The organism is Microbacterium sp. K36 (assembly GCF_004794355.1).
Lineage (GTDB): Bacteria > Actinomycetota > Actinomycetes > Actinomycetales > Microbacteriaceae > Microbacterium > Microbacterium paraoxydans_D.
Window position 1 is genome coordinate 1 of record NZ_SSDN01000084.1, and the last position, 97,396, is coordinate 97,396.

Here is a 97,396-nt window from a genome sequence, read left to right on the forward strand (position 1 = left end):
GCACGTCGCTCTTGGACGTGAAGTAGTTGAAGAAGCTGGAACGGCTGACCCCCGCCCGCTGCGTGATGTCGGCAATGGAGGTGGCCTCGTACCCGCGCTCCAGGAAGAGCTCGCAGGCGGCCTCGGCGAGGGTCTCGCGCGAGGAGGCCTTCGGGCGGCCGGCGCGACCAGTCCGGTTCATGACTTCACGGTACCGCGCGCCGCGCTGCACCCCGGACGAGGATGTATTGTTGGACGCAATCCATGTATTAGAGGGAAGCGACGACGCATGCTCGACATCCTCACCCCCGGCTTCATGCCGACCCCTGTCCCCTATCCCGACGGCTGGGCCCTGCAGCGCCGTGTGCACGCAGACGTCGTGTCCGGTGCCCGCCCTGACACGCTCATCCTGCTCGAGCACGCGGCCGTCTACACCGCGGGCAAGCGCACGGAGGACCATGAGCGCCCCCAGGACGGGACCCCGGTGATCGACGTCGACCGCGGCGGGAAGATCACCTGGCACGGGCCGGGGCAGCTCGTCGGCTATCCGATCTTCCGCCTGCCCGAGCCGATGGACGTGGTCGCACACGTCCGGCGGCTGGAGCGGATCCTCATCGAGGTGCTGCGTCCGTTCGGGGTCGATGGGCACCAGGTCGAGGGACGCAGCGGTGTGTGGGTGCGCCGACCGCTCTCGGAGGACAAGGTGGCCGCGATCGGCGTGCGCGTGCAGCAGGGCGTGACCATGCACGGCTTCGCCATCAACTGCGACAACAGCCTCGCCCCCTTCCGCGACATCATCCCCTGCGGCATCACCGACGCCGGTGTGACGACGGTGAGCGAGGCGTCCGGCCGCGTGGTCGGTCCGCTCGACCTCGTCGACGCCGTGAAGGACGCCTTCCGCACCGCCCACGCACCCGACCTGACAGGAGTCCCGGCATGACCGCCGCACCCGAGGGGCGCAAGCTCCTCCGCCTCGAGATCCGCAACGCGGAGACCCCGATCGAGCGCAAGCCCGAGTGGATCAAGACCAAGGCCAAGATGGGGCCGGAGTACTCGGCGCTGCACTCGCTGGTGAAGAGCGAGGACCTGCACACGGTGTGTCAGGAGGCCGGCTGCCCGAACATCTTCGAGTGCTGGGAGGACCGCGAGGCGACCTTCCTCATCGGAGGCTCGCAGTGCACGCGTCGCTGCGACTTCTGCCAGATCGACACCGGCAAGCCCGCCGACTACGACACCGACGAGCCGCGACGCGTCGCCGAGAGCGTGCAGCGGATGAACCTCCGCTACGCGACCGTGACGAGCGTGGCCCGCGACGACCTGCCCGACACGGGGGCCTGGCTCAACGCCGAGACGGTGCGCAGGATCCACGAGCTCAACCCGAACACCGGGGTGGAGCTGCTGGCCAACGAGCACAACGCCGACCCCGCGTTCCTCGGCCAGATCTTCGATGCCCGCCCCGAGGTGTTCGCGCACAACGTGGAGACCGTGCCCCGCATCTTCAAGCGCATCCGCCCCGCGTTCCGCTACGAGCGCTCGCTGAACGTGCTCACGCAGGCTCGCGATGCCGGACTCATCACGAAGTCCAACCTCATCCTCGGCATGGGCGAGGAGCCGGAGGAGGTCGTCCAGGCGCTGCAGGACCTCCACGACGCCGGCTGCGACATCATCACGATCACCCAGTACCTCCGCCCGACGCCGCGGCATCTTCCCGTCTCGCGGTGGGTGAAGCCGGCCGAGTTCGTCGAATTCAAGGAGGAGGCGGAGCGGATCGGCTTCCTCGGGGTGCTCGCCGGTCCGCTGGTGCGCTCCTCGTACCGCGCCGGGCGGCTCTGGGCGCAGTCGATGACCTCGAAGGGACGGGAGATCCCCGCGCACCTCGCGCACATCGCGGAGAGCGCCGACCTCGGCTTCGCGCAGGCGGTCTGACGAGCGGCGGTCAGTCGGCGCTCATGACCGACTGCACGCTGCCGTCGGAGCCCAGGTTCACCAGCAGCACGTCGTCGGTGGCGCTGTCGTCGAGCGCGTATTCCAGCACCGCGAACGGCTCCGACCCGCCGTGCTCGTCGGCGAGGATCGTCATGCTCATCAGGCGCAGCGATCGGATGATGTCCACGGCCGCGTCTCCGGACACGTCGATGAGGACGTCCGGGAGGTCGTCGCCGAACACCTCCTGCTGCTGCAGGATGTACTCGGTCACCTCGCTCGTGCGGTCGTCCACCTCGGCGAGCATCCCCCGTCGCGCCGTCGCGTCCACGTTCTCCAGGCCGGCGATGAGTCCGGCGGCGATGTCGAGGGCGTCGGCGGAGACGTCGTCCTGGTCCGGCGCTGTCAGGTCCACCGTGACGCTCTGGTCGCCGAGCTCGACCGTCTCCGACCAGAAGATCGAGCCGTCGGGGCCCGACGACAGCAGTCCGAAGTAGTCGTGTTCGATCGCCATAACGCTATGAAACCAGCCTGGTGCTCGGGGCGGAAGCCCTGTGTCAGCCGACCAGCGCCTGCACGAAGACGTGCGGCGTGAAACCGGTCAGATCATCGATGCCCTCGCCCTGGCCGAGGAGTTTCACCGGGATGCCCGTGCGCTCCTGCACCGCGAGCACGAAGCCGCCCTTGGCCGAGCCGTCGAGCTTGGTGAGCACGAGTCCGGTGACGCCGGCGTGCTGCAGGAAGGTCTCCGCCTGCATGACGCCGTTCTGCCCCGTCGTGGCGTCGAGGACCAGCAGCACCTCGCTGATCGGGGCCTGCTTCTCGACGACGCGGCGGATCTTGCCCAGCTCGTCCATGAGCCCGCCCTTGGTGTGCAGGCGTCCCGCCGTGTCGATGATCGCGATCTCGATGCCCTCGCGCTTCGCGTACTCCACGGTCTGGAAGGCGACGGAGGCCGGGTCCTGGCCTTCCTGCTGCGGGCGGACGATGGCCGCTCCCCCGCGCTGTGCCCAGGTGGCGAGCTGGTCGACGGCGGCGGCACGGAAGGTGTCGGCGGCTCCCACGACCACACTCCGCTGGTAACCGCGGAGGAACTTCGTGAACTTGCCGATAGTGGTCGTCTTGCCCACGCCGTTCACCCCGACGACGAGGACCACGGCCGGGCGCTCGGTGAGCTTGAGCGTGGTGTCGAACTTCGCGAAGTGCTCCTCCAGGGTCTCCCGCAGCATGCGCTGGAGGTCCTTGGGGTCGGTGGTGCGGTACTTCGCGACCTTGTCACGCAGCTCGTCGACGATGCGCTCGCTGATGTCAGGGCCGAAGTCCGCCGTGATCAGCGCTGTCTCCAGGTCTTCCCACGTCGTCTCGTCGATGGTGGGCTTCACGAACATGCCGCGCAGCGCGCGACCGAGAGACCAGGACTTCTCTGCCATGCGTCCAGCCTACGGGTAGCATCCAGGGATGCACCGCGCGCCGCTCCCGCACCGGGTGTTCCTCCACGGCGCCGGGAGGCGCGCCACAGGCGCATGGCCCTCTCAGGACCCGGAGTCGGGGACCTTCCTCAGCTTCCCGCCGGAGTCGTCCGTCGAAGCGCAGGCGGGCGCTCTCTTCGAGGGAGAACGTGATCGGACGCCGATCGTGTTCGCGCACTCCATCGGCGCGGTGACCGCCGTCCGCGCCGTCGCCGACGGTCTGCGGGTGTCCGGACTGGTCCTCGTCGAGCCCGCCCTGTACGACGTCGCGCGTGGGGCGGCACCGATCGAGCGGCATATCGCCGTGGTCACGGAGGCGCGATCACGCGCGACCGAGGACGACCTCTACGGCTTCTGGGCGCTGTTCCGTCCGCTCATGTTCGGCGGCCCACTGGACCGCGAGTCCTGGCCGGACGAGCGCGCCGTCGCGGAGCACTGGGCGACCGCGAACCTCCCCTGGGGACACGGCATCCGGGAGCGTTCCCTCGCCGACGTGCCGACCCTCGTGGTCACCGGAGGCTGGAACGAGGAGTACGAGATCATCGCCCGACGGCTCGTCGATGTCGGAGCTGCCCACGTGGTGCTCCCCGGCTTCGCCCACCGCCCGCAGGACCATCCCGACTTCCCGGCTGCGGTCACGGCATTCGAACAGTCCCTCACGAGGTGACCCGCACCGGTCCGTCCGAGCACAGCTTCGGAGATCGCGGGCGACACGCCGGATCCGACCGGCGACACACCAGGTGGAGGCCACGATCTCCGCAGCTGTGCCCGGGGCGAGTCAGACGGCGGCGGCGGCGCGGTCGCCGACGCGCTGCCCGACCACCGCGGAGACCCCGTCCTGACGCATCGACACGCCGTAGAGCGCGTCGGCGATCTCCATGGTCCGCTTCTGGTGCGTGATGACGAGGAGCTGGGAGCTCTCGCGCAGCTGCTCGAAGACCGTGAGCAGCCGGCCGAGGTTCGCGTCGTCCAGCGCGGCCTCGACCTCGTCGAGGATGTAGAACGGGCTGGGACGCGCCTTGAAGATCGCCACCAGGAGCGCCACCGCGGCCAGAGACCGCTCACCGCCGGACAGCAGCGACAGCCGCTCGATCTTCTTCCCGACGGGACGGACCGAGACCTCGATCCCCGTCGTCAGCATGTTCTCCGGATCGGTCAGCGAGATGCTGCCTGTGCCGCCGGGGAACAGCAGCGGGAAGACCTGGCCGAACGCCTCCTTGGTGTCCTCGAACGCGCTGGCGAAGATCGTCTGCATGCGCTCGTCGAGGTCGGCGATGATCGTCAGGAGATCCTGCCGGGTCTGCGTCAGGTCCGCGAGCTGCGTGGTGAGGAACGCGTGGCGCTGCTCCAGGGCGGCGAACTCCTCCAGCGCGAGCGGGTTGACCCGACCGAGCTGGGCGAGCTTCCGCTCCGCGTCCGCCAGGCGCCGCTGCTGGATGCGCCGGTCGAACGGGATCGCGGTGTCGTCGAGCAGCTCGCCATCGGCCGGCTCCGCCCCGGGATCCCGCGGCACGAGCTGATCAGGACCGTACTCGGCGACCAGCACGTCCTCGTCGAGGGCGAGCTCCGAGGACACGCGCTCCAACAGGCTGTTCAGGTGGAGCTTCTTCTCGTGGATCTGCAGTTCCAGTCCGTGCACGCTCTCCGTGAGCCCGGCCAGACGCTCCCGCAGGGACGCCTCCTGGGCGCGCAGCGCGACGAGTTCCTGGTTCTGCGCGGACCGAGCGGCTTCCGCCTCCGCCAGGGCGACGCGGGCCTCGGTGACCGAGCGGTCGAGGGAGTCGAGGATGCGCGGCAGCTCCTCCACGACTCCGGACGCCGCCTCGCGCTGCGCCCGGCGGATGACGGCGCGGCGGGCGGCCTCCGCGGCGGCGTCCCGCTCCTGCTCGCGCTGCCGCTCCAACGCGGTCACCCGGGACTGCGCGGCACGGACGCGCTCACGCAGGGTCTCGACCTCCAGGCGGGCACGGACCTCGCCCTCGCGGGCGCGCTCCAGCGCCTCCAGCAGTCCATCCCGCGCGGACGCGTCGAGCACCGGACGCGGCGCCGCGACGGCGGCATCGAGCTCCGCCTTCGCGGCCTCCGCCTTCGCCTCCGCGTCCGCCACGGCGGCCTGCGCCTGAGCGAGCCCGGTCTCGAGACGATCGCATTCGGCGACAGCGGCCTCATGGCGCACGGTCACCTTGTTGAGCTGCTCGGCATGCGTCGCGAGAGCGGCATCGTGCTCGCGAAGGGCACGCAGCGCGTCCTTGGCATGACGCCGCGTCTCCTCCACCGCCTCATCGGCGTCGATGCGGGCCTCCCGCAGGGAGTCGACGACGATCTGGATCTCGGAGAGCCGCTCGGTCGCAGCGTCCCGCTCCGCCGCGAGCTCGAGGCGGGAGCGCTCCCCGCCGGAACCCGTGCGCAGGGTCTGGGCGGTGATGACGTCGCCGCCGGTGGTCACGATCGTCGTCCACGCATCACCCTCCGCATCGAGTGCGCGCCGGGCGGATCGCGCCGCATCGAGGTCGTCGGCGATGAGTACGTGCGCCAGGACCCCGAGGATCCCGTCCGGCGCGGTCACCGTCTCGGTCGCGGCGACCACACCCTCGACATCCGGACGTGTCGGCTTCTTTCTCGGCGCGTCGGCGACCACGAAGTCGACCACCCCACGGCGGCGCTCCGCGGCCTCCGCCGCCAGGGCGAAGGCATCGTCCGCGGACCCGACCAGCACACCCTCGGCCAGCGGACCCAGGACGGCGGCGATCGCGGCTTCGTACCCCGCGCGCACCTGCACGGCATCGCCGACGAGACCGCGAACTCCGGGGCCGCCCTCCGCGACGATCTCGGCGGCGCCTCCCGACAGCGACAGCGCACTGCTCAGCGCGGCGGCCTTCGCCGTGAGGGCGTCGACTTCGCGCTCCGCAGCGTGCAGGCGCTCGCGAAGGCTCTCCCGTTCCGCCTCCGCCGCCGTCGCCGCACGCTGGGCGCTCTCGTAGGCGGCGGCGTACTCGACGGCCGTGCCCTCGGGAGCTTCCGCATCGTCGATCGCCTCCAGGGCCTCCTCGGCGTCGCGCCGCCGGGCGTGCGCGGCCTCGAGCGCGTTCTCCTGGCGCAGCACCGCGCCGCGGACCGCGGCCAGTGCCGACGCGGCCGCGTCGGCGTTCCCGCGGAGAGAGGAGAGCCGCATGTCATACGCGGAGACGAGGGCGCTCTGCTCCGCGATGTCCACGTCGAGCGTGTCGAGCTCGGCACGGGCGTTCATGACCTCGCGGCTGGCGGCGGCCGCGGCGTCCTGAGCGTCGCCGAGGCCGGAGGAGATCGTCTCGATGTCCTCCTTCGCCTCGTCGATGGTCGCCTGCGTGACGGTCACCGCGGTCACGGCCGCGTCGTCCTCCTCGGAGCCGAGAAGCGCGAGGCGCTGGTTGGCGAGGGTATAGAGCCCGCGCATCCGCTCCTGCACCTGTTCCAGTCCGAACGCGACGCTGCGCGCCTCGTCGACGGCGATCGAGTTCTGGTTCTTCTCCAGACGAGCGATCCCGGCGCGCACGGTCTCGGCCTGGTCGGACAGCACGAGACGCTCGGTGTGCCGCTCCTGCTCGGTCCGGGTGTGGTCCGCGAGGGCCGTCCGCAGCGCCACGACGTCGTCGGCGAACAGGCGGGCCTTGGCATCGCGCACGACGGCGGCGATGGTCTGCGCCTCGCGCGCGATCTCCGCCTGGCGTCCGAGGGGCTTGAGCTGGCGGCGGATCTCCCCGGCGAGGTCGCTCAGACGCGTGAGGTTGGCCTCCATCGCGTCGAGCTTGCGCAGCGTCTTCTCCTTGCGCCGACGGTGCTTGAGGATGCCGGCCGCCTCCTCGATGAAGCCGCGTCGATCCTCCGGCGAGGCCTGGAGCACGGTGTCGAGCCGCCCCTGACCCACGATGACGTGCATCTCCCGGCCCAGGCCGGAATCGCTGAGCAGCTCCTGCACATCGAGCAGACGGCAGCTCTCGCCGTTGATGGCGTACTCGCTGGAGCCGTTGCGGAAGAGCGTGCGGCTGATGGTGACCTCGGCGTACTCGATCGGCAGCGCGCCGTCGGCATTGTCGATCGTGAGCTGCACCTCGGCGCGCCCCAGAGGACCACGGGTCGAGGTGCCGGCGAAGATGACATCTTCCATCTTGCCGCCGCGAAGCGTCTTCGCCCCCTGCTCCCCCATCACCCAGGCGAGGGCGTCGACGACGTTGGACTTGCCGGAGCCGTTCGGCCCGACGATGCACGTGACGCCGGGCTCGAACACGAAGGTCGTGGGCTGCGCGAACGACTTGAACCCCTTGAGCGTCAGGCTCTTCAGGTGCATGGGGCGACCGCTCGTCCGGGGAGATTCACGCCGCTACGCTACCGGAATCCCGCGGAACGGCCGGTATCCCGCGCGGTCATCGCGGACCCCGGTGCGACCGCGACACGCCGGTGCTACCACGAAATGCTTGACGATCTCCTGAGAGTTTCGCTACGGTGGCCTCCGGATCGCCACACGAAAGGAGGTTACCGATGATGATCACTCAGCACACCGCAGAGGTCTTTGGCCTCGCCGCGCCCGCGCACTTTGCGCCGCGCCACGCGGCATCGGTGACCGCCGGCGTCCGTCACGGCTCGCTCGGCTAGAACCGCAGCCTGGGAACGCAGGCCCGATCCGGGTCTTCTCCCGCCTGTTCTGTCGCGTCCCACCCTCTGATCCCCTCGGATCATGGATCCCCCCTGCCTCCGGTGTCCGCATTCCGCGGCTCCGCAGGCGCTGCTCTCGTCCGCACCCGCCGCGGCCGACGACTCGGTCCTGACGCGGTGCTTCCGCACCCCATCCATCCCTTTCGAAGGAACCATCGTGAACATCACGCTGTCCCGCAGCACCACCCATCCGCCCGATATCGAGGACCGCAAGGTCCTCCAGATCCCCCGCGACGACGAGCTGCGTCAGCTCGGCATCGCGGACCGCCTCTCGCTCCGGATCGGCCTCTGGCTGTTCCAGCGGGCGCAGCGGCCCCGACGTCCGCGCCGGTCGTGGACCGTCGATCCCGGAGACCTGTTCCTCGTCGGAGAACAGCGTCATCGTTCGGCCGCGGAATCGCACGCCCTCCTCATGCACGACATGCAGCGCGGAATGCGCTGACCGGGCGATGACGACCGCATCGGCACCGACCCGGCGTCCGTCCGCGCACCTGCGGACGGACGCCGGGGCACCCGGCACCTCCTCCTCCTCGCTCCGACACGAAGGACCTGACATGACGACCGCCGCACTGACGATCACGCCGCTGATCGTCCCGGCCACCCTCGACGACGCGAATGCCGCGGACTTCCGTGCGTACGGCGCCCTGAACCGACAGATCTGCGACGAGCAGGTCGGTCTCCCCGACCTCGCGCCGGACGCCGCGCAGATGCTGCCGAACTGGCAGGACGACTCCGATGCGCTGGATCTCGGATTCGTCGCCCGGGAGGGGGACGACATCATCGGCATGGTGACGGTGTCCTTCCCGCAGGAGGAGGACGCGCGCGCCGCGGAGATCGATCTCCTCGTTCCGGCCGCCCACACCGGGCGCGGCGTCGAGGAGGCGCTGCTCGACCGCGCCGAGACCGAGGCACGGGAGCGCGGTCGGAGCGTCCTCCAGATCTGGACCCTGCACCGGCCCGAGGAGGCCGACCGCATGCTCCAGCCCCGGACCGGCTGGGGACGGATCCCGGCGACGCCCCTGAGCGATGTCGTCGAGGCCCATGGCTTCACCCTGGAGCAGGTCGAGCGCAACAGCGAGCTCGACCTGCGTGCCGATCCGGAGCCCTTGCACCGGGCGTTGGACGACGCGCTCACGGCCGCGGGACCGGACTATCGCGTGGTCGAGTGGCAGCTCCCCACCCCGCCCGAGTTCCGCGCAGGTTACGCCGACATCCTCGCCCGGCTTTCGACCGACGCCCCGAGTGGAGACATGGACTTCGTCGCCGAGGTCTACGACGCGGAGCGGGTGGTCCGCCGCGATGCGCGTCTCACCGGAGCCGGGCAGACGGTTTCCGTGGTCGCCGTGGAGCATGTCCCGTCCGGCACCCTCGTCGCGTACAACGAGCTGCTGATCGGTGCGGAGAAGACCGGGACCACCCACCAGTTCGGGACGCTGGTGGCGAAGGATCACCGCGGCCACCGCCTCGGCACGATCGTCAAGTGCGCCAACCTCCTGCGCTGGCGGGAGCTCGTCCCCGGCTCGACCGTGGTCTCGACGTTCAATGCGGAGGAGAACCGGCCGATGCTCGACATCAACGAGGCGATCGGCTTCGTGCCCGTATCGTACGCAGGGGCGTGGCAGAAGAAGATCTGACGACGAGCGGTGGCCGTCATCCTCGCGGATGACGGCCACCGCTCAGCTTCATCCGCCGGGCCGACGACACCAGCACGGCCTCACGGCGAGGCTGGGAGCATGAACACTCCCGTGATCGAAGCCCACGCCCTCGTCAAGACCTACGGCGTCACGCACGCCCTCGCCGGTGTCAACCTCGCGGTGCACCGTGGCGAGTCCGTCGCCATCATGGGCGCGTCGGGCTCGGGGAAGACGACGCTCCTGCATGTGCTGGCGGGCATCACCGCACCGGACTCCGGCCGCGTGGTCTTCCATCCCTCTACCGGAACGCCCATCGAGGTGACCGCACTCGGGGAGGCGGCACGCTCCCGCCTGCGTCGCGAGCGCTTCGGGTTCGTCTTCCAGCAGGGGCTTCTGATCCCGGAGCTGACCGCGGTGGAGAACGTCGCGCTCGCCTCGATGATCAACGGCGTCGCCAAGAAGGACGCGCTCCCCCACGCGGCTTCCTGGCTCGCGGCGCTGGGCCTCGGCGGATTGGAGGAACGGCGCATCGGCGAGCTGTCGGGAGGACAGGCACAGCGTGTGGCCATCGCGCGCGCCCAGGCGACGGGTGCGGACCTCGTCTTCGCGGACGAGCCGACCGGGGCCCTGGACTCGCACACCTCCGCCGAGGTCATGGACGCGCTCCTGTGGTCCACGACCGGGCAGGGCCGCACCCTCATCGTCGTCACGCACGACGCCGACGTCGCCGCACGCTGCACGCGCACGGTCGCCGTCCGCGACGGCCGTATCCTCGGCTCGGCGGTGAACGCATGAATCTCTCCGTCCTCGCCCTGCTCCTGCGTCCGGCTCCCGGACAGCGCAGCGTCCTCGCCCTGCCGATCGTCGCGTTCGGCGTGGTCACGACCCTCGTGCTCACGGTGATCGGCGGAGCGCAGGCCTTCTGGACCTGGACCGACGATGAAGCCGTGCTCTACCAGGCTCTCGCCGCCATCGCGCTCGTCCTCCTCGTGGTGCCGCTGACCTCCCTCGGCGGCGCCGCTGCCCGGTTGTCCGCCCGACGCCGCGACGAGAGGCTGTCCACTCTGCGCCTGCTCGGGGTGACCCCGGGAGGGGTGACGACGGCCACCGTCGTCGAGTCGGTCCTCGTCGCCGCCGCCGGCGCCGTCATCGGCATCGGCGGTCATCTCGCCCTGAGCCCGCTGATCGGCCTCATCCCGTTCCGAGGAGATCCGCTCGGCCTTTCGGCAGTCGTGCTCCCTCCGGCCATGATCGCCGCCGTCGTGGGCGGCGTCCTGCTGCTCGCCGCGGGCAGCGCCGTGGTGGGGCTTCGTCGGGTCGTGATCTCGCCGCTCGGGGTCCGCACGCGCACAGCGCCGACGAACGTGCACTGGATCCGCGCCGTCATCGCGGTCGTCGGCATCGCCACCGCGTTCGTGCTCATCAAGGTCTTCCCGATGATCGGCGGGGTCGTGGCAACGATCGCCGTGCTCGCCGCGATGTTCGCCCTCGCGCTGAGCGTTCTCAATCTGCTCGGTCCGTGGGTGCTGAAGGTCTCGGCGGGGCGCCAGCTCCGGCGGGCGGAGCGCCCGGAGCGGCTGCTCGCCGCTCGCCTCGTTCTCGACTCTCCGAAAGCGGCCTGGCGTCAGGTCGGCGGCATCGCGATGGCGAGCTTCATGGCCGTCTTCGCGGGCACCGGCGTCGCGCTCCTCGACACGATCGGGGCGAGCGACGATCCCTCCAGCATCGCGCTCGCGGAGGACATCCGGACCGGCCTCATCATCACCCTCATCGGGTCGTTCCTCATGGTGGCGGCCTCCGTCGGCGTGAATCAGGCCTCGGATGTGCTCGACAAGAGCGACCTGCACGAGAGCCTGCATCACCTGGGCATGCCCGTCGAGACTATGGACCGCGCGCGTCGTCGCGCGATCATGTCGCCGCTGCTGGTCACGGCGGTGGGGTCCGCGCTGTGCGCTGCGGTGCTCGTGTTCCCGCTGGTGGGCATCGCGCTGATCATCGCGCCCCTCTCGCTGATGACGATCGCGACCGTCGTCGCCGTCGGCATCGGAGTCGTCTGGGCGAGCACCTGGGCGACGCGTCCCCTGCTGGATCGCGCTTTCGCTCCGGCGTGAGGCGGTGGTGGGCCGGGAGCATCCGGCCCACCACGCGCGCGGGGTCAGGGGCGGATGAGAACCTTCAGACTCCGTCGCTCATCCATGTCGCGGTATCCGGCCGGCACGCCGTCCAGGTCGGTGACCGCATCGAACACCCGACCGGGCTCGATCGTCCCGTCGAGAATGTCGGGCAGCAACTCCTCGATGTAGGCGCGGACCGGTGCCGGACCTCCCGCGAGTCGGATGTTGTGGCGGAACAGGCTCCCGAATCCGATCGGGGCCTCCTCGTACTGGGGCACCCCGACGCGGCTGACCACCCCGCCGGGGCGGACGACGCCGAGCGCCTGGTGATAGGCGGGCATATGGCCGACCGCCTCGAGCACCGCGTGAGTGCCGAGTCCCCCGGTGAGATCGCGCACGCGGGCGATGCCCTCCTCGCCTCTCTCCGCGACCACGGCCGTGGCACCGAAGTCTCGCCCGAGGTCCGTCCGATCCTGATGCCGGCCCATGAGGATGATCTGCTCAGCGCCCAATCGCTTCGCGGACAGGACCGCCATCAGGCCGACAGCGCCGTCACCGATCACGGTGACGCTCTGGCCCGGCCGGACATCGGCCATCCGCGCAGCGTGGTAGCCCGTGCCGAACACGTCTGCCAGCGTCAGCAGCGAGGGCATCAGCGCCGAGTCCTCGGGCACGGGGAGCTTGACGAGCGTTCCATGGGCCAGCGGCACGCGCACGGCTTCGGCCTGCCCCCCCTCGTCGGGGATCCCGTCCCAGAATGCTGCCTCGTGGTGGAGGCACGATGTCTGGAGGTTCTCGCGGCAGAGGACGCAGACGTTGTCCGAGATGGCGAACGGCGAGACGACGAGGTCGCCCTTCCGAAGTGTGGCGACGTCCGCCCCGACCTCCTCGACGACGCCGATGAGCTCGTGACCCATGCGGGCCGGGCCGTCGGCCGCGGACATCGAGTGGTACGGGTGGAGGTCGGAGCCGCAGATGCACGAGGCCGTGATCCGGACGAGGGCGTCCGTCGGATGCCGGAGGGTCGAGTCGGGAACGGTCTCGACGCGGACGTCGCCCGCCTGGTACATGACAGTGGCACGCATGATGGTTCTCCTTGATTCGGTGAGGGGTTTCAGAGGGTCGGGCGCGGGGCGGCCGTTCGGGCGCGGGACGTCAGGGCGAGGCCGATCGCAGGGATCAGGGTGAGGACGACGATGCCGGTTCCGACCACGGTCGGCGCGGTGAGTCCGAGTCCGCCCCCGATGGCAGCTCCCGCGAGTGCCGTGCCCAGCGCCGTTCCCGCATTGAACGCGGCGACTGTGAGTCCGGAGCCGAGCGTCGCTGCACGGCCCGCGTACCCGACGGCCAAGTGGATGAGCACGGTGTTCGCGCTGAGCCCGAAGAGTCCGAGCAGCACGACGAGTATCACGGTGATCACCGGTGCACCGGCCGTGAGCGTCATCGCGAGCAGCACCAGGGTGGTCACGGTCGGCACCGCGATGGTGACCGCATGCGGACGGCGGTCGCCCAACCGCCCGGCGACCAGGGTGCCGAGGAACGACCCTACGCCGAAACCCGTCAGCACGAGGGGCACGAACATGCCGGGGATCCCGGCGACGTCGGTGAGGAGCGGGACCAGGAACGAGTACACGGCGAGCACACCACCACAGGTCGTCAAGCAGGCGAGCAGCACAGCCCAGAGTCGGCCGGAGCGTAGTGCGGAGAGAGCATCGCGCACGTTCAGCCGGCCGGCCTGGGCATGCGGCGCGGGCACGAACCGTGCCACCAGCAGGGCAGCGACCGCTGACGCCGCGGCGAGAGCCCAGAAGGCTCCACGCCAGCCGACCTGATGCGCGAGGAACACGCCGAGTGGAACGCCGAGGACGGTGGCGAGGGAACCGCCGGCGCCGACCACCCCGATGGCGCGCGATCGCAGCGAGCTCCCTGCGGCATCACCGGCCACGACCGCGGAAACGGCCCAGAATGCCCCCGTCGCCAGTGCAGTGAGGAACCGCGCGACCATCAGGATGTCCATCTCCGAACTCACTGCGACGATGACATGACCCACGAAGAACACCGACAGTGCCGCGAGGAGCGTACGCTTCCGCGACAGTCGCAGGGTGAGCAGCGTCATCGTCGGCGCGCCCACGACCATGCCGATCGCGAAGACCGTGATGAGCGACGAGGCCACCGGGAGGGACACACCGAGGTCGGAAGCCACATCCGGGAGGATCCCGGCGACGATGAACTCCGTCGTGAGCATCAGGAAGGTGCCGAGAGCGAGGATGTACACCACGAACGGCAGCCTCCCGGATCCGGTGTCGCTCTCGGGAGACGGGCCGATCTCGGTCGGGCGGGCTCGTGTCGGCATCGGGTTCTCCTGGGTCGTCAGGTGCGGTACTTCTCCATTCCACCGCCGTTCCACCGGCACACGAAGGTCGCATCTATCCCGGTACAAACTCCACCCCCTTCCGGTCCCATCCCGCTCGTATGGTGGACCCATGGACAACCGCGCCGACATCCGGGATTTCCTCGCCAGCCGGCGGGCGAAGCTGACCCCGGCGCAGGTCGGCCTGCCCACCAGCGCTCGACGCCGCGTCCCGGGTCTCCGCCGCGAAGAGGTCGCCGTGCTCGCGGGCGTCAGCACGGAGTGGTACACCCGTCTGGAGAAGGGGCATATCGCCGGCGTCTCCTCCGACGTGCTCGACGCGGTCGCCGAGGCCCTCCGTCTGGACGACGACGAGCGCACCTACCTCCTCGACCTCGCTCAGGCCGCCAAGCCGGCGCACCGGCGGCCCGCGCGACGCCGGGAGGCTCCTCTTCCCCCGCACGTCCTGTGGATGCTGGACTCCGTCACCCTGTCCGCGGCGTTCGTGCGCAACGGCCGCCTCGACGTCATCGGGTCGAACGCGTTGGGGCGCGCGTTGCACGCGCCGATGTTCGAAAGCGCGACGGCCGTGGACGGTGTGGCGAACTTCGCCCGCTTCCACTTCCTCGATGAGGCCTCGAGGGACTTCTTCGTGGACTGGGAATCCGGAGCCGCCGCGACCGTCGCCCTGCTGCGCGCGGAGGCCGGCCGCGATCCGCAGGACAAGGCACTCCGGGAGCTCATCGGCGAGCTGTCGACGACCAGTCCGGAGTTCAGTGGCTTCTGGGCCGCCCACGACATCCGCATCCGCCACGAGGGCACGAAGCGCCTGCAGCACCCGCAGGTCGGTCTTATGGAGCTGACGTATCAGTCCGTCCTTCTCCCCGCCGGCACGCGGACGCGCAACGACCTCTCCTTCTACACGGCTGAGCCGGGCAGCGCCGATGAGGAGAGGATGCGGCTGCTCAGCAGCTGGGCAGCGTCCGCGCGCGAAGAGGCTCCGCAGGAGCGCTCCGACCGTTCCTGACCGGGTCAGCGCCTCCGCTGGCAGCGCGGGCAGAAGTGCGAGGAGCGGTTCATGAACGCGGCACGGGTGATCGGCGTGCCACAGCGCGGACACGGCTTCCCGCCACGACCGTAGGCGTTCAGCGAGTGGGCGAAGTACCCGGCCTGCCCGTTGACGTTGACGTACTGGGCGTCGAAGCTCGTGCCGCCCTCGGCGAGAGCCTTCTGCAGGACCGATCGCACCTCCGCGAGCAGGCGATTCACGGCTCGGGTCGGCAGAGCGTCGGCCGGTGTCTCCGGATGGATGCGGGCCGCCCACAGCGACTCGTCGGCGTAGATGTTGCCGATCCCGCTCACGACACCCTGGTCCAGCAGCACCCGCTTGATCGCGCTGTGCCGCCGGGCGAGCGCGATCCGGAAGAGCGCGTCGTCGAAGAAGGGGTCGAGCGGGTCGCGCGCGATGTGCGCCACCTGCGTCGGGACCTGCGAGGGCCCATCCGCGACGAGAGCATCGACGGCGAGCGATCCGAACGTGCGCTGATCCGCGAACACGATCGCGAGCTCCCCGTGTCGCGGGTGCTCGATGCCCAGACGAATGCGCTCGTGGCGCTCGGACGGTGCGTCCGGCGCGCGAAGGAGCATCTGACCGCTCATGCCCAGATGCGCGATCAGCGCGGAGTCGCCATCGTCCACGGGCAGCCAGAGGAACTTGCCGCGCCGCGCGGCCGCCGTGAAACGGCGACCCTCCAAGCGCTGCACGAAGTCCGCGGCTCCGGCGGTGTGCCGGGTGAGGGCACGTTCATCGAAGACGCTGACGCCCGTGATGACCGCGTCGATTGCGGCAGGGGCGAGGCCGGAGCGGACGACCTCGACCTCGGGAAGTTCAGGCACGCTCGCTGAGCGTGCGCCAGGCGCTGAGGGCCGCCGCCATCTCCGCCGTCTTCTTGCTGCTGCCGGTGCCCGTCATCCGGACATCGCCGACCGCCACGGTCGCCGTGAAGCGCCGATCGTGGTCGGGACCGCTGGCCTCGACCGCGTACTGCGGCGGCGTGGCGCCGAGGCGTGCCGCGAGCTCCTGCAGGCTCGTCTTCGGGTCCATCGCCGCGCCGTACCGCTCGGGGTCGGCCAGCAGCGGCTCTGTCAGACGCAGGACGAGCGCCGTGGCGGCGTCGGGTCCCGCGGACAGATAGGTGGCGCCGATGACGGCCTCCATGGTGTCCGCGAGGATCGAGTCCTTGTCCCGACCACCGGTCTGCTCCTCACCGCGTCCGAGCAGCAGGTGGCTGCCGAGGTCGATGCCCCGGGCGACCTCCGCCAGTGCGACCGTCGATACGACGCTCGCCCGGCGCTTCGCCAGCTCCCCCTCGTCGAGCTCGGGGTGCCGGGTGAACAGCATGACGGTCACGGCCTGACCCAGCACCGAGTCGCCGAGGAACTCGAGACGTTCGTTGTGGGGGATGCCGCCGTGCTCGTACGCATAGGAGCGGTGGGTGAGGGCCAACTCCAGAAGCTCCGCGTCGATATCGACGCGGAGCTTATCTGGGAGAGGCCTCGTCCCCCCGGGGACCTCCGTCACGGTTCGCGACTCAGACGTCGGCGACCTTGCGGCCCTTGTACTCGAGGAAGAGCTCGGTGCCCTGCGAGTCGGTGACGACCTTCGCCTGGTGCGGACGGCTGTAGACGACCTTGCCGTTCTCGATGGTCTTGACGAGCGCGGGGGCCTCCGCCTTCCACTGCGCGCGGCGCGAGCGGGTGTTCGAACGGGAGACCTTGCGCTTCGGGGGGTTACCAGCCATGACTAGCTCTCTTCTTTCTCGGCGGCACCGCGTTCTGCCGTGCCGTCCTGGTCTGTGATCTGCTGGAGCGCGCTCCACCGAGGATCGATGGGAGCGGCCTGCTCCGTTCCGGTGCTCTCGGTCAGCCTCTCGCCTGTGACCGGGTCGAGCCCGAGGCAATCCGGCTGACACACCGGCTGAAAAGGAAGGGCCAAAACGGCCGCATCCCTGACGAGAGTTTCAAGATCCACGTGGTCGTCTTGAACCTCGAAGTCAGTTTCTTCCTCACCAGGATACGCGAAAAGCTCCTGGAACTCGACTTCGACGGGCCGAGCGATGTCGGTGAGGCATCGACCGCACACGCCGACGTACTCGCCCTCCGCCTCTCCGGTGACGAGGATGCCTTCGTGGACGGACTCCAGCCGCACGTCGAGATCGAGTTCCGAGCCCGCCTCGAAGGAGACGATGCCCTCCCCCCACTGCTCCGTCAGGGGCACCGAGAAGGAGTGCTCGCGCATCTCCCCCGGGCGCCGGACGATGTCACGGACGGGGAGGACGAAAGGGCTGTTGAGTCGGGAACGCACCCCGCCATGCTACCCGGGTCACCGGAGAGGAGGGCCGGGAGACCGCCGGGAACGGGACAGCGATCGCCGATCAGATCCCGCGCGCACCGGTGTCGAGGAACGAGGCCACGGCCGGCGGGACGAACGGCGAGACGTCGCCTCCGAGGCCGGCGACCTGGCGCACCAGCGAGCTGGAGACCATCGCGTGCGCGGGGTCCGGCAGCAGGAAGACGGTCTCGATGTCGGCCAGGTGACGGTTGACGATCGCCATGGGCGATTCGTAGGCCACGTCGACCTGCGAGCGGATGCCCTTCACGAGCACGCCGGCGTTCACATCCCGCGCATAGTCGACGAGCAGGCCCATGCTCCAGGAGCCGATCACGATGTTGCCGGACATGCCGTCCTCGGCGATCGAACGCTCCAGCAGGGCGAGCCGCTGCGCGATCGGCAGCATCGCCTCTTTGCCCGGGTTGTGCACGACGAGCACGTGCAGCTCGTCGTAGAGGGCGGCCGCGCGCCGGATCACGTCGAGGTGACCCAGGGTCGGCGGATCGAAGGAACCCGGGACGACGGCGATCCGGCTGCTCATGGAATCCAGCCTAGGGCACCAGGAACGGCGATCAGTTCTTCGCCAGCGCCGCGCGATCCTCGTCGGTGACGCGCCGTCCGATGGCCTCCCGGAGCCCGGGGTGCGCCGTCAGCTCGGGGTCGGCGGCGAGGATGTCCTCCGCGAGCTCGCGGGCCCGGGTGATGAGAGCGGCATCCTTGACGACGCGCAGCAGCTTGAGGGACGACCGCACACCGGCCTGTGCCGCGCCGAGCACGTCGCCCTCGCCGCGGAGTTCGAGGTCGACCTCGGCCAGCGCGAAGCCGTCGAGCGTGGCGGCGACTGCATCCACGCGTTCGCGGGCCACCGATCCGGCCTCGGCCTCGGTCACGAGCAGGCAGAGTCCCGGGACGCCGCCTCGCCCCACGCGACCGCGGAGCTGGTGCAGCTGGGAGACCCCGAAGCGGTCCGCGTCCAGCACGATCATCGTCGAGGCGTTGGGGACGTCCACGCCCACCTCGATCACGGTCGTCGCGAGGAGGAGGTCGATCTCCCCGCGGGCGAAGGCCTGCATGACGGCATCCTTCTCCTCGGAGGGCATCTTCCCGTGGAGCACCGCCCGCCGGAGTCCGCCGAGGACGGGATGCGTGGCCAGGGCCTCGTCGAGCTGGACGACGCCCCAGCGGGGGCCCTTGCCGCCCTCCGGGGCGAGCAGCGCCTGCTCCCCCGCCTCCGCCGTCTTCGCCGCGGTGTCGATGGCCGCGCAGACGGCGAACACCTGCCGGCCCTGCGCGATCTCCTCCGCCGCCCGCTCCCACACCCGGTTGAACCAGCCCGGGTGCTCGGCCAACGGCGCTACGTACGACTCGATGCCGGCACGACCGGCGGGCATCGTGCGGATGACCGAGGTGTCGAGGTCGCCGAAGACCGTCATCGCGACCGTCCGCGGGATGGGCGTCGCGGTGAGGACGAGCGCGTGCGGACTGGATCCCTTCGCCCGCAGCGCCTCCCGCTGCTCGACCCCGAAGCGGTGCTGCTCATCGACCACGACCAGACCGAGATCGGCGAACGTGGTCTTCTCCCCGAGCAGCGCGTGGGTGCCGACCACGATCAGCGCCTGGCCGGAGGCGACGCGCAGCGCCGCCTTGCGGCGATCCGCCGCCGGCATCTGCCCGGTGAGCAGCGTCGGCATCAGCAGCGGGGCGAGCTGCGGGCCGAGCATCTTCGTGATCGAACGCAGATGCTGCCCCGCGAGGACCTCCGTCGGGGCGATCAGGGCCGCCTGTCCGCCGCTCTCGGCGACCTGCAGCATCGCACGCAGCGCGACCAGGGTCTTGCCCGATCCGACCTCGCCCTGCACGAGCCGGTTCATCGGCCAGGAGCCGACGAGGTCGTCTGCGATCTGGGCGCCGACCGTCTCCTGATCCGGCGTGAGGGTATACGGCAGAGCAGCGTCGAAGCGCTCCAGGAGCCCGCCGGGTGCGGCCGGCCGCGAGGTGGCGGCCAGGGCACGCACGGCGTCGCGCTGCTGGAGCAGGGCCGTCTGCAGCGTCAGCGCCTCATGCATGCGCAACGTGCGGACGGCGGGGTCGATGTCGTTGCGGGAGCGCGGGCGATGGATCGCCTCCAGCGCCTCCCGCGCCGTCAGCAGCTCCTCGCGGGTGCGGATCTCCGGGGTCAGCGGGTCGGGGACCGAAGAGAGGTCGTCGAGGACGCGCCCGACGAGCCGGGCGATCTGCCACGTCTGGATCGCGGAGGTGGCCGGGTAGATCGGGATCGGCACCGCCGCCCTGGCGTCGGCACGCCGGCGTGCCGCGTCCTCGTCATCGAACAGCTCGTACTCCGGGTGCGCGAACTGCGTCATCCCGTTGAACTCGCCGACCTTGCCGGAGAACACCCCTCGGCGCCCGACGGCCAGATCCTTGGAGCGCCACTCCGCCGCGCCGACGTTCTTCGCGAAGAAGGTCAGCGACATGCGACCGACGCCGTCGCCGATGACGACGTCGACCATGGCCCCCGGTCGATTGCGCATCCGGCGGAAGCTCGACGAGAGGACCTCGGCGACGATCGTGACGGTCTCCCCGATCGGGAGGTCCCGGATGGGAGTGAGCTCCCCCGGGTCGGCGTACCGGCGCGGGTAGTGCGCGAGCAGGTCGCCGACGGTCTTCATGCCGAAGGCGCGGTCGAGCGTCTTGGCCGACGCCGCACCGAGGGCCTCCTCGAGCGAGGATTCGAGCGTGAGCGACATGCTCCGAGTCTAGGGAACCGCACGGACACGACCGTCCGCGGCCTGTCGTATCGTGAACGAGTGACGAGGATCATCGCCGGAACGGCACGCGGCACCCGGCTCGACGTCCCCGGCGCCGGGACCAGGCCCACGAGCGACCGCGTGCGCGAGTCGCTGTTCGGCGCTCTGGAGTCGCTCGACGCGATCGCGGACGCCCGGGTGCTCGATCTCTACGCGGGCTCGGGGGCGCTCGGGCTCGAAGCCCTGAGCCGCGGGGCCCGGAGCGCCGACCTCGTCGAGCGCGGGCGGCAGGCCGCCGCCGTCGTGCGGCGCAACGTCGCGGCCGTCGCGAAGGCCTCCGGCACCGCGACCGCACGGGTGCAGGAGGCGACGGTGCGGGCGTTCCTCGGGCGGACGACCGGCCCCTACGACCTCGTGTTCACCGATCCGCCGTACGACATCGACGATGAGGCGATGGACGGCGACCTCGCCGCGCTCGCTCCGCTGCTCAGCGACGACGCCGTCGTGGTCGTCGAGCGCGCCCGGCGTTCGTCCACACCCGACTTCGCAGCCGCCGGGCTCCGGGTGTTCCGGGAGAAGACCTACGGCGACACGACACTGTGGTGGGCGGAGCCCGGCCTGCAGGACGCCGCGTCGGCGGACGTTCAGCCCGAGACGGAGTCCCAGTCCCGGTAGGGATCCCAGCCGCTGACGTCCAAGGGACGCTCGTCGCAGAGGAGGTCCTCCTCGCCGCGCGGACGCACGACGCCGATCGCACGGAAGCCCGGCGGCAGCACGCCGTCCGGGAACGTCGCGAGCAGGGCGTGGTCCTCCCCGCCCGCGAGCGCGCGCTGCGGGTTCGCGCCGAGCGCGGCGCCGTCTAGCGCGAGGGTGACGCCGGAGGCCTCGGCGAGGCGATGCGCGTCGAGGGCGAGCCCGTCCGAGATGTCCATCATCGCGGTCGCCCCGGCCGCGGCCGCGACCACGCCGAGACCGATGGGCGGCGACGGCCGCAGCTGCGCGGCGACCGCGGCGCTCTCCCCGGGCGCGAGAGCCGCGGGATCGACCGGCACCGGCGTCTCGCCGTCCCGGAAGCGTCCGAACAGCACGGTCAGCCCGTGCGCGGCGTGACCCAGTTCTCCGGCGACGGCGACGACATCGCCCGGCCGCGCCCCCGCCCTGGTCACCGGGGGGCGCCCTTCGAGATCGCCCAGCGCCGTCACGGCCACCGTGAGCACCTCGGACACCGTGAGGTCACCCCCGACCACCGCGCACCCGGGGGCCAGCGCCGCGCAGGCCTCGCGGAAGCCGTCGGCCAGGCGCTCCACGAAGGACAACCGGAGGTCGCGCGGGACGGCCAGAGCCACGAGCAGCGCGGTCGGGCGTGCGCCCATCGCGGCGATGTCGGCGAGGTTGACTGCCGCCGCCTTCCAGCCGAGGTCATACCCGCTCGTCCAGGCGAGCCGGAAGTCCGGTCCATGCACGAGCGTGTCCGTCGTCGCGACGACCGATGCCGAGGGTGCGGCGACCACGGCGGCATCGTCCCCGGGACCGAGAAGCGTGTGCGCGCCGGGCGCGGTGCGCTGGAGGATGGCGCGGAGGATGCGGCCCTCCGAGAGATCTCCCAGGCGCGGATCGTCGGAGTCGGGTCGGGAGGGCATGTCGTCAAAGGTAGCCTGGATGCATGCTTCGTTCCCGCCGCCTCGCTGCCGTCGCGGGGGCGATCGCCCTCGCCGCCGGACTCGCCGGATGCTCTACGACCGTGCACCTCGAGCCGGCGGAGGACGCGAACGACCCGGCCTGCGCGAACGTCTCCGTGCTCCTGCCGGACAGCGTCGGCGGTTACGAGCGTGTGTGGACCGACGCGCAGGCCACGGGCGCGTGGGGGGATCCCACGGTCGTCCTGCGCTGCGGCGTGGAGCCGCCCGCCCCTTCCGACCTCGTCTGCACCACCCTGGGCGGCGTCGACTGGTTGGTCCTGGAGCAGGAGGAGGAGCGCCAGCGCCTCGTCACCTACGGTCGCGAGCCGGCCATCGAGGTGATCATCCGCCGCGGCGAGCAGGTCGACTTCCAGTCGATCGTCGACAGCCTGTCGTCGAACATCCAGTCCGGGCTCGCCCCGGCGACCGCGCAGTGCACCGACCGGGTGGAGTTCCCCGCGAGCTGAGCACGCGCGGGGAACCACGACGTCAGCGCCGCAGGCCCGCCTCGACGAGCTCGGTGATGAGGTCGCCGTAGCTCAGGCCGGAGGCGACCCAGCACTTCGGGAACATCGAGATGGGCGTGAAACCGGGCATCGTGTTGAGCTCGTTCACGACGAGCTCGCCGGTCGGGGTGAGGAACATGTCCACCCGGGCGAGGCCGCGACCGTCGACCGCCTGGAAGGCCCGCACGCCGGCCTCCTGAACCGCGGCCACCTCCGCGTCGCTCAGCTCCGCGGGGCACACCACATCGACGCCGTCGCCGCCGAGGTACTTCCCCTCGAAGTCGTAGAAGCCGCGGTCGGTCAGCACGATCTCGCCAGGCAGAGAGGCGCGGACGCCGTCGGCGGTCTCGAGGACGGCGACCTCGATCTCCCGCCCGGTGACGCCGGCCTCGATGAGCACCTTGTCGTCTTCGGCGAACGCGATCGCGAGTGCGGCATCGAGCTCCTCCGGCGCCGACACCTTCGAGACGCCGACGCTCGACCCGGCGCGCGCCGGCTTGACGAAGACGGGCAGGCCGAGGTCGGCAGCGCGGGCGCGGAGGGTAGCGGGATCGGTGTCCCAGTCCCGGCGACGCACGGTCACGCCCTGCGCCACCGAGATCCCGGCGGCCTGCAGGGCGATCTTCATGAAGTGCTTGTCCATGCACAGCGCCGAGTCGAGGACGCCGCCGCCGGCGTACGGGACCTCGAGCGTGTCGAAGTAGCCCTGGATCGTGCCGTCCTCGCCGTGGGGTCCGTGCAGGATCGGCAGCACGACGTCGATCTCGCCGAGCCCCTCGGTCGCGCCGCCCGGGTGCACGACCCGCAGGGTGCGGTCGCCGCCGGGTTCCGGCCAGAGCACCCGGGTGCCGTTGTCCACGACCTCCGGGAGATGCGCGGCGTCGAGCGGGAACTTCGCCGGGTCGTCGTCCTCCAGGACGAAGGCGCCCTCGCGGGTGATCCCCACCGGGATCACGGCATACCGGTCACGATCGATCGCGCCCAGCACTCCCCCCGCCGTTGCGGAACTGATCGAATGCTCGCTGGAGCGCCCTCCGAAGAGCACCACCACCGTCTGCTTGTCCATGGTTGGTCCTCTCCCCCTGCGGGGTGTCGTCGTCCGTCGTGAGGTGCGGGGCGATGTCCCGGGGATCCATCTTGCCGTCGAGCACCATCTTCACCTGCTCCACGATCGGCATGTGCACATCGGCTTCGCGGGCGAGCTGCAGCACGGGAGCGACCGAGGCCAGACCCTCCGCGGTCTGCTGCATCTGCTTCACCACATCCTGGAAGCTGTAGCCCTGTCCGAGCAGCCGCCCGGCGGTGTTGTTGCGGCTCAGCGGCGACTGGCAGGTCGCGATGAGGTCGCCGAGACCCGCCAGCCCCTGCAGGGTCTCCGGCTGGGCACCGTTCGCGACCGCGAAGTCGGTCATCTCGACGAGGCCGCGGGTGATGATCGACGCCTTCGTGTTCTCGCCGTAGCCGACGCCGTCGACGATCCCGATGGCGACGGCGATGAGGTTCTTGAGCACCCCGCCGAACTCCGTGCCGATGACGTCCGTGTTGACGAACGTCCGGAAGTAGGAGTTCCGCGCGGCCCGGGCCACGACGTCCGCGGTCTCCTGGCTCCGCGACGAGATTACGGCCGCGGTCGGCTGCTCCCGTGCGATCTCCAGCGCGAGGTTCGGTCCTGAGGCCACGGCGATCCGGTCCGGATCGCACTGCAGCTCCTGCTGGATGACCTGGCTCATGCGCAGGCCGGTGCCCCGCTCGACGCCCTTCATGAGGCTGACGATCTTCGCGTCGCCCGAGGCGATCAGCGGCCGCAGCGCCTTGAGGTTCTCCCGCAGCGACTGGCTCGGCACGGACAGGTACACCTGGTCGACACCGTCGAGCGCCGTCGCCAGCTCGTGCGTGGCCGCCATCGTGCGAGGCAGGTTGATGCCCGGCAGGTAGCGCGAGTTGCGCTTCGCCTCGTCGATCTCATGCGCGAGCTCGGCCCGGCGCGCCCACATCGTCACCTGGGCGCCGCCGTCGGCGAGGATCTTGCCGAACGTGGTTCCCCAGCTGCCTGCGCCGATCACGGCGACGCGGGGTCCGGCCGGCGCGGTTCTCTTAGGGGTCAAGGCGTCCGGTCTCCTTCTGTCCGTGGCTCGCCGGGTTCCAGCGCTCCGCGGGGGCCTTCTCGCCGCGGACCTGCTCCAACAGCGCGGTGATCGCGTTCATGAGTCGGTTGGTGGCCTCCGTCAGTGCCGCCGGCTCACCCGCGCGGCCGCGGAGATCGGAGACGTCGACCGGGTCGCCGACGATGACGGTGACCGGCTTCCGGAGCGGCCAGAGGCTGAGCCCCTTCTGGTAGCGGCCCATGATCGCCTGGGTCCCCCACTGGGCCATCGGGATCAGCGGGATGCCGTCGGCGAGGGCGAGCCGCACCGCGCCCGACTTGCCGCGCATCGGCCACATGTCGGGGTCTCGGGTGAGCGTGCCCTCCGGGTACACGATGACGCCCCGGCCGTGCTCCACGAGAGCTGCCGACTGGGCCATCGTCTGCTTCGCGGAGGACGCCGACGAGGTACGCGCGACCGGGATCATCCCCGTCTTGCGCAGGAACCACCCGAGCACCGGCACGCGGAAGAGGCTCTCCTTGGCCATGAACCGCGGAGCGCGCCCGATCCGCCAGACCGCCAAGGCGACGATCAGCGGGTCGAACTCCGAGTAGTGGTTCGGCGCCAGAACGAACGCGCCCTCTCGCGGGAGCTTCTCCGCACCGATGATGCGAACCTTCGCGATCAGCGACACCAGCGGGACGACGATCGCCGCGAGCGGCCAGAACACGCTCGGCCGCGTCTTCTCCGGAGACCGGGAAGCCATGGGGCTCACCGGAGGACGTCGAAGTCGGCGCCGAGCGCGTCGAGCTTGGCGAGGAACTTCTCGTATCCGCGGCTCAGGATGTCGACGCCCGACACCTTCGACTCGCCCGTGGCCGTCAGCGCCGCGATCACGTGGCTGTAGCCGCCGCGCAGGTCGGGGACCACGATGTCGGCGCCGTGCAGAGGCGTGGGACCGGTGATGACGGCTGCCTGCTCCAGATCACGACGCGGCACGCGCCGGGGCCCGTCCTGCAGACCGCGCGGATGCACGACGATGTCGGCGCCCATCTTGACCAGCGCCTCGGTGAAGCCCATCCGGTTCTCGTACACGGTCTCGTGCACGACCGAGCGGCCGTGCGCCTGGGTGAGGGCGACGACGAGCGGCTGCTGCCAGTCGGTCATGAAGCCCGGGTGCACGTCGGTCTCGATCACGACCGGCTTGATGTCGCCGTCGCGACGGAAGAGGATGCCGTCCTCCTGGATGTCGAACCAGCCGCCCGCCTTGCGGAAGACGTTGAGGAAGGTGAGCATCTCCTGCTGCTTGGCACCGCCGACGAAGATCTCGCCGTCCGTGGCCAGGGCCGCCGACGCCCACGAGGCCGCCTCGTTGCGGTCGAAGATCGACCGGTGGTCGTAACCGCGGAGCTTCTCGACGCCCTCGATGAGGATGACGCGGTTCGGCTCGTAGGAGATGATCGCGCCCATCTTCTGCAGGACGGCGATCAGGTCCATGATCTCCGGCTCGATCGCCGCGTTGCGGAGCTCGGTGATGCCCTCGGCGCGCACCGCGGTGAGGAGCACCTGCTCCGTGGCGCCGACGCTCGGGTAGGGCAGGTGGATGTTCGCGCCGTGCAGGCGGGTCCCTCCCGTCGAGAGGCGGATGCCGCTGGGCAGCTTCTCGACGATCGCGCCGAACTTGCGGAGAGCGTCCAGGTGGAAGTCGATCGGACGGTCGCCGATGCGGCAGCCGCCGAGGTCGGGGATGAACGCCTGACCCAGGCGGTGCAGCAGCGGGCCGCAGAACAGGATCGGGATCCGCGAGGCGCCCGCGTGGGCGTCGATCTCCTCGAAATGGGCCGACTCGACGTCGCTGGGGTCGAACACCAGCGAGCCGGGCTCGTCTCCCTCCGACACCCGGACGCCGTGCACCTCGAGCAGCGAGCGCACCACGGCGACGTCGCTGATGGCCGGCACGTCGCGCAGGACGCTCGTGGTCTCCCCGAGCAGGGACGCGACCATCGCCTTGGTGGCGAGGTTCTTCGCGCCCTTCACGTCGACGCGTCCGCGCAGCGGACGACCTCCACGGATGGCGAGGACGTCTCCGGTCAGCGCGGGGACGTCATCGGAGAGAGCGTCGCGCACGGGTGTCGTCATTCGGGGCCTCACTTCGTTCATCGGGGGCGGGGTTACCCCTGGCTCCCCCGCCCCCTCCGTCTCACTGGACGGGGAGGGTCCGCGGCCGCCACGACTCGCGACGGGCCTCGAACTGCGCGATCTTGTCTTCGTTGCGCAGCGTGAGCCCGATGTCATCGAGCCCTTCGAGGAGCCGCCATCTAGTGTAATCGTCGATCCCGATGTCGGCCTGGAAGCCGGCCTCCGCGCCTCCGGTGGGGTCGCCGATGGCGGCGGTGCGCGCCTCGAGGTCGACCGTCATCCGCGCGCCGGGAACAGCGTCCATGAAGGCCCAGAACCGCTCCAGGTCCGCTTCGGAGATGGTCGCCGCGAGGAGCCCCTGCTTGCCCGCGTTCCCGCGGAAGATGTCGGCGAACCGGGGACTCAGCACGACCTTGAAGCCGAAGTCGCGAAGGGCCCAGACCGCGTGCTCACGGCTGGAACCGGTGCCGAAGTCGGGGCCGGCGACGAGGACGGACGCCCCCTGGTACGGCGCCTGGTTGAGCACGAAGGCGGGATCCTGACGCCAGCCGTGGAAGAGCGCGTCCTCGAAGCCCGTCTTGGTGACGCGCTTGAGGAACACCGCAGGGATGATCTGGTCGGTGTCGACGTTCGACCGCTTCAGTGGCGCGGCGATGCCCGTGTGGGTGGTGAACTTCTCCATGGTCAGGCCTCCAGATCGCTCGGGCTGGACAGGGTGCCGCGGATGGCGGTCGCCGCCGCGACGAGCGGCGACACGAGGTGCGTGCGGCCGCCCTTTCCCTGGCGCCCTTCGAAGTTGCGGTTCGAGGTGGAGGCGCAGCGCTCCCCCGGGGCGAGTTGGTCGGGGTTCATGCCGAGGCACATGGAGCACCCGGCGAAGCGCCACTCGGCCCCGAAGTCCTTGATGACCTGATCCAGGCCCTCGGCCTCGGCCTCCAGTCGCACGCGGGCGGAGCCGGGGACGACCATCACCCGGACGCCGTCGGCCTTCTTCTTGCCCTGGATGATGGAGGCGAAAGCCCGGAGATCCTCGATGCGGCTGTTCGTGCACGAGCCCATGAACACCGCGTCGACCGGCACCTCCTTGAGGGGCGTTCCCGGCGTCAGATCCATGTACTCCAGCGCACGCTCGGCAGCGGCCCGCTCGTTCGGGTCGGCGATCTCCGCGGGGTTCGGCACCGTGGCGGAGAGCGAGCTGCCCTGGCCGGGGTTCGTCCCCCACGTCACGAACGGCTCCAGCTCGTCGGCGTCGATGAAGACCTCGGCGTCGAACGTGGCGCCCTCGTCGGTCGGCAGCGTGCGCCAGTAGGCGACGGCGTCGTCCCAGTCCTGCCCCTTCGGCGCGTGCGGACGACCCTCGAGGTAGGCGAACGTCGTCTCGTCCGGAGCCACCATGCCGGCGCGCGCACCCGCCTCGATGGACATGTTGCAGATCGTCATGCGGCCCTCCATGGAGAGCGCGCGGATCGCGCTGCCGCGGTACTCGAGCACGTAGCCCTGTCCGCCGCCGGTGCCGATCTTGGCTATCACGGCGAGGATGATGTCCTTCGCGGTGACGCCGGGACGCAGCGTGCCCTCGACGGTGATCGCCATCGTCTTGAACGGCTTCAGCGGCAGGGTCTGGGTCGCCATGACGTGCTCGACCTCGCTGGTGCCGATGCCGAACGCCATGGCGCCGAACGCGCCGTGCGTCGAGGTGTGCGAGTCGCCGCAGACCACGGTGATCCCGGGCATCGTCAGGCCGAGCTGCGGGCCGACGACGTGCACGATGCCCTGCTCCGCGTCCCCCAGCGAGTGCAGACGCACGCCGAACTCGGCGGCGTTGCGGCGCAGCGTCTCGATCTGCGTCCGGCTGGTCAGATCGGCGATGGGCTTGTCGATCTCCCACGTGGGCGTGTTGTGGTCCTCCGTGGCGATGGTGAGGTCGAGCCGACGGAGCGGGCGCCCCTCGCTGCGGAGGCCGTCGAAGGCCTGCGGGCTGGTGACCTCGTGCACCAGGTGCAGGTCGATGTAGATGAGGTCGGGCTGGCCGTCCTCGCCCTTGACGACGAGGTGGTCATCCCAGACCTTCTCGGCGAGGGTCCTGGGGCGTGCGGAATCCGCACCGGCGGTGGTGGTCATGGCGTGTCTCCTGTGGATGGCGGTTCGGCCCACGATGGACTCCGCGACGAGGAGGGGCTCAGATCGAGGTCTCGCCGCGGCCGCTAAGAAGGAGCACGGTCCGCATGACGTCAGGTTACCACCGCTGGGACACGCCGAGACACGCCGTGACACTCTGTTGCTCACCCGACCGACCGAGAGGCCCCGCATGACCGTCGAGACCGCCCGCTTCGCCACCCGCGCCGTCCACGCCGCGAGAGGCCGGGCCGCTGCCGCCTCCCGCGTGACCCCGATCTACCTGACGGCGGGGTTCGAGTTCGACGACTTCGATCACGCTGCCGACCACTTCGGCACGGGCACCGGATTCGGGTACACGCGCACCGGCAACCCCACGGTGCACGCGGTGGAGCGGCAACTCGCGAGTCTGGAGTCCGGTGCCGACGCCGTGCTCGTGGCCAGCGGACAGGCTGCAGTGACCACCGCTCTGCTTTCGGTCGTGGGGGCGGGCGATCACATCGTGTCCTCGACCCACATCTACGAGGGCACTCGCGGGCTGTTCCTGGACAACCTCGCCCGCCTCGGCATCGAGACGACGTTCGTGGACGACATCGCGGACCCGGATGCCTGGCGCGACGCCGTGCGCCCGACGACCAGGGCACTGTTCGCGGAATCCCTCGCGAACGCGCGGAACGACATCCTCGACGTGGCGGCGATCAGTGCCGTGGCCGACGAGATCGCCGTCCCCCTGATCGTCGACAACACCCTGGCCACCCCGGCCCTCCTCCGGCCGCTGGAGCACGGCGCGGCCATCGTGGTGCACTCCGCGTCGAAATTCCTCGCGGGCCAGGGCGCGGTGCTCGGCGGCGTGGTGATCGACGACGGCCGGTTCGATGCCGAGCGCGCCGGGCACAACGCCCCGCACCTCGTGCTGCCGGGGCGGGGCGGCGCACCCAGCGTCTTCGCCCGGCACGGCGGCCGCGCCCGCATCGGCTACGCCAGGGAGTCGGTGGCCCCGCGGTTCGGTGCGTCCCCCTCGCCCCTCAACGCGTTCCTCATCGGCCAGGGCACCGAGACGCTCAGCCTGCGCGTGGAGCGCCAGTCGCAGAACGCCCTCGCCGTCGCACGCTGGCTCGCCGCACACGACGCGGTGAAGAGCGTGGACTACGTCGGCCTGCCCTCGCATCCTCACCACGAGACCGCGCTGCGCTACCTCGAGGGCGGATTCGGCTCCATCTTCACCTTCACGCTTCGCGGGGGTCTCCCTGCGGCCCGTCGCTTCGTGGAGGAGGTATCCGTCTTCACGCACATGACCCACATCGGCGACGTGCGGTCGCTCGTGCTGCATCCCGGCACGACCAGCCACGCGCAGCGCACCGACGAGGAGCGCCGGATCCTCGGCGTGGGCCCCGGCACGCTGCGGCTGTCGATCGGCATCGAGGATGTCGACGACCTGATCGGCGACCTCGCGCGGGTGCTCGAGAGCGTCAGGGAGACGGTGGCATGAGCCGCCTGCAGCACTTCGGGTGGTTCCTCGCCCGGGGCTTCGGTCCTCAGGGGTGGGGGTATCCGTCCCTGGACTGGGACTACGACTGGACCCGGCCGGAGGTCTACCAGGAGGCCGCGCGCACCCTGGAGCAGGCCGGCTTCGACCTCGTGATCATCGAGGACAGTCCCTCGCTCGGCTCGGCGGACACGATCGACCTGCGCGTGCGTCATGCGTTCGGCGGCCCGAAGCACGATCCCCTGCTGCTCGCACCGTACCTCTTCCAGGCGACCCGTCATCTCGGGGTGGTGCCCACCGTGAACCCGGCGGCCTCGCTGCCCTACACGTCGGCCCGGCAGTTCGCGACCCTGCAGCACCTGAGCGGACACCGGCTCGGCCTCAACGTGGTCACCGACACCGGCAGCGCCCGGCACTTCTCGGCGGCCCCGCAACTCGGCCACGACGAGGCGTACGACCGTGCCGAGGAGTGGCTCGCCGGCATCCGCGGGCTCTGGCGGAGCTGGGACGACGGTGCGCTGGTCGCCGATCCTGCCTCCGGGGTCTACGCGGACGGCACCCGCATGCGCGCGGTGCAGCACCGCGGGACCCACTACGACTTCGACGGCCCTCTGAACGCCCTGCCCTTCACGGACGGCGAGCCGGCCATCGTCTCCCCCGGCGGCTCCGGACGCGGCCTGGCGTTCGCGGGGGCGAACTCCGACGTCCAGCTGGCGCTCGCTCCCCTGCACGAGAAGGCGGTGCGGGAGTATCGCCAGCGCGTGCACGACGCGGCTCTCGCCCGCGGACGCCGGGCCGAGGACGTCAAGGTCCTCTTCGCGATCCAGCCCGTGATCACGGCGTCTGCGGAGGAGGCCGACCGGATCGTGGCCGCGTCCGCACACCCGGACGATGCCGCGCTCGCGCAGATCGCCCGGAAGCAGTCGAGCGACCTGGAGACCGACCTCACGGCCCTCGATCTGGACCGCCCGCTCGACCCCTCGATCTTCGGTGCCCACGTCTCCCGCGGGAGCATCCAGCGGCTGGTCGGGGATCGTGGGGAGGATGCCCCGCTCCGCGCGCACCTGACCGCACTGGCCAGGACCGGGCGCCTGCATGATCGCAGCGGCTTCGTGGGCACCGCGGAGGAGTTCGCCGATCTCGTCGAGGAGCTCGGCGAGTGGGGCAACGACGGCGTGCTCCTCTGGGGCGACTTCCATCCGGTGACGCTGCACCGGATGCTCGACGAGTTGGTGCCGATCCTCCGCCGCCGCGGGCTCCTCCGCCGCGAGTACGCGGACGGCGGCCTGCAGGCCAACCTGCAGGCGTTCTGAACCGCGCCGCGCGGACTCAGTCGCCGACAGGGATGGTGCGCTTCTCGGCGCGCTTCTCCCGGGACGAGGCGACCAGGCTCGCAATCGTCGCCACCGTCATCGAGACGAGGATCACGGCGAGCGACACCATGTTGTCGATGTCCGGCACCCACTCCACGTGCTCACCGCCGTTGATGAACGGGAGCTCGTTGACGTGCAGCGCATGCAGGATCAGCTTGATGCCGATGAAGCCGAGGATCACGGCGATGCCGTAGTGCAGGTAGCGGAGGCGGTCCAGGAGGTCGCCGAGGAGGAAGTAGAGCTGGCGCAGCCCCATGAGCGCGAAGATGTTGGCGGCGAAGACGAGGAAGCCGTTGGTCGTGATCTCGAAGATCGCGGGGATCGAGTCGATCGCGAAGATGAGGTCGGTGACGCCGATCGTGATGAACACGATGATCATCGGCGTCCACATCCGCTTCCCGTCGACGGTCGTGCGGATCCTCGAGCCGTCGTAGGTCTCGCTGATGTCGATCCGACGGCGGAGCAGCCGGACGATGAAGTTCTCGCGCTTGACGTCGTCCTCGTGCTCGCCTTCCGGCATCGCCTGACGGATGGCGGTGTAGACGAGGAAGGCGCCGAACAGGTAGAAGATCGGCGAGAAGTTCTCGATGATCGTCACGCCGACGAGGATGAACAGTCCGCGCAGGATCAGCGCGATGATGATCCCGACCATCAGCACCTGCTGCTGCAGACGTCGCGGCACCGCGAACTGAGCCATGATCAGCACGAAGACGAACAGGTTGTCGACGGAGAGGCTGTACTCCAGCGCCCACCCGGTGATGAAGTCCCCGGCGTTCTGCCATCCGCCCACGTTCCCCAGCAGCACCGCGAAGAGCAGCGCGAGACCCACGTAGAACACGACCCACAGCGTCGACTCCTTGGTGGAGGGGATGTGCGGGCGCAGCCGGATGAGGAGCAGGTCGGCGATCAGGATGATCGTGAGGACGACCATCGACGTGATCTCGAACCAGACGGGGATGTCCACGGGCGCTGTGCACCTTTCGCGAGGGGTCGGGAATGAGTCGAAAGTCTCTCCCCCGCAGATGTGCGGCGCGCGCCCGGAGCAGCGATGTCGATACTCGTGATGACGTTACGCGCGGATTCGGGATACTCCCTCTCGCCCGGGCCATGCTACCGGAGGTGGGGGGCGTCGGGACGAGGAAGTCGACACACGGCTGCGGATCCGGATCCGTGCTGAGACGATGGGACATCCGCCGACACTCTCGAGGGAGAGACACCGAACGGAACCAGGATGCCCGGACAGACGAGTGACCAGCGCTGGGCCGCCCAGGCGGCGGCCGGCGACCAGAGCGCCTTCCGCGCCCTGTACCGCGCCCATGTGCGCCCCGTGTACTGGATCGCCCATGGCATCCTGGGCGCCGTCGCCGACGCGGAAGACGTGACGCAGGAGACCTTCGTGGTCGCCTGGCGCAAGCTTCCGGACCTGGAGCTGCAGGGAGAGTCGATCCTCCCCTGGCTCGCGACGATCTGCCGCTTCCAGGCGGCGAACCGGCTGCGCCAGCGCCGTCGCGACCAGGCGCACACGACGGACGCGGCCGGCGACCAACTCCCCGACGTCGTCAGCGTCGAGGACCAGGTGATCACGGCGGCGCTCGCCGCCCGGATCGCCGCGGAGGTGGGAACCCTGAGCGCGCTCGACCGGGAGATCTTCCGGCTCTGCGCCTCCGAGGGCTATGCCTACCAGGCCGCGGCCGACGAGCTCGGCGTGACGCATGCCGTCGTCCGGAACCGTCTCTCGCGCGTGCGCACCCAGCTGCGCGGCGCCGTCAAGGAAGTGAGGGACGCATGAACGACCAGACTCCGCAGGAGAGCCTCCCGCCCGTGTCCGACGCGACCGTCGCGCGGATCGAGGAGGCCGTGTTCACCGAGATCCAGGGCGAGCGGCCGCCGGTTCCGCCGCGCGCAGAGCACGCGAGGAGACGTCGCCGCCGGTGGCTCACCGCCGGCGGGATCGCGGCGGCCTTCGTCGTCGGAGTCCTGGTGACTCCGCCGATCCTCGGTGCCGTGGGAGGAGGCGGCTCGTCCGTCTCCACAGCGGATGGACTCGTGGGCTGGTCGACCGACGAGGCGGGGTCGGCTGTGCCGGACCGCGCTGTCGAAGGGGCGACCCTGCCCGGTGCCGTCGGATCGGACGCGGCGGCATCCGCCGAGGATGCGAGGGAGATCGTCGCCTCGGCCCAGGCGTCGGTGCAGGTGAAGGACATCGCCGATGCCGCCGCCGCCATCGGCGACCTCGCTGTCGAACATGGCGGCTACGTCGAGAGCACCGAGGTCGGCAAGGCGGTCGCGACGGATGCTCCCGCCGAGCGGGGCCCCGCGGACTCCGGGTACGGCTGGATCACGGTCCGCGTCCCCACCGACGACCTGACCACGGTGATCGCCGCCCTCGGCGACACCGGCGAGGTGCTGTCGTCCTCCGTTACGAAACAGGACGTCACCGCCACCGCGATCGATCTCCGCGCCCGCGTGGAGTCGACCCGCGCCTCGGTGCAGCGGCTCACGGAGCTCATGAGCCAGTCGGGCACGGTCGCCGATCTCATCGAGGCCGAGGTCGCGCTCACCGATCGCCAGGCACAGCTCGAGTCGTACGAACAGCAGCTCGCCGCGCTGGAGGATCAGGTGGCCCTGTCGTCCCTCACCGTGGATCTGTCGAGGGCGGACGCACCGGCCGCGGCGGATCCCGCGGGCTTCGGCGACGGGCTGCGAGCCGGATGGAACGGTCTGGTGGTCTCGCTGAACGCCCTGGTGGTCGCGGTCGGATTCCTCCTCCCCTGGCTCGCGGTGGCCGCTGTCGTCGTGCTGGTCGTCTGGCTCATCCGCCGCGGCCGACGGCGCCGGAAGGCGGCGGCCGCTTCACTGCCCACAGAGGATTAGCCCGACATTCCGGGGTATACAAGAGGTCTTGTGCGTCTCCGAACGGCTGCATAGCCTTCGGGCGTGGAAGACATCTCCGTGATCACCGCCGTGCACCATCCGCTGCGACGCCGCATCTACGACTACCTCCTGCTGTACGGCACCTCGCAGGTGACGGCGATCGCCCGCGCGCTCGAGAGTCAGGTCGGCAGCATCAGCCATCACCTCCGGATGCTCGAGCGTGCCGGCATCGTCGAGCGCGCCGCCGACCCCATCGGCGATCGGCGCACGAGCTGGTGGACGGTCGCACGGCGGGGCCTGACCTGGTCGGTGGAGGACTTCGCCGATTCCCCCGGCGATGCGCTTCTCGCCAGGGAGGCACAGCGGCAGGGCATCCGCATGCAGATCGACCGTCTGCAGCGCTGGCACCGCCGACGAGGCGACCCGGCCGTCGCGGACTACGACGCCTCCAACACGGAGACCACCGCGTGGGCGACCCCGGAGGAACTGCGCGACCTCTCCGCGCGCGTGCTGGGCGTGGTGCGGGACTGGCAGGCCTCGATCGACGAAGGCGACGGCCAGGCGCGCACGCCGGTCTTCTTCTTCGCCCACGCGTTCCCCACGGAGCCGTGATGACCGCGCTCACCCCGCCCGTCGAGCTCTCCAGCCCCCCTCCGTTCCGGCGTGACCGGATGGTGCACGCGTGGATCGGCGTGAAGGCCCTGTCAGACGCCGGCGACGCCGTGTGGACGATCGCGTTGGCGTGGACGGCCGTGCAGATCGCCTCCCCCGCCGTCGCCGGACTCATCGTCGCCGCCGGCACGATTCCGCGCGCCCTGGTCCTGCTCTTCGGCGGAGTCCTCGCGGATCGCGCCGACGCCCGCCGGGTGATGATGGTCTGCAACGCGGCGCGTGTGGGCGTGCTCGTCGCCGCTGCCGTGTGGACGGTCTCGCATGCGCCGACCGTGCCCGTCCTGCTCGCCGCCGCCGTGGCGTTCGGGGTGTGCGACGCGTTCTACGAGCCCTCGGCCGGTACCATCGGGCGACAGCTGGTACGCACCGACGACCTCCCCTCCTATGCGGCTGTCGTCCAGACGGCGTCCCGCCTCGGCACGATGGGTGGCGCCGCTCTGGGCGGCCTGCTCGTGGCGCAGGCCGGTCTCGCGGGGAGCGCGTCGGCGAACGCGGTGACCTTCGCTCTGGTCGTCGGGTTCCTGGCGATCGCCCTCCGCCCGCGGTTCCGGCTCGCCCGGGCCCCGCGCACGTCGTCCCTGCGCGCGATCGGCGCGGCGTTCGCCCACCTCGGAGCGAACCCCACGACGCGCACGCTCGTCATCGCCCTCTCCGGGCTCAATCTCGCCGTGGGTCCCGCCGTCGGAATCGGCCTGGCTCTGCGGGCGCACGATGAGGGCTGGGGGGCTCCCGCGGTCGGCCTCTTCGAGGGCCTCCTCGGCCTCGGCGCCGCCGTGGGGGCTGCCGCAGTCGCGAGATGGCGGCCGCGCCACGAGGCGCGGAGCGGGTTCGGCGCGCTCGTCGTCCAGGGAGCGGGCATCGTCGCGCTCGGGTTCGGCCCCGCCTGGACGGTGGCCGTCGCCGCCACCGTCGTCGGCGCCACTGCGGGCTACGCCTCCGTGCTGCTGAGCGCGACCTTCGCCGCGACGGTGGACACCGCCTTCCTCGGTCGGATGGGCTCCCTCACCCGGCTCGGCGACGACTGCCTGATGCCGCTCGCAATGGCGGGCTTCGGCGCGCTGGCCTCCCTCACCACCGTCTGGGTGCCGTTCGCCGTGGCCGGTGGCGCGATGATGGCGCTCATGCTCGTGCCGCTCCGAGCTCGTGCGTTCCGGACCCTGTCGCTGCGCGCGGACGACTGACGCGCACGCTCGGGAACGACGAAAGCCCCCCGGAGAACCGGAGGGCTTTCGTCGTGTTGTGTGACCCCAGCGGGATTCGAACCCGCGTTACCGCCGTGAGAGGGCGGCGTACTAGGCCGCTATACGATGGGGCCGTCTTGCGGAACTTTTCCGTTCCGCGACAACCGTTCAAGTATGCCACGGCGATTCTCATGGCGCCAAATCGAGGCCACTCCAACCGAGATCCCGGGCGTGGCGCGCCGATTCCCGTTTGCCGCAGACCCCGGGAAGGAGTTGACTCGTCTCATGCGCGTCACCAAGTTCGAACATGCCACCCTTCGCCTGGACCAGAACGACGACACCCTCCTGATCGATCCGGGATCCTTCACCGCCCCGCTGCACGACCTCAGCGGACTGGTCGCCATCGTGCTCACGCACGAGCACCCCGACCACTGGACGCCGGAGCACCTCGACCGGATCCTGCGCGCGGCCCCCGGGACCCCGATCTTCGGGCCGGAGGGCGTGGCGAAGGCGGCGGAGGGCTATGAGATCACCGTCGTCTCCCCCGGCGACACCGTGGAGGCCGGCTCCTTCACCCTGCGCTTCTTCGGCGGCACGCACGCGGTGATCCACTCGTCGATCCCGACGATCGACAACCTGGGCGTGCTCGTCAACGACACGTTCTACTACCCCGGTGACTCCTATGCGGTGCCCGAGGGCGTCGAGGTCGGCACCCTCGCCGCGCCGCTCGGAGCCCCGTGGCTCAAGATCGGGGAGGCAATCGACTACGTCCTCGCCGTGAAGCCCCGCCGGGCGTTCGGCACGCACGACATGACCCTGTCCGTGATCGGCAAGAACATGCACCGCCAGCGACTGCAGTGGGCGACCGAGCAGGGCGGCGGCGAGTTCCTCGTGCTCGAACCCGGCGACGCCGTGGATCTGTGACCGCACCGCGACGCCTCCTGCCCGCCCCGACGCCGCGGCTCGCCTTCCGGGAGATGACCGCCGACGATCTCGACGAGATGGCGGCGCTCCTCGGTGATCCGGAGGTCATGGCCTACTACCCGGCGCCGAAGTCGCGAACGGAGGCCGCCGCATGGATCGCGCGCATGCAGCAGCGCTACCGCGAGGACGGCCACGGGCTCTGGATCATCGAGACGCACGACGGGGAGTTCCTCGGCGACTGCGGTCTCACCTGGCAGTCGGTGAACGGCTCCCCCGTGCTCGAAGTCGGCTATCACGTCCGCACCGACCGCCAGCGACGCGGCTATGCGACCGAAGCCGCGCGCGCCTGCGTCGACCTCGTCGCACAGACCTTCGCGCCGACCCTCCTCACCGCCATCATCCACCCCGAGAACCAGGCGTCACGAGGCGTGGCGGAGAAGCTCGGTATGACCCACATCGCCGACGACCATGCCCATCCCTGGATCGTGCGGACGGTGATGGGCATGACGGTGCCGACGGCCGCGACCTAGCCCTGAGCGCCCCGCACCCGCAGGTCGCGGGCGAGGTGGTCGCGCTGCTCGACGAGGAGTCGCCGCAGCGCCGCCGGGGCCTCGGGGCTGGCCGCCAGCCAGGAATCGACGAGATCCAGCGACGACCGCGCGGGGAACAGCCCGATCACCAGTCGACGAGCGATCTCGATGCTCCGCTCCGTCCACGCGGCTCCGATCCGATCGAAGTACTCCTGGTCGAAGGACTCGATGAGGTCACGGCGGCCGCCGGCGCGGAAGCCCGCGATCTCGGCATCGAGGTGGTCGTTGGTGAGCGACCGGTCATCCCATGCGGCTGTCCAGGCGGCCGCGCGGACCGTCGCGTCAGGAACGGAGGCACGAGCGCGGCGGGCGGCGGTGCGTCCGTCGCCGGTGTCGTCCCGCTCCTCCTCGGCCGCGATGTCCGCGAGATCGGCATGACCCGTCGTCACGAGGGCCGTGAGGAGCTGCCAGCGCAGGTCGGGATCCACGACGAGCCCCTCGGGCACATCGCCATCGAGCAGGGCACGGACCTCGGCATGATTGATGTCGTCGAAAGCCGAGGCCGCCGCCAGCGCGCGCGCCCAGGAGAGCTGGGCGTCGCTGCCGGCGTCCGCCTGCTGTAGCGCCGACCACGTGGCCTCGGTCCAGGCGCGCTGCTCCGCGTCGCGTCGGTCGTCGCGGACGAAATGCCGCAGCGCGAAAGCGGCGTCGAGGAGAGCCGCGGCCAGCAGCCCGCCGTTCGACTCCCGCGGCGCGTGCGCCCGCACGATGGCGACGAAGCGGGCCGCGTCGAGCTCGCCGTCGCGGGTCGCATTCCACAGCGACGACCACACGAGCGCGCGGGCGAGCGGATCCTCGATGTCGGACAGCGATTCCTCGACGGTGCGGAGGGACCGCTCGTCGAGGCGCGCCTTCGCATAGGTGAGGTCGTCGTCGTTGAGCAGCACGAGATCGGCCTCGGGGAGGTCGATGTCCACGCGCTCCCCGATCAGGTCCAGCTCCCGCTGCTCGCGCCGCACGATGCGGCCGTCCACGCGGTCGTACAGCCCGATCCGCAGGCGGTGCGGACGGACGTCGTCCTGCACGAGGTGGTGTCCTCCATCGGCGTCGGTCTCCGTCCAGATCGTCGAGACGCCCGTGGTCTGCAGCCAGGCGGCGGCCCAGTCGGTCATGTCCCGCCCGGACACCGCGCTGAGCTCGACGAGGAAATCGTCGAGGGTGGTGTTGCCGAACGCGTTGGCGGCGAAGTACCGGCGAGCCCCCTCGAAGAAGGCGTCATCGCCCACGAAGGCGACGAGCTGCTTCAGCACCGAGGCGCCCTTGGCGTAGGTGATGCCATCGAAGTTCAGCTTCGCGGCCTCGAGGTCGGGGATGTCGGCGACGATCGGGTGCGTCGTCGGCAGCTGATCCTGCTGATAGGCCCAGGCCTTGCGCCGCATGGCGAACGTCACCCAGGCGTCGTGGAACCGGGTGGCCACCGCCGAGGCGTGCGATCCCATGTAGTCGGCGAAGGACTCCTTGAGCCAGAGGTCGTCCCACCACGTCATCGTGACGAGGTCGCCGAACCACATGTGCGCCATCTCGTGGAGGATCGTGTTGGCCCGGCTCGCCCGCTGCGCCTCGGTGGCGGCACCGCGCGAGAGGTAGCCCTCCGTGAAGGTGACCAGACCGGGGTTCTCCATCGCGCCGAGGTTGTACTCGGGGACGAAGATCTGGTCGTACTTGCCCCAGGGATAGGGATAGGCGAAGGCGTCGGTGAAGAAGTCGAGCCCCTGCCGGGTGACCTCGAGGATCTCGTCGGCCTCGAGGTGGTCGACGAGCGAACGGCGGACGAAGACGCCGAGGGCGACCCGCTGCTCGTCTCTGGTCCACTCCCCGTCGACGCGGGCATAGGGGCCGGCCGCGACCGCCGTGATGTAGCTGGAGATCGGCAGCGTGGGGGCGAACTGCACCCGCTGCACGCCGACGCCGAGGTCGACGTGAGCCGGCGACTGGTTCGAGAGCACCTCCCACCCGGACGGCGCGTCGACGACGAAGGTGTACTCCGCCTTCATGTCCGGCTGCTCGAAGCACGCCATCACCCGGCGGGAGTCCGCGGGCTCGTACTGGGTGTACAGGTAGGTGAGGTCGTCTGCCGGGTCGTGGAACCGGTGAAGGCCCTCCCCCGACCGGCTGTAGGCACCGACCGCCTCGACCAGGACGACGTTCGAGGCCGCGAGGCCGTCGATCGTCAGGCGCGCCCCGTCGTAGACGACGTCCCGCTCCTCGCCGTTCACCTCGACGCGCCGGACCTCCTCGCCGATGAAGTCCAGCCACGTGCTCTGGACGGTCGCATCGAACTCCAGGACGGTCGTGGTCGGGAAGCCCGTCCGCGCCCGCTCCGGGGCTCCGGTCAGGTCCAGCTCGACGCGGATGCGGTGCAGGGTGATCGCAGCGGATCGCGCCGCGGTCTCCTCACGGGTCAGGTTCGCGGTGTGCATCCCTCCATCCTGGCATCTTCCCGGCGGCGACCGGGGAGCGTATGCGCGCTCACACGGCGGCGAGCCGATGTCCGAGCGCCGCATAGAGGCGGTGCGAGGCGGCCCTTCGCGCGGCGGCCTCCACCTCGTCGCCCCGGGCAGCCGCAGCGCGCGCGAGGATCGCGTCGCTGCGTGCCACCTCGGCGCGATCGCCCGTCGCCTCCGCGACGCTGCGTGCCTCCCGCGCATGACGGTCCGCATGCGCCCAGCGGGTGGCGTCCGCAGCGGCGCCCTGCACGAGGATCTCGGCGAGCGAGTTCGCCGCCTCCGTCGCGATGAGCGGCGACCCGGCCTGCTCGGCCGCCGCGAGCACCCGTTCGGCGTCGGCTGCCGCCGAGTCCGTCTCTCCTCGGCGACCCCGGATGCGCGCGGAGAGCAGGTCGAGGTCGGCGGAGGTGCCGAATTCGGCTGCCACCCGCAGCGTCTCCGCGGCATCGGCGCAGCGGAGCTCGGCGAGCCTGTCGTCACCGCGCGCCTCCGCCACGAGTGCCAGCGTCCGACGGACGAACGGGAGGGACGCCACGTTCGACGCGGCGAGAAGCTCCTGCAGCTCCGCCTCGGCCTCGTCCAGGCGCCCGACCGCCAGCAAGAGCAAGGGGCGATTCCCGCGCACGACGGCGATGTTGAGGTCGTCCCCCTCGGCGACGGCCATGCGCAGCGCCGTGGCGTACCCTTCCTCCGCCTCCGGGTAGCGGGCGAGGATGCGAAGCGTGTCCGCGTGATTTCCCGTGGCGCGTCCCTCGACGACCCGGTCGCCCGCCTCCCGGGCGATGTCGACGGCCCGGCGATAGGACGCGAGGGCGTCCTCCAGATGGCTCATCCACCGCTGGACGTTGCCGATCTGATTCCAGGTACGCGCCAGCGCCGCGCCCTCGGCGATCCGGCGCACGCGATGCAGGGTGATGAGGGCTTCGTCCAGCCGGCCCAGCTTCTCGGCACCGTGCGCGACCCCGAGGGCGATCTCGGGCACGAGCTCCAGCCCGCGACCACGGGCGGCGAGGTCGTGCAGCTCGAGGGACTCGCTCCACAGGGACCACCGCGCCAGGCCCGGGTGCGCGTCCAGCGCCAGACGCTCCACCGCGCCGTCCAGCTCGTGTTCGCGCGCCGCGGCGGCCACCGCGAGCACCGTGTTCACCTCGCGAGCGGCATAGTCGGGGTCGTCGGCGATCCGGTCGAGCACCGCCTGCGCCGCCCGCTGCACGAACCCCCGCCGCGTCGAGGACGGCCGCAGCGCGCGCGACCGCTCCGCCGCGAAGGCGAACACGGTGTCGTGCATGCTCACCCGCCCCGCATGCCGTTCGAGCAGGTGCCGGGCCTGCAGACGCCCCAGCGCTTGCTCCGCCTCCCGCCCCACGGCAGCGCGCAGCACGTCCTCGTCGATGTCGCGATCCAGGAGGGCGGCATCCGCGAGGACCTCGGCGTCCGCGGACGGCAGGGACCGCGTGGCGGCTTCGAGGACAGGACGGATGCGCGCATCCCGCGGCTCGTTCTCGAAGCGGGAGGCGAGATCGTCGAAGGACCACCCCGGGTGCTCCCTCACGATGCCGGCGAGCATCGCGAGGTCCAGCGGGAGGCCGCCGCCGACGGCGACGATCCGTCCGAGCGCCTCGCCGTCGATGCCGTCGCCCCGGACGGGAGTGACGGCACCGTCGTCGTCGAGCAGGGCCGTCAGCAGGCGGCGCGCATCCGCGTCCTCCATCGGCGGCACCACGACGTGCGTCACTCCGACGCCGCCGCCCGGGATCCGTCTGTCGAGGTCGCGCAGGTCGCGGCGCGTCGTGACGAGGAAGCGGACACCGGGGACGAGCAGAGCCGCCAGCCGCTGGGCGTCGCCGGCGTCCTCGATCACGACCGTCGTCCGACTCGCGAGGTGGGAGAGCTGCGCACGCAGCCGTGCGAGCTCGTAGGGCAGCGAACGGGCACCGAGTGCCGCCAGCATGCGGCGCAGGATGTCCACGGGGTCGGGAAGCGGACGATCGGGCAGCGACTCGCGGAGCTCGACCGTGAGCACCGGCCCCGGCCCCGCCACCGCGGACGCGAGCGTCGTCTTGCCCACGCCGGGAAGCCCCGACAGGACGACGACTCCGGTGTCCGGGATCGACGCGATCAGCGTCTCCCGACCGATCGCGGTGCCGGAACTCTCGCGCGGCCCGAGATCCACCTCCACATGCACCCCGGAGCGTTCGCCGTTCAGAGTGCGCGCCGCGGTGCGCCACCGCTCCGCCTCCTCGCGCTCGCCGCCGAGCGCGCGCACGATATCGCCGACGAGGCGATCGTCGACGCGTCGGCGCCCCGGCCGGAAACAGTCGTAGACCGTCACCTTGGCCGGCTCCTCCCCACCGCGGAGGTCTCCGATCCGCCGTGCGATCTCCGCATAGGAGGGGGTGTCCGCCGCCGCCCGCAGACGCCCGAGCCCTGCACTGAGCTCATCGAGCGTGCGAGGGGCGGGCATGATCCCGAGCCTAAGGCAGCCGTCCGGCGGGCGGTCGTTCGGAGTCGTTCGGGCTTCCCCGCCGGTCCGGCAGCCCTCCCTACTCTCGATTCCGGAGCGAGCCCCGCCCCGGACCAAGGAGAGACAGGCCATGACCACACGCGCATCGATCGCCGCGAAGCTCGACGACTTCGCCTTCCAGAAGGTGAACTTCGGCGGCTTCCTGATGAACAAGCGCGCCAAGAACTCCCATGCCCTCTGGACCCGCGCCTCCGACAAGGGCGTGACGGAGCTCTCGATCCTCACCTCGCGCGACTTCGGCGAAGGCAACGTGTACGACGTCGCCGCGTTCACGCTCGACGGCGACGTGCCGGAGCAGACGCTCGCCGAGATGCGGACGCAGGCCGACCGCCTCGCCGACAGCATCAATCTGCGCGAGCACGGCTACGTGTACACGTGCCTGGAGCCGTGGGACGGCGGCGGTTCGATCTGGATCTCGAAGAAACCCGAGTTCCGCGCGCTGAGCCGGGTCGAGGACGGCATCCACGTCATCCCGATCCAGCGCCTGAGCGGTCTGGGCGAGCCGCGCTGGCTGGCGTGGGCCCGCGATGCCGGACAGCTCCACATCGCGATCGTCTACAAGCCCTGACGGTGACGCCGCACGACCACACCGGATCGACGGGCGCATCGGGGGGCGCGCGCGCCGTCCTCCTCCTCGCCGGGCTGTCCGTCGCCTACCTAGGCATCGCCGCGGTCGTCGCCCTGTACCTCCTCCCGGTCGGATTCGGCCTGCACGGGACAATGCTGCTCGCCGCCCAGCTCGCGGTGATCCTGGGCGGCGCCCTGCTCGTCGGCACCATCGCCGCTCGCATCCGCCGCCATCAGCGGCAGCGTGCGGCACTGATCGAGCTCGCCGAGGCTTACGGTTGGTGCTATCGACCCGACGTCGGCGATCATCTGTGGGGAGGTTCGATCGACGAGCAGATCGACCGCGGGAATCGCACGGCCACGGATCTCCTCGATGCGCGCGACGCCGAGATCCCGTTCGACTCCGTCGAGCGCACGTTCGTCACCGGTGACGGCGAGGGATCGACCATGCACACCGTCCGCGCGGTGCGGATCCCGTTGCCGAGCGAGGTGCCGCGCATCGCGTTGCGGTCGCGCCGGGGCGCCGGAGCCCTGAGTCTCCTGCCGCGTCGTCCCCGCGGACGGACGGAGCTGCGCCTCGAGGGGAACTTCAGCGACGTGTTCGAGGTCTCCGTGCCTGCGGGCTCCGAGACCGCGGCGCTCTACGTGCTGACCCCCGACCTGATGGCCGTGCTCCTCGACGCCAGCGCCGACCTCGATCTCGAACTCGTCGACAGCACCCTGCACGTGTACTTCCCCGCGCTCGATCTCACCCGTCCCGCAGAACTCAGCCGGTTCCTCACGGCGATCGCGGTGCTGCACGAACGGTTCGGACGGCGCACCCTGCTCTACCGCGACGAGGCCGCCGAACCCCTGGATCCGGAGGCGGTGCGCCGCGCCGGCGAAACACTGGCGCCCCGGGCCCGACAGCTCGAGACCCGGACCCGCGGGGTGCCGGTGCTCGCCGCGGTCCTCACACCGCTCGTGCCCCTCGTCATCGCCGCCGTGTGGCTGTTCCTCGCCGGTTGACCTTGCGCGACGTCTCCGGTCCGCCCAGCAGTCGCCGGATCGCCGTCTCCGGGGTCACGTCGAGCTCGAGCGTCCGCCCCCGACCGTACTGCCGGAACACGCGGGGATCGATGTAGCTGTTGCGGGCGACCGCGGTCGTGTTGCCGAGGGCGGTCGCCGCCGCCTGCACCGCGAGGCGTTCGGCCTGGTTCCGCTGACCACGGCGGTCGAGGGCTCCGATGCGGGCGAGGGCGTCCGCCGCGATGATCGTGCCGTGCAGTGTCCGGAAGTCCTTGGCGGAGAAGCTGGCACCCAGCACGTCCTTGAGGTACGTGTTGACCTCGGCAGGCGTGATCTTCACCCGCCGCCGGCCTTTCCGGTACGCCAGGAGGAAGGCGGTCGAGGCGCCGCTCGCGAAGTCGGTGAGGGCTTCGGCGAGGGATTCGTCGGTGATCTCGATCGCGGCGGTCTGTCCGCTCTTCGCCGGGAAGGAGAGGGCGACGTCGCCGCCGTCGATGCGGACGTCGCGGCGGCGGAGCGTGGTCAGGCCCCGGCTGCCGTGGCGCGCCAGGTAGCGTTCCGAACCGATCCGCAGGGCGGCGTCGTCGAGGAGGCGGAAGGCGATCGCGAGGGCGCGCTCCTTCGTCTGCCCGTCCTCCTTGAGCGCCTTGGTGACCTGCGCCCGGGCGCTGGGCAGAGCTGCGGCGAGATCCAGCGCACGGACGAACTTGCGACGGTCACGGGAGACCCGCCAGAGCGGGTGGTAGAGGTACTGCTTGCGCCCGGCCGTGTCGATCCCCACGGCCTGGATGTGCGCGAGCGGGTCGGCCGCGATCCACACGTCCTGCCACGCCGGTGGGATCACCAGATCGCTGATGCGTTCGCGATCCGCCTCGGGCGCCGGCTCCCCCGTCGGATCGACGTACCGGAATCCCGAGCTCGTCCGCTTCCGTGTGAAGCCCGGGTCCTGACCGGGTACCACTCGCACCAGTCGCGCCATGCGTCTCTCCTCCCGCCGTGCAGCTCCTCCGAGTGTGGAGCGACCGGGGCCTCGGCGGGAAGGGAGTGGCGTCTCACCCCGCCGGCGTGCTATCCGCGTCGGCGTCCTTCGCGAAGACCGCTCGCATGTGGTCGCTGGTGAGGAAGTCCGCGATGCCGATCATGATCAGGCTGAAGACGATCTGCTCGGTGACCATCCAGACGGGATAGAGGCCGGGGATCGCCGCCATGACGAGGGTGATGACCGGGAAGATCTGCGCGAACAGTCGCAGCCGGAGGTAGGCCCAGCGCCATCCTCGACGCGCGCGCCACGCGAAGTAGAACAGCGTCGCCGTCATCGCCAGCACCACGAGAGTGCGCATCCACACGGCGAAGGGCACGCTGTCGCCGTCGGCGGCGAGCACCAGGGCGACCACCACGGCGCCCACCCCGAGCACCAGCTCGGCGACGAGCAGCCAGAGGATCCAGGCGAAGGCGCGGACGGTCCGCGGATGGGTGCGACCGGCGTCGCTGATCAGCACGCCGGCCTGCCGCCCACCCGCGATCCGGTCGAGGCGGAGGAAGAGCGGTTCGAGGGCCATGCTCGGAGCCTAGACCGGCGGCGTCCGTTCGACCTCGTCCGTTCGATGGACCTCGGCGCTGCTGCCGTTGGCCGCTGCCGGGAGCACCCGCTCCAGCACCACCGCCAGCACGCCGACGGCGAGGCTGCCCGCGACCATGACCGCGATGAACCAGCCGCTGACGCCGACGCCGAGGAGCACCCCCGCGACGAGCGGGCCGAGGATGGCACCGCCCTGGAAGGCTGCGGAGTTGAGGGCGTTGTAGCGCCCGCGGGTGCGGTCCGTCGCGAGATCGTTGTAGATGGCCGGGATCGTCGGCTGCATCATCGTCTCGCCGAACGCGAACACGCCCATGAACGCGATCACGGCGATCGCGGCCGTGACCGAGTCGGGAAGCAGGCCCGCGGCGCCGAGCATGACCCAGGAGACGGCCCAGATGAGCGCCATGACCTGCATGACCCTAGTGCGCCGGCGTCCGGTGATGAGCCGGAGGACGGCGAACTGCAGCAGCACGATGACGGCCGTGTTCACCGCGAAGGAGATGCCGACGACGGCGGTCGACACCTGGGCGATCTGACGGGCGTAGGCGGGGAAGCCCGCCTCGATCTGTCCGTAGCCGATGAAGACGGAGAAGAAGGTCAGCAGCGTCATCCACAGCACCGCAGGGCGGCGGAGGATCTCCCGGTAGCCGCCCTCGGTGGTCACCGCGGGGTCCGGGTCCGCCTGGGTGCGCACGTGCCGGAGCGGGCCGAGGAGCAGAGCGAGCGGGATGAGGCTCGTGGCCGCGTCGATGAGGAAGATCGTGGTGAAGGTCGACGGCTCCGTCACGTCGACGAAGAAGCCGCCGATGATCCCGCCCACGCCGATGCCGAGGTTGACGAGGGCGAAGTTCACGCCGAAGTACTGCTGACGGACCTCGCCGTCGACCACCGAGGCGATGAGGGCGTTGAAGCCGGGCCAGGACACCCCGAAGTTGATCCCGATGAGCACGACCGCGACGGTCGCGACGGCGGGATGCGTGGCGTATGCGAGGAGCGTGCACCCCGCGATCATCGCGAGCAATCCCACGATCAGCACGCGCCGGGCGCCGAAGCGATCGATGAGTGTGCCCCCGGGACCCGTGACGACGAGCCCCGTGATCGCGATGAGGCTCATGAGCGCTCCGGAGAACCCGAGGTCGAAGCCGCGGACCTCGTGGAGGTAGATGATCGTGAACGGCAGCGTCATCCCCCGCCCGAGGGTCTGGATCGCCACGGTCGACAGCAGCCAGCGCCCCTCGGTGGGCAACGCGTTCCAGAAGGACTTCATACCGATCACCTCGTCATTGTTCCAGGAGCCGGGGACATCGGATGACCGCCGGGGTCTCGGGGAGGAAGCCGATATTCTGCGAGCATGCCCGTGTCGTTCGAAGAATTCCGCTCCGCCCTCCCCCATGCACCGGCCCGTGACGCGTGGGGCCTCGTGCTCACCGACGCCGAGGCGCAGCAGGTCGCCGCGGACGAGCAGGCGAGCCGAGCCTGGTACGACTACTGGCTCGCGACCACGGCGTCGGCCGCGCCCGCCCCCGCGGCGGCACCGCTCGGGGGACACGAGCTTCCCGTCGCCTCCGCGCCGGGATTCGCCGCAGCGCCACCGCCGGCACCCGCCGCCGCCCCGTGGACCCCCGCGCCCGCGGAGGGCCCGGAGCGGAAGAACCGGGTGGGACTCTGGGTGACGCTGGGCATCGTGGGCGCGCTGCTCCTGATCGCCGCGATCGTGACGGTGGTCGCCCTCACGACCGCACGCCACTGGACCAAGATCGACGTGCCGGAGAAGCCCGAGACCTTCCACAGTGAAGAGTACGAGACCGGCAAGTACCTCGTCGCCGACGACGGCGTGAGCCCGTGCGCGGTGGACCAGGACTGGACGGACTGCATCGGCCTGATGGAGGCCGAGTACGCGGGAGCATGCGCCGGGGTCGACCTGGTCCCCGCCGCCGCCGACCTGTGCGCGCAGCACCGCGCCGAGATCGACCGGATGATCGCCGAGGACGCGGACGGGATGTACGTGGCCTCCCTCGGCGACTTCGGACACCTCACCCGGACGCCCGAGACGGCGACGCGCCAGGTCTCGAACGACGATGCCGAGCCGGCCGTCGCGCACGAGGCCGTGTGCTACCTCGGGTTCCTCGGGGAGTGCGAGTAGCCGGTCCCCCATCCGCGGGTCTCGCCGGGGAGGCCGACCGAGCGTATCGTCGGGCACAGACGTGATCGGGTCGGGGACGAGGTGTCGACATGTGTCGGTGGCTGGCGTACGTGGGAGAACCGCTGCACCCGTCGGAGGTGATCCTCGACGCGCGACACTCCCTCGTGGCGCAGTCCCTGGACTCGCCCCTCGGCGCGGAGACCGTGAACGGGGACGGGTTCGGCCTCGGCTGGTATCCGGCGTCGAACGGTGACGACTCTGGGCAGCCTCCGACGCCCGCACTGTTCCGCAGCATGGAGCCCGCCTGGAACGATCTGAACCTGCGCGAGATCTCCCGCACGATCCGGAGCCCGCTGTTCTTCAGCCACGTGAGAGCCGCTGCGGGCCCGCCGGTCCAGCAGACCAACTGCCACCCGTTCCGGCACGCGAACTGGCTCTTCATGCACAATGGCGGCTTGGCGGACTTCGTGACCGTGAAACGCGACCTCATCCTTGCCGTCGATCCCTCCCTCTACCCCGAGATCCAGGGAACCACCGACTCTGAGGTACTGTTCCACCTCGCCCTGACCCTCGGCCTCCAGGACGATCCGATCGCGGGGATGCGGGCGGCCATCCGCGAGGCCGAGCGCGTGGGGCGCGAGCATGGCGTCCACTTCCCGGTCCAGGGAACCTTCGCGGTGTCCGACGGCACCACCATCTGGGCGTTCCGGTACTCGACGGCTGGGCGCTCCCGCTCCCTCTTCCACTCCACCGACATCGAGACTCTTCGCCGGATGTACCCCGATGCCGAACGGCTCCGCGTCTTCGGCCGCCGGGCGCACGTGATCGTGTCCGAGCCGCTGAACGATCTGCCGGGCGCATTCCTCGAGGTCCCCGAATCGACGGTGTCGATCCTGGACGAGACGGGTTATCGGTACGAGCCCTTCCTCGAAGCTGCGTGAGAACTGAGGCCACCGTGCCGGAGAACGACAAAACCCCCGCCGGAGCGGGGGTTTTCGAAGTGCTGGGGTACCTGGACTCGAACCAAGAACAACTGAACCAGAATCAGCCGTGTTGCCAATTACACCATACCCCAAGGGCGAAACCGGAGCCTCGCACCGAGAGTCAAGCTTACCCGAGCGGCGACCGATCACCAAAACCACCGGTGCCGTGTCGCCGCTCGGGCGCGTCGCGGATCAGTTCGCGAGGAACGCGGAGAGCGCGCGCAGGCGGCGCAGCGACTCGTCCTTGCCCAGCAGCTCCATCGACTCGAACAGCGGCGGCGAGACCCGGCGGCCGGTGATGGCCACACGCGGCGGCCCGTAGGCCACGCGCGGCTTCAGCTCGAGGTTCTCCACGAGCGCCGTCGACAGCGCCTCCTGGATCTTCTCCGGGGTGAAGTCCGTGACCGGCTCCAGGGCGGTGACGCAGGCGTCCAGCACCTCGGCCGCGTTGGCCGGCAGCCCCTTGAGCGCATCCGCGTCGTACGACACCTCGTCGCGGAACAGGAAGCCGAGCATGCCCGGCACCTCGCCCAGCAGCTGCACGCGCTCCTGCACCAGCGGAGCCGCACGGAACGCCAGGACGAGCTGCTCATGGGTCGGCTCGTCGAAAAGGCCGGCCGCGGCGAGGTACGGCACCGTGCGCTCCGCGAAGTCCTTCACGTCGAGCATGCGGATGTGGTCGCCGTTGATCGACTCGGCCTTCTTCTGATCGAAGCGGGCCGGGTTGGGGTTCACGTTCTCGATGTCGAAGGCGGCGATGAACTCGTCGAGCGAGAAGACGTCGCGGTCCGGGCCGATCGACCAGCCCAGCAGCGCGAGGTAGTTCAGCAGGCCCTCGTGGATGAAGCCGCGCTCCCGGTGCAGGAATAGATCGGCCTGCGGGTCACGCTTGGAGAGCTTCTTGTTTCCGGTCTCCCCCAGCACGAGCGGCATGTGGGCGAACCGCGGCACGAACGTCGTCACACCCGCGTCGATGAGAGCGGCGTAGAGCGAGAGCTGGCGTGCGGTGGACGGCATGAGGTCTTCGCCGCGGAGCACGTGCGTGATGCCCATCAGCGCGTCGTCGACGGGGTTCACGAAGGTGTACAGCGGCACACCGTTGGGGCGCACGACGACGAAGTCCGGGAAGGAGCCCGCGGGGAAGGTGACCTCGCCGCGGATGAGGTCGACGTACGTGAGGTCCTCGTCCGGCACCCGCAGGCGGAGGGCGGGCTGCCGGCCCTCGGCGCGGAAGGCGGCCTTCTGCTCGTGCGTGAGGTCACGGTCGAAGTTGTCGTAGCCGAGCTGCTTCGCGCGGCCATTGGCCTCGTTGCGGGCGTCGATCTCCTCGGCCGTCGAGTAGCTCTCGTAGAGCGCGCCCGTCGCGAGGAGCTTGTCGATGACCTCGCGGTAGATGTCGTGGCGCTCCGACTGGCGGTAGGGGGCGTGCGGACCGCCGACCTCGACGCCCTCGTCCCAGTCGATCTTCAGCCACGTGAGCGCGTCGACGAGCTGGCGGAAGCTCTCCTCGCTGTCGCGGGCGGCGTCGGTGTCCTCGATGCGGAACACCATCTTCCCGCCGTTGTGACGGGCGTACGCCCAGTTGTACAGAGCCGTGCGGACCATGCCGACGTGCGGCAGCCCCGTCGGGGAGGGGCAGAAGCGGACGCGGACGTCGGCGCCGGCGGCGGTCGTGGTGAGGGGGTGCGGAGTAGCCATAGCCCTTCGATTCTACGGGTGCGGGCCGGTCAGCCCCGGCGCGAGACCGCCACGGCCGCGCGGTGCTCCAGGGGCAGCACCGCACCCACCCGATGCGCGGCGACCGTCTCCTCGAACCCTGCACGGAACCGGGATCGCTCGACAGAGGAGAGCCCCGCATACTGCGCCCCGGCGCCGGCCACACCGCCCTCGACCGAGACCCACAGGGCGTCCGGGTCGGCGTGCCAGGTCCAGGTGTGCTCGGTGACCGACACCTCCGGGAGTCCGGCGTCGACGAGCATGGCCGCGAAGCCGTCCGCCGTGCGATCGAAGTCCTCCTCGGCCGGAAGCCTCTCCCCCGCAGACGGCGGCAGCCCCGCGCGTTCGACGACCTCTGTCCAGAACCACGACGGGGAACGGGTCCAAGTCGTCGCGGCGACCGCTTCCCGTGCGACCCGCCCCAGCTCCCGGGCGGCGGTCCGCGGGGAGGAGACGTGGTTCAGCACGAAGTTCGCGACGACGGCGTCGACGGAACGGTCGTCGAAGGGCAGCGTCGGCAGGCCGCCGTCGATGATGCGCAGCGTCGGGTGCCGCCGGCGGGCGACGGCGCGCATGGTCGGCTCGGGTTCGCAGGCCGTGACGTTCCACCCCAGACCGGCGAAGCGGGCCGCGACGCCACCCTCCCCCGCCCCGACATCGAGGACGCTGCGACCCTCCGCTGGTCCGAGGGCTGTGGCGAGGACATCGACCGTGCCCGCGCACAGGGCGGCGTACGACGCGGCATAGGCTTCTCCGACGCCGTCCCAGGCCTTCATCGCGCGCTGCTCCGGGCGAGCGGCGACAGCGCGACGATCGCGAGGACGAGCACCGAGGCCGCGATGCCGAGTCCGGCGTACTGGAAGTTCGCCAGCACGACGCCGGCGAGGACCGACCCGGCGGCGGCCGACAGGCTCATCAGCGAGTCGCTGCGTCCCTGCCGCCGCGTGCGGACGTCGGGTGCCGAGGCCTCGGTGAGCAGGGCGGCGCCGGCGACCGTGGCGGCGCTCCACCCGAGGCCGAGCAGGATGAGCGCCACCATGACGCCCCACGCCTCGGTGCCCGCGAAGACGGCGAAGGCCAGGGCGCCGCCGAGCAGCACCTGCCCGAGCAGCACCACACGCAGCCGCCCCCAGCGGTCGGCCAGCACGCCGAACACCGGCGAGAGCGCGTACATGCCGCCGACATGCAGCGCGATGGTGATGCCGACGAGTGCTGAGACGTCGGCCGGGGTCGCCGCCGCACCGTGGGCGCCGTGCGCCATGTGGGACAGATGCACCGGAGTCATCGCCATGACCGACGCCATCACCACGTGCGACCCCGCGATCGCGAAGATCGCATAGCGCGCCACGCGCGGGCGATCAGCCACGACGGCGCTCGTCGTGGCGGCCGCCGCCTGCGCGAGTCGCTGCGCGGCGAGCAGCGGATCCGGGCGGAGGGCGACGAGGTAGAGCACGAGCGCCGCGCACTGCGCCACGAACGAGAAGACGTAGGAACCTGTCTGCGGGGGCATGCCGATCGCCTGCCCGACGGCCTCCCCCGGGCCGAGCAGCAGCGGCCCCGCCACGCCGCCGATCGTCGTGGACCACACGACGATCGAGAGGTCGCGCCCACGATGCTGCGGCGCCGCGAGGTCCGTCGCCGCGAACCGGGACTGCAGGTTGCCCGCGTTCCCCGCACCGATCAGCAGGATGCCGACGAGCAGGAGCGGGAAGACGCGCACGGATGCCGCGAGGATCACCACGGCGATGCCGATGAGGGCGAAGAGGTTGCCGAGGGTGAGGGCACGACGCCGTCCGAGGCGCGCGGCCATCCGGGCGAGCGGGATCGCGCAGACCGCGGCTCCCAGGGTCACCGACGCCGTCGCGAGCCCGGAGAGCGCGTCGCTGCCGGAGATGTCCGCGGCGAGCAGCGCACCGAGCGACACGGTGGCTCCGAACGCGATGCCGCCGAGCACCTGCCCCAGCGACAGCACGAGCACGGTGCGGCGCTGGACCGCCTGCTGCTGCGTCGCCGTGAGGGCGACCTCGGTCATGATGCGGGAGCGGCGTCGCGCGCGGTGTTGCGGAGGATGCCGAGTCCGGAGATCTCGACCTCGACTGTGTCGCCCGCCTCGAACGTGCCCACGCCGGCGGGGGTCCCCGTCATGATGACGTCGCCCGGAAGGAGCGTGAACACCGCGGAGGCGTACTCGATGATCGCGGCGACCGAGTGGATCATGTCGGTGAGCGGCGCATGCTGGCGGACCTCGCCGTTCACCCGCGTCTCGATCGTGGCCTGTGCGGGGTCGAAGTCCGTCTCGATCACAGGGCCGAGCGGGCAGAACGTGTCGAAGCCCTTCGCCCGCGACCACTGCCCGTCCTTGCGCTGCAGGTCGCGTGCCGTGACGTCGTTGCCGATGGTGTAGCCGAGCACGTGGTCGAGGGCGTTCTCCGCCTTCACGTTCTTGGCGATCCGCCCGATCACGACCACGAGCTCGCCCTCGTACTCCGTCCGCTCGGAGAGCGCGACGGGACGCACGATCGCGTCGTCGGGGCCGATCACGGCGGTGTTCGGCTTGAGGAACAGCAGCGGCTCCTCGGGGGCCACTCCCCCCATCTCGGCGGCGTGGTCGTGGTAGTTCTTCCCGACGCACACGACCTTGGAGCGCGGGATCACGGGCGCGAGCAGCGTGACCTCGGTCAGCGGGACGCGGGCTCCGGTGGTCTCGTACCCGGAGAACATCGGGTCCCCGGCCAGGACCACGAGCTCGCGGTCGTCGATGATCCCGTACATGATGGCGTCGTCGTGGCTGAACCGGGCGATCTTCATCCCTCCACCCTAGATCCCCTGCTCCCCTGTCGAGACCCCGCTTTCTCGTCGACACCCCGGCTCTCGTGCGCAGGCGAGGCGGGGTCTCGACGCGAGCCCGGGGCGTCGGCGGACCTCAGCCGGGTGGACGGACGCCGAACGCGGCGAGCCGTCGCCCGAGATCCTCGGGGGTGCGGATGTGGCAGGAGCCCCAGCGCACCACCCGCCACCCCGTGACCCCGCGGATCTCGTCCTCGCGGTGCTTCTCCCCCATCACCGCATCGGCCGCCGTGGGCGTCGTCCGCAGCTCCGCGTCCCGGTACTTGTCCTCCCCGTCGAACTCCCCGAAGGCCCGCGACCGCGGGAACCCGAAGTCGGCGAAGTACCGAGCACCGTCGGAGCCCACGAGGGGAACCTGCAGATCGATGTCCCGGAAGCCGAGTCGGTGGAGCTGGAGGCGACTCACGCTCTCGCCGGGGAGCTGGGCCCGTCCATCCGCGAAGGCTCCGATCCACCGCGCGCGCCGCACGCCCCGGAGCCCGGGCGCGCACAGCCCGTCGACCTCGGTCCGCCACGCGGCGACAGCCTCCTGGTCCACCTCGTGCCCGTCGACCGAGACCTGCCGCAGTGCCGCATCCCCTGCGGCGACGACGGCCTCCGGTCGCAGCAGCCGGGCGAGGTCGAACACCGTGCGGGCCAGCGACGTGCACCGGAGCCCGTGCCGCCGGACGACGTCGCCCTCGTCGAGCATCATCTGGTGCCGGACGACTCCGGCCTCGGTCCTGGTGTGCCGACGGCTGCGGATCGCGGTGTGCACGTCGTCCCGGATCGGCCCCACGAGCGGCAGCCCCCAGAGCGCGGCGGCGGAGAGGTGCGAGAACACCGGGCCCCCACCGGGACTTGCTCGACGGACGGCGCACACCCGCACGAGCTGCCGTCCCTCCGGCCACAGCTCGTCCCAGACCTCCGCGTCGACGTACGCCCCGCGGTGCACGCGCCGCAGCCTGCCGTGCGCGATCGCCGCCCCCAGCTCCCGCTCCGTGACCCCGGCGTCGAGGACCTCCTCCCGCGACCGCACGAGATCCCAGGCTTCGGAGAACGAGAGGCGCCGCGACATCCCCCCACTCTCCCCCGCCTCCTCCCCTCACCTCTCGTTCTCCACACCCCCCACTCCTCCTCCCCAACTCCCCCCGCATTGTGCAGGAACAGTCCCAGCGCGCGAGCCCCCGGGTACACGCCGAGACCCTGCCTTCCCTGCGTCGACACGGCGGGGTGTCGGCGGGAAGACGGGGTCTCGGGGAATCGGATCAGGCGTCGAGGCGGAGCAGCCAGCCGTGCTTGTCCTCGCGGCGCCCGTACTGGATGTCGGTGAGCTCCTCGCGGAGGGACAGCGCGAGCTCGCCCAGCGGCTGCGGCTCGTCGAAGCCCTCGCCCACGAGCGCGCCGATCGGGGTCACGACCGCGGCGGTGCCACAGGCGAACACCTCGACGATGTCGCCGGAGGCCACGCCCTCGCGCCACTCGTCGATCGAGATCGGACGCTTCTCGACCGTGTAGCCGCGGTCCTCGGCCAGCTGCAGCAGCGAGTCGCGCGTAATGCCCTCGAGGATGCTGTCCGACTCGGGGGTGACAACACGACCGTCCTTGAACACGTACACGACGTTCATGCCGCCGAGCTCCTCCACGTCGCGGTTCTCGTTGAGGAACACGACCTGGTCGCAGCCCTTCGCGCTGGCCTCGGCCTGCGGCAGGAGGCTGGAGGCGTAGTTGCCCCCCGTCTTCGCCTTGCCGGTGCCGCCGCGGCCCGCGCGGGCGTAGTCCTCGGAGAGCCAGATGCGCACCGGCTTCACGCCGCCACTGAAGTAGGCGCCGGCGGGGCTGGCGATCACGTAGTAGGCGACCTTCTGCGCGGCCCGCACGCCGAGGAAGGCCTCCTTGGCGAACATGAACGGTCGCAGGTACAGGCTCTGGTCGGCACCGGAGGGCACCCACCGACCGTCGACGGCGATGAGCTCGCGCAGCGACTGGATGAAGTACTCGGTCGGCAGCTCCGGCAGGGCCAGGCGGCGGGCGCTCGCCTGCAGGCGTGCGGCGTTGCGGTCGGGACGGAAGGTGTGGATCGAGCCGTCCGCGTGCCGGTAGGCCTTGATGCCCTCGAAGATCTCCTGCGCGTAGTGCAGCACGGACGCCGCCGGGTCGAGCGGGATCGGGCCGTAGGGCTGCACGCGCGGACGGTGCCAGCCGCCCTTGGCCGACCAGCAGATGTCGACCATGTGGTCGGTGAAGACGACCCCGAAACCGGGGTTCTCCAGCACTTCGGCGACGCGTGCCGGCGAGGCCGCGTTCAGGTTCTTCGTCACGGCGAACTCCAGGGGAGCCACGCTCGTCTCGGCGTCGATCGTCGTCATGTCGTCATCCAATCCTCGTGGGGTGGGCGCATCCTCGCGCCCTGTCAGCCTACGCCCGCCGTTCAGAGACGGGCAGTGATCGCGGAGCCGATCTCCGCGGTGGTGCGGGCACCGCTGCGGGCGGCGATGTCCGCCTCGACCGCGGCGCTCACACGCGCCGACTCGGCCGTCAGGCCGAGGTGGTCGAGCAGCAGCGCGATGGAGAGGATCGCGGCGGTCGGGTCGGCCTTCTGCTGACCCGCGATGTCCGGAGCCGAGCCGTGCACGGGCTCGAACATCGACGGGAAGGCGCCATCGGGGTTGATGTTCCCCGAGGCGGCGAGGCCGATGCCGCCCGTGACGGCGCCGGCAAGGTCGGTGAGGATGTCACCGAAGAGATTGTCCGTCACGATCACGTCGAAGCGCGAGGGATCGGTGACCAGGAAGATGGTGGCGGCGTCGACGTGCAGATAGTCGACGGCGACGTCGGGGTGCTCGGCGGCGACCTCGTTCACGATGCGCTGCCAGATGGCACCGGCGTGCACGAGGACGTTGGTCTTGTGCACGAGCGTGAGCTTCTGACGGCGGCGCTCGGCGAGGGCGAACGCGTAGCGGACGACCCGCTCGACGCCGAACGCCGTGTTCACGGACGTCTCGTTCGCGACCTCCTGCGGCGTCCCCTTACGGATCGCCCCGCCGTTGCCGACGTAGGGACCCTCCGTACCCTCGCGGACGACGACGAAGTCGATCTCCCCCGGGTCCGACAGCGGACCGGGAGCTCCGGTGAAGAGCTTCGAGGGGCGCAGGTTCACGTAGTGGTCGAGAGTGAACCGCAGCTTGAGCAGCAGTCCGCGCTCGATGTTCGCGTCCTTCAGCCGCGGGTCGCCAGGAGTGCCGCCGACGGCACCCAGGAGGATCGCGTCGTGTGCGGAGATCGCGGCGAGGTCGTCGTCGGTCAGCGTGTCGCCGGTCGCGAGGTACCGGTCGGCACCGAGCGAGAAGCGGGTCTTGTCGAACGTCACGTCGCTGTCGGCGGTGACGGCGTCGAGCACCTTCTCCGCCTCGGCGATGACCTCGGGACCGATGCCGTCACCCGGGATGACGGCCAGCTTCACGACACGCGACATGAGACTCCTTGCGCACTGCACGGGGGTGGACCGGCCGCGGTGCGACCGCGGGTCGAACGGGCCGGTCCCCCCAGCGTAGTGGTCAGTGCGTGGGTGCCTTGCGCAGTGTGACGGCCGCGATGACCGCGGCGACGACGACAAGGCCCGCCCCGATGAGCGAGGTCACGGTGACGCCGGAGCCGAACGCGTCGGCCGCCGCCTGCCACAGGGCGTCGCCGAGCGCGGCCGGGAGCTCATGGGCGGCGGTGTAGGCACCCGCCAGCGTCTCCTGCGCAGCGCGGGCCACCTCGGCCGGAAGCCCCTCGGGCAGCACCAGCGCGCCGCGGTAGAACGCGGTGATGATGCCGCCGAGGATCGCGGTCCCCAGCACGGCGCCGAGCTCGTACGCCGTCTCGGACACCGCGCTGGCGGCGCCGGCCTTCGCCGCGGGGGCGCTGGAGAGGATGAGTTCGTTCGAGATGGTCTCGGCCGCGCCGATGCCGATGCCGAGGACGACGAAGGCGAGGATGAGCGGAGCCACGCCGTGCTCGTGCGTCGTGAACGCGACGATGAGGTACCCCGCGACCGAGAACACCAGCGCCGCCGGGATGAGAACGTGCGGCGGCACCCGTCGCGAGATCGGCACCACCGTGAGTCCGGCGACGATCATCGCCGCCATCCCCGGCACGAGCGCGAGGCCCGCGACCATCGGCGAGAGCCCCAGCACGAGCTGCAGGTGCTGCGACACGAAGTACAGGAACCCGACGAGAGCCACCACGCTGAGCAGGTTCACCAGGATCGCCCCCGAGAACGAGCCACGACGGAACAGGGCCATGTCGAGCATCGGGGTGTCGGCGCGGAGCTGACGGCGCACGAACAGCGTCCCCATCACGAGCCCGAGCAGCGCCCATCCCCCGGCGTACAGCGACGGACCGTCGACCGCGAACGACTTGATCGCGTAGACGACCGGGATCATCGCGGCCATGGAGAGCACGATGCTGAGCGGGTCGATGCGGCCGGGGTTCGGGTCACGGCTCTCCGGCACGAGCAGCGGCGCGGCGATGAGCAGCGGGATGAGCACCGGCACGGCGATGAGGAACACCGAGCCCCACGCGAAGTGCTCGAGGAGGAAGCCGCCGACGATGGGGCCGAGCGCGGATCCGGCGGAGAACGCGGACGCCCAGACCGCGATGGCCATGCGGCGCTGGTCGCGGTTCTGGAAGATCGACCGGAGCAGCGACAGCGTCGACGGCATCAGCATGGCGCCGAAGAAGCCGAGCAGGGCACGGGCGGCGATGAGCAGGCCCGCGGTCGGCGCGAAGGCAGCCAGCGCGGAGACCACGGCGAATCCGGTGGCGCCGATGAGGAGCAGGCGGCGACGTCCGAAGCGGTCGCCGAGTGTGCCCATGGTCACCAGGAGTCCGGCGAGCACGAGCGGATAGACGTCGATGATCCAGAGCTGCTCGGCCCCGCTCGGCGCGAGCGAGATCGAGATCTCGGGCAGCGCGAAGCTCAGCACCGTGTTGTCCACCGACACCAGCAGCACCGGGAGCATGAGGACGACGAGCGCCGCCCATCCCCGAGCCCCGACGCGGGGAGCTTCCGTCTCTGTCGTCGGGATCGACGCAGTACGGGCCATGGAACACCTTTCCTTCCTGCGGACCGCTCGTTACTAAACCGTCCGGCTGGTATAGTAACAGATACCGCCCTCCCGATCCCGCTCAGAGGATGACCGATGCCCCGCCCTCCCCTCGCCCGTGAGAAGGTCCTCGATGCCTTCGAGGCGATCCTCATCGACGACGGCGAACGCGCCGCGACGCTCGAGGCCACGGCGAAGGCCGCCGGCGTGTCGAAGGGCGGCCTGCTCTATCACTTCCGCTCCAAGGACGACCTGGAGGCCGGGCTCCTAGAGCGCCTCGACCATCTGACCACACTCGATCTGGAGCGCATGCGCACCGCCGACGAGGGTCCCGTCGCGTACTACGTCCGGACCTCGGTGATGGAGGACGACGCCCTCGATCGGGCGCTCATCGCCACGACTCGGTTGGCCCAGGGCGGCTCGAGCGCCGCGTCCGACATGCTCCGCGAGACCCGGCGCCGCTGGGCGGAGACGATCCGTCCGCACGTCCGCGACACCGCCAGCCTCGACCTCGTGATGCTCGTGAGCGACGGCCTCTACTTCAACAACTCGCTCGACGTGCACGGGCCGGAGCGCCTGGTCCCGCGCAGCGACGAGCTCGCCGATCTCATCGCCCTCGTGCTGCGCGCCACCGCCTGACGCCGGACGAGGCCGCAGATACGGAGAAGGGCGGGAGCCTCGCGCTCCCGCCCTTCTCCCCCGCTCTGCGGTGTCAGACCTCGGTGATCTCGATCTGGCGGAAGAGGTCGGCGTCGATGGCGCCGCGCACGTCGTCCAGCAGCTCCTCGGACACGGGCGAGTCGAGCGTCAGCACGCTGAGCGCCTGGTCGCCCGCCGCGAGCCGGGAGATCTGCATGCCGGCGATGTTGATCCCGGCCTCGCCGAACTTCTGCCCGTAGACGGCCACGATGCCGGGGCGGTCGGTGTAGAGCATCACGACGTGGTGCTTCTCGATCGGCAGTTCCAGGGCGTGGTCGTTGATGCCGACGAGCTTCTCGGCCTGCTTCGGTCCGGTCAGGGTGCCAGACACCGAGAGCTGCGATCCGTCGGACAGCGCCCCGGTGAGGGTGATGACGTTCCGGTACTCCTCGCTCACGTCGTCCTTGAGCAGGCGCACCGCGATGCCGCGCTGCTCCGCCAGGAGGGGCGCGTTCACGTACGACACGGTCTCGCTCACGATGTTCGTGAAGACGCCCTTGAGGGCGGCGAGCTTCAGCACGCTCACGTCGTAGTCGTTGAGCTCGCCGTGCACCTCGACGTCGAGGCTCGTGAGCGGCGACGTGGCCAGCGCGGCGAAGATCTGGCCGAGCTTCTCCACGAGCGAGATGCCGGGACGCACGTACGGGTCGATGACGCCGCCCGCGACGTTGACCGCATCCGGCACGAGGTCGCCGCCGAGCGCGAGCCGCACCGAGCGCGCGACCGAGACGCCGGCCTTCTCCTGCGCCTCTTCCGTGCTCGCACCGAGGTGCGGGGTCACGACGACGTTCGGGAGGTCGAGCAGAGCGCGGGCGCTGCCGCCCTCCGCCGGGGGCTCGGTGGTGAAGACGTCCAGGCCGGCCCCGGCGATCTCACCGGCGACGAGCGCCTCGTGCAGCGCCTCCTCGTCGATGAGCCCACCGCGGGCGACGTTGACGACGAAGGCGGTCCGCTTCATGGCGGCGAACTGCTCGGCGCCGATCATGCCCGTCGTCTCCGGGGTCTTGGGCATGTGGATCGTGAGGAAGTCGGCTTCGGCGACGAGCTCGTCGAGCGAGAGGAGCTGCACGCCGAGCTGCTGGGCGCGCGCCGAGGTGACGTAGGGGTCGTACGCGACGACGCGCATGTCGAAGGCGGCGAGGCGAGCGGCGACGAGAGCGCCGATCCGGCCCAGTCCGACGATGCCGACGGTCTTCTCGAAGAGCTCGGCACCGGTGAAGGAGCTGCGCTTCCACTGGCCGGCGGACAGCGAGGCGTGCGCGGCCGGGATCCGGCGGGCGAGGCTGAGGATGTGGCCGACCGTGAGCTCGGCGGCGGAGACGATGTTCGACGTCGGGGCGTTGACGACCATGACGCCGGCCGCGGTCGCGGCCTTGATGTCGACGTTGTCGAGGCCGACACCGGCCCGCGCGACGACCTTGAGCTTCGGCGCGTGCGACAGCGCCTCCTCGTCGATGCGGGTCGCGGAGCGGATGAGCACCGCGTCCGACTCCGCGAGGGCGGCGAAGAGCGCCTCGCGATCGGTGCCGTCGACGTGGCGGACGTCGAAGTCGGGGCCGAGCGCCTCGATCGTGGCGGGAGAGAGTACTTCGGCGATGAGCACGACAGGCTTCGGCACAGTGGATCCTTCGGGGCAGCGCGACAGGCGGGAGGGGCCGATGCGCCGCACACCGTCGGGGGCGCGATCGCGACAACTCTACCGGAGCGCCGGGACCGCTCCGTGCCGTGTGACGGCGTGACGGATCCTGCTCAGGCGCTGGGCAGCGTCAGACTCAGCGCGAGCAGGCTCATCCAGAACACCGCGACGATCCCGAGTCCGGCGAGGAACGTCAGGGCGAACTCGCCCACCCGCCGCCGCCGGCCGATCGCGAAGGCGAACCCGAACACGATGACGGGGAACACCACGCCGAACAGGAGCGTCGCCCATCCGGTGCCGGTGAGGCCGGTCTGGGCCATGGTGATGAGGTGCGCGACCGCGTTCCACACCGCGTAGGCGTAGAAGAGCCCGGCGAGGGCGATGACGGTCCACACGAGCCAGCGCGGCGAGCCGGTCGCCACGGCGGTCGGCGACTTCGGAGCGGTCATGAACCGATCACCCCCACGGTCACGAACGGCCACGGCACGAGCAGCACGACGCCCGCCAGAAGCACGGCGGCGCGGATCCAGGAGGCCCGGCCCCGCGTCAGCACCCACGTCGCGAGGAACCACAGCGCGGGGGCGGCGATCGCCAGCACGAACCAGGGCAGGAACATGAAATCCGCGACGAGGAACGAGGCGAGCGGCTGCAGGCGGAGACCGCCCGCGATCCACCCCAGGGTGTAGAGCAGGTAGACGCCCCCGACGACCCCGACGAGGACCAGCATCGCGTTGCTGAGACCGGAAGGCGCCGCGGTCGTCTCATCCACCGACGCGGGTGCGGGCGCCGCGGGCGCGACGGCCTCGACCGGCGTCGGTTCCGGAGCGGGCGTGGTGCGCCGTGCGGCGTCCCGGGGGCGTCGCTCCGCGCTGTCGTCGCCCTCCCAGCTCAGGGCGTCGTCCGAATCGGATGTCATCTCTCCAGCGTAGGACACCGCGGCCACTAGGCTCGGGGATGCCTCGGCGGGGTCGCCGAGGACTTTCGGGGGAAAGGACAACCATGGCCGAGAACGAGCAGACGTCTTCCGCCGCGCCGCGTCGTCCCACGACCGGCGCCACGACCGGCGAGCCGCCCGCGGGCTGGACGCCGAGCCCGGAGGCCAAGGCCTCCGCGACGCGCTTCCGCATCATCGCCGCGGTCCTCTGGGCGCTCGCGATCGCGGGCGAGGCCGTGGGCATCTTCTGGCTCCTGCGCCAGCGCGAGTTCGTCGACGAGGGCGGCGCGCTGCTCCGCGATCCGGACACCGGCCTCCTGGAAGAGCAGGGAGCGACGGCGCAGTTCCCGCAGTGGGCGTTCATCGCCTTGCTCGTCCTGCTGGTCGTGATCGCCGCGCTGTCGATCATCGGCTCGATCCTGTGGAAGAAGGCCAACACCCTCGACCCGGCGCGGCGCGCGGACAAGACGCGGTTCTTCGTGCAGAACCAGCTCGGCGCGATCATCGCGGTCGTCGCCTTCCTCCCCCTCGTCGTCCTCATCTTCCTGAACAAGGACATGGACAAGGGGCAGAAGGCGACCGCCGGCATCGTCGGCATCGTCCTGGCCGTCCTCGCCGCGATCGTCGGGACGAGCTTCGCCCCGCCGTCCGTCGAGCAGTACACCGCGGACCAGTCCGCTGTGATCCAGCTCCTCGGAGCGGACGAGGTCGTGTGGGTCGATGGCGGCAAGGTCTATCACGTCTGCGATGAGGTGCCCGCGATCCAGACCGGCAGCGAGATCCGCACCGGCACCACGTCCGAGGCCATCGAGGCGGGGAAGATCCGGCTCACCCTGCAGTTCGCGTCCGAGCTGCGCACCTGCGGCCTGGCGGTGCCCGAGAACGCCGACGAGATCACCGAAGCCCTCCGCGCGATCCAGGCCGGCCGGGTCGACACGCCTCTGCCGGCTCCGGTGTGGGCCGACCCGATGGACGCACCCATCGAGATCCAGGACGCCCCCGCCGACAAAGGCTGACGTCAGGAGGCGCTCAGGGCCTCGACGAGACGGTCCTCCGCCGAGGCGAGGTGTGCACGCAGCACCGCGGCCGCGCGCTCCGCGTCGCCGGCGGCGACGGCCTCGAGCATCTCCGCGTGCTGCGCGGCGATGAGTTCCGCGTCGAGGAGACGCCGCCCCTGCACCTGCGCCATGCACAACCGCACCTCGTCCAGCACGCTCCGGTACATGCGACTGGTGCGCTCGCTGTCCAGCCCGTCGATGAGGGCCGTGTGGAAACGGAGGTCGGGGTCGACCGTCGCGGGATCGGGGCCCGGCGCCATCGCCTGCAGCTCGGCGTTCGCCGCCACAGCGGCCGCCGGCACGGCGGCGCTCTCCGCCAGTTCGCGCAGCGCCGCGCTCTCCAGCCGGATCCGCGTGCGGTAGACGTCGCGAACGGTCTCCGCCTCGATGCCGACCACGCGCGCCGTGCGATGCGCCGTCCGCACGAGCAGCCCGCTGGCCACCAGCTGCTCGATGGCCGCTTTCGCGCTGGGACGGGCGACGCCGTAGGCCTGGGAGACCGCCGCCTCGGTGAGCGGCTCCCCCGAGCGGATCTCGCCGGAGAGGATCCGGGTGCGCAGCTGTCCGGTCACGGCGTCGACCACGCCGACCACGCCGAGGGGGCGCTCCGCGATCGAGGTCATGCGGAACAGTCTAGTGAGGCGTCCGTCGTTCAGTACACTTGTCTGACAATCTTTGAGCGGAGCAGAGGAGCACCGTGCCCACCACCCTCGACCACCCTCTCGACCCGGCGCTGCTGGGAGCCGAGACGCAGGTCCACGCCCGATCCATCGACCGGTTCGCCCGCGCCCACGACGCCTCGCATTACCTGCTCGTCCCGGACGCGGTGCTGTCCCCCGCGGACGCGGAGGGCGTCGCCCGCGCGTTCTCGGCGGTCCGGGCGGCCGGACGCACGCTCACGTTCCGCTCCGGCGGCACCAGCCTCTCCGGACAGGGCATCAGCGGCGACATCCTCGTCGACACGCGCAGCCACTTCCGCGACATCCGCATCGAGGACGACGGCGCCGCGGTCCGGGTCGGCCCTGGGGCCACCGTCCGGCAGGTGAACACGCGGCTGGCCCGGTACCGCCGCAAGCTCGGGCCGGATCCGGCCAGCGAGATCGCCTGCACGATCGGCGGCGTCGTCGCCAACAACTCCAGCGGCATGGCCTGCGGGATCACGGAGAACTCGTACCAGACGATCACCTCGATGGTCGTCGTGCTCCCCAGCGGGACGATTCTGGACACCGGACGCGCGGACGCCGCGGACGTGCTCCGCGCCGCGGAACCCGCCCTGTTCGCCGGACTGTCGTCGCTCCGGGAGCGGCTGCTCGCCTCGCCCGAGAATGTCGCCTTCCTCCGACAGCAGTTCTCGATGAAGAACACCATGGGCTACGGACTGAACGCCCTGCTCGACTTCGACGACCCGGTGCGGATCCTCGAACACCTCCTCATCGGATCGGAAGGGACCCTCGGCTTCGTCGCGGAGGCCCGTTTCCGCACCATCGAGGTGCGCCCCGCGATCGCCACCGGTCTGCTCGTCTTCGACACGCTGTCGGCGGCGATGACCGCGCTCCCCGCTCTCACGGAGCTCGGGCTCGCGACGATCGAGCTCCTGGACGCCGCCTCACTGCGCGTCGCCCAGGGCCTGAGCGACGTCCCCGCCGCGATCTCCGAGATCGACGTCCAGGGCCACGCCGCGCTCCTCGTCGAGGTGCACGCCGCCGACGACGAATCCCTCGCCGTCGCGAGCGCGACCGCGCAGGCGCACTTCGACGCCCTCCCCCTTGCCGTCACTCCGCGACTGACCACGGATGCGGCAGAGCGCGCCGCGCTGTGGTACGTCCGCAAGGGCCTCTACACGGCGGTCGCCGGAGCGCGGCCGTCCGGCACGACCGCCCTCCTCGAAGACATCGTCGTCCCCGTCCCCCGGCTGCTGGCCACCTGCGAACGCCTGATCGAGCTCTTCGCGGAGCACGGCTACGAGGGGTCCGTCATCTTCGGGCACGCGAAGGACGGCAACGTCCACTTCCTGCTGAACGAGCGCTTCGACGACCCCGACAGCGTGGCGCGGTACCGCCGCTTCACGGACGACCTCGTCGAGCTCGTCCTCGCGCAGGAGGGATCCCTCAAGGCTGAGCACGGCACCGGCCGCATCATGGCGCCGTTCGTGCGGCGGCAGTACGGCGACGAGCTCACCGACATGATGTGGGAGATCAAGCGGCTGTTCGATCCGGACGGCGTCCTCAACCCCGGCGTCGTGCTCTCCGACGACCCGGACTCCTATCTGCAGGACCTGAAGCGCGTGCCCACGGTCGAGCGGGAGGTGGACCGCTGCGTCGAGTGCGGCTACTGCGAACCCACGTGCCCGAGCAAGAGCATCACGCTCACACCCCGGCAGCGCATCGTGCTGCGCCGGGACATGGCCTGGGCCGAGGAGCAGGGCGACACGACGCTGCTGCGGGACCTGCGCGCGGACTACGACTACGACGGCGTGCAGACCTGCGCGGTCGACGGCATGTGCGGCGTCGCGTGTCCGGTGGACATCAACACCGGCGACCTCGTCCGCCGCCTCCGCGCCGAGCAGGAGAACGCCGTGGAGGGGGCCGCGTGGGGAACGGCGGCGAAGCACTGGAGCACCGTCACGCGCGCCGGGGGCGTCGCCCTGACGGTCGCCGACGCGCTTCCCGTCCCGCTCGTGCGCGGCGCGACGCGGATCGGACGGGCGGTGCTCGGCGCCGACACCGTGCCCCTCTATGACGGCGGCCTCCCCCGCGGCGGCACTGCTCCGGCGCGACCGGTGTCCCCGCCCGATGCGCAGGCCGTCTTCTTCGGCGCCTGCATCGGCACGATGTTCGGCCCGGAGGACGAGGGCCCCGGTTCCCGCGACGCCCTGCGCGCCCTGCTCGACCGCGCCGGGATCCCCGTCGTGGTCCCGGAGGAGAACGGCGGGCTCTGCTGCGGGACGCCGTGGAAGTCCAAGGGACACCTCGACGGCTATCGCCTCATGTCCGACCGGGTGCTGGCCTCGCTCTGGGACGCCAGCCGCCACGGGGAGCTCCCGGTCGTCTGCGATGCGGCCTCCTGCACCGAGGGCCTCGACGTGATGCTCACCCAGGCCGTCGCCGCGCACCCGGAGTACGCCGGTCTGCGCATCGAGGACGCCACCACGTTCGTCGCGCGGGAGGTGCTGCCGCGCCTCTCCGTCGATGCGAAGCTCCCCTCGATCGCCGTGCACCCGACCTGTTCGACGACCGCTCTCGGCGCGACCGGGGCGCTGACGGCGATCGCTGCGGCCGTCGCCGACGAGGTCTTCGTGCCCGACGGCTGGGGCTGCTGCGCGTTCGCCGGCGACCGCGGCATGCTGCACCCCGAGCTCACCGCGAGCGCGACGGCGCAGGAATCGGCCGAGGTGGCCGCGGCCGATACGGCCCGCGGCGGCTTCGACGCCTTCGTGTCGGCCAACCGCACGTGCGAGATCGGCATGACCCGCGCCACCGGCCGCCCGTACCGCCACGTGATCGAGGTGCTCGAGGAGCGCACGCGCCCCTAGTCCAGCGACGAAGGGCCCCCGTCGGATCACCGACGGGGGCCCTTCTACGGCGCCTGTGTCAGGCGCCGTGCGCGGTGAGCACGGCGACCGGAGCGTCGCGGAGACCGGCCGGGATCACGATGCGGGTCGAACCGCCGTCCACGGTCGCCTGGGCCGGGGTCCCGTCGGCCCACGACAGCGCAGCGGCCGCGAGCTCGGACGGCAGCTCGAACTCGCCGTCCGCCGGGTCCAGCGCGTTCACGTGCACCGCATCGGTCGACGTGGTGTAGCGGCGAGGAGCCCCCGTCGGCTCCCCCATCCGCGTCCAGGGCCGCGTGCCGTAGATCGCCGCGCCGTTCACGGTCAGCCAGCCGCCGAGCTCCTGCATCGCCTTCCGCTGCAGCGCCGGAATGGATCCGTCCGCCGCGGGGCCCACGTTGATGAGCAGGTTGCCGTTCTTCGCGACGACGTCGACGAGGAGCCGGACCAGGGCCGCCCCGGAGAGCGAGTGACGCTCGTCCTCCGCTTGGTTGAACCCGAACGAGTAGCCGAGCCCGCGGGTCGACTCCCACGGCTCGGGGATGATGTCCGGGATGTCCGTGTATTCGCGGGTGAGGAAGCCGTGGTACGGCACGCCCCACCGGTCGTTGACGACGCCGTCCGGGACGGCGTCGAAGTACCGCCGCAGCAGTGCGGCCACGGCGTAGTCCTCCGTGCCCTTGCCGCCGTCCGGCCACTCGATGTCATTCCAGAGCACGTCGGGCGCGAACCGCTCCACGAGCTCCTCGAGCTGCGCGGCGGCGTACCGGGAGAAGTGGGCGTCGTTGCGACGGAACCGGAACAGGTCGGTGTCCGACTCGATCGGCGGGAAGTCGCTCACGTGCCAGTCGAGCGCTCCCGAGTAGTACACGCCGAACTTGGCTCCGGCCCGCCGCGTGGCGTCGTGGAACTCGGAGATGAGGTCGCGGCGAGGGCCGCGCGCGACGGCGTTGAATCCCGTCGTGGCGGTGTCCCACAGACAGAACCCCTCGTGGTGCTTGGTCGTGGGCACGACGTAACGCGCCCCCGCCGACACGAGCTCACCGACGAACGCGTCGGCATCGAAGGCGTCGGCGTCCCACTGGTCGGCGAGGTCCTCGTACGAGGTCCCTGGGCCGTAGGTGCGCTGGTGGCGCTCCCACGTCGGGCTGCCCGGGATGCGCACCGTGTTGCCGTACCACTCCGCGTACTGGTGCCACGCATAGGCGTCCTCGGTGGGGATGTTCACGCCCTCCCCGTGCTGCACGGCCCACGCCGGCACGGAGTACAGGCCCCAGTGCACGAAGAAGCCGAGCTTGGCGTCGCGGTACCAGTCCGGCACGCCGTTCGCCGGGTAGACCGGGGCCGCCGCACCGAAGTCGGGGCCGGTGCGCTTCTCGAAGTTCATCATGATGCCGTGTCCTCCTCGTCGGCGCCGCGGCGCACGACCACCGCGGTCAGATCGGGTTCGCCTGTCGTGTCGAACGGGAACACCCCTGGACGCAGGCGATGGTGTCCGAGGCGGAGCAGGTCCTGGTCCACCCCGCCCGGAGTGAGCGCCAGCGTCCATCCTGCGGCCAGCTCGTACAGCTCCGGCTCCAGGTAGCCGATCTTCACGACCACCACGTCCGCCGTCGTCGGCTCGAGCCCCAGCATCCGGAAGTCGGAGAGATGGTGGAAGGGCTTGCGGCGGGCGGTCACGATGGCGTGCAGCCCGCCGACAGCGATCACCACCTGGGTGCCGGCGTCCGGGTCGCCGTCGGTGACGGAGAACACCGTGCCGGTGATCTCGACCGGTCCGTGGGGTCCGGAGTCGACCGCGGCTCCGGCGGACAGCGTGACCGTCGCACCGACGCCCGCCTCCACGGCTTCGGCGACGGCCCGAGGATCGAAGATCGAGGCGACCAGCGTCGTGCGCGTCCCGTCGGTGAGCTCAGGTCGCTGGAGCAGCTGGGCCAGGGTCCAGGTCACATCGCCCGCTCCCCCGGCCGTCGGGTTGTCCCCGGAGTCGGAGATCACGTACGGACGCGGGGCTCCGGACGCCAGAGCCTCCTCCAGCGCCTCGTCGAGGCTTCCGGTCTTCGCGACGAACACGAAGTCCTCCCGCACCTCCCAGAACATCCGGGCCACGCGCTCCGCCTCCCGGGCGATGACCTCCCGGTCGTCCCCGGTGACCACGACGTAGGCCTGACAGCGCGGCTCGTCCGCCCACGCGTAGCCGATCCACACCGAGGCGTCGACGACACCGGGCAGGGCCTCAATCTCGGGGAGCTCGGCATAGATGCTCTGCGCGGGCTCCAGCCGCGTACTCGTCTTCTCCCCCGGCAGCAGCACCGGAACGGGCACCCAGGCGGTGAACGGCCGCCGCGCCTGCACGTCCCCGCCGTGCGGCCCACGGAGACGGTCGAGCAGGTTCCACACCGCCCGCTCCTTCGTGTTCAGCCAATCCTCGTGCGGGGCCATGCGGTAGCAGGTGAGCAGATCCACCGCGTCGCGCAGGGTCTCCGAGACGTTGCCGTGCAGGTCCATCGACGTGGAGACGAGGGTGTCCGGCCCCAACGCCTCCCGCACCGCGAGAGCCAGATCCCCCTCGGCATCGTCCATCCCGACGACGCTCATCGCGCCGTGGATGTCGAAGAAGAAGCCGTCGAACGGCCCCTGCGTGCGGATCCCCTCGACGAGCGCCTCCTTCATCCGCTGATAGGTGTCCGGGTCCACGGCGCCGCCGGGCAGCGACCGGCCGTGGGTGAGCGGGACCCACTCCGCGGCCTCGGCGAGCTCACGCCCGGCATCGAGGAACGGGTAGTACGCCCGCAACGCGTCACCGGTCCGGATCGTGAAGGCCTCGTCCCCCGAGATGTGCGGCGAGAAGGTGCTCGACTCGATGGAGATGCCGCCGATGCCGATCCGCGGCCGCGCGAGCCCGCCCTCGGCGAGCGGCGGCAGCGGACCCATCCAGATCTCGTGGGCTTCCGGGCGTGCGGTCACGGTGCTGTTCTCCTCTGCGGTCGCAGTCGTGGTCAGGAAACGGGGGCGAGGGCGCGCCGGGCGCTCTCGATGGCGCCGAGCGCGACGGCGTCGGCGCCCAGGACGGCGGGGACGATGCGCAGCGCGATGCCGGACACCGGGGCGTCGGTGCGGAGGGTTCTCTCGATCGACGGCGACAGGAGGTCCCAGGCCGCCGTGACCCCGCCGCCGACGATGGCGGTCGGCAGGTCGAGGAGCGTCGCGGCGCTGACGCAGGCGAGAGCGAGCGCACGCCCGGCGGCGTCGAACACCGCGCGGGCGTCGGCGTCGCCGGCCCTGGCGGCCTCCGCCACTTCCTTGGCATCGTTCACCGGACGCCCGGTGCGCTCCGCGAAGCGCCGGGCGATCGACGTCCCGGAGGCCAGGGTCTCCAGGTGACCGGTCTGTCCGCAGGTGCAGACGAGGTCGCTGTAACCGGGCGTGTGCCCGATCTCCCCGGCCGCGCCGTGCGGGCCGTGGTGCAGCTCGCCGCCGATGACCAGCGCGCCGCCGACGCCCGTGCCGAGCATCACCCCGAGCACATCGGGCACGCTCGGACCCGCCGCGGCGGCTTCTCCGAGGAGGAAGGCGTTCACGTCGTTCTCCACCTGCACCGGGACGCCGAGACGCTGCGCCAGTTCCGGGCCGAGCGGGAAACCCGCCCAGTCCGCGAACAGCGCGGACGCGGCGCGGATGGTGCCGCTCTCGTGGTCGATGACCCCCGCGGCCCCCACCCCCACCGCGGCGACCGCGACACCGGCCTCGGCCGCCAGCCGCGCGACGAGACCGGCCGCCGCATCCGCCATCGCCGAGCCGCCGACGCTCGCGGGCGCCGGCACGCTTCCGCGCGCGAGGACGTCTCCGAAGGCGTCCACGACGAGGGCCGCGATCTTCGTGCCCCCGATGTCCACCCCCGCCAGCGCCAGGTCGGCCGCGAGGCCCGTGGTCGTTCGTCGAGGGTCGTCCGTCTGCTGCCCGACCGCGCTCATCGTCCGCCCAGCCCGGCCATCGCGATGCCCTTGACCAGGTGCTTCTGCAGCACGATCACGAGCAGTGTGGTGGGGATCATCGAGATGATGGCGGCGGCCATCTGCAGGTCCCAACGGGTGCCGGTGAGGCCGGCGAAGCTCGCCAGACCGACGGGCAGCGTGCCGTGCGCGTTGTAGTCGACGGTGACGATGAGGGGCCAGAGGTAGCTGTTCCAGAACGAGAGGAACGTGAACACCGCGAGCACCGCGACCGCGGACTTCGACAGCGGCAGGATGATCTGCAGGAACGACCGGACGGGGCCGGCGCCGTCGACTCGGGCCGCCTCCTCCAGCTCGTAGGGGATGCCGCGGAAGAACTGCCGCATCAGGAACGTGCCGAAGGCGCCGAACGCGAAGGGCAGGATGAGCGCCTGATAGGTGTCGACCCAGTTGAACCACTGCATGACCTGGAACATGGGGATGACGAGCACCTCGGCGGGCACCATCAGCGTGGCGAGGAAGAGGACGAACACCGCGTCCCTGCCCTTCCATCGCAGCCGCCCGAACGCGTATCCGGCCGTGGTGGACACCACGAGCACGACCAGGGTGCCGCCGATCGCCACGATGAACGAGTTCATGATGTACGTCAGGAACGGTCCGTAGGCGAAGACGTCGACGAAGTTGCTCCAGCGGATCTCGGAGCCCACCAGGGTCGGCGGCATCGAGAACATCTCGGAGTTCGGCTTGAGGGCCGAGAAGAACGCGTAGACGAGCGGCGCGATGAAGATGAGCGCCGCGACGTAGATGGTGACGTGCGCGACGATCAGCCGGGCACGCGCGCCGGGCGTCGTCGCCGCACCGCGCGCCCTCTCCCGCTCGCGCTGACGCCGCGGGGCGGTGCCGGTGGGCCGGACGAGGGTCTCAGTGCTCATAGTGCACCCACTTCTTCTGTGCGGCGAACTGGATGCCCGTGATCGCGATGATGATCGCGAAGAGGATCCATGCGGCGGCGGCGGCGAGCCCGAGATCGCCGAAGGTGAAGCCCTGCTCCCAGATGTACATCACGAGCGGCTTGGTGGCGTTGCCGGGGCCGCCTCCTGTGAGCATCTGCGGCTGGACGAAGACCTGGAGCGAGGTGATCATCGTCATGATCGTCGCGAAGAAGATGGACGGCGAGATCATCGGGATGATGATGCTCCAGACGCGTCGGAAGCCCTGCGCGCCGTCGATGCTCGCGGCCTCCAGCACGCTCTCCGGGAGCTGCTCCAGGGCGGCGGAGAAGATCAGCATGTTGTAGCCGAGACCCTGCCAGACGCTCATCACGACGACCATGATCATCGCCCAGTTGGGGTCCGCCAGGAAGTTCGGCAGCTCGATACCGAACCAGGTGACCGAGAGGCCGTTGAAGAGCCCCTGCGGCTGCAGCATCATCTTCCACACCAGGACGTTCGCGACCATCGGGGTCACGACCGGGATGAAGAAGAGGACGCGCAGGGCGCCGCGACCGCGGATGCGGGGGCCGAGGCCGAGGGCGAGCACGAGCGAGAGAGCGACGCTCAACGGCACGTACAGCAGCGTGTACACGGCCGAGTTTCGCAGCGCGGGCCAGAAATCCGGGCTGCTGGTGAACAGCTTGACGTAGTTGTCCACCCCGTTGAAGGTGCGTTCGCCGAAGGTCGGCCAGTCGAAGACGCTCATCACGATCGACAGCCCCACGGGCACGATCGTGAACAGGGCGAGGCCCACCAGGGCCGGGCTTGCGAAACCCAGCGCCTGGCGGCCCTCGACCTTGGCGAGCGATCCTCGACGTCTCGTCGTGATCGTCATCTCGTTGTCTTTCTCTGTTACTGCTGTGCGGGCCGGATCCGGCTCACTCGCCGAACTGCGCCTGGGCGTTCGACAGCAGCTCCTCCATCGTCATCTGGCCGTTGTAGACGCTGACGAGGTTGGGCTGGATGTAGCTGTCGAGCTTCTGCCAGTTCTTGGTCATGTAGAGCGGCACCGTGTCGCCGAACGCGGCCTCGAACACCGACTGGACCTGGTCCCGGTACTGCTCGTCGATCGACTCGAAGTACAGCGGCTGCGACGAGATGCGGGCGGGGTACGAGCGGCCGGACGAGGCGATGTAGTCCTGCGCGTCCTCGCCGACGAGGGAGCCGAGCACCTTCAGCGCGGCCTCCGGGTTCTTGCAGTTCTCCGCGATGCCGTAGCCGGAGCCGAGGATGGGGCCGGGGTTGCCGTCCACGCCGGCGGGCAGCGGCACCATGCCGGCGGCGAAGCCGGACTCGTTGTTGAGGTAGCTGACCGCGTTCCAGGTGCCGTCGACGGCCATCGCCGCGTTGCCGCCCGTGTACTGGTTTTCGCCCCAGCCGGTGTCCGACGCGGAGGCGACCGGAGCCGCGACCTTCTTCTCGGTGACCAGGCCGGCGTACCAGGACGCCGCGTCGACGAAGTCCTCGTCGTCGATGTGCAGTGTGCCGTCCTCGGAGGCGGGCTGCGTGGCGGAGTAGGCGATCGGCATCGACATCCACTGGTAGCCGCCCATGCCCATGCCGAAGCCGTACTTGCCGTCCTTCGTGGCGTCGGCCGCGATCGTGGCGAAGTCGTCGAACGTCCAGCCGATCTCCGGAGTCGCGGCGCCGGTGGCGGTCAGCATGTCCTGGTTGTAGTAGACGAGCATGGTGGCGACGTCGAACGGCACGCCGTAGACCTTGCCCTCGAAGCTGAGGATGCCGTCCGCGCTCGGGTTGAACTCCGACCAGTCGATGCCGGCGGTCTCGAGGTCCTCGTCGCTCAGCTGACGGAAGCCCGCCGTGTAGCCGCCGAGCTGCGCACCGCTCATGCCGGTGATGCAGGCCATGTTGCCGCTGGCCATGTTGGTGGTGAGCTTCGTGAAGAAGTCGCTCCACGGCGAAGTCTGCAGCTTGATCTTGATGTCCGGGTTCTGCTTCTGCGCGAACTCGATCTGCGCCTCCAGCGCGTCGACGTCCGACTCGCTGCCGGCCCACATGTCCACGACGATGGTGTCGCCGTCGGCCGAGCCTCCGGATCCCCCGCTGCTCGCACAGCCGGTCATCGCCACGGCCACGCCCGCGACAGCGGCGACAGCCCCCACACGCAACTTCTTCATTGAATGCCTCCTGAGAAGGGAACGGTTATTTCGAGACTCGAACTAACCAATTAGGATTTCGTATGAAGTTACGCTGTCATAGTTCGCAAGGTGCCGCAAGCTGAACATCCGATGTTTATAGGGTGGTGATAATTCGTCACTCCCCCGAAACATGCGACACCCCCGCTACGCTGACGATGCTCCGAGACGAAGGGCCTCCATGACGAACCCCGCCGACACCCCCGTCGACGATCCGCACACCCGGCGCATCCTCGACTTCGTCGCGCGCGGTCAGGCCCGCTCCCGCTCGGAGCTCGCCTCCGCTCTCGGCGTGGCCGCCTCCACCGTCGGCCTGCGCGTGCAGGCGCTTCTCGATGCGGGCGTGCTGGAGGAGGCCGGGGCCGGCACCTCCCGCGGCGGACGACGGCCGCGCGTGCTCCGGATCGCCGGCGACGGCATCGTGCTGTCCGCCGATCTCGGCGGGCGCCATGCCCGCATCGGGCGGCACGACCTCAGCGGCGGCCTGCTCCACTCGGAGACCATCGCGATCGACGTCGCGGACGGCCCGGAGGCCACGCTGGAGAGAGTGTCGGAGGTGTTCGAGCGCCTGCTCGCCGAGACCCGGGTCCACGCGATCGGCGTGAGCCTGCCCGGCCCCGTCGACGTCGCGACCGGCTCCGTGGATCAGCCCTCGCGGATGCCGGGGTGGCCCGGATTCCGCGTCGGCGAGCACCTCGCGGAGCGCCACGGCGTCCCCGTCGTCGTCGACAACGACGCGAATCTCGCCGCCCTCGGCGAGCACCGTCGCCAGCTCGGGCACACCCAGCACAGCATCACCGTCAAGGCGGGCACCGCGATCGGCAGCGGGATCATCGTGGACGGCCACATCCACCGCGGGGCCACCGCTGCGGCCGGCGACATCACGCACACGCGGATCGACGGCAGCGGGGACATCCCCTGCTCCTGCGGCAACACCGGCTGCCTGGAGACTGTGGCCAGCGGCGCGAGCCTCGTCCGCCAGATGCGCGAGCGCGGCAATACCGACGTCCGCACCACGGCCGACGTGCTGACACTGGCACGGGACGCGGACCCGCTGGCGACGACGCTCGTCCGCACCGCCGGGACCCACCTGGGTCAGGCGCTCTCCGGGGTCGTGAACTTCTTCAACCCGCACGCCCTCTTCCTCACCGGGAGCATGAGCGCCTCCGAGCCGTTCATCGCCGCGGTGCGCAGCCGGGTCTACGAGGCCTGCCACCCGCTCGCGACCCAGCGCCTGCGGATCGAGGCCGCGGCCACCGGCGCGGACGCGATCCTGCACGGCGCCGCGCGCCTCGCACTGGAGGGCATGGAGATCCCGGTGGCGACGGCCTGAGCCGTCGCCACCGACGGCCTCACTCCCTCGTCAGCCGCAGCTCGATGACCGGCATCAGCACGTCGGGACGGCGTACCGGGAGGTGCACCGTGAGCGTCCCCTCGGCCTCGCCCGCCGGCGTCATCAGGTCGGCCTGCTGGTCCGGGTCGCTGACGCTCGTGCGCAGCCAGGACCCGTCGTTCAGCAGGCGCGCATACGAGACCTTGCCCGCAAGACCGGGCAGATGCACGAAGCCCAGCGGCCAGCTGAACAGGCTCAGGTAGAGCCGGTCGCCGCGGAGCGTGTATACGCCCTCTCGGGGCGGCGTGAACGGCGCGTGGCCGGCCCCGATCACGGCGCGGTCGTGGAGCCGCATCCACTCCCCGATCTCGGCGAGGGTCGCCGCATCCCGGGGCGCGATCGCCCCGCGCCCGTCCGGACCGATGTTGAGCAGCATGTTGCCGCCCATCGACACCGAGTCGACGAGCATCTGCACGAGCAGCACCGGCGACTTCTGGTCGGTGTTGTCCCGGTGATAGCCCCAGGAGCCGTTGAGCGTCTGGCACGCCTCCCATACGAGGGGCACCCCGTCGCGGACGATCGGAGCCGTCGGCTGGTACTGCTCGGGCGTCACGAAGTCCGCGGGGATGCCGAGCCGGTCGTTGACGAGCATCTCCGGCTGCAGCTCGCGGCACAGCGCGAGCAGCGCCTCGGCGTCCCAGTCCTGCGGCCCCTTGCCCTCCCAGCCGTCCTTGGACTCCGGGTAGGTGAAGTCGAAGAACAGGTAGTCGATGTCGCCGTACTCGGTGAGCAGCTCGCGGACCTGACCGTGCAGGTACTCCCGGTAGCGGGCCATGTCGCGCCCCTCGTTCAGGGCGTGCGCGTTCTCGTCGTCACGTCGGGGGTGGTTCCAGTCCACCGTGAAATCGGGGTGATGCCAGTCGATGACCGAGTGGTAGAGGCCGACACGGATGCCCTCGGCACGGAGAGCGTCGACGTACTCGCGCACGAGGTCCCGCCCGACCGCCGTGACGGAGGTGAAGTCGGTCAGCTTCGAGTCCCAGAGGCAGAAGCCGTCGTGGTGCTTCGTCGTGAGCACGACGTAACCCATCCCCGTCTCCTTGGCGGTCTTCGCCAGGGCCGCGGCATCGAAGAGGTCGGGGTCGAAGTTGTCGAAGTAGCGGCGGTACTCCTCGTCGGTGAGGCGTTCGTAGTTCTGCACCCACTCGTGCCGCGCGGCCCCGCTGTAGAGGCCGAAGTGGACGAACATGCCGAAGCGGGCGTCATCAAACCATTCCTGTCGCATGCGTCCATCCTGGCACAGACATCCGATGTCTGCGCCGCTGAATGCCGTACCGAACGCCGAACGGGCGCCCCCGGAGGGACGCCCGTTCGTTCGCGAGTCGAATCAGCGCGCGGCGCTGCCGTCGACGTAGTCCTCGTCCTGCTGCTTCCAGGCGAAGAGCGAACGCAGCTCCTTGCCGGTCGCCTCGATGGGGTGCTGCTCCTCCTTGGCGCGGAGGGCGAGGAACTCCTCGGCCCCGTTGTCCTGGTCCTCGATGAAGCGCTTCGCGAACGCACCGGACTGGATGTCGGACAGGACGCCCTTCATGCTCTCCTTGACGCGCTCGTCGATCACGCGCGGACCGGAGACGTAGTCGCCGAACTCGGCGGTGTCGGAGATCGACCAGCGCTGCTTGGCGATGCCGCCCTCCCACATGAGGTCGACGATGAGCTTGAGCTCGTGCAGCACCTCGAAGTAGGCGATCTGCGGCTGGTAGCCCGCCTCGACGAGGGTCTCGAAGCCCGCCTGCACCAGGTGGCTCATGCCACCGCAGAGCACGGCCTGCTCGCCGAACAGGTCGGTCTCGGTCTCCTCGGTGAAGGTCGTCTTGATGACGCCGGCGCGGGTGCCGCCGATCGCCTTCGCGTACGAGAGCGCGAGGTCCCAGGCCTGGCCGGACGCGTCGCGCTCGACGGCGATGATGTCCGGGATGCCGCGACCGGCGACGAACTCGCGGCGCACGGTGTGGCCGGGAGCCTTCGGCGCGACGAGGATCACGTCGACACCCTCGGGAGCGTCGATGTAGCCGAAGCGGATGTTGAAGCCGTGCGCGAACGCCAGGGTCTTGCCCGCCGTCAGGTTCGGGGCGATCGACTCGCTGTAGATCGTGCGCTGGTGCTGGTCCGGCGCGAGGATCATGATGACGTCGGCCCACTCGGTCGCCTCGGCGACGGTCTTCACGGGGAAGCCGGCCTCCTCGGCCTTCGCGGCGGACTTCGAGCCCTCCTTGAGGGCGATCGCGACCTCGACACCCGAGTCGCGCAGGTTCTGGGCGTGGGCGTGGCCCTGCGAGCCGTAGCCGACGATGGCGACCTTCTTGCCCTGGATCAGGGACAGGTCGGCGTCGTCGTCGTAGAAGATCTCGGTGCTCACTGGTTTCTCTCCTTGGTTGTGGTTGTGCGGGACGCGCGGTCCCTGAGTCTGTCGAAGGGTCAGCCGCGCAGGACGCGCTCGGTGATGCTCTTGCCGCCGCGGCCGATCGCGAGGAGGCCGGACTGGGCGATCTCCTTGATGCCGAAGGGCTCCAGAGCGCGCAGCAGCGCCTCGACCTTGCCCTTGTCTCCGGTGACCTCGATCACGAGGGCGTCGGCGGCGTAGTCGACGACCGAGGCGCGGAAGAGGTTGACGACCTCGATCACGTTCGAACGGCTGGCGTTGTCCGTGCGCACCTTCACGAGCATGTGCTCGCGCTGCACGGACGACGCCGGGTCCAGCTCGACGATCTTGATGACGTTGATCAGCTTGTTGAGCTGCTTGGTCACCTGCTCGAGCGGCAGCTCCTCCACGTCGACGACGACCGTGATGCGGGAGATCCCCGGCACCTCGGTCACGCCGACGGCGAGGGAGTCGATGTTGAAGCCCCGGCGCGCGAACAGGCCGGCGACGCGGGTCAGGAGGCCGGGGGTGTTCTCCACCAGCAGGCTCAGGACGTGGGTCGACATGGCTCAGTCCTCCTCGTCGAACGCGGGCGCGTGGTCGCGCGCGTACTGGACATAGCTGTTACTGACCCCCTGCGGCACCATCGGCCACACCATGGAGTCGGCACTCACGACGAAGTCGATCACCACGGGGCGGTCGTTCGTCTCCAGCGCGAGCTGGATGGCGGCGTCGACCTCCTCCTCCTTCTCCACGCGGATCGCGAGGCAGCCGTACGCCTCCGCGAGCTTCACGAAGTCGGGGATGCGGATCGTGCCGTGCCCGGTGTTCAGGTCGGTGTTGGAATGACGGCCGTCGTAGAAGAGCGTCTGCCACTGCCGGACCATGCCCAGCGACGAGTTGTTGATGATCGCGACCTTGATCGGGATGTTGTTGATCGCACAGGTGGCGAGCTCCTGATTGGTCATCTGGAAGCAGCCGTCGCCGTCGATCGCCCAGACCTGGCGCTCCGGCTCCGCGACCTTGGCGCCCATGGCCGCCGGCACCGAGTAGCCCATCGTGCCCGCTCCGCCGGAGTTCAGCCAGGCGTTCGGACGCTCGTACTTGATGAACTGCGCGGCCCACATCTGGTGCTGCCCCACACCGGAGGCGAAGATGCCCTCCGGACCGGTGAGCTCGCCGATGCGCTGGATCACGTACTGCGGGGCGAGCAGACCGTCGGTCGTCGGCGCGTACCCGAGCGGGAACTCGTTCCGGAGCCCGTCGAGGTACGACCACCACTCCTCGATGTCGGGCTTCGCGTCGGCCGTCGCTCCGCGGAAGGCGGCGTCGAGGTCGGTGAGCACGTCGCGCACGTCGCCCACGATCGGCACGTCGGCCGTGCGGATCTTGGAGATCTCCGCCGGATCGATGTCGACGTGCACGACCTTCGCGTGCGGCGCGAACAGCGCGGCCTTGCCGGTGACGCGATCGTCGAACCGGGCGCCGAGCGAGACGAGGAGGTCGGCCTCCTGCAGCGCGAGCACGGCGGGAACGGTGCCGTGCATGCCGGGCATGCCCAGGTGCTGCGGGTGCGAGTCCGGGAACGCGCCGCGCGCCATCAGCGTCGTCACGACGGGCGCGCCGGTCGACTCGGCGAGCTCGAGCAGCTCGGCCGCGGCCCGGCCGCGGACGACGCCTCCGCCCACGTACAGCACTGGCTTCTTCGCCTCCGCGAGGAGGGCGGCGGCCGCCTGGATCTGCTTGCCGTGCGCCTTGGTCACCGGGCGGTACCCGGGGAGGTCGATCTTCGGCGGCCACACGAACGGTGCCGTCGCCTGCTGCGCATCCTTGGTGATGTCCACGAGCACCGGACCGGGGCGCCCGGTGCCGGCGATCTCGTAGGCCGCGGCGATGGCGCCGGGGATGTCCGCGGCGTCCTTCACCAGGAACGAGTGCTTCGTGATCGGCATCGTGATCCCCACGATGTCGGCCTCCTGGAACGCATCCGTCCCCATCAGCGTCGAGAACACCTGACCGGTGATCGCCAGCAGCGGCACCGAGTCCATGTAGGCGTCGGCGATCGCCGTGACGAGGTTGGTCGCTCCCGGACCGGAGGTGGCGATGCACACGCCGACCTTGCCGGATGCGGACGCGTAGCCCTCGGCCGCGTGGCCCGCGCCCTGCTCGTGCCGCACGAGGATGTGGCGGAGCTGCGAGGCGTCCATGAGCGGGTCGTAGACCGGGAGGATCGCGCCGCCGGGAAGGCCGAAGACGTCCGTGACGCCGAGCAGCTCGAGCGAGCGGACGACGGCCTCCGCACCGGTGATCTCCGGAGCGGATGGGCGGGCGGGCGGCCTCGGCACGGCCGAGACGGAGTCAGCAGTCATGACTTTCCTTCTGATGAACTGTGCGGGACACCGGCGCTCCGATCGAGCGGTTGCTGAGCCGGTCGATGGATCAGCCGGTCGTCGCGCCCTCGGCGGCGGACCGCACGAGGCGCGAGTACTTGGCAAGAACGCCTCGGGTGTAGCGCGGGGGAAGCGGCTCCCAGCCAGAGCGGCGGGAGGCGAGCTCTGCCTCGTCGACGAGTAGATCGAGAGAGCGAGCTGCGATATCGACCCGTATCAGATCACCATCGCGCACGAAGGCGATAGGACCTGCGTCCACCGCTTCGGGTGCTATGTGGCCGATGCACAGGCCGGTTGTGCCGCCTGAGAATCGTCCGTCCGTCAAGAGTAGTACATCTTTTCCGAGCCCCGCGCCCTTGATGGCCGCGGTGATGGCGAGCATCTCGCGCATGCCCGGTCCGCCCTTGGGGCCCTCGTACCGGATGACGATGACCGTCCCCGGCTCGATGCTGCCCTCGGCGACCGCGTCCATGGCGGCGCGCTCCCGCTCGAAGACCCGCGCGGGACCTTCGAAGACGGCCGCGTCGAAGCCGGCGGTCTTGACGACGGCACCCTCCGGCGCGAGCGATCCGTGCAGGATCGTGAGTCCGCCGGTGGCGTGGATGGGGTTGTCGAACGTGTGGATGACCTCGCCGTCGATCGGCTGCGGGTCGAGCTCGGCGAGGTTCTCGGCGAGCGTCTTGCCGGTGACCGTGAGCGCGTCGCCGTGCAGCAGCCCTTCATCGAGCATCGCCTTCATGATCACGGGGATGCCGCCGTGCCGGTCGACGTCGTTCATGACGTACTTGCCGAACGGCTTCATGTCGGCCACGTGCGGGACCTTGTCGCCGATGCGGTTGAAGTCGTGCAGGCTCAGCTCGACCTCGGCTTCGCGGGCGATCGCGAGCAGGTGGAGGACGACGTTGGTCGAGCCGCCGAGGGCCATCGCGAGGGCGATCGCGTTCTCGAACGCCTCCTTGGTGAGGATGTCGCGCGTCGTGATCCCCTGGCGGAGCAGGTTCACGACCGCCTCGCCCGAGCGGTGCGCGAAGTAGTCGCGACGACGGTCGGCCGCGGGCGGCGCGGCGGAGCCCGGGAGGCTGAGCCCGAGCGCCTCCGCGACGGAGGCCATGGTGTTGGCCGTGTACATGCCGCCGCACGCGCCCTCACCGGGAGCGATAGCGCACTCGATGCGCTTGAGGTCCTCCTCGCTCATGAGGCCGGCACGGCAGGCGCCGACCGCCTCGAACGAGTCGATGATCGTGACGTCCTTCTCGGTGCCGTCGGAGAGCTTGACCCAGCCCGGTGCGATCGACCCGGCGTAGAGGAAGACGCTCGACAGATCGAGGCGCGCGCTGGCCATGAGCATGCCGGGGATGGACTTGTCGCAGCCGGCGAGGAGGACGGAGCCGTCGAGGCGCTCGGCCATCATCACGGTCTCGACCGAGTCGGCGATGACCTCGCGGGAGACGAGCGAGAAGTGCATCCCCTCATGGCCCATCGAGATGCCGTCCGAGACGGAGATGGTTCCGAACTGCAGCGGGTAGCCGCCGCCGGAGTGCACGCCCTCCTTCGCCCCCTGCGCGAGCCGGTCGAGGCTCAGGTTGCAGGGCGTGATCTCGTTCCAGCTGGACGCGATGCCGATCTGCGGCTTGTCCCAGTCGGCATCCCCCATGCCGACGGCGCGGAGCATGCCGCGGGAGGTCGTGGCCTCGATGCCGTCGGTGACGACGCGACTGCGGGGCTTGATGTCGATGGGCGCGCTGGCGGAGGGATCATGCGAGGACATGACGAGAGTCTATTCCTGCGCGACGGCCCTCTCGTTCGCGAGCGTCTCCAGAAGCGCGGCGATCTGTTGTGGAGAGTCCACACGGAGGGTCGCGGCGCTCTCCCCCGGTCCGACACGCACGCCGAGGTCGCCCTCCTGCAGCACGCGCATCGCATCCTCGTCGGTCACGTCGTCGCCGGCGAAGAGGATCCCGGTGGCGTCGAAGCGCTCCCGGAGGGCGATCATCGCGGCGTCCTTGCCCTCGTTCCGCGACGAGAACTCCAGCACCCGGTGGCCGGCACGCCGCCGCCACTGCGGGAAGCGCTCGGCGACGAGGGCATCGATCTCGGCGAAGACCTTCTCCTCGGTGTCCCGGTCCGCGCGGCGGGTGTGCACGCCCATGCCGAACGTCTTGGGCTCCAGCTCCGCCCCCTCGTAGCGGTCGATGATCGGCTGCGCGGCAGCCCACAGCTCCTCCCGCGCCCCGGTCTCGGTCGCATCGCCCGGGGCGTCGGCGGCCCCCTCCCCGGGGAACCAGTACTGCGCGCCGTGGGAGCCGGCGAGCACGACGACGGAATCGTCGGTGTGCTCGGTGATCTCCCGGAGGTCGTGCATGCTGCGCCCGGAGACATAGGCGACGACCGTGTCCGGCATCGCGGCGAGGCGGTCCATCTGCGCGGCGACTTCCGGCAGCGCGCGCGCGGCCATGGGGTCCACCACGAGCGGAGAGGCGGTGCCGTCGAAGTCGAGGGCGACCACCAGGCGCGGCGTCGTCGCGAGGGCGGTGAGGTCGGCGTCGGCGGTTCCAGGGATCCAGGGGCGCGTCACGGTGTCTCCGATCGGGGAAGAGGAAGGGTGTGCGGGGAGGGCGCTCAACGGTTGCGGACGTCCGCCAGAGCCTGGAGGAAGGACGACGACCAGGCGTTCACGTCGTTGTCCAGCACCCGTCGCCGCAGGGACCGCATCCGGCGTCCCTGCTCGGCGGGCGACATCTCCACCGCCTCCATGATGGCGTCCTTGAGGCCGGCGATGTCGTGCGGGTTGACGCGCACCGCCTGACGGAGCTCGTCCGCCGCGCCGGTGAACTCACTGAGCACCAGCACACCGCGGTTGTCGGTCCGGGTGGCGATGTACTCCTTCGCGACGAGGTTCATGCCGTCGCGCAGCGCCGTCACGAGCATGACGTCGGCCGCGAGGTACAGCGCGACCATCTCCTCGCGCGGGTACCCCTGATGCAGGTAGCGGATCGCGGAGTGGCCGACCGTGTCGTGGTCGCCGTTGATGCGGGCCACCGCGAGCTCGATCTCGTCCCGGAGGTGCGCGTAGGCGTCCACCCGCTCCCGGCTCGGGCTGGCGACCTGGATGAGGGTGACGTCCTCCACGTCCAGGCGGCCGTCTTCGAGGAGCTCGCCGTACGCCTTGATCCGGTGCCCGATGCCCTTGGTGTAGTCCAAGCGGTCGACGCCCAGGAGGATGCGCTTGGGGTTGCCGAGACTCGCGCGGATCTCCGCGGCCCGCGCCCGGACGTCCTCCCTGGCGGCCAGTTCGAGGTACGGGGCGGTGTCGATGGAGATCGGGAACGCCTTGGCGATGGCGGTCCGCGAGCCGCCCTGATCGGGGACCGTGATGCTGGACCCCTTCACCTCGTACCGCAGCCGCCGCCGCACGGCGGTGAGGAAGTAAGTCGCATCCTGTGCCCGCTGGAAGCCGATGACGTCGGCGCCGAGCAGCCCGCGGAGCACCTGGTCACGCCACGGGAGCTGCGCGTACAGGCCGTGCGCCGGGAACGGGATGTGGTGGAAGTAGCCGATCGTGACGTCGGGGCGCAGCTCGCGGACCATCTGCGGCACGAGCTGGAGCTGATAGTCGTGGACCCAGACGGTGCCGTCCTGGGCGGCGGCGGCCGCGGCGGCCTCCGCGAAGCGACGGTTGACCCGCACGTACGCGTCCCACCACTCGCGGTGATACTGCGGCGGTGCGATGACGTCGTGGTAGAGCGGCCAGATGGTGTCGTTGGCGAAGCCCTCGTAGTAGTCCGCGACGTCCTCGGAGCTCAACGTCACCGGGATGAGATGGATGCCGTCGGCGTCGAAGGCCTCGAGCTCCACGTCCGGCTGACCGGCCCAGCCGACCCAGGCGCCGTGCACGCGGCGCATCATCGGCTCGAGGGCGGCGACGAGGCCGCCGGGCGACGTCCGCCACGTCTCCTCGCCGTCGGGGCCCACGACCCGGTCCACCGGGAGGCGGTTGGCGACGACGACGAAATCAGCAGCGGTCACAGGGGCACTCCTCGGTCCAGGAGCTTCCAATCTATCGAGGATGCGCGCCGACCGCCGGTCCGCCCTCAGGCCTTGACAGCGGACGTTCCGCGGTGCAGACCGCTGAGGGCCCAGTTCGCGAGACCCGCCGCGAACGCGATTCCGGCCGCGATCATCGGGAGGACCAGGGCGGCCGACGTGCCGAGGCTCTCCGCGATCTCCCCCGCCACCGCGGCGCCGATCGACTGGCCGACGATCACCCCGGAGCCGAGCATCGTCATCACCGTCGCCGACCGGCCACGGGGGCTCCGCGCCGCTCCGAAGCTGTACTGGGTGACGAGGGTCGGACCGATGCCGATGCCCATGATGGCCAAGGCGAGCAGCATCCCCGCCGGCGAGTCGACGATGCCGAGCAGCAGCGAGCCGGCGAGGAGGACTCCGGAGAACACCAGCCAGCGCGCACGCAGCGAGAACCGGGCGGGGAGCCACGCGACGCCCAGCGCCAGCAGCGCGGATCCGACGCCCATCACGCCGTACAGCAGGCCCGCCTGCTCCGGGGCACCGAGGTCGGCCATGAACGACGTGAGCGAGGTGAGCATGGTTCCGAAGAAGATCCCGACGCCGAGGATGCCGAGGACGACGATGAGGAGCTGCGGCCGGAACAGCTCGGACGCGGCGGACGGCGCCCGGCCGTCCTCGGTGCGGTCCGGGGAGACGTGCCGTCCGCTCGGGTGCAGCGCGAAGGCCCCGACGAACACCAGGGTCAGCACGGCGGCGCCGACCAGCGGGGCCCAGGGTGCGAGTGCCGAGGCGAGGACGCCCACGAGGAAAGGGCCGAACACGAAGACGGTCTCGTCGGCGGCCGACTCGTACGCCATCGTGCCGGAGACGGTGCGGGCGCGGCGCTCCGCCGGCATCCGCTCGCCGATGATCGTGACCAGACGGGAGCGCGAGAGCGGCGCCACCTGCGGGGCCGTCGCGCCGATGCCGATCGCGGTGAGAAGCACGAAGCCGTCGGCGGCCGGACCGTAGACCACCGCGGTGAAAAGCAGGAGCATCGCCGCGTTGCCCACGGCGAGCGCGAGGAGGACCGTGCGCTGACCGAAGCGGTCGGCGGCGGCCCCCAGGAGCGGGCCGAAACAGGCGGTGCCGAGACCGACCGCAGCGGAGGTGAGTCCGCCGAGGGACAGGGATTCCCGCGCCGACACGACGACGGTCAGCACGCCGACCACCATCATGGCGAAGGGCAGCCGCGCGATGAACGCGATGAGGAAGTAGGGCAGGCCGGCGAGGCGGAAGAGGCTCGGCTCGGCGGTATCGGGAGTGATGCTGGCGTGTGTCATGGCTCTCGCGCGTCGACGACGCGATGTCGGGTGCCGCCGCTGTCCGCCGGAGACGCCGACGGCCGGTAGATACACGGTTTGTGCGGCCGCGGGCGAACCGCGACCCTCCCATGATATCCGGTGCCCCTGGGCGGGCTCCCTGCCAGCCTCTCCCCCGGCTTGTCAAGGCTCCGGCCCGCGCACCCCGGCTGCGGGTACCGTAGGGGCATGCGCTACCTCTTCAGCACCGGACTCGTCGCCGCGATCTCGGCTGGGATCTCGCTGCTGCGCGGCACCCGCAACGAACCCATCACCTGGCGCTCGCTCCTGTCGTGGGTGAGCTGGGGCATCACCATGGCGCTCGCGGTCGGCGCGGTCGTCGACATGCGCCGTGAACGCCACGGCGTGCCGGTGGACGCGGACTCCCCGCAGTCGGTGAAGAAGTCCAAGAAGGCGCAGCGTCTGCAGTTCCGGTCACAGAAGGCCCTCGCCGACGCGCAGGGGCACGCCCAGGACAATCGGTCCTGACGCACCCCCGCGCCTCCCGTGTCAGCGCGTGAGGATGAGTGCCTCGCCCTGACCGCCGCCGCCGCACAGGCCGACCGCCGCGGTTCCGCCACCCCGGCGGGCCAGCTCGTGCGCGACGTGCACCACGAGACGGTTGCCGGAGGCGCCGATCGGATGACCGATCGCGATGCCGCCGCCGTGCACATTGACGATGTCGCCGTCCAGCCCGAGCTCGGTCTGCGAGCGGGCGACCACGGCCCCGAACGCCTCGTTGATCTCCACGAGATCGAGGTCCTGCGGGGTGATCCCCTGTTTCCGGCACGCCTGCTCGATCGCTCGGGCCGGCTGTGCCTGGAGCGAGTTGTCCGGACCGGCGGTCTGGCCGCTCGCGCCGACGGTCACGAGCACCGGCCAGCCCTTGGCCTCGGCGGTCGCCCGCGTCGTGACGACCACGGCGGAGGCGCCGTCCGAGATCTGGGACGAGTTGCCCGCCGTGATCGAGCCGCCTTCGGCGAAGGCGGCTCGCAGTCCCGCCAGGGTCTCCACCGTGGTCTCGGGCCGCACCCCCTCGTCTCGGGTCACCCGCACGGGTTCGCCCCGACGCTGCGGCACCTCGACGGCGACGATCTCCGCGTCGAGCACACCGCTCTCCTGCGCGGCGGCGGCCCGCTGATGCGAGAGCGCGGCGACCTGGTCCTGGGCCTCCCGGGTGAGTTCGTAGCGAGCGTTGTGCCGTTCCGTGGACGCGCCCATGCTCTCCCGGTCGTAGGCATCCGTCAGCCCGTCGTAGGCCATGTGGTCGAGGACCTCGACGGTGCCGTAGGTCCAGCCATCGCGCGATCCCATGAGCAGGTGGGGTGCGCGGGTCATGGACTCCATGCCGGCGGCGACGACGACCTCCGCGTCCCCGGTCCGGATCATGCGCGCCGCATCGATCACGGCGGTGAGCCCGGACAGGCACACCTTGTTCACGGAATGGGCAGGGACGTCCCAGCCGATCCCGGCGCCGATGGCCGCCTGACGGGCCGCGTTCTGACCGGATCCGGCAGCGAGCACCTGTCCCACGATGACCGCGTCGACGTCCGCCGGGTCCACTCCGCCCTGCTCGAGGGCACCGCGGATCGCGAACGACCCCAGCTGCGGCGCCGTGAACGCGGCGAGCTGCCCCTTCAGCCGCCCCTGCGGGGTGCGCGCCGCGGCGACGATGACGACATCGTTCTCACTCATTGATCTCGGTCCTTCCGTTGTCCAGTTCCGGGGCGAGGCGGAGGGGCGGCTCCGTGGCCTGCCGCACCTGCTCCACCGTGACGTCGGGGGCGAGCTCGACCAGGACCAGCCCCTCCGGCGTCACGTCGATCACCGCGAGGTCCGTGATGATCCGATCCACGACGCCGCGTCCGGTCAACGGCAGCGTGCAGGCGTCGACGATCTTCGCCGAGCCGTCCTTGGCGGCGTGCTCCATCAGCACGATCACCCGTCCGGCGCCGTGCACGAGGTCCATCGCGCCCCCGGGGCCCTTGACCATCTTGCCGGGGATCATCCAGTTCGCGAGATCGCCCGTGGCGGAGACCTGCATCGCCCCGAGGATGGCGGCATCGATCTTCCCGCCACGGATCATGCCGAAACTGAGGGCGGAGTCGAAGAACGCCGCTCCGGGGAGCGTGGTCACCGTCTCCTTCCCCGCATTGATGAGATCCGGATCGACCTCCTCCTCCCGGGGGTACGGCCCGACCCCGAGGATGCCGTTCTCCGACTGCAGCACCACGGTCACGTCGGACGGGACGTGGTTGGGCACGAGCGTGGGCAGGCCGATGCCGAGGTTCACGTACGCGCCGTCCGGCAGCTCGACCGCCGCGCGCGCGGCCATCTGGTCTCTCGTGAGCGCCATGTCAGGCTCCTTCCGCGGCGACGGTCCGCCGCTCGATGCGCTTGGGGATGTCCTCGCCCACCTCGACGATCCGGTGCACGAAGACCCCGGGGAGGTGGATCGCGTCCGGGTCGAGCTCGCCGGGCTCGGCGAGCCGCTCGACCTGCGCGATGCACACACGGCCGGCCATCGCGGCGAGCGGGTTGAAGTTCCGCGCGGCCTTCGTGAACACCAGGTTGCCGTGCCGGTCGCCGCGGGCCGCGTGCACCAGGGCGAAGTCGGTGGTGATCGCCTCCTCCAGCACGAACTCGCGGGGCTGACCGTGCACGGCGAACGTGCGCACGTCCTTGGGCGGCGAGGCCACTGCGATCGAGCCAGCGGAGTGGTACCGGCGAGGAAGACCCCCCTCGGCGACCTGGGTGCCGACGCCCGTCTGGGTGAAGAACGCGGCGATTCCGGACCCTCCCGCCCGCAGCTTCTCGGCGAGCGTGCCCTGGGGGGTCAGCTCCAGCTCGAGCTCCCCGGACAGGAACTGCCGCTCGAATTCCTTGTTCTCCCCCACGTACGAGGAGGTCATCTTCCGGATGCGCTGCGCCGCCAGCAGGATGCCGAGTCCCCAGTCGTCCACTCCGCAGTTGTTGCTGACGACGCTCAGGTCGGTCGTGCCCTGCGCGAGGAGCGCTTCGATGAGCGCGATCGGGTTCCCGGAGAGTCCGAAGCCTCCGACGGCGAGCGAAGCGCCATCCGGGATGTCGGCGACGGCGGCCTCCGCGGATTCCCATTGCTTGTCGATCACGTCTGCTCCTTCGGTTCCGTGTCCCCTCCAGCCTTCCGCCCCGGCGGCGTCACGGCCAGCACCCTCTTGCGATGTGGACGCGCGCACCACTAGCGTCCACCATGTGGACACTGCGACGAACCCCGTCCCCGGCACTCAGGCCGTCGCGCGGGCGGCGCGTCTCCTGCGACTGGTGACGGCCGCCGGCACCGACGGCGCCACCCTGCAGGAGCTCGCGGCACGCGCCGGGCTCTCCCGGCCCACCACGCATCGCCTGCTCAGCGCCCTGCGCGCGGAGGGGCTCGTCGACCGCGACGCGGGCAGCAGCCGCTGGATGCCAGGCCCCGAGCTCTTCCTCATGGGGTCCGTGGCTGCCGCCCGTTACGACGTGACGGCGCTGGCCCGGGACATCGTGCGGTCGCTCGCCGTGAAGACAGAGGAGAGCGCATTCTTCTCCGTCCGGCGCGCGGACGAGACGGTCTGCCTGCTAAGGGAAGAGGGTTCCTTCCCCATCCGCTCGTTCGTGCTGAGCGAGGGGGTGCGCTTCCCGCTCGGCGTCGCGAGCGCCGGCCTCGCGATCCTCGCCTTCCTCCCCGACCACGATGTGGATGCCTATCTGGAGCGCCATCCGGAGCTCGTCGAGAACTGGGGACGCGCTCATGGCGAGCGCCCGCTGCGGAAGCGCCTCGCCGAGACGAAGGAACGCGGGTTCGCCGTCAACCCCGGCCTGATCGTCGAGGGGAGCTGGGGCCTCGGCGCGGCGGTGTTCGACCGCACCGGACGCCCGGAGTGGGCGCTCAGCCTCACCGGTGTCGCCTTCCGCTTCGGCCCGGAGCGTCAGGCCGAGCTGGGCCGGATCCTCCTCGCGCACGCCCACCAGCTCTCGGCGAGGATCGCGCACGCTCGACGGTGACCTCGATACATATCACCAGGTATATACTTTCTGGTATGAATCGCTCCGAGGTCATCCCGTCCCTCGTGCTCTCGGGCTATGCGCTGGGTCGCATCGCCGCCCAGGACGCGGGGAACGAGGCGCCCGCCGCGCAATGGCGGGTGCTCAGCCTGCTCGACCAGTCAGGTCCCCGTCGCGTCGGCGAGCTCGCCGCGGCGGCCCGCACGACGCAGCCCGGGATGACCCGGCTGCTCGGCACCCTCGAACGCGAGGGCCTCGTCCGCCGCTCCCCCGACCCCGACGACTCCCGTGCCACCGTCGTCGCCGCGACCCCCGACGGCACGGCGGCCCTGGCCGCCTGGCGCTCCGAGTTCCGGGAGACGATCGCACCGCGGTTCGTCGACCTCGACGACGACGACTGGCATGCCCTCACCCGTGCGGCCGAGATCCTCGCCGCCCGCACCTCCGCAGACCGGACAGGAGACATCCGTTGAACACCGCCCCCACAACACCCGCCCCCTCGGTCTGGCGGCAGCCGGCCCAGGTATGGGCCGTCGCCTTCGCGTGCGTCGTCGCTTTCATGGGGATCGGCCTCGTCGATCCGATCCTCCCGGCCATCGCGGAGTCCCTCGAGGCCACGCCGGTCGAGACGGAACTACTGTTCACCAGCTACCTCCTCGTCACCGGCCTCGCGATGCTCGTCACCAGCTGGATCTCCAGCCGGATCGGCGCCAAGGCGACCCTCCTCGTCGGTCTCGGCCTGATCGTCGTGTTCGCCTTCCTCTGCGCGATCAGCGGCAGCGTCGACGCGGTCATCGGCTTCCGTGCCGGCTGGGGGCTGGGCAACGCGCTGTTCATCTCGACGGCGCTGGCCACGATCGTCGGCGCCGCATCCGGCGGCAGCAGCGCGGCCATCGTGCTGTATGAGGCGGCACTCGGCCTCGGCATCGCCGTAGGTCCCCTGCTCGGCGGCATCCTCGGCGAGCAGAGCTGGCGCGGCCCGTTCTTCGGCGTCGTGGCCCTGATGGCCATCGCCTTCATCGCCGTGCTCGTGCTGCTGCGGGGTCCGGGCGAGAAGCGCACCCCGGTGAAGTTCTCCGCCCCCTTCACGGCCCTGCGCCGTCCCGCGCTCGCGATCCTCGCCGTGGCCGCCCTGTTCTACAACATCGGCTTCTTCGTGCTGCTCGCGTTCTCGCCCTTCCCCCTGGGCTTCGGCGCGATGGGCATCGGCCTGACCTTCTTCGGCTGGGGTGTCGCCCTCGCGATCACCAGCGTGTGGGTCGCGCCGGTGCTGATGCGCCGGATGCCGAGGACGCACGTGATCCTCACCGTGCTGCCCCTGCTCGCCGTCGACCTCGTGGTCGCGGGACTCGTCGTCGCCGAACCGGCCGCTCTCGTCGTGTGCATCATCGTCGGCGGTCTGCTCCTCGGCATCATGAACACCGTGCTGACCGAAGCCGTCATGGAGGCGACAGACCTCCCCCGCTCCGTCGCCTCTTCGGCCTACTCCGCAGTCCGCTTCCTCGGTGGCGCGATGGCCCCGCCGATCGCCGCCCTGCTGTGGCACCTGTTCAGCGCCACCGTGCCGTACCTCTTCGCCGCCGCCGCCGTCCTGCTGGCCGCGCTGACGATCCTCCTCGGCCGGAAGGTCCTCGCGCACATCGACGACGAGCCGGCTGATGCGACCGCCGAGGACGCGGCGGCGATCCTCGTCGGTGACGCCGGCTGACCTGCTCGGCTACCGTGGGGGCATGACCGACGCTCCTCCCCTCCCCGAGCGCAGCCGACGGGTGCAGGAATACCTCCTCGCGGCCGGTGTCGAGACCGAGATCCGGGTCCTTCCGGACTCGGCGCGCACCGCCGCCGAGGCGGCCGCCGCCATCGGCTGCGACGTCGCCGCGATCGCCAACAGTCTCGTCTTCCTCGCCGACGGCCGCCCCGTCCTCGTCATGACCAGCGGCGGGCACCGGGCGGACCTCGCCGTCCTGGCGCGAAGCGTGGGGGCGAGCGAGGTCGTCATGGCACCGCCCGCCACCGTGCGCGACGCCACCGGACAGGCGATCGGCGGAGTGGCGCCCGTCGGCCATCCCGCGCCCCTCCCCACCTTCATCGACAGCGCGCTGCAGGCGTACGACGTGGTGTGGGCGGCGGCGGGCCACCCGCACACCGTCATGCCGCTGACCTCCGCCCAGCTGTCGGATCTGACCGCCGGCACCGTGATCGACGTCGTCTGACGCTGCGGATGTCCGCGCCGTGCCTCATGATGGAGGCGATGCGGGCCGCGGCGCGAGCGACCGGCCAGACGGAGGCGATGACATGTGCGGACGATTCGCGAACGACGCGACGACGGACGAGCTGATCCGGGAGTTCGTCGCCGAGGGCGGCCGACCAGAGGACTGGTGGAAGTCCTGGCATGGCGCGTACTCGATCGCCCCCACCGAGAGCGCCCCCATCGTCCGGGACCGCGGCGAGGGCCGCATCCTCGAACTCGTGCGGTGGGACTGGCAGAGTCCCCCCAACCGTCCGCAGCGCGCCCCGCTGATCAACGCACGGATGGAGAAGCTCGCCGCCGGATTCTGGGCGCCGGCGTTCTCCGCCGCGCGGTGCCTCGTGCCGATGCGCGGGTACTTCGAATGGACGGGCGAGAAGGGCCACAAGACCCCGCACTTCCTCCACGGTGACGGCCTGCTCGCCGCCGCCGGCCTCACCTGGTCGATGGAGCATGAGGGAGAGAAGGTGCGCTGCTTCGTCGTCGTCACCCGGGAAGCGCGAGACGCCGGTGGGGAGGTGCACGACCGGATGCCCGCCTTCCTGACCCCGGACACCTGGGACGCCTGGCTCACACCGGAGAAGCTCACCGGGCAGACCAAGCTCGACACGCTGGCGATGCTCGACCACACCTCCGCCGATGTCGCCGCGACGCTCCGCGGACACGTCGTAGACCGCAAGGTGAGCAACACGCGCACCGTCGATCCCGCGGATCCCACGCTCCTCGACCCGGTCGGGTGAAACGCGGCGACACGCGCGGACGCACGACACCCCGGTGGGATAGGAGATCGGGCGGATGTGTGAAACGCTGAGCACACCCCACACCAGCGGTCACCTCGGCCGCGCCTCTTGGCACAGGTTCCCGTGGAGAGAAGGGAATCTTGCGATGGGCAAGTTCATCTACGAGAACAGCGTCAAGGTCGACATCGAAGACCGCGCTCTCACTCACATCCAGCTGGTCATGACCGCGAAGCTCCGCCGTGGCGAGCCCTTCGGCTTCACCTGGAAGGACGACGTCAGCATGGGCGGCGGCCGGACGACGGTCTGGATCCATGCCGGAAGCTCGCTGGTGTACAAGTACCACGGCAGTCGCCAGCCCAGCGTCAACCGCGCCTGGATCGAGGCCCTCGCGTTCACGGCCAACGCGCCGAGCGGTCTGTACCTCGTCCCTGAGCCCGCGGAGCAGCAGCTGCCGGACGGCAGCGAGAGCTCTCTCACGCGGTCCTAACACGCTCTTCGACGGGGTTCAACCCCTCTTGCCGGGTCGTGAGGTGATTCGTACCGTGGAGCGCATGGGGAACCAGACGGGAATGACGACGACGCACATCGAGATCGATGGGCACGACTTCCTCCTGCCTCGCAGCACGGATGTCGCGGACCTCATGTCTCGGATCGAAGCGGCGGCGCGCTCGCAACCGACGTTCATCGACTTGGCGACGGGTGACACGCTCACGAGCGTGCTCATTACCGCGCAGTCCCGCGTCGTCGTCTACCTGATCCGTGAGGACGCCGGACGAGACGCCCCCATCGACGTCCGCTCCACGCTCGACTGGGATCTCTGAGGGCACGACTCGCTCGTAGACTGGACGGATGCTCGTCGCTCTCATCCGCCCCCGCGGATCCATGACCGTCGACGTCACAGGCATCTCGCTGGAGGACGTCCACACTCAGCTCGATGCTCACCGTGAGCCGGGGTACGCGCTGACGTCCGCCCCGGTGCGCATGCTCAAGGGCGAGGCGAAGATGGAGGCGACGGGAAAGTTCCAGCGCGTCGACGGCGTCGAGCAGATCGAGGCCGACGACATGGCGGGCATCGAGGCGAAAGTCCCCGAGGGCTGGCAGCTGCTCTCGGTCCGCCGCGCCTGACGCGCGCCCCCGACCGCCGACCACGCGTTCCCGGTCCCGCGTCGCGCACTGTCGCGTCGGTTCCGCTGCGGGTGCGAAACTGTGCCTCCCCTGGCCGCGAGAGGCACGATTTCGATCCCGCCCGGGGCGATGCAGCCCTGAAACAGGCAGAGAAAAAGCCCCGGAGATGGCGAGATCTCCGAGGCTTGTTCCGTGCACCCCCAGGGACTTGAACCCTGAACCCACTGATTAAGAGTCAGTTGCTCTGCCGATTGAGCTAGAGGTGCGTGGCCCGGGATAACCCCGACCGAGGAATTACATTACCAGCGGTTGGCGCCGACACGAAATCCGCCGCGGCCCGGGCGTGGCCCGGGCGTTTCGCCCGCCGATCCTGACCGATGGTCTCTGCGGGGGCGGTCGGCGCGACGACTATCCTGAAAGCGTGACCGCCACTCCCGACGCCGCCGACCTGCGCGCCGACCTGCAGCTCGCCCTTCGCCTCGCCGATGCCGCGGACGCCCAGTCCCTCCCCCGCTTCGACGCCGCCGACCTGGAGATCTCCACGAAGGCGGACCGCTCGCACGTGACGGACGCCGACCTGGCGACGGAGCACGCGATCCGCCGGATCCTCGAGGAGGAACGTCCCGACGACGGCATCTTCGGCGAAGAGTTCGGGGCTCAGGGCGGCACCGCGAGGCAGTGGATCGTCGACCCGATCGACGGTACCGCCAACTTCCTCCGCGGCGTTCCACTGTGGGGGACGATGATCGCCCTGGCGATCGATGGCGTGCCCCGTGTCGGCGTGGTCAGCATGCCCGCCCTCGGGCGGCGCTGGTGGGCCGCAGCAGGACACGGCGCCTGGACGGTGAGCGACCGCACCGAGCGACGTCTCGCCACCTCCACCGTCTCCTCGCTGGACGAGGCCAGCGTGAGCTTCCAGAGCATCGCACAGTGGCGCGACGCCGGACAGCTGGATGCCCTGCTGCGCCTGAGCGAGCGTGTCTGGCGCGATCGGGCGTACGGCGACGTCTACGCCTACATGCTGCTCGCCGAGGGACGGCTGGAGGCGGTCGCCGAGTTCGATGTGAAGGAGTACGACATCGCAGCGGCTGTGGCGATCGTCCAGGAGGCGGGCGGACGCATGACCGCGTTCGACGGCTCCAAGACGATCTCCGCCCGCTCGACACTCGCCACCAACGGCACCCTTCACGACGAGTTCCTCCGTCTCCTGCACGACTGACCACCCCGAGGCCCCGATGACCACCCGACGACTCGCGATCCTGGCCGGTCTCGTGCTCGCGGGGACGATCCTCACCGGGTGCACCGGCGGAGGCGCGCCCGGTCCGTCGCCGTCGCAGGGCCCCGTGACGCCCACCGCAGACGGCGGCGCGAGCGCGACACCGGGCGGGGACGAGCTCACGTGCGAGTCGATGATCTCCGAAGGCACCGTCGCGGCCCTCACCGACGCCGGCTGGACGGCAGAGCCACGCGAGTTCCGCGTCGGGGGCGTCGAGCTGACACAGGGACTCCTCTGCTTCTGGGCGGACTTCAGCGTGCCCTCGGACCACGGTCAGATGTACGGCTGGTCTCCCTTGTCCACCGAGGACGCGGAGCGCGCACAGGCGGGCCTCGAGGAGGAGGGGTGGCGGAGCGAGGAAGACGCGCAGGGCGTGTACGTCACCGAAGACCCGCAGTTCGCCATGAGCACGGATGAGGACGGGTACGGCATGACCTACCTCTTCGGCGACGGCTGGGTGAAGGTCGCCGACACGAAGCAAGGACTCCTCCTCATCGAAGGCCCCCGCTGACGGCACACACCATCCGGCCGGCGCTGTCAAGCGGCTGGGCCTGCGGCCGCGGATGGACGAGTCTGGACGCGTCCGACGAGGAAAGGAACGCCCATGGGTAACGACAGCGACCGCAACGACATCAGCACCGAGCCCTCCCCCGGCCCCGAGGAGAACGACAACCTCGGCGCCGAGGACAACAAGGGCGAGCCGCGCACCGTTCCGCCCACGGCCGGATCGGATGACGACGGCGACGACGTGCTCGCCGAGGACCCCGACCGCTCGCACTGAGTCCGCCGTCCCGATGACAGGAGCCCCGCCTCGCACGAGGTGGGGCTCCTGCGCTGTCACTCCCCCGTCGAGCTCTGGACGATCTCGTCGACGAGCGTGATGCCTCCGGTCGAGTTCGCCGACTGCATGAGGTCGTCGATCCACTGCGGATTCAGCTTCGGCGGCTCCCGCCCTTCGAAGGTGAAGCGCAGCGGGATCGAGGGGTGCAGCCAGATGGTGGATCGTCCGTATGCGTCGCCCTCGGGGTGGGTCCACGACACCGTGAAGCTCTCGTTGCGCCGGAGCTTCGTCGCGATCACGACCTTGAGGTGCGCGAGCGCGCGGTCCTCGATGTGGAGCTGGCTCGTGCTGTCGTACATGATGAACCCCATGACCGAATGCTAGGCCTCGCCTGCCATGGCCACCAGGGCTGTCGTGCCGCATTCACCACCGCCCGCGTCTCAGCCGCGGACGCCCCTCGGGTCGCCTCCGTAGCTGTTCCGCTCCCCGATGGTGCCGTCCTCCCGTCGGATGAGGTGCTCCACCTGACGTGCCCGAGCGGTCTCCCGCCCGACGGCGACAGCCTCGTCTTTCGTGTCATGCGGCCCGCTGAACGTGTTCACCTCGCCCTGAACGCGATTGAACCAGCCGCCCTCCTGGTGGAACGTGTCGACATCGCCCTTCGGCATGGCGTCTCCCTTCGTCGTGAAGCCCATTGCTACCGCGCGATGCCGCTCGTCTCCGACCCCCTTGCGCCCGCGCCGGATCGGTCGTACGCGGCCGGAGGGTCGATCGCGTCCCCCGAAGAGGGGACAGACACCCGGCCTGTGCGCCTGCGATCATCGCGGTGAGGGAGTCTAAAGAGCGGGCGCTGTCCCGCCGATCGGGGAAGGAGACTTCAGATGACGACCGACATCATCGCGGGGCCGTTCCTGACGGCTGTCCGTCAGGCCTGGGATCGCGCACGCGGAACGCTCATCGTCCCTCAGGGGTTCACGCTGACGGATCTGGCTGCCGGAGCGGGGTCGTTGAGCGCAGAGGTCACCGACTCGACCGGGACCCGGTTCGGCTTCCGCGCTCCCCTTCCGGCGTCCACCCGGTGGGAAGGGAAGGCGCAAGGCGGCGAAGGCACTCCGGAGCACTGGGCGCTGTGGAGCGTCATCATCCCGCTCATGGAGGAGCTGGAGACGGACGGCGGACGCCGCTTCGCCCCCGATGCCGACGGCGTCCGCTGGGTGACCACGTAGAGGATCGCGGTCACCGCGCCGCGGAGCCTATCGCAGACCGTCTTCGCAGTTGCTTCCCTGACGGGCTTCCCACCACAGCGCGTACTCGGGTCCGTTCTCGGTCTCGATCGTCCACGGCGGGAAGGTGATGTAGCGGTCGAGCGCGAGGGCCCACGAGCTGTCCGCTCTGGTCGATCCGGGGTCGTCCGCGGGAAGCTCGTCCTCTGTCGTCCAGGACTCGGCCGGATGGGTCTTCGCCCAGTCGTAGATGAGCTGGCCCGTCTGAGACCAGTCGCGGTCGTTCATTTCTGCGGCGACCTCGGGGGGCATCGGCGCGTGGTGCGGCGTCCTGTAGTCGTACGTGCACGAGTACGTCCGCCCGTCGTCGCCGACGTAGCTCAGCGCGATGGTCACGTTGGTGGCGAGGTCCCCCCGCCGGCCCAGCACCCACGCTGCGGCGGTGAGGAGCACCGCTGCCACCACCACCGCGATCGCCGCGACAAGCCAGCCGGTGCGACGCCGCCGACTCCGCGCAGACGGGCTGTGTGCGGATGACATCCCCCCATCGTAGCCAGCCCGGCGTTCCGCCCCCGCGGGGGTCTCGCCCTCCGTTCCCACAACGAACAGGCCCGCCTCCCCAGTGATCACTGGGGAGGCGGGCCTCGTTCTGTGTGACAGCGACCTGGTGGAGCTGGGGGGAATCGAAC

Annotated in this window: 96 protein-coding genes and 3 tRNA genes; 39 read left to right on the forward strand and 60 right to left on the reverse strand. The window is 70.6% G+C overall.

What is annotated here, in order from left to right; genetic code table 11:
* Nucleotides 1-181 (reverse strand): TetR/AcrR family transcriptional regulator (locus tag DW296_RS10345; RefSeq protein WP_136052161.1); only part of this gene is annotated, 181 nt, incomplete at its 3' end.
* An 87-nt stretch (nucleotides 182-268) separates the two neighbouring features.
* Here DW296_RS10345 and lipB point away from each other — a divergent pair.
* Both lipB and lipA read left to right on the forward strand, forming a co-directional pair.
* Nucleotides 269-919, forward strand: coding sequence for a lipoyl(octanoyl) transferase LipB (gene lipB, locus DW296_RS10350; protein ID WP_136052162.1), 651 nt, complete (start codon nucleotides 269-271; stop codon nucleotides 917-919).
* Nucleotides 916-1,905 (forward strand): lipoyl synthase, encoded by a 990-nt coding sequence (lipA, locus tag DW296_RS10355; RefSeq protein ID WP_060922215.1) that lies wholly within the window; start codon nucleotides 916-918, stop codon nucleotides 1,903-1,905. The genes lipB and lipA overlap by 4 nt, the downstream gene beginning before the upstream one ends.
* A 10-nt stretch (nucleotides 1,906-1,915) precedes the next feature.
* On the opposite strand, the gene DW296_RS10360 is transcribed toward lipA, so the two are convergent.
* Together DW296_RS10360 and ftsY are read right to left on the reverse strand one after the other, a co-directional pair.
* Nucleotides 1,916-2,416 (reverse strand): DUF2004 domain-containing protein, encoded by a 501-nt coding sequence (locus tag DW296_RS10360; protein WP_060922216.1) that lies wholly within the window; start codon nucleotides 2,414-2,416, stop codon nucleotides 1,916-1,918.
* A 43-nt stretch (nucleotides 2,417-2,459) separates the two neighbouring features.
* On the reverse strand, nucleotides 2,460-3,332 hold the full coding sequence (gene ftsY, locus DW296_RS10365) for a signal recognition particle-docking protein FtsY (RefSeq protein ID WP_071328516.1): 873 nt from the start codon (nucleotides 3,330-3,332) through the stop codon (nucleotides 2,460-2,462).
* 28 nt (nucleotides 3,333-3,360) lie between these two features.
* On the opposite strand from ftsY, the gene DW296_RS10370 reads away from it, so the two are divergent.
* Nucleotides 3,361-4,038, forward strand: coding sequence for an alpha/beta hydrolase (locus DW296_RS10370; RefSeq protein ID WP_136052163.1), 678 nt, complete (start codon nucleotides 3,361-3,363; stop codon nucleotides 4,036-4,038).
* A gap of 111 nt (nucleotides 4,039-4,149) precedes the next feature.
* Here the strand turns inward: DW296_RS10370 and smc are convergent, their stop codons facing one another.
* Entirely contained in the window at nucleotides 4,150-7,695 is a 3,546-nt protein-coding gene (gene smc, locus DW296_RS10375; protein ID WP_136052164.1) for a chromosome segregation protein SMC, read from the reverse strand.
* Nucleotides 7,696-8,217: 522 nt separating this feature from the next.
* Between smc and DW296_RS10380 the strand changes: the two genes are divergently transcribed.
* From DW296_RS10380 to DW296_RS10395, 4 genes are all read left to right on the forward strand, one after another.
* Nucleotides 8,218-8,502 (forward strand): hypothetical protein, encoded by a 285-nt coding sequence (locus tag DW296_RS10380; protein ID WP_136052165.1) that lies wholly within the window; start codon nucleotides 8,218-8,220, stop codon nucleotides 8,500-8,502.
* A gap of 112 nt (nucleotides 8,503-8,614) precedes the next feature.
* The gene (locus DW296_RS10385; protein WP_136052166.1) at nucleotides 8,615-9,694 is read left to right on the forward strand and encodes a GNAT family N-acetyltransferase; all 1,080 of its coding nucleotides are present in this window, start codon (nucleotides 8,615-8,617) and stop codon (nucleotides 9,692-9,694) included.
* 99 nt (nucleotides 9,695-9,793) lie between these two features.
* Nucleotides 9,794-10,489, forward strand: a complete 696-nt coding sequence (locus tag DW296_RS10390; protein WP_136052167.1) for an ABC transporter ATP-binding protein — start codon at nucleotides 9,794-9,796, stop codon at nucleotides 10,487-10,489.
* Complete coding sequence (locus DW296_RS10395; protein WP_136052168.1) at nucleotides 10,486-11,805, forward strand: FtsX-like permease family protein; 1,320 nt, start codon at nucleotides 10,486-10,488, stop codon at nucleotides 11,803-11,805. Before DW296_RS10390 ends, DW296_RS10395 begins: the two co-directional genes overlap by 4 nt.
* A gap of 44 nt (nucleotides 11,806-11,849) precedes the next feature.
* On the opposite strand, the gene DW296_RS10400 is transcribed toward DW296_RS10395, so the two are convergent.
* On the reverse strand, nucleotides 11,850-12,893 hold the full coding sequence (locus DW296_RS10400; protein ID WP_136052169.1) for a zinc-binding dehydrogenase: 1,044 nt from the start codon (nucleotides 12,891-12,893) through the stop codon (nucleotides 11,850-11,852).
* A 29-nt stretch (nucleotides 12,894-12,922) separates the two neighbouring features.
* On the reverse strand, nucleotides 12,923-14,161 hold the full coding sequence (locus tag DW296_RS10405; protein ID WP_136052170.1) for an MFS transporter: 1,239 nt from the start codon (nucleotides 14,159-14,161) through the stop codon (nucleotides 12,923-12,925).
* Between the two features lie 130 nt (nucleotides 14,162-14,291).
* Here DW296_RS10405 and DW296_RS10410 point away from each other — a divergent pair, with 130 nt between their 5' ends.
* Nucleotides 14,292-15,185, forward strand: a complete 894-nt coding sequence (locus DW296_RS10410) for a helix-turn-helix domain-containing protein (protein ID WP_136052171.1) — start codon at nucleotides 14,292-14,294, stop codon at nucleotides 15,183-15,185.
* Between the two features lie 5 nt (nucleotides 15,186-15,190).
* On the opposite strand, the gene mutM is transcribed toward DW296_RS10410, so the two are convergent.
* The 6 genes from mutM to DW296_RS10440 all read right to left on the reverse strand — a co-directional run bounded on the left by mutM (nucleotide 15,191) and on the right by DW296_RS10440 (nucleotide 20,296).
* Complete coding sequence (gene mutM / locus DW296_RS10415; RefSeq protein ID WP_136052172.1) at nucleotides 15,191-16,054, reverse strand: bifunctional DNA-formamidopyrimidine glycosylase/DNA-(apurinic or apyrimidinic site) lyase; 864 nt, start codon at nucleotides 16,052-16,054, stop codon at nucleotides 15,191-15,193.
* On the reverse strand, nucleotides 16,047-16,739 hold the full coding sequence (gene rnc, locus DW296_RS10420) for a ribonuclease III (protein ID WP_136052173.1): 693 nt from the start codon (nucleotides 16,737-16,739) through the stop codon (nucleotides 16,047-16,049). Before rnc ends, mutM begins: the two co-directional genes overlap by 8 nt.
* A 10-nt stretch (nucleotides 16,740-16,749) precedes the next feature.
* Complete coding sequence (gene rpmF / locus DW296_RS10425) at nucleotides 16,750-16,959, reverse strand: 50S ribosomal protein L32 (protein WP_013586329.1); 210 nt, start codon at nucleotides 16,957-16,959, stop codon at nucleotides 16,750-16,752.
* A gap of 2 nt (nucleotides 16,960-16,961) precedes the next feature.
* Nucleotides 16,962-17,456, reverse strand: a complete 495-nt coding sequence (locus DW296_RS10430; protein WP_025103319.1) for a YceD family protein — start codon at nucleotides 17,454-17,456, stop codon at nucleotides 16,962-16,964.
* A 136-nt stretch (nucleotides 17,457-17,592) separates the two neighbouring features.
* Nucleotides 17,593-18,090, reverse strand: a complete 498-nt coding sequence (coaD, locus tag DW296_RS10435; RefSeq protein ID WP_060923097.1) for a pantetheine-phosphate adenylyltransferase — start codon at nucleotides 18,088-18,090, stop codon at nucleotides 17,593-17,595.
* Between the two features lie 31 nt (nucleotides 18,091-18,121).
* A complete protein-coding gene (locus DW296_RS10440; protein WP_136052174.1) occupies nucleotides 18,122-20,296 on the reverse strand; it encodes an ATP-dependent DNA helicase RecG in 2,175 nt (724 codons plus the stop codon).
* A 60-nt stretch (nucleotides 20,297-20,356) separates the two neighbouring features.
* Between DW296_RS10440 and rsmD the strand changes: the two genes are divergently transcribed.
* Entirely contained in the window at nucleotides 20,357-20,971 is a 615-nt protein-coding gene (gene rsmD / locus DW296_RS10445; protein ID WP_136052175.1) for a 16S rRNA (guanine(966)-N(2))-methyltransferase RsmD, read from the forward strand.
* Here rsmD and thiL read toward each other — a convergent pair.
* On the reverse strand, nucleotides 20,941-21,936 hold the full coding sequence (thiL, locus tag DW296_RS10450) for a thiamine-phosphate kinase (protein WP_136052176.1): 996 nt from the start codon (nucleotides 21,934-21,936) through the stop codon (nucleotides 20,941-20,943). The genes rsmD and thiL overlap by 31 nt on opposite strands.
* Before the next feature lie 23 nt (nucleotides 21,937-21,959).
* Between thiL and DW296_RS10455 the strand changes: the two genes are divergently transcribed.
* On the forward strand, nucleotides 21,960-22,442 hold the full coding sequence (locus DW296_RS10455; protein WP_136052177.1) for a DUF3515 domain-containing protein: 483 nt from the start codon (nucleotides 21,960-21,962) through the stop codon (nucleotides 22,440-22,442).
* A 22-nt stretch (nucleotides 22,443-22,464) separates the two neighbouring features.
* On the opposite strand, the gene DW296_RS10460 is transcribed toward DW296_RS10455, so the two are convergent.
* From DW296_RS10460 to leuC, 6 genes are all read right to left on the reverse strand, one after another.
* Nucleotides 22,465-23,547, reverse strand: coding sequence for a D-alanine--D-alanine ligase family protein (locus tag DW296_RS10460; RefSeq protein WP_136052178.1), 1,083 nt, complete (start codon nucleotides 23,545-23,547; stop codon nucleotides 22,465-22,467).
* Nucleotides 23,447-24,586, reverse strand: a complete 1,140-nt coding sequence (locus DW296_RS10465) for an NAD(P)H-dependent glycerol-3-phosphate dehydrogenase (protein WP_136052179.1) — start codon at nucleotides 24,584-24,586, stop codon at nucleotides 23,447-23,449. Before DW296_RS10465 ends, DW296_RS10460 begins: the two co-directional genes overlap by 101 nt.
* Nucleotides 24,576-25,331 (reverse strand): lysophospholipid acyltransferase family protein, encoded by a 756-nt coding sequence (locus DW296_RS10470; protein ID WP_029989231.1) that lies wholly within the window; start codon nucleotides 25,329-25,331, stop codon nucleotides 24,576-24,578. Before DW296_RS10470 ends, DW296_RS10465 begins: the two co-directional genes overlap by 11 nt.
* 5 nt (nucleotides 25,332-25,336) lie before the next feature.
* Complete coding sequence (gene murA / locus DW296_RS10475; protein WP_060922898.1) at nucleotides 25,337-26,704, reverse strand: UDP-N-acetylglucosamine 1-carboxyvinyltransferase; 1,368 nt, start codon at nucleotides 26,702-26,704, stop codon at nucleotides 25,337-25,339.
* Between the two features lie 61 nt (nucleotides 26,705-26,765).
* Nucleotides 26,766-27,386: a 3-isopropylmalate dehydratase small subunit gene (gene leuD / locus DW296_RS10480; RefSeq protein WP_060922897.1), complete on the reverse strand. Its 621-nt coding sequence runs from the start codon at nucleotides 27,384-27,386 to the stop codon at nucleotides 26,766-26,768.
* A 2-nt stretch (nucleotides 27,387-27,388) separates the two neighbouring features.
* Nucleotides 27,389-28,825, reverse strand: a complete 1,437-nt coding sequence (leuC, locus tag DW296_RS10485; protein WP_136052180.1) for a 3-isopropylmalate dehydratase large subunit — start codon at nucleotides 28,823-28,825, stop codon at nucleotides 27,389-27,391.
* 187 nt (nucleotides 28,826-29,012) lie between these two features.
* On the opposite strand from leuC, the gene DW296_RS10490 reads away from it, so the two are divergent.
* Entirely contained in the window at nucleotides 29,013-30,308 is a 1,296-nt protein-coding gene (locus tag DW296_RS10490; protein WP_136052181.1) for an O-acetylhomoserine aminocarboxypropyltransferase/cysteine synthase family protein, read from the forward strand.
* The gene (locus DW296_RS10495) at nucleotides 30,305-31,618 is read left to right on the forward strand and encodes an LLM class flavin-dependent oxidoreductase (RefSeq protein ID WP_136052182.1); all 1,314 of its coding nucleotides are present in this window, start codon (nucleotides 30,305-30,307) and stop codon (nucleotides 31,616-31,618) included. The genes DW296_RS10490 and DW296_RS10495 overlap by 4 nt, the downstream gene beginning before the upstream one ends.
* Before the next feature lie 16 nt (nucleotides 31,619-31,634).
* On the opposite strand, the gene DW296_RS10500 is transcribed toward DW296_RS10495, so the two are convergent.
* Entirely contained in the window at nucleotides 31,635-32,642 is a 1,008-nt protein-coding gene (locus DW296_RS10500; protein ID WP_136052183.1) for a TerC/Alx family metal homeostasis membrane protein, read from the reverse strand.
* A 267-nt stretch (nucleotides 32,643-32,909) separates the two neighbouring features.
* Here DW296_RS10500 and DW296_RS10505 point away from each other — a divergent pair, with 267 nt between their 5' ends.
* The 4 genes from DW296_RS10505 (at nucleotide 32,910) to DW296_RS10520 (ending at nucleotide 36,405) form a co-directional block, all read left to right on the forward strand.
* Nucleotides 32,910-33,467: an RNA polymerase sigma factor gene (locus tag DW296_RS10505; protein ID WP_136052184.1), complete on the forward strand. Its 558-nt coding sequence runs from the start codon at nucleotides 32,910-32,912 to the stop codon at nucleotides 33,465-33,467.
* Complete coding sequence (locus tag DW296_RS10510; RefSeq protein ID WP_136052185.1) at nucleotides 33,464-34,552, forward strand: DUF4349 domain-containing protein; 1,089 nt, start codon at nucleotides 33,464-33,466, stop codon at nucleotides 34,550-34,552. Before DW296_RS10505 ends, DW296_RS10510 begins: the two co-directional genes overlap by 4 nt.
* A gap of 63 nt (nucleotides 34,553-34,615) precedes the next feature.
* Nucleotides 34,616-35,164 carry a helix-turn-helix domain-containing protein gene (locus DW296_RS10515; RefSeq protein WP_136052186.1) on the forward strand — a complete coding sequence of 183 codons (549 nt, stop codon included), beginning with the start codon at nucleotides 34,616-34,618 and terminating at the stop codon, nucleotides 35,162-35,164.
* Nucleotides 35,164-36,405 carry an MFS transporter gene (locus DW296_RS10520; protein ID WP_136052187.1) on the forward strand — a complete coding sequence of 414 codons (1,242 nt, stop codon included), beginning with the start codon at nucleotides 35,164-35,166 and terminating at the stop codon, nucleotides 36,403-36,405. Before DW296_RS10515 ends, DW296_RS10520 begins: the two co-directional genes overlap by 1 nt.
* A 61-nt stretch (nucleotides 36,406-36,466) precedes the next feature.
* Here the strand turns inward: DW296_RS10520 and DW296_RS10525 are convergent.
* Nucleotides 36,467-36,539: transfer RNA gene (locus tag DW296_RS10525), tRNA-Glu, on the reverse strand.
* A 151-nt stretch (nucleotides 36,540-36,690) separates the two neighbouring features.
* On the opposite strand from DW296_RS10525, the gene DW296_RS10530 reads away from it, so the two are divergent.
* Nucleotides 36,691-37,329: an MBL fold metallo-hydrolase gene (locus tag DW296_RS10530; protein ID WP_136052188.1), complete on the forward strand. Its 639-nt coding sequence runs from the start codon at nucleotides 36,691-36,693 to the stop codon at nucleotides 37,327-37,329.
* Entirely contained in the window at nucleotides 37,326-37,859 is a 534-nt protein-coding gene (locus DW296_RS10535; RefSeq protein WP_240743062.1) for a GNAT family N-acetyltransferase, read from the forward strand. The genes DW296_RS10530 and DW296_RS10535 overlap by 4 nt, the downstream gene beginning before the upstream one ends.
* Here the strand turns inward: DW296_RS10535 and pepN are convergent.
* Nucleotides 37,856-40,339, reverse strand: coding sequence for an aminopeptidase N (gene pepN, locus DW296_RS10540; protein ID WP_136052189.1), 2,484 nt, complete (start codon nucleotides 40,337-40,339; stop codon nucleotides 37,856-37,858). The genes DW296_RS10535 and pepN overlap by 4 nt on opposite strands.
* Before the next feature lie 49 nt (nucleotides 40,340-40,388).
* Entirely contained in the window at nucleotides 40,389-42,830 is a 2,442-nt protein-coding gene (locus tag DW296_RS10545; protein ID WP_136052190.1) for a hypothetical protein, read from the reverse strand.
* Between the two features lie 130 nt (nucleotides 42,831-42,960).
* On the opposite strand from DW296_RS10545, the gene DW296_RS10550 reads away from it, so the two are divergent.
* Both DW296_RS10550 and DW296_RS10555 read left to right on the forward strand, forming a co-directional pair.
* Entirely contained in the window at nucleotides 42,961-43,458 is a 498-nt protein-coding gene (locus DW296_RS10550; protein WP_136052191.1) for a hypothetical protein, read from the forward strand.
* 2 nt (nucleotides 43,459-43,460) lie between these two features.
* Nucleotides 43,461-44,465 (forward strand): hypothetical protein, encoded by a 1,005-nt coding sequence (locus DW296_RS10555; RefSeq protein WP_136052192.1) that lies wholly within the window; start codon nucleotides 43,461-43,463, stop codon nucleotides 44,463-44,465.
* Here the strand turns inward: DW296_RS10555 and DW296_RS10560 are convergent.
* The 3 genes from DW296_RS10560 to DW296_RS10570 all read right to left on the reverse strand — a co-directional run bounded on the left by DW296_RS10560 (nucleotide 44,431) and on the right by DW296_RS10570 (nucleotide 47,437).
* Nucleotides 44,431-45,444, reverse strand: a complete 1,014-nt coding sequence (locus DW296_RS10560) for a DNA topoisomerase IB (RefSeq protein ID WP_136052193.1) — start codon at nucleotides 45,442-45,444, stop codon at nucleotides 44,431-44,433. The two genes, DW296_RS10555 and DW296_RS10560, sit on opposite strands and share 35 nt — an antisense overlap.
* Before the next feature lie 73 nt (nucleotides 45,445-45,517).
* Nucleotides 45,518-46,024, reverse strand: a complete 507-nt coding sequence (locus tag DW296_RS10565) for a hypothetical protein (RefSeq protein WP_136052194.1) — start codon at nucleotides 46,022-46,024, stop codon at nucleotides 45,518-45,520.
* Between the two features lie 9 nt (nucleotides 46,025-46,033).
* Nucleotides 46,034-47,437 carry an MFS transporter gene (locus tag DW296_RS10570; RefSeq protein WP_446724139.1) on the reverse strand — a complete coding sequence of 468 codons (1,404 nt, stop codon included), beginning with the start codon at nucleotides 47,435-47,437 and terminating at the stop codon, nucleotides 46,034-46,036.
* On the opposite strand from DW296_RS10570, the gene DW296_RS10575 reads away from it, so the two are divergent.
* Nucleotides 47,396-48,187 carry a hypothetical protein gene (locus DW296_RS10575; protein WP_136052195.1) on the forward strand — a complete coding sequence of 264 codons (792 nt, stop codon included), beginning with the start codon at nucleotides 47,396-47,398 and terminating at the stop codon, nucleotides 48,185-48,187. The two genes, DW296_RS10570 and DW296_RS10575, sit on opposite strands and share 42 nt — an antisense overlap.
* Before the next feature lie 89 nt (nucleotides 48,188-48,276).
* Nucleotides 48,277-49,128: a class II glutamine amidotransferase gene (locus DW296_RS10580; RefSeq protein WP_136052196.1), complete on the forward strand. Its 852-nt coding sequence runs from the start codon at nucleotides 48,277-48,279 to the stop codon at nucleotides 49,126-49,128.
* Nucleotides 49,129-49,190: 62 nt separating this feature from the next.
* Here DW296_RS10580 and DW296_RS10585 read toward each other — a convergent pair.
* The 9 genes from DW296_RS10585 to DW296_RS10625 all read right to left on the reverse strand — a co-directional run bounded on the left by DW296_RS10585 (nucleotide 49,191) and on the right by DW296_RS10625 (nucleotide 58,805).
* Nucleotides 49,191-49,262 (reverse strand) — tRNA-Gln (locus DW296_RS10585).
* A gap of 100 nt (nucleotides 49,263-49,362) precedes the next feature.
* Nucleotides 49,363-50,868, reverse strand: a complete 1,506-nt coding sequence (gene gltX, locus DW296_RS10590) for a glutamate--tRNA ligase (RefSeq protein ID WP_136052197.1) — start codon at nucleotides 50,866-50,868, stop codon at nucleotides 49,363-49,365.
* A gap of 29 nt (nucleotides 50,869-50,897) precedes the next feature.
* On the reverse strand, nucleotides 50,898-51,662 hold the full coding sequence (locus DW296_RS10595; RefSeq protein WP_136052198.1) for a class I SAM-dependent methyltransferase: 765 nt from the start codon (nucleotides 51,660-51,662) through the stop codon (nucleotides 50,898-50,900).
* The gene (locus DW296_RS10600; RefSeq protein ID WP_136052199.1) at nucleotides 51,659-52,918 is read right to left on the reverse strand and encodes an MFS transporter; all 1,260 of its coding nucleotides are present in this window, start codon (nucleotides 52,916-52,918) and stop codon (nucleotides 51,659-51,661) included. The genes DW296_RS10595 and DW296_RS10600 overlap by 4 nt, the downstream gene beginning before the upstream one ends.
* On the reverse strand, nucleotides 52,915-53,694 hold the full coding sequence (locus tag DW296_RS10605; protein WP_136052200.1) for a fumarylacetoacetate hydrolase family protein: 780 nt from the start codon (nucleotides 53,692-53,694) through the stop codon (nucleotides 52,915-52,917). The genes DW296_RS10600 and DW296_RS10605 overlap by 4 nt, the downstream gene beginning before the upstream one ends.
* Before the next feature lie 115 nt (nucleotides 53,695-53,809).
* Nucleotides 53,810-54,790: a hypothetical protein gene (locus DW296_RS10610; protein ID WP_136052201.1), complete on the reverse strand. Its 981-nt coding sequence runs from the start codon at nucleotides 54,788-54,790 to the stop codon at nucleotides 53,810-53,812.
* 190 nt (nucleotides 54,791-54,980) lie between these two features.
* Nucleotides 54,981-56,081, reverse strand: coding sequence for a branched-chain amino acid aminotransferase (locus DW296_RS10615; RefSeq protein ID WP_136052202.1), 1,101 nt, complete (start codon nucleotides 56,079-56,081; stop codon nucleotides 54,981-54,983).
* 62 nt (nucleotides 56,082-56,143) lie between these two features.
* A complete protein-coding gene (locus tag DW296_RS10620) occupies nucleotides 56,144-57,187 on the reverse strand; it encodes a 3-isopropylmalate dehydrogenase (RefSeq protein WP_136052203.1) in 1,044 nt (347 codons plus the stop codon).
* 82 nt (nucleotides 57,188-57,269) lie between these two features.
* Entirely contained in the window at nucleotides 57,270-58,805 is a 1,536-nt protein-coding gene (locus tag DW296_RS10625; protein ID WP_136052204.1) for an MFS transporter, read from the reverse strand.
* Between the two features lie 96 nt (nucleotides 58,806-58,901).
* Between DW296_RS10625 and DW296_RS10630 the strand changes: the two genes are divergently transcribed.
* Nucleotides 58,902-59,444 (forward strand): TetR/AcrR family transcriptional regulator, encoded by a 543-nt coding sequence (locus DW296_RS10630; RefSeq protein ID WP_136052205.1) that lies wholly within the window; start codon nucleotides 58,902-58,904, stop codon nucleotides 59,442-59,444.
* A 73-nt stretch (nucleotides 59,445-59,517) separates the two neighbouring features.
* Here DW296_RS10630 and serA read toward each other — a convergent pair whose 3' ends face one another.
* The 3 genes from serA to DW296_RS10645 form a co-directional block, all read right to left on the reverse strand.
* A complete protein-coding gene (gene serA, locus DW296_RS10635) occupies nucleotides 59,518-61,122 on the reverse strand; it encodes a phosphoglycerate dehydrogenase (protein ID WP_136052206.1) in 1,605 nt (534 codons plus the stop codon).
* A gap of 131 nt (nucleotides 61,123-61,253) precedes the next feature.
* Nucleotides 61,254-61,589: a hypothetical protein gene (locus DW296_RS10640; protein ID WP_136052207.1), complete on the reverse strand. Its 336-nt coding sequence runs from the start codon at nucleotides 61,587-61,589 to the stop codon at nucleotides 61,254-61,256.
* Entirely contained in the window at nucleotides 61,586-62,056 is a 471-nt protein-coding gene (locus tag DW296_RS10645; protein ID WP_168429019.1) for a hypothetical protein, read from the reverse strand. The genes DW296_RS10640 and DW296_RS10645 overlap by 4 nt, the downstream gene beginning before the upstream one ends.
* Before the next feature lie 83 nt (nucleotides 62,057-62,139).
* On the opposite strand from DW296_RS10645, the gene DW296_RS10650 reads away from it, so the two are divergent.
* Nucleotides 62,140-63,090 carry a hypothetical protein gene (locus DW296_RS10650; protein WP_136052209.1) on the forward strand — a complete coding sequence of 317 codons (951 nt, stop codon included), beginning with the start codon at nucleotides 62,140-62,142 and terminating at the stop codon, nucleotides 63,088-63,090.
* 2 nt (nucleotides 63,091-63,092) lie between these two features.
* Here DW296_RS10650 and DW296_RS10655 read toward each other — a convergent pair whose 3' ends face one another.
* Nucleotides 63,093-63,755, reverse strand: a complete 663-nt coding sequence (locus DW296_RS10655; protein WP_136052210.1) for a GntR family transcriptional regulator — start codon at nucleotides 63,753-63,755, stop codon at nucleotides 63,093-63,095.
* 74 nt (nucleotides 63,756-63,829) lie between these two features.
* On the opposite strand from DW296_RS10655, the gene DW296_RS10660 reads away from it, so the two are divergent.
* Entirely contained in the window at nucleotides 63,830-66,664 is a 2,835-nt protein-coding gene (locus DW296_RS10660) for an FAD-binding and (Fe-S)-binding domain-containing protein (protein ID WP_136052211.1), read from the forward strand.
* 58 nt (nucleotides 66,665-66,722) lie between these two features.
* Here the strand turns inward: DW296_RS10660 and DW296_RS10665 are convergent, their stop codons facing one another.
* The 6 genes from DW296_RS10665 to DW296_RS10690 all read right to left on the reverse strand — a co-directional run bounded on the left by DW296_RS10665 (nucleotide 66,723) and on the right by DW296_RS10690 (nucleotide 73,765).
* Nucleotides 66,723-68,072 carry an alpha-L-fucosidase gene (locus tag DW296_RS10665; RefSeq protein WP_136052212.1) on the reverse strand — a complete coding sequence of 450 codons (1,350 nt, stop codon included), beginning with the start codon at nucleotides 68,070-68,072 and terminating at the stop codon, nucleotides 66,723-66,725.
* Entirely contained in the window at nucleotides 68,069-69,616 is a 1,548-nt protein-coding gene (locus tag DW296_RS10670) for a M81 family metallopeptidase (protein ID WP_342588955.1), read from the reverse strand. The genes DW296_RS10665 and DW296_RS10670 overlap by 4 nt, the downstream gene beginning before the upstream one ends.
* 65 nt (nucleotides 69,617-69,681) lie before the next feature.
* The gene (locus tag DW296_RS10675; RefSeq protein WP_136052214.1) at nucleotides 69,682-70,656 is read right to left on the reverse strand and encodes an ROK family protein; all 975 of its coding nucleotides are present in this window, start codon (nucleotides 70,654-70,656) and stop codon (nucleotides 69,682-69,684) included.
* Complete coding sequence (locus DW296_RS10680) at nucleotides 70,653-71,567, reverse strand: carbohydrate ABC transporter permease (protein ID WP_136052215.1); 915 nt, start codon at nucleotides 71,565-71,567, stop codon at nucleotides 70,653-70,655. The genes DW296_RS10675 and DW296_RS10680 overlap by 4 nt, the downstream gene beginning before the upstream one ends.
* Nucleotides 71,557-72,462, reverse strand: a complete 906-nt coding sequence (locus DW296_RS10685; protein WP_025103273.1) for a carbohydrate ABC transporter permease — start codon at nucleotides 72,460-72,462, stop codon at nucleotides 71,557-71,559. Before DW296_RS10685 ends, DW296_RS10680 begins: the two co-directional genes overlap by 11 nt.
* A gap of 43 nt (nucleotides 72,463-72,505) precedes the next feature.
* Nucleotides 72,506-73,765, reverse strand: a complete 1,260-nt coding sequence (locus DW296_RS10690; protein ID WP_136052216.1) for an ABC transporter substrate-binding protein — start codon at nucleotides 73,763-73,765, stop codon at nucleotides 72,506-72,508.
* 199 nt (nucleotides 73,766-73,964) lie between these two features.
* Between DW296_RS10690 and DW296_RS10695 the strand changes: the two genes are divergently transcribed.
* The gene (locus DW296_RS10695; RefSeq protein WP_025103271.1) at nucleotides 73,965-75,116 is read left to right on the forward strand and encodes an ROK family transcriptional regulator; all 1,152 of its coding nucleotides are present in this window, start codon (nucleotides 73,965-73,967) and stop codon (nucleotides 75,114-75,116) included.
* Between the two features lie 19 nt (nucleotides 75,117-75,135).
* On the opposite strand, the gene DW296_RS10700 is transcribed toward DW296_RS10695, so the two are convergent.
* From DW296_RS10700 to DW296_RS10735, 8 genes are all read right to left on the reverse strand, one after another.
* Entirely contained in the window at nucleotides 75,136-76,401 is a 1,266-nt protein-coding gene (locus tag DW296_RS10700; protein ID WP_136052217.1) for an alpha-L-fucosidase, read from the reverse strand.
* 102 nt (nucleotides 76,402-76,503) lie between these two features.
* A complete protein-coding gene (gene ilvC / locus DW296_RS10705; protein ID WP_025103269.1) occupies nucleotides 76,504-77,532 on the reverse strand; it encodes a ketol-acid reductoisomerase in 1,029 nt (342 codons plus the stop codon).
* A 59-nt stretch (nucleotides 77,533-77,591) separates the two neighbouring features.
* Complete coding sequence (gene ilvN / locus DW296_RS10710; RefSeq protein WP_025103268.1) at nucleotides 77,592-78,101, reverse strand: acetolactate synthase small subunit; 510 nt, start codon at nucleotides 78,099-78,101, stop codon at nucleotides 77,592-77,594.
* 3 nt (nucleotides 78,102-78,104) lie between these two features.
* Nucleotides 78,105-79,904, reverse strand: coding sequence for an acetolactate synthase large subunit (locus tag DW296_RS10715; protein WP_025103267.1), 1,800 nt, complete (start codon nucleotides 79,902-79,904; stop codon nucleotides 78,105-78,107).
* Between the two features lie 70 nt (nucleotides 79,905-79,974).
* Nucleotides 79,975-81,693: a dihydroxy-acid dehydratase gene (gene ilvD / locus DW296_RS10720; protein ID WP_060920981.1), complete on the reverse strand. Its 1,719-nt coding sequence runs from the start codon at nucleotides 81,691-81,693 to the stop codon at nucleotides 79,975-79,977.
* Between the two features lie 9 nt (nucleotides 81,694-81,702).
* Nucleotides 81,703-82,500 (reverse strand): trehalose-phosphatase, encoded by a 798-nt coding sequence (otsB, locus tag DW296_RS10725; protein ID WP_136052218.1) that lies wholly within the window; start codon nucleotides 82,498-82,500, stop codon nucleotides 81,703-81,705.
* Between the two features lie 44 nt (nucleotides 82,501-82,544).
* Nucleotides 82,545-83,951 (reverse strand): alpha,alpha-trehalose-phosphate synthase (UDP-forming), encoded by a 1,407-nt coding sequence (locus DW296_RS10730; RefSeq protein ID WP_136052219.1) that lies wholly within the window; start codon nucleotides 83,949-83,951, stop codon nucleotides 82,545-82,547.
* A 65-nt stretch (nucleotides 83,952-84,016) separates the two neighbouring features.
* Nucleotides 84,017-85,273, reverse strand: a complete 1,257-nt coding sequence (locus DW296_RS10735; protein ID WP_136052220.1) for an MFS transporter — start codon at nucleotides 85,271-85,273, stop codon at nucleotides 84,017-84,019.
* A 207-nt stretch (nucleotides 85,274-85,480) separates the two neighbouring features.
* Between DW296_RS10735 and DW296_RS10740 the strand changes: the two genes are divergently transcribed.
* Nucleotides 85,481-85,780 carry a hypothetical protein gene (locus DW296_RS10740; RefSeq protein WP_136052221.1) on the forward strand — a complete coding sequence of 100 codons (300 nt, stop codon included), beginning with the start codon at nucleotides 85,481-85,483 and terminating at the stop codon, nucleotides 85,778-85,780.
* A 21-nt stretch (nucleotides 85,781-85,801) separates the two neighbouring features.
* Here DW296_RS10740 and DW296_RS10745 read toward each other — a convergent pair whose 3' ends face one another.
* The 3 genes from DW296_RS10745 to DW296_RS10755 are packed head-to-tail and all read right to left on the reverse strand — an operon-like array spanning nucleotide 85,802 to nucleotide 88,422.
* Nucleotides 85,802-86,986, reverse strand: a complete 1,185-nt coding sequence (locus tag DW296_RS10745; protein WP_136052222.1) for an acetyl-CoA C-acetyltransferase — start codon at nucleotides 86,984-86,986, stop codon at nucleotides 85,802-85,804.
* Nucleotides 86,979-87,647: a CoA transferase subunit B gene (locus DW296_RS10750; RefSeq protein WP_205807943.1), complete on the reverse strand. Its 669-nt coding sequence runs from the start codon at nucleotides 87,645-87,647 to the stop codon at nucleotides 86,979-86,981. The genes DW296_RS10745 and DW296_RS10750 overlap by 8 nt, the downstream gene beginning before the upstream one ends.
* Before the next feature lies 1 nt (nucleotide 87,648).
* On the reverse strand, nucleotides 87,649-88,422 hold the full coding sequence (locus DW296_RS10755; protein ID WP_136052223.1) for a CoA transferase subunit A: 774 nt from the start codon (nucleotides 88,420-88,422) through the stop codon (nucleotides 87,649-87,651).
* 103 nt (nucleotides 88,423-88,525) lie between these two features.
* On the opposite strand from DW296_RS10755, the gene DW296_RS10760 reads away from it, so the two are divergent.
* The 8 genes from DW296_RS10760 to DW296_RS10795 all read left to right on the forward strand — a co-directional run bounded on the left by DW296_RS10760 (nucleotide 88,526) and on the right by DW296_RS10795 (nucleotide 93,427).
* Entirely contained in the window at nucleotides 88,526-89,314 is a 789-nt protein-coding gene (locus DW296_RS10760) for an IclR family transcriptional regulator (RefSeq protein ID WP_240743063.1), read from the forward strand.
* Between the two features lie 35 nt (nucleotides 89,315-89,349).
* The gene (locus DW296_RS10765) at nucleotides 89,350-89,787 is read left to right on the forward strand and encodes a MarR family winged helix-turn-helix transcriptional regulator (protein ID WP_136052225.1); all 438 of its coding nucleotides are present in this window, start codon (nucleotides 89,350-89,352) and stop codon (nucleotides 89,785-89,787) included.
* On the forward strand, nucleotides 89,784-91,022 hold the full coding sequence (locus tag DW296_RS10770) for an MFS transporter (protein ID WP_136052226.1): 1,239 nt from the start codon (nucleotides 89,784-89,786) through the stop codon (nucleotides 91,020-91,022). The genes DW296_RS10765 and DW296_RS10770 overlap by 4 nt, the downstream gene beginning before the upstream one ends.
* Nucleotides 91,023-91,044: 22 nt before the next feature.
* Nucleotides 91,045-91,527, forward strand: coding sequence for a YbaK/EbsC family protein (locus tag DW296_RS10775; RefSeq protein WP_136052227.1), 483 nt, complete (start codon nucleotides 91,045-91,047; stop codon nucleotides 91,525-91,527).
* Nucleotides 91,528-91,609: 82 nt separating this feature from the next.
* A complete protein-coding gene (locus tag DW296_RS10780; RefSeq protein WP_136052228.1) occupies nucleotides 91,610-92,302 on the forward strand; it encodes an SOS response-associated peptidase in 693 nt (230 codons plus the stop codon).
* A 145-nt stretch (nucleotides 92,303-92,447) separates the two neighbouring features.
* Nucleotides 92,448-92,789, forward strand: coding sequence for a DUF7882 family protein (locus DW296_RS10785; protein WP_136052229.1), 342 nt, complete (start codon nucleotides 92,448-92,450; stop codon nucleotides 92,787-92,789).
* 64 nt (nucleotides 92,790-92,853) lie between these two features.
* Nucleotides 92,854-93,123, forward strand: a complete 270-nt coding sequence (locus DW296_RS10790) for a hypothetical protein (protein ID WP_136052230.1) — start codon at nucleotides 92,854-92,856, stop codon at nucleotides 93,121-93,123.
* Between the two features lie 28 nt (nucleotides 93,124-93,151).
* A complete protein-coding gene (locus DW296_RS10795) occupies nucleotides 93,152-93,427 on the forward strand; it encodes a hypothetical protein (RefSeq protein WP_136052231.1) in 276 nt (91 codons plus the stop codon).
* A 193-nt stretch (nucleotides 93,428-93,620) separates the two neighbouring features.
* Here DW296_RS10795 and DW296_RS10800 read toward each other — a convergent pair.
* A tRNA-Lys gene (locus DW296_RS10800) sits at nucleotides 93,621-93,693 on the reverse strand.
* A 155-nt stretch (nucleotides 93,694-93,848) separates the two neighbouring features.
* Here DW296_RS10800 and DW296_RS10805 point away from each other — a divergent pair.
* The 3 genes from DW296_RS10805 (at nucleotide 93,849) to DW296_RS16485 (ending at nucleotide 95,484) form a co-directional block, all read left to right on the forward strand.
* Nucleotides 93,849-94,646: an inositol monophosphatase family protein gene (locus DW296_RS10805; protein WP_136052232.1), complete on the forward strand. Its 798-nt coding sequence runs from the start codon at nucleotides 93,849-93,851 to the stop codon at nucleotides 94,644-94,646.
* 16 nt (nucleotides 94,647-94,662) lie between these two features.
* The gene (locus DW296_RS10810; RefSeq protein ID WP_136052233.1) at nucleotides 94,663-95,214 is read left to right on the forward strand and encodes a hypothetical protein; all 552 of its coding nucleotides are present in this window, start codon (nucleotides 94,663-94,665) and stop codon (nucleotides 95,212-95,214) included.
* A gap of 93 nt (nucleotides 95,215-95,307) precedes the next feature.
* A complete protein-coding gene (locus tag DW296_RS16485; protein ID WP_168429021.1) occupies nucleotides 95,308-95,484 on the forward strand; it encodes a hypothetical protein in 177 nt (58 codons plus the stop codon).
* A 56-nt stretch (nucleotides 95,485-95,540) separates the two neighbouring features.
* Here the strand turns inward: DW296_RS16485 and DW296_RS10815 are convergent, their stop codons facing one another.
* Both DW296_RS10815 and DW296_RS10820 read right to left on the reverse strand, forming a co-directional pair.
* On the reverse strand, nucleotides 95,541-95,855 hold the full coding sequence (locus DW296_RS10815; RefSeq protein ID WP_136052234.1) for a DUF7882 family protein: 315 nt from the start codon (nucleotides 95,853-95,855) through the stop codon (nucleotides 95,541-95,543).
* 69 nt (nucleotides 95,856-95,924) lie between these two features.
* Nucleotides 95,925-96,152, reverse strand: coding sequence for a DUF2188 domain-containing protein (locus DW296_RS10820; RefSeq protein WP_136052235.1), 228 nt, complete (start codon nucleotides 96,150-96,152; stop codon nucleotides 95,925-95,927).
* A 213-nt stretch (nucleotides 96,153-96,365) separates the two neighbouring features.
* Here DW296_RS10820 and DW296_RS10825 point away from each other — a divergent pair, with 213 nt between their 5' ends.
* Nucleotides 96,366-96,710, forward strand: coding sequence for a hypothetical protein (locus DW296_RS10825; protein ID WP_136052236.1), 345 nt, complete (start codon nucleotides 96,366-96,368; stop codon nucleotides 96,708-96,710).
* 27 nt (nucleotides 96,711-96,737) lie between these two features.
* Here DW296_RS10825 and DW296_RS10830 read toward each other — a convergent pair whose 3' ends face one another.
* Nucleotides 96,738-97,247: a hypothetical protein gene (locus DW296_RS10830; RefSeq protein ID WP_136052237.1), complete on the reverse strand. Its 510-nt coding sequence runs from the start codon at nucleotides 97,245-97,247 to the stop codon at nucleotides 96,738-96,740.
* Nucleotides 97,248-97,396: the final 149 nt, after the last annotated feature.

Bases quoted from the DNA above. Each gene is read 5' to 3' on its own strand.
- murA (WP_060922898.1), bottom strand. From the start codon at position 26,704: ATGACGACACCCGTGCGCGACGCTCTCTCCGATGACGTCCCCGCGCTG.
- DW296_RS10575 (WP_136052195.1), top strand. From the start codon at position 47,396: ATGCCCGTGTCGTTCGAAGAATTCCGCTCCGCCCTCCCCCATGCACCG.
- DW296_RS10570 (WP_446724139.1), bottom strand. From the start codon at position 47,437: ATGGGGGAGGGCGGAGCGGAATTCTTCGAACGACACGGGCATGCTCGC.
- DW296_RS10715 (WP_025103267.1), bottom strand. From the start codon at position 79,904: ATGACTGCTGACTCCGTCTCGGCCGTGCCGAGGCCGCCCGCCCGCCCA.
- DW296_RS10470 (WP_029989231.1), bottom strand. From the start codon at position 25,331: ATGGCTTCCCGGTCTCCGGAGAAGACGCGGCCGAGCGTGTTCTGGCCG.
- DW296_RS10510 (WP_136052185.1), top strand. From the start codon at position 33,464: ATGAACGACCAGACTCCGCAGGAGAGCCTCCCGCCCGTGTCCGACGCG.
- DW296_RS10545 (WP_136052190.1), bottom strand. From the start codon at position 42,830: ATGCCCGCCCCTCGCACGCTCGATGAGCTCAGTGCAGGGCTCGGGCGT.
- ilvD (WP_060920981.1), bottom strand. From the start codon at position 81,693: ATGTCCTCGCATGATCCCTCCGCCAGCGCGCCCATCGACATCAAGCCC.
- DW296_RS10785 (WP_136052229.1), top strand. From the start codon at position 92,448: ATGGGCAAGTTCATCTACGAGAACAGCGTCAAGGTCGACATCGAAGAC.
- DW296_RS10795 (WP_136052231.1), top strand. From the start codon at position 93,152: ATGCTCGTCGCTCTCATCCGCCCCCGCGGATCCATGACCGTCGACGTC.
- DW296_RS10700 (WP_136052217.1), bottom strand. From the start codon at position 76,401: ATGCGACAGGAATGGTTTGATGACGCCCGCTTCGGCATGTTCGTCCAC.
- DW296_RS10810 (WP_136052233.1), top strand. From the start codon at position 94,663: ATGACCACCCGACGACTCGCGATCCTGGCCGGTCTCGTGCTCGCGGGG.
- DW296_RS10615 (WP_136052202.1), bottom strand. From the start codon at position 56,081: ATGACGACGATCGACGCCGAGACGAGCGTGGCTCCCCTGGAGTTCGCC.
- DW296_RS10690 (WP_136052216.1), bottom strand. From the start codon at position 73,765: ATGAAGAAGTTGCGTGTGGGGGCTGTCGCCGCTGTCGCGGGCGTGGCC.
- DW296_RS10455 (WP_136052177.1), top strand. From the start codon at position 21,960: ATGCTTCGTTCCCGCCGCCTCGCTGCCGTCGCGGGGGCGATCGCCCTC.
- DW296_RS10395 (WP_136052168.1), top strand. From the start codon at position 10,486: ATGAATCTCTCCGTCCTCGCCCTGCTCCTGCGTCCGGCTCCCGGACAG.
- DW296_RS10650 (WP_136052209.1), top strand. From the start codon at position 62,140: ATGGCCGAGAACGAGCAGACGTCTTCCGCCGCGCCGCGTCGTCCCACG.
- leuC (WP_136052180.1), bottom strand. From the start codon at position 28,825: ATGACCACCACCGCCGGTGCGGATTCCGCACGCCCCAGGACCCTCGCC.
- lipA (WP_060922215.1), top strand. From the start codon at position 916: ATGACCGCCGCACCCGAGGGGCGCAAGCTCCTCCGCCTCGAGATCCGC.
- DW296_RS10490 (WP_136052181.1), top strand. From the start codon at position 29,013: ATGACCGTCGAGACCGCCCGCTTCGCCACCCGCGCCGTCCACGCCGCG.
- DW296_RS10780 (WP_136052228.1), top strand. From the start codon at position 91,610: ATGTGCGGACGATTCGCGAACGACGCGACGACGGACGAGCTGATCCGG.
- DW296_RS10670 (WP_342588955.1), bottom strand. From the start codon at position 69,616: ATGGGTCCGCTGCCGCCGCTCGCCGAGGGCGGGCTCGCGCGGCCGCGG.
- DW296_RS10495 (WP_136052182.1), top strand. From the start codon at position 30,305: ATGAGCCGCCTGCAGCACTTCGGGTGGTTCCTCGCCCGGGGCTTCGGT.
- thiL (WP_136052176.1), bottom strand. From the start codon at position 21,936: ATGCCCTCCCGACCCGACTCCGACGATCCGCGCCTGGGAGATCTCTCG.
- leuD (WP_060922897.1), bottom strand. From the start codon at position 27,386: ATGGAGAAGTTCACCACCCACACGGGCATCGCCGCGCCACTGAAGCGG.
- DW296_RS10440 (WP_136052174.1), bottom strand. From the start codon at position 20,296: ATGTCGCTCACGCTCGAATCCTCGCTCGAGGAGGCCCTCGGTGCGGCG.
- DW296_RS10400 (WP_136052169.1), bottom strand. From the start codon at position 12,893: ATGCGTGCCACTGTCATGTACCAGGCGGGCGACGTCCGCGTCGAGACC.
- DW296_RS10695 (WP_025103271.1), top strand. From the start codon at position 73,965: ATGACGAACCCCGCCGACACCCCCGTCGACGATCCGCACACCCGGCGC.
- DW296_RS10370 (WP_136052163.1), top strand. From the start codon at position 3,361: ATGCACCGCGCGCCGCTCCCGCACCGGGTGTTCCTCCACGGCGCCGGG.
- DW296_RS10620 (WP_136052203.1), bottom strand. From the start codon at position 57,187: ATGTCGCGTGTCGTGAAGCTGGCCGTCATCCCGGGTGACGGCATCGGT.
- DW296_RS10460 (WP_136052178.1), bottom strand. From the start codon at position 23,547: ATGGACAAGCAGACGGTGGTGGTGCTCTTCGGAGGGCGCTCCAGCGAG.
- DW296_RS10825 (WP_136052236.1), top strand. From the start codon at position 96,366: ATGACGACCGACATCATCGCGGGGCCGTTCCTGACGGCTGTCCGTCAG.
- DW296_RS10410 (WP_136052171.1), top strand. From the start codon at position 14,292: ATGGACAACCGCGCCGACATCCGGGATTTCCTCGCCAGCCGGCGGGCG.
- DW296_RS10655 (WP_136052210.1), bottom strand. From the start codon at position 63,755: ATGACCTCGATCGCGGAGCGCCCCCTCGGCGTGGTCGGCGTGGTCGAC.
- DW296_RS10630 (WP_136052205.1), top strand. From the start codon at position 58,902: ATGCCCCGCCCTCCCCTCGCCCGTGAGAAGGTCCTCGATGCCTTCGAG.
- DW296_RS10390 (WP_136052167.1), top strand. From the start codon at position 9,794: ATGAACACTCCCGTGATCGAAGCCCACGCCCTCGTCAAGACCTACGGC.
- coaD (WP_060923097.1), bottom strand. From the start codon at position 18,090: ATGAGCAGCCGGATCGCCGTCGTCCCGGGTTCCTTCGATCCGCCGACC.
- DW296_RS10830 (WP_136052237.1), bottom strand. From the start codon at position 97,247: ATGTCATCCGCACACAGCCCGTCTGCGCGGAGTCGGCGGCGTCGCACC.
- DW296_RS10610 (WP_136052201.1), bottom strand. From the start codon at position 54,790: ATGTCGCGGCGCCTCTCGTTCTCCGAAGCCTGGGATCTCGTGCGGTCG.
- DW296_RS10360 (WP_060922216.1), bottom strand. From the start codon at position 2,416: ATGGCGATCGAACACGACTACTTCGGACTGCTGTCGTCGGGCCCCGAC.
- DW296_RS10735 (WP_136052220.1), bottom strand. From the start codon at position 85,273: ATGACACACGCCAGCATCACTCCCGATACCGCCGAGCCGAGCCTCTTC.
- DW296_RS10775 (WP_136052227.1), top strand. From the start codon at position 91,045: ATGACCGACGCTCCTCCCCTCCCCGAGCGCAGCCGACGGGTGCAGGAA.
- pepN (WP_136052189.1), bottom strand. From the start codon at position 40,339: ATGCACACCGCGAACCTGACCCGTGAGGAGACCGCGGCGCGATCCGCT.
- DW296_RS10685 (WP_025103273.1), bottom strand. From the start codon at position 72,462: ATGACGATCACGACGAGACGTCGAGGATCGCTCGCCAAGGTCGAGGGC.
- DW296_RS10505 (WP_136052184.1), top strand. From the start codon at position 32,910: ATGCCCGGACAGACGAGTGACCAGCGCTGGGCCGCCCAGGCGGCGGCC.
- DW296_RS10530 (WP_136052188.1), top strand. From the start codon at position 36,691: ATGCGCGTCACCAAGTTCGAACATGCCACCCTTCGCCTGGACCAGAAC.
- DW296_RS10580 (WP_136052196.1), top strand. From the start codon at position 48,277: ATGTGTCGGTGGCTGGCGTACGTGGGAGAACCGCTGCACCCGTCGGAG.
- DW296_RS10665 (WP_136052212.1), bottom strand. From the start codon at position 68,072: ATGATGAACTTCGAGAAGCGCACCGGCCCCGACTTCGGTGCGGCGGCC.
- lipB (WP_136052162.1), top strand. From the start codon at position 269: ATGCTCGACATCCTCACCCCCGGCTTCATGCCGACCCCTGTCCCCTAT.
- DW296_RS10565 (WP_136052194.1), bottom strand. From the start codon at position 46,024: ATGGCCCTCGAACCGCTCTTCCTCCGCCTCGACCGGATCGCGGGTGGG.
- DW296_RS10430 (WP_025103319.1), bottom strand. From the start codon at position 17,456: ATGCGCGAGCACTCCTTCTCGGTGCCCCTGACGGAGCAGTGGGGGGAG.
- rpmF (WP_013586329.1), bottom strand. From the start codon at position 16,959: ATGGCTGGTAACCCCCCGAAGCGCAAGGTCTCCCGTTCGAACACCCGC.
- DW296_RS10820 (WP_136052235.1), bottom strand. From the start codon at position 96,152: ATGCCGAAGGGCGATGTCGACACGTTCCACCAGGAGGGCGGCTGGTTC.
- DW296_RS10815 (WP_136052234.1), bottom strand. From the start codon at position 95,855: ATGGGGTTCATCATGTACGACAGCACGAGCCAGCTCCACATCGAGGAC.
- DW296_RS10625 (WP_136052204.1), bottom strand. From the start codon at position 58,805: ATGGCCCGTACTGCGTCGATCCCGACGACAGAGACGGAAGCTCCCCGC.
- DW296_RS10680 (WP_136052215.1), bottom strand. From the start codon at position 71,567: ATGAGCACTGAGACCCTCGTCCGGCCCACCGGCACCGCCCCGCGGCGT.
- DW296_RS16485 (WP_168429021.1), top strand. From the start codon at position 95,308: ATGGGTAACGACAGCGACCGCAACGACATCAGCACCGAGCCCTCCCCC.
- DW296_RS10740 (WP_136052221.1), top strand. From the start codon at position 85,481: ATGCGCTACCTCTTCAGCACCGGACTCGTCGCCGCGATCTCGGCTGGG.
- DW296_RS10550 (WP_136052191.1), top strand. From the start codon at position 42,961: ATGACCACACGCGCATCGATCGCCGCGAAGCTCGACGACTTCGCCTTC.
- DW296_RS10405 (WP_136052170.1), bottom strand. From the start codon at position 14,161: ATGCCGACACGAGCCCGCCCGACCGAGATCGGCCCGTCTCCCGAGAGC.
- DW296_RS10600 (WP_136052199.1), bottom strand. From the start codon at position 52,918: ATGACCGAGGTCGCCCTCACGGCGACGCAGCAGCAGGCGGTCCAGCGC.
- DW296_RS10560 (WP_136052193.1), bottom strand. From the start codon at position 45,444: ATGGCGCGACTGGTGCGAGTGGTACCCGGTCAGGACCCGGGCTTCACA.
- DW296_RS10640 (WP_136052207.1), bottom strand. From the start codon at position 61,589: ATGACCGCTCCGAAGTCGCCGACCGCCGTGGCGACCGGCTCGCCGCGC.
- gltX (WP_136052197.1), bottom strand. From the start codon at position 50,868: ATGGCTACTCCGCACCCCCTCACCACGACCGCCGCCGGCGCCGACGTC.
- DW296_RS10750 (WP_205807943.1), bottom strand. From the start codon at position 87,647: ATGGCGCTCACGAGAGACCAGATGGCCGCGCGCGCGGCGGTCGAGCTG.
- DW296_RS10745 (WP_136052222.1), bottom strand. From the start codon at position 86,986: ATGAGTGAGAACGATGTCGTCATCGTCGCCGCGGCGCGCACCCCGCAG.
- DW296_RS10595 (WP_136052198.1), bottom strand. From the start codon at position 51,662: ATGAAGGCCTGGGACGGCGTCGGAGAAGCCTATGCCGCGTCGTACGCC.
- DW296_RS10645 (WP_168429019.1), bottom strand. From the start codon at position 62,056: ATGACATCCGATTCGGACGACGCCCTGAGCTGGGAGGGCGACGACAGC.
- DW296_RS10605 (WP_136052200.1), bottom strand. From the start codon at position 53,694: ATGAAGATCGCCCGGTTCAGCCACGACGACGCCATCATGTACGGGATC.
- smc (WP_136052164.1), bottom strand. From the start codon at position 7,695: ATGCACCTGAAGAGCCTGACGCTCAAGGGGTTCAAGTCGTTCGCGCAG.
- DW296_RS10765 (WP_136052225.1), top strand. From the start codon at position 89,350: ATGAATCGCTCCGAGGTCATCCCGTCCCTCGTGCTCTCGGGCTATGCG.
- DW296_RS10790 (WP_136052230.1), top strand. From the start codon at position 92,854: ATGGGGAACCAGACGGGAATGACGACGACGCACATCGAGATCGATGGG.
- ilvN (WP_025103268.1), bottom strand. From the start codon at position 78,101: ATGTCGACCCACGTCCTGAGCCTGCTGGTGGAGAACACCCCCGGCCTC.
- ftsY (WP_071328516.1), bottom strand. From the start codon at position 3,332: ATGGCAGAGAAGTCCTGGTCTCTCGGTCGCGCGCTGCGCGGCATGTTC.
- DW296_RS10385 (WP_136052166.1), top strand. From the start codon at position 8,615: ATGACGACCGCCGCACTGACGATCACGCCGCTGATCGTCCCGGCCACC.
- DW296_RS10520 (WP_136052187.1), top strand. From the start codon at position 35,164: ATGACCGCGCTCACCCCGCCCGTCGAGCTCTCCAGCCCCCCTCCGTTC.
- DW296_RS10675 (WP_136052214.1), bottom strand. From the start codon at position 70,656: ATGAGCGCGGTCGGGCAGCAGACGGACGACCCTCGACGAACGACCACG.